Source organism: Nocardia coffeae, from assembly GCF_019890715.1.
Classification (GTDB): Bacteria; Actinomycetota; Actinomycetes; order Mycobacteriales; family Mycobacteriaceae; genus Nocardia; species Nocardia jiangxiensis.
Genome location: NZ_JAINZY010000004.1, coordinates 1 through 115,343, shown reverse-complemented (window position 1 = coordinate 115,343; position 115,343 = coordinate 1). Strand labels below are relative to the sequence as shown.

At 66.8% G+C, this 115,343-nt stretch carries 106 protein-coding genes and 3 tRNA genes (1 of these 109 running past the window's edge); 60 read left to right on the top strand and 49 right to left on the bottom strand.

Annotated elements, in window-relative coordinates; genetic code table 11:
- Positions 1-1,885, bottom strand: partial view of a bifunctional copper resistance protein CopD/cytochrome c oxidase assembly protein gene (locus K7711_RS17365; RefSeq protein WP_222970479.1) — the 5' portion only. 152 nt of this gene lie to the left of the window's left edge; 1,885 of the gene's 2,037 nt are visible here — the first part of the coding sequence; its start codon is at positions 1,883-1,885; the stop codon falls past the left edge of the window.
- Between the two features lie 101 nt (positions 1,886-1,986).
- On the bottom strand, positions 1,987-3,072 hold the full coding sequence (locus tag K7711_RS17360) for an FAD-dependent oxidoreductase (protein WP_222970478.1): 1,086 nt from the start codon (positions 3,070-3,072) through the stop codon (positions 1,987-1,989).
- 113 nt (positions 3,073-3,185) lie between these two features.
- On the opposite strand from K7711_RS17360, the gene K7711_RS47635 reads away from it, so the two are divergent.
- Together K7711_RS47635 and K7711_RS17350 are read left to right on the top strand one after the other, a co-directional pair.
- A complete protein-coding gene (locus tag K7711_RS47635; protein WP_222970477.1) occupies positions 3,186-3,614 on the top strand; it encodes a MarR family winged helix-turn-helix transcriptional regulator in 429 nt (142 codons plus the stop codon).
- Positions 3,615-3,721: 107 nt separating this feature from the next.
- Positions 3,722-3,795: transfer RNA gene (locus K7711_RS17350), tRNA-Arg, on the top strand.
- Between the two features lie 199 nt (positions 3,796-3,994).
- On the opposite strand, the gene K7711_RS17345 is transcribed toward K7711_RS17350, so the two are convergent.
- The gene (locus K7711_RS17345; protein WP_222970476.1) at positions 3,995-4,639 is read right to left on the bottom strand and encodes a TetR/AcrR family transcriptional regulator; all 645 of its coding nucleotides are present in this window, start codon (positions 4,637-4,639) and stop codon (positions 3,995-3,997) included.
- Positions 4,640-4,741: 102 nt separating this feature from the next.
- Here K7711_RS17345 and K7711_RS17340 point away from each other — a divergent pair, with 102 nt between their 5' ends.
- Both K7711_RS17340 and K7711_RS17335 read left to right on the top strand, forming a co-directional pair.
- Positions 4,742-5,422, top strand: a complete 681-nt coding sequence (locus K7711_RS17340) for a CatB-related O-acetyltransferase (protein WP_222970475.1) — start codon at positions 4,742-4,744, stop codon at positions 5,420-5,422.
- 33 nt (positions 5,423-5,455) lie between these two features.
- A complete protein-coding gene (locus K7711_RS17335) occupies positions 5,456-6,622 on the top strand; it encodes a macrolide family glycosyltransferase (protein ID WP_222970866.1) in 1,167 nt (388 codons plus the stop codon).
- Positions 6,623-6,642: 20 nt separating this feature from the next.
- On the opposite strand, the gene K7711_RS17330 is transcribed toward K7711_RS17335, so the two are convergent.
- Positions 6,643-10,233, bottom strand: coding sequence for a protein kinase domain-containing protein (locus tag K7711_RS17330; protein WP_222970474.1), 3,591 nt, complete (start codon positions 10,231-10,233; stop codon positions 6,643-6,645).
- Between the two features lie 10 nt (positions 10,234-10,243).
- Positions 10,244-11,935 carry a hypothetical protein gene (locus tag K7711_RS17325; protein WP_222970473.1) on the bottom strand — a complete coding sequence of 564 codons (1,692 nt, stop codon included), beginning with the start codon at positions 11,933-11,935 and terminating at the stop codon, positions 10,244-10,246.
- Between the two features lie 157 nt (positions 11,936-12,092).
- Between K7711_RS17325 and K7711_RS17320 the strand changes: the two genes are divergently transcribed.
- The 3 genes from K7711_RS17320 to K7711_RS17310 all read left to right on the top strand — a co-directional run bounded on the left by K7711_RS17320 (position 12,093) and on the right by K7711_RS17310 (position 18,068).
- Positions 12,093-12,842, top strand: coding sequence for a hypothetical protein (locus K7711_RS17320; RefSeq protein WP_222970472.1), 750 nt, complete (start codon positions 12,093-12,095; stop codon positions 12,840-12,842).
- A gap of 172 nt (positions 12,843-13,014) precedes the next feature.
- On the top strand, positions 13,015-16,611 hold the full coding sequence (locus tag K7711_RS17315; protein ID WP_222970471.1) for a protein kinase: 3,597 nt from the start codon (positions 13,015-13,017) through the stop codon (positions 16,609-16,611).
- Positions 16,612-16,613: 2 nt separating this feature from the next.
- Positions 16,614-18,068, top strand: a complete 1,455-nt coding sequence (locus tag K7711_RS17310) for a protein kinase domain-containing protein (protein ID WP_222970470.1) — start codon at positions 16,614-16,616, stop codon at positions 18,066-18,068.
- A 65-nt stretch (positions 18,069-18,133) separates the two neighbouring features.
- On the opposite strand, the gene K7711_RS17305 is transcribed toward K7711_RS17310, so the two are convergent.
- On the bottom strand, positions 18,134-18,706 hold the full coding sequence (locus K7711_RS17305; RefSeq protein ID WP_222970469.1) for a hypothetical protein: 573 nt from the start codon (positions 18,704-18,706) through the stop codon (positions 18,134-18,136).
- A gap of 241 nt (positions 18,707-18,947) precedes the next feature.
- Here K7711_RS17305 and K7711_RS17300 point away from each other — a divergent pair, with 241 nt between their 5' ends.
- Entirely contained in the window at positions 18,948-19,958 is a 1,011-nt protein-coding gene (locus tag K7711_RS17300; RefSeq protein WP_222970468.1) for a TIGR03617 family F420-dependent LLM class oxidoreductase, read from the top strand.
- A gap of 40 nt (positions 19,959-19,998) precedes the next feature.
- Here the strand turns inward: K7711_RS17300 and K7711_RS17295 are convergent, their stop codons facing one another.
- The 3 genes from K7711_RS17295 to K7711_RS17285 form a co-directional block, all read right to left on the bottom strand.
- Positions 19,999-21,438 carry an MFS transporter gene (locus K7711_RS17295; protein ID WP_222970467.1) on the bottom strand — a complete coding sequence of 480 codons (1,440 nt, stop codon included), beginning with the start codon at positions 21,436-21,438 and terminating at the stop codon, positions 19,999-20,001.
- Positions 21,439-21,741: 303 nt separating this feature from the next.
- Complete coding sequence (locus K7711_RS17290) at positions 21,742-22,227, bottom strand: class I tRNA ligase family protein (RefSeq protein ID WP_222970466.1); 486 nt, start codon at positions 22,225-22,227, stop codon at positions 21,742-21,744.
- The gene (locus K7711_RS17285; protein WP_222970465.1) at positions 22,197-23,330 is read right to left on the bottom strand and encodes a class I tRNA ligase family protein; all 1,134 of its coding nucleotides are present in this window, start codon (positions 23,328-23,330) and stop codon (positions 22,197-22,199) included. The genes K7711_RS17290 and K7711_RS17285 overlap by 31 nt, the downstream gene beginning before the upstream one ends.
- Before the next feature lie 286 nt (positions 23,331-23,616).
- Between K7711_RS17285 and K7711_RS17280 the strand changes: the two genes are divergently transcribed.
- A complete protein-coding gene (locus K7711_RS17280; RefSeq protein ID WP_222970464.1) occupies positions 23,617-24,723 on the top strand; it encodes an NADH:flavin oxidoreductase in 1,107 nt (368 codons plus the stop codon).
- 15 nt (positions 24,724-24,738) lie between these two features.
- Here K7711_RS17280 and K7711_RS17275 read toward each other — a convergent pair whose 3' ends face one another.
- Positions 24,739-25,113 (bottom strand): VOC family protein, encoded by a 375-nt coding sequence (locus K7711_RS17275; protein ID WP_222970463.1) that lies wholly within the window; start codon positions 25,111-25,113, stop codon positions 24,739-24,741.
- A 57-nt stretch (positions 25,114-25,170) separates the two neighbouring features.
- Here K7711_RS17275 and K7711_RS17270 point away from each other — a divergent pair, with 57 nt between their 5' ends.
- Positions 25,171-25,536: a winged helix-turn-helix transcriptional regulator gene (locus tag K7711_RS17270; protein ID WP_308014795.1), complete on the top strand. Its 366-nt coding sequence runs from the start codon at positions 25,171-25,173 to the stop codon at positions 25,534-25,536.
- Between the two features lie 7 nt (positions 25,537-25,543).
- On the opposite strand, the gene K7711_RS17265 is transcribed toward K7711_RS17270, so the two are convergent.
- Complete coding sequence (locus K7711_RS17265; RefSeq protein ID WP_222970462.1) at positions 25,544-26,317, bottom strand: AraC family transcriptional regulator; 774 nt, start codon at positions 26,315-26,317, stop codon at positions 25,544-25,546.
- A gap of 102 nt (positions 26,318-26,419) precedes the next feature.
- Here K7711_RS17265 and K7711_RS17260 point away from each other — a divergent pair, with 102 nt between their 5' ends.
- The gene (locus K7711_RS17260) at positions 26,420-27,217 is read left to right on the top strand and encodes a sulfite exporter TauE/SafE family protein (RefSeq protein WP_222970864.1); all 798 of its coding nucleotides are present in this window, start codon (positions 26,420-26,422) and stop codon (positions 27,215-27,217) included.
- 171 nt (positions 27,218-27,388) lie between these two features.
- On the opposite strand, the gene K7711_RS17255 is transcribed toward K7711_RS17260, so the two are convergent.
- Positions 27,389-28,333 (bottom strand): oxygenase MpaB family protein, encoded by a 945-nt coding sequence (locus K7711_RS17255; protein ID WP_222970461.1) that lies wholly within the window; start codon positions 28,331-28,333, stop codon positions 27,389-27,391.
- Between the two features lie 129 nt (positions 28,334-28,462).
- On the opposite strand from K7711_RS17255, the gene K7711_RS17250 reads away from it, so the two are divergent.
- Positions 28,463-29,110, top strand: coding sequence for a TetR/AcrR family transcriptional regulator (locus K7711_RS17250; RefSeq protein WP_222970460.1), 648 nt, complete (start codon positions 28,463-28,465; stop codon positions 29,108-29,110).
- Between the two features lie 96 nt (positions 29,111-29,206).
- On the opposite strand, the gene K7711_RS17245 is transcribed toward K7711_RS17250, so the two are convergent.
- From K7711_RS17245 to K7711_RS17230, 4 genes are all read right to left on the bottom strand, one after another.
- Complete coding sequence (locus tag K7711_RS17245) at positions 29,207-29,683, bottom strand: guanyl-specific ribonuclease (protein ID WP_222970459.1); 477 nt, start codon at positions 29,681-29,683, stop codon at positions 29,207-29,209.
- 130 nt (positions 29,684-29,813) lie between these two features.
- Positions 29,814-30,488 carry a DUF3159 domain-containing protein gene (locus K7711_RS17240; RefSeq protein WP_222970458.1) on the bottom strand — a complete coding sequence of 225 codons (675 nt, stop codon included), beginning with the start codon at positions 30,486-30,488 and terminating at the stop codon, positions 29,814-29,816.
- Between the two features lie 102 nt (positions 30,489-30,590).
- Positions 30,591-31,988 (bottom strand): sensor histidine kinase, encoded by a 1,398-nt coding sequence (locus K7711_RS17235; protein WP_222970457.1) that lies wholly within the window; start codon positions 31,986-31,988, stop codon positions 30,591-30,593.
- A complete protein-coding gene (locus K7711_RS17230; RefSeq protein WP_222970456.1) occupies positions 31,989-32,762 on the bottom strand; it encodes a response regulator transcription factor in 774 nt (257 codons plus the stop codon).
- Positions 32,763-32,891: 129 nt separating this feature from the next.
- Here K7711_RS17230 and K7711_RS17225 point away from each other — a divergent pair, with 129 nt between their 5' ends.
- Complete coding sequence (locus K7711_RS17225) at positions 32,892-34,124, top strand: FAD-dependent oxidoreductase (RefSeq protein WP_222970863.1); 1,233 nt, start codon at positions 32,892-32,894, stop codon at positions 34,122-34,124.
- A 13-nt stretch (positions 34,125-34,137) separates the two neighbouring features.
- On the opposite strand, the gene K7711_RS17220 is transcribed toward K7711_RS17225, so the two are convergent.
- Positions 34,138-35,142 (bottom strand): LacI family DNA-binding transcriptional regulator, encoded by a 1,005-nt coding sequence (locus tag K7711_RS17220; RefSeq protein ID WP_222970455.1) that lies wholly within the window; start codon positions 35,140-35,142, stop codon positions 34,138-34,140.
- A gap of 168 nt (positions 35,143-35,310) precedes the next feature.
- On the opposite strand from K7711_RS17220, the gene K7711_RS17215 reads away from it, so the two are divergent.
- The 9 genes from K7711_RS17215 to K7711_RS48930 all read left to right on the top strand — a co-directional run bounded on the left by K7711_RS17215 (position 35,311) and on the right by K7711_RS48930 (position 44,845).
- The gene (locus K7711_RS17215) at positions 35,311-36,303 is read left to right on the top strand and encodes a sugar ABC transporter substrate-binding protein (RefSeq protein ID WP_235747357.1); all 993 of its coding nucleotides are present in this window, start codon (positions 35,311-35,313) and stop codon (positions 36,301-36,303) included.
- Positions 36,300-37,295, top strand: coding sequence for an ABC transporter permease (locus K7711_RS17210; RefSeq protein WP_040831778.1), 996 nt, complete (start codon positions 36,300-36,302; stop codon positions 37,293-37,295). Before K7711_RS17215 ends, K7711_RS17210 begins: the two co-directional genes overlap by 4 nt.
- A gap of 59 nt (positions 37,296-37,354) precedes the next feature.
- Entirely contained in the window at positions 37,355-38,128 is a 774-nt protein-coding gene (locus tag K7711_RS17205; RefSeq protein ID WP_222970453.1) for an ATP-binding cassette domain-containing protein, read from the top strand.
- Positions 38,125-39,072, top strand: coding sequence for a ribokinase (locus tag K7711_RS17200; RefSeq protein WP_222970452.1), 948 nt, complete (start codon positions 38,125-38,127; stop codon positions 39,070-39,072). Before K7711_RS17205 ends, K7711_RS17200 begins: the two co-directional genes overlap by 4 nt.
- Before the next feature lie 57 nt (positions 39,073-39,129).
- Positions 39,130-39,519, top strand: coding sequence for a D-ribose pyranase (rbsD, locus tag K7711_RS17195; protein ID WP_222970451.1), 390 nt, complete (start codon positions 39,130-39,132; stop codon positions 39,517-39,519).
- 72 nt (positions 39,520-39,591) lie between these two features.
- Positions 39,592-40,356: an enoyl-CoA hydratase gene (locus K7711_RS17190; RefSeq protein WP_222970450.1), complete on the top strand. Its 765-nt coding sequence runs from the start codon at positions 39,592-39,594 to the stop codon at positions 40,354-40,356.
- A 174-nt stretch (positions 40,357-40,530) separates the two neighbouring features.
- On the top strand, positions 40,531-43,002 hold the full coding sequence (locus K7711_RS17185; RefSeq protein WP_308014794.1) for an MFS transporter: 2,472 nt from the start codon (positions 40,531-40,533) through the stop codon (positions 43,000-43,002).
- Between the two features lie 88 nt (positions 43,003-43,090).
- Positions 43,091-43,525, top strand: a complete 435-nt coding sequence (locus K7711_RS17180) for a nuclear transport factor 2 family protein (protein WP_222970449.1) — start codon at positions 43,091-43,093, stop codon at positions 43,523-43,525.
- A 105-nt stretch (positions 43,526-43,630) separates the two neighbouring features.
- Positions 43,631-44,845, top strand: a complete 1,215-nt coding sequence (locus K7711_RS48930; protein WP_222970448.1) for a DUF445 domain-containing protein — start codon at positions 43,631-43,633, stop codon at positions 44,843-44,845.
- A gap of 132 nt (positions 44,846-44,977) precedes the next feature.
- Here the strand turns inward: K7711_RS48930 and K7711_RS17170 are convergent, their stop codons facing one another.
- Together K7711_RS17170 and K7711_RS17165 are read right to left on the bottom strand one after the other, a co-directional pair.
- Positions 44,978-45,940, bottom strand: coding sequence for an alpha/beta hydrolase (locus K7711_RS17170; RefSeq protein WP_308014793.1), 963 nt, complete (start codon positions 45,938-45,940; stop codon positions 44,978-44,980).
- Positions 45,941-46,168: 228 nt separating this feature from the next.
- Positions 46,169-48,229, bottom strand: a complete 2,061-nt coding sequence (locus K7711_RS17165) for an ArnT family glycosyltransferase (protein ID WP_222970446.1) — start codon at positions 48,227-48,229, stop codon at positions 46,169-46,171.
- A 201-nt stretch (positions 48,230-48,430) separates the two neighbouring features.
- On the opposite strand from K7711_RS17165, the gene K7711_RS17160 reads away from it, so the two are divergent.
- Positions 48,431-48,503, top strand: a tRNA-Gly gene (locus K7711_RS17160).
- 252 nt (positions 48,504-48,755) lie between these two features.
- Here the strand turns inward: K7711_RS17160 and K7711_RS17155 are convergent.
- The 3 genes from K7711_RS17155 to K7711_RS17145 all read right to left on the bottom strand — a co-directional run bounded on the left by K7711_RS17155 (position 48,756) and on the right by K7711_RS17145 (position 53,209).
- Positions 48,756-50,777, bottom strand: coding sequence for a glycosyltransferase family 39 protein (locus tag K7711_RS17155; RefSeq protein ID WP_222970445.1), 2,022 nt, complete (start codon positions 50,775-50,777; stop codon positions 48,756-48,758).
- A gap of 85 nt (positions 50,778-50,862) precedes the next feature.
- Positions 50,863-52,527 (bottom strand): sensor histidine kinase, encoded by a 1,665-nt coding sequence (locus tag K7711_RS17150; protein WP_222970444.1) that lies wholly within the window; start codon positions 52,525-52,527, stop codon positions 50,863-50,865.
- Positions 52,505-53,209 (bottom strand): response regulator transcription factor, encoded by a 705-nt coding sequence (locus tag K7711_RS17145; protein WP_051194541.1) that lies wholly within the window; start codon positions 53,207-53,209, stop codon positions 52,505-52,507. The genes K7711_RS17150 and K7711_RS17145 overlap by 23 nt, the downstream gene beginning before the upstream one ends.
- A 254-nt stretch (positions 53,210-53,463) precedes the next feature.
- Between K7711_RS17145 and K7711_RS17140 the strand changes: the two genes are divergently transcribed.
- Positions 53,464-54,240, top strand: coding sequence for a hypothetical protein (locus tag K7711_RS17140; RefSeq protein WP_222970443.1), 777 nt, complete (start codon positions 53,464-53,466; stop codon positions 54,238-54,240).
- Between the two features lie 169 nt (positions 54,241-54,409).
- Here the strand turns inward: K7711_RS17140 and K7711_RS17135 are convergent, their stop codons facing one another.
- Entirely contained in the window at positions 54,410-55,414 is a 1,005-nt protein-coding gene (locus K7711_RS17135) for a carbohydrate kinase family protein (RefSeq protein ID WP_222970442.1), read from the bottom strand.
- 151 nt (positions 55,415-55,565) lie between these two features.
- Here K7711_RS17135 and K7711_RS17130 point away from each other — a divergent pair, with 151 nt between their 5' ends.
- Entirely contained in the window at positions 55,566-56,729 is a 1,164-nt protein-coding gene (locus tag K7711_RS17130; protein ID WP_308014792.1) for a LacI family DNA-binding transcriptional regulator, read from the top strand.
- A gap of 34 nt (positions 56,730-56,763) precedes the next feature.
- Positions 56,764-57,465: a Uma2 family endonuclease gene (locus K7711_RS17125; protein WP_235747356.1), complete on the top strand. Its 702-nt coding sequence runs from the start codon at positions 56,764-56,766 to the stop codon at positions 57,463-57,465.
- 31 nt (positions 57,466-57,496) lie between these two features.
- Here the strand turns inward: K7711_RS17125 and K7711_RS17120 are convergent, their stop codons facing one another.
- The 4 genes from K7711_RS17120 to uraD form a co-directional block, all read right to left on the bottom strand.
- Positions 57,497-58,264: an IclR family transcriptional regulator gene (locus K7711_RS17120; RefSeq protein WP_222970441.1), complete on the bottom strand. Its 768-nt coding sequence runs from the start codon at positions 58,262-58,264 to the stop codon at positions 57,497-57,499.
- Between the two features lie 97 nt (positions 58,265-58,361).
- On the bottom strand, positions 58,362-59,270 hold the full coding sequence (pucL, locus tag K7711_RS17115) for a factor-independent urate hydroxylase (protein WP_222970440.1): 909 nt from the start codon (positions 59,268-59,270) through the stop codon (positions 58,362-58,364).
- 3 nt (positions 59,271-59,273) lie between these two features.
- Positions 59,274-59,609 carry a hydroxyisourate hydrolase gene (gene uraH / locus K7711_RS17110; protein ID WP_222970439.1) on the bottom strand — a complete coding sequence of 112 codons (336 nt, stop codon included), beginning with the start codon at positions 59,607-59,609 and terminating at the stop codon, positions 59,274-59,276.
- Positions 59,606-60,103 (bottom strand): 2-oxo-4-hydroxy-4-carboxy-5-ureidoimidazoline decarboxylase, encoded by a 498-nt coding sequence (uraD, locus tag K7711_RS17105; RefSeq protein WP_222970438.1) that lies wholly within the window; start codon positions 60,101-60,103, stop codon positions 59,606-59,608. The genes uraH and uraD overlap by 4 nt, the downstream gene beginning before the upstream one ends.
- A 307-nt stretch (positions 60,104-60,410) precedes the next feature.
- On the opposite strand from uraD, the gene K7711_RS17100 reads away from it, so the two are divergent.
- The 10 genes from K7711_RS17100 (at position 60,411) to K7711_RS17055 (ending at position 70,315) form a co-directional block, all read left to right on the top strand.
- Entirely contained in the window at positions 60,411-61,223 is an 813-nt protein-coding gene (locus K7711_RS17100; protein WP_222970437.1) for a hydroxypyruvate isomerase family protein, read from the top strand.
- A 93-nt stretch (positions 61,224-61,316) separates the two neighbouring features.
- Positions 61,317-62,201 (top strand): 2-hydroxy-3-oxopropionate reductase, encoded by an 885-nt coding sequence (locus K7711_RS17095; RefSeq protein ID WP_222970436.1) that lies wholly within the window; start codon positions 61,317-61,319, stop codon positions 62,199-62,201.
- A 2-nt stretch (positions 62,202-62,203) separates the two neighbouring features.
- Positions 62,204-63,409, top strand: a complete 1,206-nt coding sequence (locus K7711_RS17090; RefSeq protein ID WP_222970435.1) for a glycerate kinase — start codon at positions 62,204-62,206, stop codon at positions 63,407-63,409.
- Between the two features lie 314 nt (positions 63,410-63,723).
- Positions 63,724-65,067, top strand: a complete 1,344-nt coding sequence (gene allB / locus K7711_RS17085; RefSeq protein ID WP_222970434.1) for an allantoinase AllB — start codon at positions 63,724-63,726, stop codon at positions 65,065-65,067.
- Positions 65,068-65,074: 7 nt separating this feature from the next.
- Complete coding sequence (alc, locus tag K7711_RS17080) at positions 65,075-66,094, top strand: allantoicase (protein WP_222970433.1); 1,020 nt, start codon at positions 65,075-65,077, stop codon at positions 66,092-66,094.
- Between the two features lie 2 nt (positions 66,095-66,096).
- The gene (locus K7711_RS17075) at positions 66,097-66,483 is read left to right on the top strand and encodes an allophanate hydrolase-related protein (RefSeq protein ID WP_222970432.1); all 387 of its coding nucleotides are present in this window, start codon (positions 66,097-66,099) and stop codon (positions 66,481-66,483) included.
- Positions 66,484-66,610: 127 nt separating this feature from the next.
- Positions 66,611-68,395 (top strand): glyoxylate carboligase, encoded by a 1,785-nt coding sequence (gene gcl, locus K7711_RS17070; protein ID WP_222970431.1) that lies wholly within the window; start codon positions 66,611-66,613, stop codon positions 68,393-68,395.
- A gap of 195 nt (positions 68,396-68,590) precedes the next feature.
- Positions 68,591-69,574 carry a hypothetical protein gene (locus K7711_RS17065; RefSeq protein ID WP_222970430.1) on the top strand — a complete coding sequence of 328 codons (984 nt, stop codon included), beginning with the start codon at positions 68,591-68,593 and terminating at the stop codon, positions 69,572-69,574.
- Between the two features lie 301 nt (positions 69,575-69,875).
- Positions 69,876-70,112: a Scr1 family TA system antitoxin-like transcriptional regulator gene (locus K7711_RS49315; protein WP_222970429.1), complete on the top strand. Its 237-nt coding sequence runs from the start codon at positions 69,876-69,878 to the stop codon at positions 70,110-70,112.
- The gene (locus tag K7711_RS17055) at positions 70,109-70,315 is read left to right on the top strand and encodes a DUF397 domain-containing protein (protein WP_222970428.1); all 207 of its coding nucleotides are present in this window, start codon (positions 70,109-70,111) and stop codon (positions 70,313-70,315) included. The genes K7711_RS49315 and K7711_RS17055 overlap by 4 nt, the downstream gene beginning before the upstream one ends.
- Positions 70,316-70,487: 172 nt before the next feature.
- On the opposite strand, the gene K7711_RS17050 is transcribed toward K7711_RS17055, so the two are convergent.
- Genes K7711_RS17050 through K7711_RS17030 form a run of 5 tightly spaced genes read right to left on the bottom strand, consistent with a single transcriptional unit; the run spans position 70,488 to position 73,862 of the window.
- Complete coding sequence (locus K7711_RS17050; RefSeq protein WP_222970427.1) at positions 70,488-71,027, bottom strand: phenolic acid decarboxylase; 540 nt, start codon at positions 71,025-71,027, stop codon at positions 70,488-70,490.
- A gap of 15 nt (positions 71,028-71,042) precedes the next feature.
- Positions 71,043-71,531, bottom strand: a complete 489-nt coding sequence (locus K7711_RS17045) for a hypothetical protein (RefSeq protein WP_222970426.1) — start codon at positions 71,529-71,531, stop codon at positions 71,043-71,045.
- Entirely contained in the window at positions 71,528-71,782 is a 255-nt protein-coding gene (locus K7711_RS17040) for a non-oxidative hydroxyarylic acid decarboxylases subunit D (RefSeq protein ID WP_222970425.1), read from the bottom strand. The genes K7711_RS17045 and K7711_RS17040 overlap by 4 nt, the downstream gene beginning before the upstream one ends.
- Before the next feature lie 31 nt (positions 71,783-71,813).
- Positions 71,814-73,235: a non-oxidative hydroxyarylic acid decarboxylases subunit C gene (locus K7711_RS17035; RefSeq protein WP_222970424.1), complete on the bottom strand. Its 1,422-nt coding sequence runs from the start codon at positions 73,233-73,235 to the stop codon at positions 71,814-71,816.
- Positions 73,236-73,268: 33 nt separating this feature from the next.
- Positions 73,269-73,862, bottom strand: coding sequence for a non-oxidative hydroxyarylic acid decarboxylases subunit B (locus K7711_RS17030; protein ID WP_222970423.1), 594 nt, complete (start codon positions 73,860-73,862; stop codon positions 73,269-73,271).
- A 172-nt stretch (positions 73,863-74,034) separates the two neighbouring features.
- Here K7711_RS17030 and K7711_RS17025 point away from each other — a divergent pair, with 172 nt between their 5' ends.
- Both K7711_RS17025 and K7711_RS17020 read left to right on the top strand, forming a co-directional pair.
- Positions 74,035-74,991 carry a helix-turn-helix transcriptional regulator gene (locus tag K7711_RS17025; RefSeq protein WP_222970422.1) on the top strand — a complete coding sequence of 319 codons (957 nt, stop codon included), beginning with the start codon at positions 74,035-74,037 and terminating at the stop codon, positions 74,989-74,991.
- 134 nt (positions 74,992-75,125) lie between these two features.
- Positions 75,126-75,716: an HD domain-containing protein gene (locus K7711_RS17020; RefSeq protein ID WP_222970421.1), complete on the top strand. Its 591-nt coding sequence runs from the start codon at positions 75,126-75,128 to the stop codon at positions 75,714-75,716.
- 275 nt (positions 75,717-75,991) lie between these two features.
- Here K7711_RS17020 and K7711_RS17015 read toward each other — a convergent pair whose 3' ends face one another.
- From K7711_RS17015 to K7711_RS17005, 3 genes are all read right to left on the bottom strand, one after another.
- Positions 75,992-76,861, bottom strand: coding sequence for an MBL fold metallo-hydrolase (locus tag K7711_RS17015; protein ID WP_235747354.1), 870 nt, complete (start codon positions 76,859-76,861; stop codon positions 75,992-75,994).
- 737 nt (positions 76,862-77,598) lie between these two features.
- A complete protein-coding gene (locus K7711_RS17010; protein WP_268929339.1) occupies positions 77,599-79,083 on the bottom strand; it encodes an HNH endonuclease signature motif containing protein in 1,485 nt (494 codons plus the stop codon).
- 538 nt (positions 79,084-79,621) lie between these two features.
- Positions 79,622-79,876, bottom strand: coding sequence for a hypothetical protein (locus K7711_RS17005; protein WP_222970418.1), 255 nt, complete (start codon positions 79,874-79,876; stop codon positions 79,622-79,624).
- A 13-nt stretch (positions 79,877-79,889) separates the two neighbouring features.
- Here K7711_RS17005 and K7711_RS17000 point away from each other — a divergent pair, with 13 nt between their 5' ends.
- Complete coding sequence (locus K7711_RS17000; protein WP_222970417.1) at positions 79,890-80,180, top strand: hypothetical protein; 291 nt, start codon at positions 79,890-79,892, stop codon at positions 80,178-80,180.
- Between the two features lie 183 nt (positions 80,181-80,363).
- Positions 80,364-80,597 carry a hypothetical protein gene (locus K7711_RS16995; RefSeq protein WP_157117416.1) on the top strand — a complete coding sequence of 78 codons (234 nt, stop codon included), beginning with the start codon at positions 80,364-80,366 and terminating at the stop codon, positions 80,595-80,597.
- Positions 80,598-80,754: 157 nt separating this feature from the next.
- On the opposite strand, the gene K7711_RS16990 is transcribed toward K7711_RS16995, so the two are convergent.
- From K7711_RS16990 to K7711_RS16975, 4 genes are all read right to left on the bottom strand, one after another.
- Positions 80,755-81,912 carry an ROK family transcriptional regulator gene (locus K7711_RS16990; RefSeq protein ID WP_222970416.1) on the bottom strand — a complete coding sequence of 386 codons (1,158 nt, stop codon included), beginning with the start codon at positions 81,910-81,912 and terminating at the stop codon, positions 80,755-80,757.
- 160 nt (positions 81,913-82,072) lie between these two features.
- Complete coding sequence (locus K7711_RS16985) at positions 82,073-83,527, bottom strand: sugar ABC transporter permease (RefSeq protein WP_222970415.1); 1,455 nt, start codon at positions 83,525-83,527, stop codon at positions 82,073-82,075.
- A gap of 21 nt (positions 83,528-83,548) precedes the next feature.
- On the bottom strand, positions 83,549-84,322 hold the full coding sequence (locus tag K7711_RS16980; RefSeq protein ID WP_040831732.1) for an ATP-binding cassette domain-containing protein: 774 nt from the start codon (positions 84,320-84,322) through the stop codon (positions 83,549-83,551).
- A 1-nt stretch (position 84,323) separates the two neighbouring features.
- Entirely contained in the window at positions 84,324-85,448 is a 1,125-nt protein-coding gene (locus tag K7711_RS16975) for a sugar ABC transporter substrate-binding protein (RefSeq protein ID WP_235747352.1), read from the bottom strand.
- 243 nt (positions 85,449-85,691) lie between these two features.
- On the opposite strand from K7711_RS16975, the gene K7711_RS16970 reads away from it, so the two are divergent.
- The 5 genes from K7711_RS16970 to K7711_RS16950 all read left to right on the top strand — a co-directional run bounded on the left by K7711_RS16970 (position 85,692) and on the right by K7711_RS16950 (position 90,927).
- Positions 85,692-86,336 (top strand): TetR/AcrR family transcriptional regulator, encoded by a 645-nt coding sequence (locus K7711_RS16970; protein WP_222970414.1) that lies wholly within the window; start codon positions 85,692-85,694, stop codon positions 86,334-86,336.
- Complete coding sequence (locus tag K7711_RS16965) at positions 86,333-87,958, top strand: MDR family MFS transporter (protein ID WP_222970413.1); 1,626 nt, start codon at positions 86,333-86,335, stop codon at positions 87,956-87,958. The genes K7711_RS16970 and K7711_RS16965 overlap by 4 nt, the downstream gene beginning before the upstream one ends.
- 65 nt (positions 87,959-88,023) lie before the next feature.
- On the top strand, positions 88,024-88,830 hold the full coding sequence (locus tag K7711_RS16960) for an ABC transporter permease (RefSeq protein ID WP_308014791.1): 807 nt from the start codon (positions 88,024-88,026) through the stop codon (positions 88,828-88,830).
- Positions 88,823-89,656, top strand: coding sequence for an ABC transporter permease (locus K7711_RS16955; protein ID WP_040831727.1), 834 nt, complete (start codon positions 88,823-88,825; stop codon positions 89,654-89,656). Before K7711_RS16960 ends, K7711_RS16955 begins: the two co-directional genes overlap by 8 nt.
- A gap of 2 nt (positions 89,657-89,658) precedes the next feature.
- Positions 89,659-90,927, top strand: a complete 1,269-nt coding sequence (locus K7711_RS16950; RefSeq protein WP_308014790.1) for an ABC transporter ATP-binding protein — start codon at positions 89,659-89,661, stop codon at positions 90,925-90,927.
- Between the two features lie 9 nt (positions 90,928-90,936).
- Here the strand turns inward: K7711_RS16950 and K7711_RS16945 are convergent, their stop codons facing one another.
- A complete protein-coding gene (locus K7711_RS16945; RefSeq protein ID WP_222970412.1) occupies positions 90,937-91,746 on the bottom strand; it encodes a DUF4389 domain-containing protein in 810 nt (269 codons plus the stop codon).
- 328 nt (positions 91,747-92,074) lie between these two features.
- On the opposite strand from K7711_RS16945, the gene K7711_RS16940 reads away from it, so the two are divergent.
- From K7711_RS16940 to K7711_RS16925, 4 genes are read left to right on the top strand one after another with little or no spacing between them, the layout of a single operon-like run.
- Positions 92,075-94,645: a sensor histidine kinase gene (locus K7711_RS16940; protein ID WP_235747351.1), complete on the top strand. Its 2,571-nt coding sequence runs from the start codon at positions 92,075-92,077 to the stop codon at positions 94,643-94,645.
- The gene (locus K7711_RS16935; protein WP_222970411.1) at positions 94,642-95,070 is read left to right on the top strand and encodes a roadblock/LC7 domain-containing protein; all 429 of its coding nucleotides are present in this window, start codon (positions 94,642-94,644) and stop codon (positions 95,068-95,070) included. Before K7711_RS16940 ends, K7711_RS16935 begins: the two co-directional genes overlap by 4 nt.
- Positions 95,067-95,483 (top strand): DUF742 domain-containing protein, encoded by a 417-nt coding sequence (locus K7711_RS16930; RefSeq protein WP_222970410.1) that lies wholly within the window; start codon positions 95,067-95,069, stop codon positions 95,481-95,483. The genes K7711_RS16935 and K7711_RS16930 overlap by 4 nt, the downstream gene beginning before the upstream one ends.
- Before the next feature lie 43 nt (positions 95,484-95,526).
- Positions 95,527-96,093 (top strand): GTP-binding protein, encoded by a 567-nt coding sequence (locus K7711_RS16925; RefSeq protein WP_222970856.1) that lies wholly within the window; start codon positions 95,527-95,529, stop codon positions 96,091-96,093.
- 87 nt (positions 96,094-96,180) lie between these two features.
- On the opposite strand, the gene K7711_RS16920 is transcribed toward K7711_RS16925, so the two are convergent.
- Both K7711_RS16920 and K7711_RS16915 read right to left on the bottom strand, forming a co-directional pair.
- Positions 96,181-96,324, bottom strand: coding sequence for a hypothetical protein (locus K7711_RS16920; protein ID WP_222970409.1), 144 nt, complete (start codon positions 96,322-96,324; stop codon positions 96,181-96,183).
- A 166-nt stretch (positions 96,325-96,490) separates the two neighbouring features.
- Complete coding sequence (locus tag K7711_RS16915) at positions 96,491-96,811, bottom strand: hypothetical protein (RefSeq protein ID WP_222970408.1); 321 nt, start codon at positions 96,809-96,811, stop codon at positions 96,491-96,493.
- A gap of 386 nt (positions 96,812-97,197) precedes the next feature.
- Here K7711_RS16915 and K7711_RS16910 point away from each other — a divergent pair, with 386 nt between their 5' ends.
- Entirely contained in the window at positions 97,198-97,740 is a 543-nt protein-coding gene (locus K7711_RS16910) for a DUF4254 domain-containing protein (RefSeq protein ID WP_222970407.1), read from the top strand.
- A 52-nt stretch (positions 97,741-97,792) separates the two neighbouring features.
- On the opposite strand, the gene K7711_RS16905 is transcribed toward K7711_RS16910, so the two are convergent.
- Genes K7711_RS16905 through K7711_RS16895 form a run of 3 tightly spaced genes read right to left on the bottom strand, consistent with a single transcriptional unit; the run spans position 97,793 to position 100,407 of the window.
- A complete protein-coding gene (locus K7711_RS16905) occupies positions 97,793-98,113 on the bottom strand; it encodes a hypothetical protein (RefSeq protein WP_040831722.1) in 321 nt (106 codons plus the stop codon).
- Entirely contained in the window at positions 98,110-99,285 is a 1,176-nt protein-coding gene (locus K7711_RS16900) for a fatty acid desaturase family protein (protein WP_222970406.1), read from the bottom strand. Before K7711_RS16900 ends, K7711_RS16905 begins: the two co-directional genes overlap by 4 nt.
- A gap of 12 nt (positions 99,286-99,297) precedes the next feature.
- Positions 99,298-100,407 carry a ferredoxin reductase gene (locus K7711_RS16895; protein WP_222970405.1) on the bottom strand — a complete coding sequence of 370 codons (1,110 nt, stop codon included), beginning with the start codon at positions 100,405-100,407 and terminating at the stop codon, positions 99,298-99,300.
- Positions 100,408-100,568: 161 nt separating this feature from the next.
- Between K7711_RS16895 and K7711_RS16890 the strand changes: the two genes are divergently transcribed.
- The 6 genes from K7711_RS16890 (at position 100,569) to lysA (ending at position 107,134) form a co-directional block, all read left to right on the top strand.
- Positions 100,569-101,210 carry a TetR family transcriptional regulator gene (locus tag K7711_RS16890; RefSeq protein WP_222970404.1) on the top strand — a complete coding sequence of 214 codons (642 nt, stop codon included), beginning with the start codon at positions 100,569-100,571 and terminating at the stop codon, positions 101,208-101,210.
- Between the two features lie 206 nt (positions 101,211-101,416).
- Positions 101,417-102,025 carry a PadR family transcriptional regulator gene (locus K7711_RS16885; RefSeq protein ID WP_222970403.1) on the top strand — a complete coding sequence of 203 codons (609 nt, stop codon included), beginning with the start codon at positions 101,417-101,419 and terminating at the stop codon, positions 102,023-102,025.
- Positions 102,026-102,030: 5 nt separating this feature from the next.
- Complete coding sequence (locus K7711_RS16880) at positions 102,031-104,091, top strand: NADPH-dependent 2,4-dienoyl-CoA reductase (protein WP_222970402.1); 2,061 nt, start codon at positions 102,031-102,033, stop codon at positions 104,089-104,091.
- Positions 104,091-104,684, top strand: coding sequence for a VOC family protein (locus K7711_RS16875; protein ID WP_222970401.1), 594 nt, complete (start codon positions 104,091-104,093; stop codon positions 104,682-104,684). Before K7711_RS16880 ends, K7711_RS16875 begins: the two co-directional genes overlap by 1 nt.
- Before the next feature lie 135 nt (positions 104,685-104,819).
- A complete protein-coding gene (cmrA, locus tag K7711_RS16870) occupies positions 104,820-105,614 on the top strand; it encodes a mycolate reductase (RefSeq protein WP_222970400.1) in 795 nt (264 codons plus the stop codon).
- 176 nt (positions 105,615-105,790) lie between these two features.
- Entirely contained in the window at positions 105,791-107,134 is a 1,344-nt protein-coding gene (gene lysA / locus K7711_RS16865; protein ID WP_222970399.1) for a diaminopimelate decarboxylase, read from the top strand.
- A gap of 230 nt (positions 107,135-107,364) precedes the next feature.
- Here lysA and K7711_RS16860 read toward each other — a convergent pair whose 3' ends face one another.
- Positions 107,365-107,829, bottom strand: coding sequence for a MarR family winged helix-turn-helix transcriptional regulator (locus tag K7711_RS16860; protein WP_308014789.1), 465 nt, complete (start codon positions 107,827-107,829; stop codon positions 107,365-107,367).
- A 94-nt stretch (positions 107,830-107,923) separates the two neighbouring features.
- On the opposite strand from K7711_RS16860, the gene K7711_RS16855 reads away from it, so the two are divergent.
- On the top strand, positions 107,924-108,859 hold the full coding sequence (locus K7711_RS16855) for an amidohydrolase family protein (RefSeq protein WP_222970398.1): 936 nt from the start codon (positions 107,924-107,926) through the stop codon (positions 108,857-108,859).
- Between the two features lie 20 nt (positions 108,860-108,879).
- Here the strand turns inward: K7711_RS16855 and K7711_RS16850 are convergent, their stop codons facing one another.
- Positions 108,880-110,598: a helicase HerA-like domain-containing protein gene (locus tag K7711_RS16850; protein ID WP_222970397.1), complete on the bottom strand. Its 1,719-nt coding sequence runs from the start codon at positions 110,596-110,598 to the stop codon at positions 108,880-108,882.
- A gap of 256 nt (positions 110,599-110,854) precedes the next feature.
- Here K7711_RS16850 and orn point away from each other — a divergent pair, with 256 nt between their 5' ends.
- Both orn and K7711_RS16840 read left to right on the top strand, forming a co-directional pair.
- On the top strand, positions 110,855-111,472 hold the full coding sequence (orn, locus tag K7711_RS16845; protein ID WP_222970396.1) for an oligoribonuclease: 618 nt from the start codon (positions 110,855-110,857) through the stop codon (positions 111,470-111,472).
- Between the two features lie 65 nt (positions 111,473-111,537).
- Positions 111,538-111,610 (top strand) — tRNA-His (locus K7711_RS16840).
- Between the two features lie 67 nt (positions 111,611-111,677).
- Here K7711_RS16840 and K7711_RS16835 read toward each other — a convergent pair.
- Positions 111,678-113,006 carry a site-specific integrase gene (locus tag K7711_RS16835; protein ID WP_222970395.1) on the bottom strand — a complete coding sequence of 443 codons (1,329 nt, stop codon included), beginning with the start codon at positions 113,004-113,006 and terminating at the stop codon, positions 111,678-111,680.
- A 16-nt stretch (positions 113,007-113,022) separates the two neighbouring features.
- Entirely contained in the window at positions 113,023-113,223 is a 201-nt protein-coding gene (locus tag K7711_RS16830; protein ID WP_222970394.1) for a helix-turn-helix transcriptional regulator, read from the bottom strand.
- A 1,345-nt stretch (positions 113,224-114,568) separates the two neighbouring features.
- Between K7711_RS16830 and K7711_RS16825 the strand changes: the two genes are divergently transcribed.
- Positions 114,569-115,135, top strand: coding sequence for a hypothetical protein (locus tag K7711_RS16825; RefSeq protein WP_222970393.1), 567 nt, complete (start codon positions 114,569-114,571; stop codon positions 115,133-115,135).
- Positions 115,136-115,343: the final 208 nt, after the last annotated feature.

Below are 115,343 nucleotides of genomic sequence, written 5' to 3'. Positions count from 1 at the left end.
CCACGACCAGCGGCAACTCACCGCTGGCCCAGGCCAGGCTGCCACCGGTGTGCTGGTCACCGAGCAGATCCTGATTCCAGCTCAGCCCCAGCGAGCGATAGAACCAGCCGCCCATCACCGTGGTCATACTCATCAGCGCAACGCCGAAGAAGGCGTGGAAGGGCAGCGAGCCGAAGACCATGCCGACCTTCGTCAGCGGCTGCACCTGCCGCGGTTTGGGGTCGATGCCCAGCACCACCCAGTAGAACAGGTAGCCCGAGACCAGGAAGTGCAGATTCATCGCCAGATGCGCACCGTGCTCGTCGAGGACGGCGTTGAAGATTCCACCGAGATACAGCGCGTAGAACCCGGAGATGAAGAACACCGCGGCGACGACGGGATTGGTCATGAACCGCGAAACCGGATTGTGTACCGCGGCCAGAATCCATTCCCGCGGTCCGGGGGGCGCGTCGCGACCGGCCGCGGGCAGCACCCGCAACGCCAGCAGCACCGGACCGCCCAGCGCGAACAGGATCGGCGCGAGCATCGACAACATCATGTGCTGTGCCATGTGCACGCTGAACATGGCCGGTGCGTATCGGCCGACGCCGGAGCTGGTGGCAATCAACAGGATCGCGCATCCGGCCATCCAGGAGATGGTGCGCCCGACCGGCCAGGCGTCACCGCGTGCGCGCAGGCGGCGCACGCCGATCAGATACAGCACGGCCAGCACGATCGACAACGTCCCGAAGATCAGGTCGAATCGCCAGTCGAACAGGAGCCGTGCAATCGTCGGTGGTCCGGGCAGGTCGTAGCCGATCTCCACCTCGACCGGTGAGGGCACCGTCTTCAGATCGGGTGGCGGGGTCCGGCCCAGCCCGACCGCGAGCCCGATCGTGGCGGCGAAGACCAGTGCCTCCACACCGGCGAACCGGATGAGCGCGCCCCGATCCCCCGGGTCGGCGGCCAGTGCGGGAATCGCCTTGCGCCGTTGCAGGAATCCGATCAGGCCCAGGGCGCACAGCGCAACCGTCTTGGCGACCACGAGTTGCCCGTAGGTCGTGGTGAACACATCGCTCAACGGCACCCGCACCCAGGCGTTGATCACACCGCTGATCGCGACGACGCCGAACGCGCAGGTCGCGACCGCCGAGAACCGCCGGGTGGCCAGATCGGTGTGCGCACCGCCGCGCAACGCGTGCGCGAGGACGGCGAACAACCCGCCCGTCCACACCGTCACTCCGACCAGATGCAGGATCAGGCTGTTGGTGGCGAGGTCGTGCGCACCGCCCGAGGAGGAATGCCCGGTCAGCGTGATCGGCAGCAGACAGCCCAGCGACAGGGCGAACAGTGGCGGCGTCCAGCCCCAGCGCAACGCGAGCCGACAGGCGACCGCCAGGACGAAGGCCATGATCGCCGTCGTCCGCCACGCTCCGGCGACCTCGACCTGACCGATCGCATGCCACACCTGTTCCGGCCGCAGCGTCCGGAGTACCGGTTGCCCGGTGGTGTCCGACAGCGTCAACGGCACCAGCAGCGCCGCCGTGCCCGCCCACACCAGCGCGCAGATCCCGGCACGGCGCAACGCGCGATATCCGGCCACGTCGAGCAGGCCGTTGTGCTGCGGCGGGGTGAAGAACGCCGCGAACAGCAGCGATCCGATCGTCAACGCCCCGGACAGATCCGCGATAGCCCGCACCGCCGGAAGCCCGTAGGTGGTCAGCGGACCGGGATCGGGAATCCCCAACAGGGTCAGCGCCTGCGCCGCGGACAGCCCGACGATCAGTGGCGCGACGAATGCCGCGACCGCGACCGCCATCGTGGTGAGCGCGGAGAACGTCGACGCGGACTCCGACCGAGGGGCCTGACTGTCAGGTTCGGTGGACGTGTCCTGCGGTGACGACATGCATCGAGCGTAATGCGGTCCGCACCGCACAGCGGCCCCGCCCCAGGCGTCGACGCACCCGCTGTGACCCTGCCGACACGCCCGCGAGTTGCTCTGTCAACTCACTGTGCCGAGAGTCCGAACATCTCCCGATACGAGGTGATCCTGAGATCGGCTCCTTTAAGCCGTGCGGTGGCCTCGGCGCCGAGCACTCCCGCCTCCGGTGAATAGGACGCACCCCCGCCGGGTCCGAGCGGCAAAGCTATCGCGTCGGGTCCGGGTCGATGTTCGCGCAACTCCCCAACGCCGCCGATCAGCGCCCGGATATTCGCCGCGACCACTTCCGCGTGCAGGCCCGCGGCCTTGGCGGTCTTCCCCTCGGCTGTGGCCACCAGGTCGCCGACGGCGAATACCCGGTCCTGGCCGCGCAATCGAAGTTCGGGAGTGACCTCCAGATACCCGTCGGCCCGCCGGGCTTCGGACAGTTCTGCCGCCAGATAATCGGATACCGGCCGCACGCCGAAGCAGCGGAACCAGATATCGGCCTCGATCGTGCGGCCCGACCGGGTGACCGCGGTGAAGCTCGCGAGTTGTCCGGCACGCGAGGGCGGATCGGCGTGCAGCCCCGTGCCCAGGATCAATTCGACGCCGAGTTCGGTGAGTTGCCGTCGCAATTCGGCGCGAAGGTCGGGATGGAAACCACCGCCGAGGATGTCCGGCGCCGGGTCGAGAATCGTCACCGATCTGCCCGGCCAGGCCGCGGTGATCTCACCGGCCAACTCCAGGCCGACCGCCCCCGCACCGAGCAGCAGGACTCGCTCGGCCGCCGCCAGCTCCGCGCGCGCGGCGTGGAATCGCGCCTTCGCGTCCGCGCTGTCCTCGTCGTCGGTCTTGGCCGGGAACGGATAGGCCGAGCCGGTCGCGAGCACCACGAAATCGGCGTCGATCCGCTCGCCGGAACCGAGTTCGATCTTCGCCGCGTCGACCCGCACTGCGCGCTCGCGCAGGACTCGCCCGCGACGCAACAGCTTGTCGTAGGGAAAGAACAGCCGGTCGGTCCACGCCGGGTCGGTCAGTCCGCGCAGTGCGGCCACGTTGTAGACGAAGGCATCACGCGGTTCGACGATGGTCACATCCGCGATGTCATCCAATGCCTTCGCAACCGCTGTACCGCCGAATCCACCGCCGATGACAACCACGTCAACCATGAACCCTCCAAGTTCGTACAACATACTGTTGGTTGTACGAACTAATTTAGTTCGTACAACCAACAACATGCAAGCGGCAGTAAAATAGCGGCGACCGGTCCTCAGGAGGTTTCGTGACCACAACCGTCGAACAACTGCCCCTCGCCGAGGCCCTCGTGCGGCTGTCGCATCGGGTGCAGCAGGTGTTCGCCGAGGTCAGCCGCAGACACGACCTGACACCCCAGCAGGCTCAGCTGCTGTGCCGACTCGCGGCCGGACCGGTCGGCATGTCCGATCTGACGCGCTGGCTCGCACTGGAGAAGTCGAGCCTGACCGGCCTGGTCGATCGCGCTCAGCGGCGAGGTCTGGTCGTGCGCATCCCCCACGAGACGGACCGCCGCGCATTCCAGATCGCCCTGACCGATGCCGGAGCCGCCCGCGCCGAAGCCACCCACCGAGCCGTCATCGCCCAACTGGACGCTCTGCTGACGACCGTCTCCCCCGCCCACCGCGAACAGCTCTCGGCCCTGATCACCGACTCGATCCTGGATACTCCCCGCTGACATGCCCGCGAGTTGCTCTCCGGAAACCAGGGCGAACCTGGACGGTCGCTATACTCGCCTCACTGGACAGCACGCCTCCGACGCGGCATGGTGTTTGGTGCCGCACTGCCTCCGTAGCTCAGTTGGATAGAGCAAGGGCCTTCTAATCCCTAGGTCGCAGGTTCGATTCCTGCCGGGGGCGCTCAGCGCTCTGACCAGCGCCAATACCGCTGGCTCCAGAAATACCCGGCCCGCGCAACGCTCAAACACCTGGGAACTATTCCAGAATCCGCGGACTGGAAGAGATCGGGAACGGCCACCGTGCCGCCACCCGCGCACACCTTCCCGACTTCTCCGGGCGCGTCCGGGCAGGGCCCTCGATACCCGAGAGTTGTTGCAGCTCAGCCGGTGTCCGTCGAACGCGGGTCGGTGAAGGCGCCGGCTCGTGCGGCGAATGCGGCGGTGGTGGCTGCGCGGTCGGGTAGCTGCGGGTCGAGTGGGGTGCGCAGCAGCACCAAGTGGTGGTAGAGCGGTGCGGTCGCGGCGACGAGCAGGGCGCGGGCGTCGGTGTGAGCCGGGAGTTCGCCGCGGTGGATCGCACGCTGGATGATGATTTCGGACTGGGTGTAGCGGTCCTCCCACAGTCGGCGCAGGGCCTGGGCCGCTTCGACGGAGCGGAAAGACACCGCGATCAGGGCGGTCGCGATCGACGGTTCCTCGGTCAGCGAATCCTGGATCTCCTGGTTGAGCGCGGCCAGATCGCCACGCAGGGAGCCGGTGTCGCGGGGCTGCCAGTCCAGGTCGCCGGCCGCGGCGAACAGATCACTGATCATGCCGCCGACGTCACGCCAGCGGCGATACACCGTGGTGCGGTGCACTCCCGCACGGGCGGCGACCGCGTCGATGGTGAGCGTGTCGTAACCGTGCTCGGTCAATTCCGCGCGAACCGCGTCGAGGACCTGGGTGCGGATGCGGGCGGTTCGGCCGCCCGGTCGTGGCTGCGGCAGGGGGCGCGGAGACTCGCGCGGGAGCAGCGGGGAGCTCATCGTCGGTAATCCGGTTGCTCGATGGGACGTGATGCGACAACATCCTAATGCAACATTCGTCGCACTAGTGCGGGTGTTCCCCGCTCCTCGAAAGGGTTCCCGATGCCCGATACGTCTGCGCCCGCGGATCCGACCGTGCTGCACCCGATGCCCGGCCAGCCCCGGGTGGTGCTGCTGAAACCGCTGATCACCTCGGCTCTGATCGAGGTCGGCGAGTTCACTTACTACGACGACCCCGACGACGCGACCGCGTTCGAAACCCGCAACGTGCTGTACCACTACGGGCCGGAGAAGTTGATCATCGGGAAGTTCTGCGCTCTGGCGACCGGAATCGAGTTCGTCATGAACGGCGCGAACCATCGGATGGACGGCCCCTCGACCTTCCCCTTCCCCACCATGGGCGGCTCCTGGTCACAGCATTTCGACCTGCTCACCGACCTGCCCAACCGAGGCGACACTGTCGTCGGCAACGATGTCTGGTTCGGCCGCGGCAGCACGGTGCTGCCCGGCGTGCGGATCGGCCACGGCGCCATCATCGCCGCCGGTGCGGTGGTCACCGGTGACGTGCCCGACTACGGCATCGTCGGCGGCAATCCGGCCCGCCTGATCCGAACCCGGTTCGACGAGGAGAGCATCGCCCGGCTGCTGACGGTGGCGTGGTGGGACTGGCCGATCGAACACATCACCGAGCATGTCCGCACGATCATGTCCGGCAGCGTCGCCGACCTGGAAGCCGCTGTCCCCGTTCACGAATGCCATTCGCCGCAACCCGGAAACGAGTGATACTCCGTGCCTGGTCGCACTGCCCACCTCGCGATGATCGGCATCCCGATCCTCAGCCACATCCTGCCCAGCCTCGAGATCATCCGTGAGCTGGTGTCCCGCGGCCACCGCGTGACCTACGCCAACGACCCGGCCGTCGCCGGCCTGATCACGGCCACCGGCGCCGAATTCGTTCCCTGCGCCTCGCTGCTGCCGGTCGCCGACGACAACTGGCCCGATGATCCCATCGACATCCAGAATCTGTTCCTGGACAACGCAGTTCAGGCACTACCGCAGTTGCGTGATACCTATGGGCGGGACCGCGCCGAGCTCTATCTGTACGACATCGGCGCCTACGCCGCACGCGCCCTCGCCGAGGCCCAGGGCCGCCCGCTCCTGCAACTGTCCCCGACGTTCGTGGCGTGGCAGGGCTTCGACCAGGACGTCGCGGCGGCCCTGCGGCAACTTCCCGGAGCCGAGGCATGCCGGACCAGGTTCGCGCGGTGGCTCGTCGACTGCGACGCGTCGACCCTCGACGTCGAAGCCTTCTCCGGCCCGCCGAGCCGGGCACTGGCATTGATCCCCCGGGCGATGCAACCGCACGCCGATCGGGTCGACACCGACACGGTGACATTCGTCGGCCCGTGCTTCGACCTGCGTCCGGAAGCCGAGAGCTGGACTCGCCCCGCCGATGCGGAGAACGTCTTGTTGATCTCGCTGGGCTCGGCGTACACGCGCCAACCGGAGTTCTACCGCCGATGCCTGGCGGCGTTCGGTGACCTGCCCGGCTGGCACGTCATCCTTTCGATCGGAAAGCACACCGACGCAACGGAACTCGGGGATATCCCGCACAACGCCGAAGTACATTCCTGGGTGCCCCAGCGGGCGATTCTGGAACGGGCGGACGCCTTCGTCACCCACGCCGGTATGGGCGGCTGCGGTGAAGGACTGCTGGCGGGGGTGCCGATGATCGCCGTGCCCCAGGCTGCCGAACAGTTCGTCAACGCCGACCGGCTCGTCGAGCTGGGGGTGGCGCGCCGCATCGACACCCAGGACGCCACCGCCGAGAACCTGCGGGCGGCCCTGCACGACCTGGTCCACGACGCCGAGGTCGCCGCTCGCTCGGCGCGCCTGCGCGCCGAGGCTCGCGCCGAGGGCGGCACCCGGCGAGCCGCCGACCTGATCGAGAACATGCTGAACCGAGCCCTGTCCACGCACTGACCCGCCACGGTCGGCCGCAATCACGCTCGACGCCAACGGAATCGGCGCGAAGATCCGCTCCGGCCGGAATCCGACGGCGCGGTGGGCGCGGTATCGATGTCCCAGTCGAGCTCCCAGATTCGGATGGTGTGATCGAGCGCTGCCGAGATCACGGTTCGGCCGGTCGTGTCGAGGGCTACCGAGTGCACCCCCTTGGTGTGACCGTCGAGGCATCCCACCCGGTGCCCGGTGCGCAGGTCCCAGATGTTCACTCTGCCGTCGAGACCGGCCGATACCGTGAATCGGCCGTCGGCGCTGACCGCCAGATCCATGACCGCGCCGACATGTCCGGTCAGCGTGTGCAGGCATCGGCCCTTCTTCAGGTCCCAGACGCGCACCGAGGAATCGGCGCTGCCGGTGACCGCGAACTCACCGTCCGCGCTGGGCACGATCACCTCGACGAGGTCGGTGTGGCCGATCAGCGTGGCGCGAGGCTTTCCGCTGCGCAGATCCCAGATCCGGCCCACGTTGCCCGCGGCGAACAGCACGGTGCGGCCGTCGGCGGCGACGGTGAGCGCGAGGTCGGGGGTGTTGCGCTGCTCGATCCCATTCCCGTACTGCGGCGATGCCCTGGTGAGACAACGTCCGGTATCGACGTCCCATATCCGGAGCGTGGGCTTCAGCACTCCGACGGTCATCACCCGACGCCCGTCCCCGCTGAGCGCGGCGGCCCGCAGGCCGATGCCGTGCGGCAGCTCACGAATACATCGGCCGCTGTGGATATCCCAGATTCGTGCCGTCTTGTCAGTGCCGACCGAGCACAGCGTCGTCCCGTCCATGCTGACGCTCAGCGCCATGGCCGCAGTCGGCTGATCGGCGAAACTCCGCACACATCGGCCGGTCGGTACATCCCATACGCGCAGCGCGTCCGATTCCGCGACGAATCGCAGAATGTCCTGGGCGACAAAGGAACCGAACGCCGACTTCTCCCGGCCGGGTATCGCACGAACGTGCTTGCCGGTCGCCAGTTCGAACACGTCCCGCACCTCGCCCCGGTCGACCAGCAGCAGCCGATCGTCGGTGCTGATTCCGCGCCACCGCACCCGCGTGTCGGCGATGCGGTGGACTTCCCAGGCGCCGAGCAGTCGTCCACGCGGCGCGCCGGTCGTCGCGGCGCGACGCCAGCGGTGCAGCAACTCCGCATTGCGCTCATAGCCCGGCACAGCTCGCGCACTACGCAACTGTTCGACAGCGGCGTTCGAGTTCCGTTCCGCGAGTAGACGATCGGCACTCGACAGTGCGTCGGCGACCAGTCGGGCATCGGCGCCGAGTTCACCCGCGGTCCTGGGTCTGGCGAAGCTCCACGCGGCCGGTGGCCCGGCCGGTGCGACGCGCCAGATCCGCGCACCGTCCGGACCACCGGATATGGCGAGCTCGCCCCGGATAGCAAGCGACCGGATCGGTTCGGTGTGACCCGCCATGGTGCGCAGGCATCGTCCGGTGCCGAGCTGATAGATCCGGACGACGTTGCGGGTGCCGGCGGTGTCGGCCGCCACCGCCAGCTCGCCGTCCGTGGTGATGGCCGCGGCGCTCCACCGGGTGCACCATCCGGGATCGAGCGGAATCGCGCGCCGCACCCGGCCGGTCGCCACATTCCACAGCTCGGTCGAGCCGTCGTCGCGAGCGGAGATCGCGGACTCACCGTCGGCACTGAGGACGACCCGCGCATGGCCCGCAGAAGTCCGCAGCAACCGTCCGGATTCTATGTCCCACAAAAGAATTCGACCGTCCGTGTCGTTCCAGGCGAGCGCACACCGGCCGTCGGAGGTGATCGAGACGATCTCGGACGCCCGATCACCGAGGGCGTGCATGGCACGTCCCGCGACGAGATCCCACACCTGCACCGACCGGTCGCCACCACCACCGGAGACCGCGCGGGTGCCGTCCGCGCTGATCGCGACGCAGTCACCGGTCTCGCGCTGCAACGCATGCAGCGAGCGACCGGTCGCGAGATCGAGGACGCGGAGTGTGGCGGCCTCGCCGCGGCTGATCGCGATGCGGCCGTCGGCGCTGATCGCGACCGCGTCGACGCTGTAATACCGCCGCTGCACCGTGCCGTCCAGCCGATGCAGGCAGCGACCGGTCGCGGGATCCCAGATCCGAAGCGACCCCGCGCCCGCCGTCGCCGCGACACCGCCGCCGAGCGCTACCGCACCGGCCGGAGCGGTGAGAACAACAGGCTGGAGCGGATCGGCGTGGTCGATGACTGTCGGCTCGGTACCGAGCACGACATCGGCACTGTCCTGTTCGGTTGCCTGCCGCAGCAGGTCACGGGCTGTCGCACTGTCGCCGCGCTCGAGGTGAACCAGCCCGAGCAGACGACTTCCGATGGCCTCGCCGGGGTGTGCGGCCCGCACCGCTTCGAGCTGCGCGATCAACTCCTCGTCGGTGATCACCGCGGCGCGCCAGCGGTGCAGCCCGTAGTTGTAGACCGCATGCGGATGGTGCGGATCGGCCCGTAATGCCTTGTGCCACAAGTTCACCGCTGCCTCGGTACGCCCGAGATCGAGCAGCGACAGGGCATGATTGGACAGGCCGTCGGCAAGGAGTTCCGCGGCATCGGGCTGCGGTCGGGGGTACGGCGTGCCGGTGAGCGCCGCGTACGTCTCGATCAGCTCGGCTGTCACCTCGCCGATGCGGGGACGCCGCGCGGGATCGGCTGCGAAACAACCGCGCAGGATGGTCGCCACTCGTGACGGGACGGGCGGTAGGGCCGGATCGGATCGACCGACGGCGAGATAGGACTCGAACTGTTCGCCGGCCGCTTGTCCGTGCCGACAGGGCGGTTCGCCCGCGAAGAGTTCCCATACACTCACCGCCCAGGACCAGATGTCCGTCGCACGCGTCAGCGGTTCCGGCGTGTCTCCGGCCGCCACCGCGACTGCGGCGCGGGCCTGTTCCGGCGAGCAATAGGCCGGTGTCATTCCGCCGAATCCGGCCAGAACACTCGCGCCCGGTTGCCCACCGCGCGACTCCCCCGCAGCATTTCGGGCCTTCGCCAATCCGAAGTCGGTCACCTTCACGATTCCGTCGGCGGTGCGCATCACGTTGGCGGGCTTGACATCCTGATGGATCAGCCGTTTCGCATGCGCGTGCGCGAGCCCCCGCGCGAACTGGATCGCGACGTCGAGCAATCGCACCACCACCTGTTCCGGAGTGCCGCTGTAGAGACTGCGGTCACGCACCGCATCGGCCAGGCTGCCGCCGTCCATCCATTCGGCGAACACCCGTGGCACCCCGCCGAGTCGGCGCACGTACACGCAACTGACCACGTTGGGGTGTAGCCCCAGCTCGACCCACGCTTGGGCTTCCGCCTCGAAATCACGAACCCGCGCAACAGAATTCAACAACTCCTCGCGTGGCGCCTTCACGGCCAGCTCGACGTCCCAGCCGCGATGGCGGACGCGGTACACCACGCCCATGCCGCCGGTGCGAATCACATCGTGCACCTCGTACAGATCTGCGACCACATCGCCGGGATGCCATGCGGTCGGGACATCCTCGACCGAGGTATCGGCGCCCTGGTCGCGAGCTGTCTCGAAGCCATCGTCACGGTCTGTCCCGGACCACATGCGCGGCCCCTCAGACGTTGCGAAAATAGGCGTCGAGGGCAGTGGCGAAATCCTGCGCCGGGGCGGACTCGTTCACCCCGGCCACCTCGACGAGCTGCCGCCATGTGCTCCACTCCCCCTCGCCACCGGGGGAACTCTCGCCGAGCACGGCCCGCTCGGGGTGCGTGGAGCTCGTCCCACGCTCGAGCGTCAGGTATCGGTACCAGAGAACGTCACCGAGCTGCGGCTCCAGGGTGCCGGGCGGGAGCTGGCCGACCAGTCCGCAGACGTACGCCTCACCCGCTCGACGGGGCCGGGGAAATTCGAAAAGGGTATACAGACGAGCGCTCGACTGGATGAAGGTCGGTGGTACGCAACGTATCTCACCGGCCTCGAAGTCGGGCGTAAGCTCGGCTGCCTGGCACGCCACACCGAAGAGTTCCCGCATGGATTCGCGGGCGCGCTCCTGGGCGAACATCCCCATGAACTCCATCGGATCGTCGAGCGCGACGATCGGCAGGACGCGCCGTACCAGCGCGGTCCGGACCGACAGGGAACCGTCCGGCAGTGGCGGCGCGGGCGGGCGGCGGTTGTCCGCACCGCGATCCACCCGCACCGAATCCGGGCCGAGCTGCGCACCGAGGGCCTTGCCGATCGCTTCGAGGAATCCGGCTGCGTCGGTGCTGGGAGCCGATCCGAAGTTGGCGCGGGTGCCGTCGTTGTCCAGCCATTCGGCGAGTACGGCGGATTCGTGCCCGTCGAAATCCATGCTGCGTTCCATCGTCAGATATCGAAACCGCGTCCGGGCCGACTGCGGAGTCGACAGCTTTCCGACACATGCGGCCCGATACGCCTCGCCGAGTCGGCGTGGCGGGGGAAATTCGAACAAGAAGATCACATGCCCGGTCTCGGGTATCGCGGTGGAAACGCAACGGACGTCCTTCGCCTCGAAATCCGGCGGCATCTCGGCCCAGTCGCAGGCCATCTCGAACAGGAGCCGGATCGACGCTTCCGCGCGATCGGGCTGGAACATCGCGAGGAATTCCGTCGGGTCGGCGTCGAGCGCGACCAGCGGCAGGAACCGGTGCGCGAGTGCGTAATGCACGGACATGCGGTTCGTCGACTGAACGGATGTCGAACTCGACGACACGGCTTTCGAACTCGACGACTCGGGGTCTTTCCGCAGGCCGAAGAACAGGAACAGTGCCACGGTGAGCATCGCGCCACCGATCCACGCGGTGCCGCCGACCGCGTTTCCCTCGTGCAAGCGCAGCACGCCGACCCAGATCACCGCCGGCAGTGCGGCGAACCCGCAGGCGAAACCGGCGAGCGCGCTGGCCTCACCGACGGCCAGGGTCATCTTGCGCCGCAGGGGGCCTTCCTTATCGGTGACGATCGGTGGCAGCTTGCCGAGCCCGGATACGCCGACCGGTGCGAGGCCGATGAGGATCCACGCGATCCCGGCCGGAACATCACCGCCGATCGAGCTCGCGACGCCCCCGCCGATCAGGCCGGCACCGACAACGACCCAGAACCACGGGGCATGTTCCCCGTCCGGTCTGATCATTTTGGCGGCGCCGACACCGACAAGGCCCGCACCCGCGAGGACCCATGAGATACCCGCGAGGACATCACCCTGCATGAATCTCGCGATTCCGACGCCGATCACCCCGAATCCCACACCGATCACGGCGAACTCGAAGAACTGTTCCGATAGCGTCATCCGTCTCTCCCCAGCGTGGTCGTGAGTGCTGTTACGACACTTGCCGACACGTGAGTAAACAACAACCTGACGGCCATCAGGGTGTCCTTGGCCGATACCGCCTCCGGGCCCGATGTCGAAGCGCCACATCACCGAACCGCCGCAGTCACAATGGGGCGTGATCGAAACCAACACGTGCTCGGTTCTCGTGCACGCACCCGCGCCGCCGGGCGGAGGTCCACGACCGGCGGCAATCAACCTGTGGCCCGGTGAGCAGGCCATGTTCGGCCGTGGTTCGGACACCCGTCCCGTCGACGTGTGCCTGGACCGGCCGGGAATCTCCCGGCTGGCCGGGCGCATCGAGGTGGTCGACGGATACTGGATCCTGACCAACCTCGCCGGGAAGGCGACCGCCACCTACGTCGTGCACAACGACGAGGGCCGCGGTGAGCACTTCACCATTCGCCCGGGTGAACGACTTCCGGTGCCGTTCACCGGATCTCGCGTCGAACTGCTCGACGCGGAGTCCACCGTGATCGGGTTCAAGGTGTTCGTGCTGCGCCGCGCCGCCGCCGCGATTCCCGCCGCGGCCACCACCACCGTCGGCCGGACCGTGAATCCGGTCCGGCCGGTCGACGAGACCACCAAACACTTTCTGGTGCTGGTCGCGCTGTGCGCGCCGCGGATGGTGCACGGCGCCGCCGCGGTGCCGACCATCCCCGAACTACTCCGGCAGGTGCAGCGCACGAGCACCGGCCGGGACATCAGGACGCCTTCGGCGGTGAACTTCCACCTCGAGTACCTGGTCGACCGTCTCGGCCTGCGCGACTACAACGGACTGGAGGACCGGCGCGCCGGATTGATCAACCGCGCCTTGTGGTTCGGCATCGTCCGCGAGGAACACCTCGGCCTGCTGGCCGACGCCTGACCTGCCACCACGGCCGACTCCCACACCGAACGGTGACCGGAACCTGTCGACCATCAGGTAGCGCGGCGCCGACATCGAGGGCGACGATGATGCCGACAATGACGCGCGCTCGCCGACAACATGTGCCGCGAACGCGTACGCGTCGACGAAGAATGTGAAACGGGGGTGAGCGGTGAAGACGAGCGAGGACTCCGGTACGGACGCAACCTGGTTCGCACCGTGGCGGGTCGGGGATGTGGTCGCGGGCCTCTACGAGGTCCGCGAGGTGATCACCTCCGGCGGCATGGGGCTGGTTTACCGGGTGTGGCATCGCGGTTGGCGGATGGAGCTGGCGGTGAAAGCGCCGCGCCCGGATCTGGTGGATTCGCCGACGCACCTGCGGGACTTCGAATCCGAGGCCGAGGCGTGGGTGGGACTGGGCGTGCACCCGAACACGGTGTCCTGTGTCTATGTGCGCCGACTCGACGATGGTGTGCCGCGGGTGTTCGCCGAGTGGGCGGACGGCGGCAGCCTCGCCGACGTCATCGGCAACCGAACCTTGTACCAGGGGAACGAGCAACAGGTGCTGGGTCGGTTGCTGGATGTGGCGATCCAGTTCGCGTGGGGACTCGAGCACGCCCATGCGAACGGGTTGATCCATCAGGACGTGAAGCCCGCCAATGTGCTGCTCACCGCCGACGGAGTCGTGAAGGTCACCGATTTCGGGTTGGCCAAGGCCCGAAAGGTCGCCGGGGAGTCGGCCGGTGCGAGGCAGGGTGCGAGTGTGCTGGCCGGGTTCGGCGGATTGACACCGGCCTATTGTTCGCCGGAGCAGGCACTCGCCGTCCACGATGCCTCGGTGCACCTGTCGCGGGCGACGGATGTGTGGTCGTGGGCGATCACCGTGTGGGAGTTGTTCACCGCTGACCGACCGTGCGACTACGGACAGGTCGCCGCCGAAGCGTTCGAGTCCTTCGTCGCCGACGCCAGACGAACGGAGATCCCCACGCTGCCACGGCAATTGGCAGGTCTGCTGCGGAGATGCTTCGCCGGGGACCCGAGTGCGAGGCCCAGAATGCACTCGCTGGCCGACGAACTGACCGACCTGTACACCACGGTCACCGGTTCGCGCTACCCACGGATGCGGCCGGACGCGGCGGAGTTGCTTGCCGACGGTCTGTCGAATCAAGCGTTGTCGCTGCTCGACCTGGGTGACACCGAGCGCGCGGAACATCTGTGGGACAGGGCACTGTCGGCTGATCCGCATCATCCGCACGCGGTGTACAACTACGGGCTGTATCGATGGCGGACGGGACGCATCACGGACACACAATTGATCGCCGGGTTGGAGTCGGTGCGGGAAACTCACCCTGGTGATCCGCTCGGTGAACATCTGGCCGGGCTCGCGCACCTGGAACGTGGCGACACCGACGCTGCCCGCAGACATCTGGGGCGGGCCGCCCGACAGTCTCCAGGAGACCCGGAGGTCGCCGCAGCGCTCCGGCTCGCTCGTGGTCTACCCGAGGAGCCCGAACCGGTCGTCATTCGTGACGACGCGAGGATTCACAAGGTTGCGGTCAGCGCTGATGGCCGCATCGCCCTGACCGGCGGCGACGACGGGTGCGCACGCGTATGGGATCTCACCACGGGCGTCTGCACGCAGACGTTGAATCCGGACAGAAGCGGGTCCAGCGGGATAGTCGATGCGGTAGCGATCAGCGCGGACGGGACCCACGCCATGGTGAGCAAGCGAAATTTCCTGATGGCCTGGGACCTCCGGCACGGCCAGTACCTGTTCGGCGCGTACGGTTGGGCGCAGTCGCTCGCCCTCAGCGCGGATGGCATGATCGCGGTGTCGGGCGGTGACACGAGGGCGCGGGTCGAAGTGTGGGATCTGTTGCGCGGCAGAAAGATCCACGTTCTCGTCGAACGCAGGCGACGCAGCGCGGGCTTTCGATCCGTGGGGGTCACCGCAGACGGCCGCCTCGCAGTTGCGTCCGATGATCTGACGCGGCAGGTGCGAGTGTGGGATGTCGCGACGGGTCGCCTGGCACGCGTGTTGGACGGGTTCATCGACGTCCAGCTCAACGCCGAGAGCGGGCTGGCGGTATCCAGGTTGGCCGACAACGGATCACCGGGCCGTGAGCCGGTCAGCAAGCTGGTCGTGTGGCGGGTGGATACCGGTCAGGTGGTGCACACGGCCGAGGTGTTGTTCGATTGGTTCCACCTCACAGGGCATCGCGTAGTGACCGCCGACGGGCGTACAGCGGTGACCGGAGACGACTATCACGGGGAAAACGCGGTACGGATCTGGGAGTTGGACAGCGGCCGCTGCCTGCGAACCCTGCACGGCCATACCTCGCCCATGTCGGTCACGCTCAGTGGTGACGGTCGCATCCTCGTGTCCGGCAGTCGGGATCGCAGTATTCGCGTGTGGCGGCCGGCGGCCAGCGGGCCGAAGGCGCAGTGGAGTTTTGCCCGGCCGCGGGCTGCGGGCGAACTCGCGGCGCATGCGGCGATCGTGGAGGCGGCTGTCGTCGAATTCGACCGGCTCACCGACGGTGCGCGGTGGCGTGAAGCCGCGAACCATCTGCGCCGTGCCCGGACGATCCCGGGTTACGAACGTTCCCCGATGCTCCTGGATCGTTGGCGTCACGCAGGCGGTTCGAGGCGTCGCACGGAACTGTTGGGCGCTTGGGAAAGGCCCGGCATATCCGCGGGGGACGATACCGCCGGAGAGATCGCGATCAGCCCCGACGACCGGCTTGTCCTGACCGCTGGTCGAGGGCAACCGCGAATCTGGGATCTGGCAACCGGACGATTGCTGCACACACTGGACGGTCACGACAGTGATATCGCGAATATCGCGTTCAGTCGCGACGGAACCCGAGTGGTCTCGTCGGGATGCAATGGGACCGTGTGCGTGTGGGATCCGCACACCGGACGACGTATGCAAACCGTCCTCGGCCGCGATGACGCTATCTGGGCCGGGGTCACGGTGACGCCGGACGGCAACCGCGCGTTCTGTCCGAGCCAGGACGGGACAGTTCGCCTGTGGAATCTGACGACCGGGCAATGCACACAGGCCCTGGATGCTCGCGACATCGTTCCCGTGGATCTCTACGCGAGATCGAAGCTGCCGGTCATCTTCCAGCTGCGCATCGTCTGCGACCGCGGCGATCTGGCGCTCGTCGCCAATTCATCACATGCGCTCGGGTTCTGGGATCTGACGAGTGGCACCTGTCTGAAAACCATTGATATACAACCGCGCAAACCCGCGAACTCAATGGGTATCACTACTATTGCGGGCGACGACCATCGCGCGTTTTCGGCGCTCGACGACTGCGTGATCCACGAGTGGAGCATGAAGGAATGTCGACTCGAGCGAATGCTCGAGGGCCATTCGAAACATGTGACGAACCTTGTCACGACCGAGGACGGCCGCCTGCTGCTGTCTGGCAGCGCCGACAGCACGGTGCGGGTGTGGGACCGAACAACCGGACAGTGCACACATACGCTCGCCGGTCACACGGATTCCGTTTCCGCGCTCGCCGTCAGTGCCGACGCCCGTTTCGCCGTGTCGGCAGGCCACGATCACACGCTACGGATCTGGGATCTGATCAGCGGGCGGTGTGCGCGCACGCTCGAAACCGGCAGCCGCAGGATCGTCTCGACCCTGGCGCTGACAACGGATGGTCACCTCGTGGTGTCCGCCGCATGGGACAGCGCACGGGTGTGGGAGCTGGACTGGGACTACGAGTTTCCCACCGACGACCAGCAAGGAGCGTGAATATGCCTGCTTCGGTGACATTGTCGGTGATCAAAGGTCCGTCGACAGGTGCGAAGTTCACTTTCAGCGAGAAGGCGCACTGTGTGGTCGGCCGCGCGGATGATTGTCATCCGCGGATCGCGGAGGACGGGCACCGGCCGCTGGTGTCACGACATCACTGCCTGTTCGACATCAATCCGCCGGATGTCCGAGTGCGAGATTTCGGCAGTCTCAACGGAACTCACGTCAACGGTGTGGAGGTCGGTCGGCGGTTGCCGGGGCAGACGCCGGAAGAGGGTGCGCTGCTGGTGTTCCGGGAGCGTGATCTCGTCGATGGTGATGAGATTCGACTGGGCGGCACGGTGATCCGGGTCGACGTGGTCGTCCCGCCGAGCTGCCGGGGCTGCGGCGTCGAGGTCGCGAGGGACACCGATGTGTGCGACCGGTGCCGGGTCACGCAGGTGCGCGGGCGGGAAGTGTCACGCTGCACCCTCTGCGGACGCGAGCTGCCCGGCCGTCGGCCGGGAAAGCTGGTGTGCGACACGTGCCGGCACGATCCGCGCGAGATGGCGCTGGCGCTGGTCCGCAATGCCGCCGCGGGCCGGGAGGACCTGATCGCGATCCGTGGCTACGAGCCGGTCCGGGAACTCGGCCGTGGCGGCCAGGGCGTGGTTTACCTTGTCCACCATGTCGATTCGGGCGAGGCACGAGCACTGAAGGTACTTCCGGCGCAGGTGGCCGTCGATCCGAAGGCCGAGCAGAGCTTCCTGCGCGAGATGGATATCGTTCGCGGACTGAATCATCCGAACATCGTCGCCTTCCGCGAGGGGGGCGTGTCCGGGGCGATGTTCTACTTCGTCTGCGAATACTGCGACGGCGGGAGCGTGGAGCAGTTGGTCCAGCGCAACGGCCCACTCGGCGTCGACGACGCGGTGCGGATCACGCTGCGGGCGCTGGAAGGGCTGGACTACGCCCATCACGTGCCGGTCGATTGGGCCACCATCGATGCCGGGCCGGCCGCGATCGGCGTGGTGCACCGCGACATCAAGCCCGCCAACATCCTGCTCACCGGTCCCGCCTCGGCGCCGGAGGCCAAGCTCGCCGATTTCGGGCTCGCCAAGGCATTCGATCGAGCCGGGTTGTCGGGCCACACGATGACCGGATCGAGCGCCGGAACGATGGCGTTCATGGCCCGCCCCCAGTTGACGGACTACAAGTTCGCGAAGCCGGAGGTCGACGTCTGGGCGATCGCGGCGACGCTGTACTACATGCTCACCGGGCAGACGCCGCGGGAGTTCCCGCGCGGCTCCGATCCGATCGCGGTCGTGTTGCGCGACGATGCGATCCCGATCCGGAGCCGGAATCCCGAGATCCCGAAGCGGCTCGCGACGATCATCGACGAGGCGTTGATCGATCGCCCGAACATCCGCATCGTCAGCGCGAACGAGCTGCGGCAGGCATTGCTGAACGCGCTGTGAACACCCCGCAGGGCCGGACGGCTCGGTCGCGGCCCTGCGAAGCTCTGGCTCTACGGCCGGAGAGCTCAGGGAGCCACGAAGCCGATCGGGCCGTCGGAATGGAATCCGTGCGCGATCAGCGCGGCCGCACCCGGCGTGGTGTCGACGGCCGCGGCCCAGCGGTTGTTGTAGCTGAAGCGCAGCAGCGCGTGGTCGCCGATTTCCGGGCCGTCATCGATCCAGCCGATCACGCCTTCGTCGACGCACTGGGTGTTCTTGATGTCGCGGTCCGCGATCGCCAGCATGTACGACGGGTGCTGGCTGGACTTGAGCCGCAGGCGGTGCACCGCGACCCGGTTGGGCCCGGGGGCGGTGTGCACCCGGCCGAGATCCTCGACCTTGGTGAAGTGGAACTTGCTCACCGCGGACGCCGCCTCGGACTGGTTGGCGGTGAAGAAGAACCCGGTGTTCCGCGGGTCGCGCGATCCGTCGTTGAAGGTCGCGAACTCCTGCAGGGTGACCAGTTCGTCCGCCACCGGCTTGGCGGGAGCCGCCTCGGCCCGCGGCAACTCACCGGGCGTCGCGTACATCATCGACGCGAAAGCCAGTGCGGCAGCAAGCCCTCCGGCCAATCCGATCCGAACAGTGAACCTCTTCACGTGACACCTTTCATCCGACCACGGAAACAATTCAGGCACAGTGTAATTGCATCACCCGTTCACACCACCGTGGGCGAGCCCGACACGGGCGTCATCTCGAACCGGAAATTACCGGTCAGCGGGATTTGTACGAATTACCGCCGCATTCGCCGAGCAGTTCGTCCAGGATTCGTACCGACAGGGTCGTCTCGGTCGGCGCACATGCGCCACGCGGCGACCGGCGCGAGCAAGGAGTGTGGCCGTGAAAGTGCACCTGCAGGTGGACGGTTCGCCGGAGAAAGTGTCGCCGCATGCACAGGAGATCGCCGATCTCGGCGCGGACGGTCTGTTCACCTTCGAGGGCCCGCACGACACGTTCTTTCCGCTGGTGGTCGCGTCGGGCAGTACCGATCTCGAGCTGATGACCAATGTCGCCATCGCCGGGCCTCGCAGTCCGATACATCTGGCGCATGCGGCCTACGATCTGCAGTGCTACAGCCGCGGTCGGTTCCGGCTGGGCCTGGGATCCCAGATCAAAGCGCATATCGAGCGACGCTACAGCGCTCGATGGGACCGGCCGGTCGCGCGAATGGCGGAGACGGTCGCGGCGATCAAAGCGATCTTCGCGGCATGGGAAGGTACCGAACCACTGAATTTCCGCGGGGAGTTCTTCACGCACACGCTGATGCCACCGAATTTCGTACCCGGCCCGAACCCTTACGGACCGCCACCGGTTCTGGTCGGCGCGCTCGGCCCGCGGATGACGACCATGGCGGCGGAGACGGCCGACGGCCTGCTGGTGATGCCGTTCAATTCCACTCGTCATTTCGCCGAGCGCACGATCCCGGCCGTGCGGACCGGACTCGAGCGAACCGGTCGGGACGCCGGGGACTTTCAGATCATCGCCCAGGTGATGGTCGCGGTGGGACGGACCGAGCAGCAACTCGCCGCGGCCGTCGAGGGGGTGTCCGGGCTGATCGCCTTCTACGGGTCGACCCCGGCATACGTACCGGTGCTCGACGTCGAGGGGTGGGCCGAGTTGATGCCCGAGCTGAACGCGCTGTCCAAGACCGGCGGGTTCGCGCGGATGCGCGAGCTGATCACCCCCGAGATGGTGGCCACGCTGGCCGTGGTCGGCAGCCCCGAGGAATGCGCCGACCAGATCCACACCCGGTTCGCCGGACGCGCGAGCGAAGTGTGCTGCTATTTCCCGGGTTACCGCGAAGCACCGGCCGACGTGGCCGACCTGGTCGCGGCACTGCACCGGGCGTGAGCGGACCTGCCAACGAATTCATCGGGCCGGACGGGCTCGATCATCGTGAATCGGAAGCGGTGCCCTGTGATCCGATGAGTTGCGCGGCCTCTTCCTCGGACTGCGCGGCAGGGGCCGAACCCCACATCCGACGGCCGTTGGGCTCCTGCAGGAAGTACACCGACACCGCGCCGATCACGCCCGCGATGATCAGGTAGTAGGCGGGCCAGTTCAGGTCGCCGGTGGCTCCGACGAGTGCGCCGACCACCACCGAGGTGGTGCCCGCGAACAACGAGACCGCGACGTTGAACGACACCGACAGACCCGCGCCGCGCACCTTCGTCGGGAACAGCGAGGGCAAGGTGGAGGGCATCGTCGCGCTGAAGCAGATCAGCGTCAGGCCCATGATCAGCAGGCCGAGGAAGACCGCGAAAGCGTTGTTCATGCGGACCAGCAGCACCATCGGGAAGGCCAGCACGATCAACGCGATGATGCCGCCCCAGATGATCGGTTTTCGACCGACGCGATCGGACAGCAGACCCAGCAATGGAATGGTCAGCAGCGCGATCGCCATCACCACGATCTGCAACCACTGCGAGGTCGTGGAGGACACTCCGCCACCGGTCGCATCGGGCACCGTCGAGGTGACATAGGTCGGCATGTACGAGGTCAGCATGTAGTTGGTGACGTTCCAGACAATGACCAGTCCCATGCAGACCAGCACGTACGGCCACAGCTTGGCCAGGATCTTCGCCTCGTCGCCGGTCTTGTTCGCCTTCTCCCGATCCTCGGATTCCTTTTCGAGCGCGGCGAAAGCCGGAGTATCGGCCAGCCGCATCCGCAGATAGACGCCGACGACGCCCAGCGGCAGCGCGACGAAGAACGGCAGTCGCCATCCCCAGGACAGCAGCTGATCGTGCGACATCGTCGCATCGGCGAGGGTGACGATCAGCGCGCCGAGCAGATATCCGGTGAAGGTGCCGAATTCCAGCCAGCTGCCGAGGAATCCGCGGCGGCGATCCGGCGCGTACTCGGCGATGAAGGTCATCGCATTGCCGTACTCACCGCCGGTCGAGAAACCCTGCAGCAAACGCGCGCACAGCAGCAACATCGGCGCCCACAGGCCGATCGAGTTCTGGTCCGGGATACAGCCGATCGCGAAGGTGCCCGCGGCCATCAGGATCATGGTCGTGGCCAGCACCTTGTTACGACCGACGCGGTCCGCGAGCGGTCCGAAGAACATCCCGCCGAACGGCCGGACCAGGAATGCCACCGCGAACAGCCCGAAGGTCGCGATCGTGCCCGCGGTATTGCCCAGGTGGGAGAAGAACACCTCTTTGATGGTGGGCTCGAAATAGGCGTAGACGCCGAAGTCGTACCACTCGGTGATGTTGCCGATGCTCGCAGCGCCGATGGCCCGGCGGATGACAGGCGGGTCGGTGACGACGATGTCGTCGAGCGACCAACGCCTCGGACGTTCGCGCGGGGTCAGCACATTCACCGGATACGGCCTCCTCAGCAGACAACAACCTCTCGATCCCGCACCGCGGCCGCCGAGCACCTCTGCAACCCTCGACGAATACCGTCAGGCCGGGATCAGGCTTCTCAGGCTAGGGGATCGTCAGCGATTCGCGAGCGAACTTCCCCGGACCGAGAACCGTATGTGACCATCGACCCTTGACAGGCGCGCCCATTCGTGACCTCCGACCGAGATGTTCCCGCCGGTCCGGAGACGCACGTCCGCCCACCTCGCGGCGCGGATCGCGCGGCGGGCGCAACGCCGCTGGTCGATTGATAGCCGGGCTCAGTGTTTTGTGACGACGTTCACCAGTCGTGGCGCACGAACGATCACCTTCGTCATCGAGCGACCGGCCAAGGCGGCGGTGACGGCGGCCAGGGCGAGGTCTCGCAGGCTCGTCTCATCGATGTCGGCGGGCACCTCCAGGCGGTCGCGCAGTTTGCCGTCGATCTGGACGATGCAGGTCGTGGTGTCGCGTTCGAGCAGCGCCGGATCGGCCGTCGGCCAGCCCGCGTCGGACACCGAGGGCCGATGACCGAGACGTTCCCAGGACTCCTCGGCAGTGAAGGGCGCGAAGCACGAGGACATCCGGACCAGCGCTTCGACGCCCTCGCGGACGACCGGATCGGCCGGTCCCGGGCCGGTGTCGACGGCCTTGCGCAGCAAATTGGTCAGCTGCATGAGCTGAGCGACGGCGACATTGAGACGTGTGGACTCCATCAGCGCGGTGGTCGCGGCGATCACCGCGTGCACGTCGCGCCGCAGCGCCACGCTCCGCACGCTGGGCTCGGATGTGCTTGTGCCGGAACCGATGTCGAGAGCCAGTCGCCACACGCGCGCGAGCCATTTGCGAGCACATAGTCCGAGGCGTAGACCGGAATCCGTTCGCCGTCGGCCGGATTGACCGCGTACCGCCCCAGGAACACACCCGTCTTGGTCCGATCCGTGGCCAATCGCTCGATATCGGTACTCGCCGACACCTGCCGGACGTAGGCGTCGAACGCCTCCCGGCACTCCGGTGCGCACAACCGCGCGGCCAGCGGCGCATCGAAGGCGATCACGAAAAATGTTGCACCGAAAAGCGTGTCGGGACGCGTGGTGAAGATGCGCACCGGCTCCGCGTGCCCCTCGACGGTTAAGTCGATGTGCGCACCCTCCGAACGCCCGATCCAATTGCGTTGCATGGTCAGGATTTCCGCGGGCCAGCCCGGTTCGAGCTGATCCATGTCGTCCAGCAGCCGCTGGGCGTAGTCGGTGATCCGGAAGAACCACTGAGTGAGGGCGCGTTTGATCACCTCGGTCCCGCATCGCTCGCAGCAGCCCCCGACGACCTGTTCATTGGCCAGGACGGTTCGGTCCTGCGGACACCAATTCACCATGGCGTCATCGCGATACGCCAGACCGCGTTCGTACAGCCGCAGGAACAACCACTGGTTCCAGCGGTAGTACTCCGGATCGCTGGTGTGCAGCCGAGTGCGCCAATCGAACGAAACTCCCAGTCGCCGAAAGGAATCCGCCTGAGTATCGATATTGGCATAGGTCCACTCGCGCGGATCCAGCCCCCGCGCGAGCGCGGCGTTCTCCGCAGGCAGTCCGAAGGAGTCCCAGCCGACCGGGAACAGCGTGTCGTAGCCCCGCATCCGGGAGAACCGCGCCATCGCGTCACTGATCGAGAACACCTCGCCGTGCCCCATGTGCAGATCGCCCGACGGGTAGGAGAACATGCTCACCACACTGCGCCGCGGCCGATCCGGCTCATCGGTGCGCCGATCCGCCGCGAAAGTGCCGAGTTCATCCCACACACCGAGCCATTTGTCGATCACGGCCTGCGGATCGTAGGTCTCGTCGCTGTTCGCGGATTCGAAGGTGTTCATCGCTCGGGCTCACTCCGCTCGGGAAGCACATCCGGGTGGGACCACCACTCGATCACGAACAGCGGCTGCGGCGCCACCGGATATCTCGTCACCGCGCGCGCCGCCCCGGCCGATCGAGGACGAGCAGTCACCGCTTCGGATGACGAAAACCGCTGGACCGGACACGTGCGCCGCATCCATCGTTACCGCGATCACACCCATACAGGAATGGCCGAGACACCGGCGGTGTTGTTCGGGCGACCGGATATCGACAATCGAGTCGCCGAATCGGAAGGAAATATGCTCCATGTCACAAGAATCGGCCGGTGAGCCCACGATCGATCTGGACGGATTGTTCACCGAGTTCGACGCGGGATCGCTGCGACTGCGGAACCGATTCGCGATGGCCCCGATGACGCGCGTGAAATCCCCTGGCGGCGTACCCAATTCGGAGAACATCGAGTACTACCGGGAGCATGCCGCCGGCGGCGTGGGGCTGATCATCACCGAGGGAACCTACGTTCGCGGCCCGGCGGCCGGACCGCTCTCGGGTGTTCCGCGGTTCTACGGCCAGGACAGTGCGGCCGGTTGGCGCGCGGTGGCCGAGGCGGTGCACGCCGAAGGTGCGGCCATCGTGCCGCAGCTGTGGCATACCGGCGTCGACCGAGGGAACGAGCCCGAATTCGAGCCGGAGACCCCGTCGGTGAGCCCGTCCGGAATCGATCACGCCGGAGCACCGGTGGGGCGGGCGCTGACCGCCGAGGACCTGGACACTCTCGTCGCCTCCTACGTGGAGTCCGCGGTGCTGGCCCGGCAGCTCGGCTTCGACGGTATCGAGATTCACGGTGCGCACGGTTATCTGCTCGACCAATTCTTCTGGGACGCAACCAATCACCGCACCGACGACTACGGTGTGACACCACGTCGCCGCGCGGCGCTCCCGGCCCGCGTGGTCGCGGCCGTGCGCGAGGCCGTCGGCCCCGACTTCCCGATCATCTACCGTTATTCACAGTGGAAGGGCGTCGATTACAAGGCCCGTATCGCCGCCACCCCCGGCGAGCTCGAGGAGTTGCTCACCCCGCTCGTCGACGCCGGAGTCGACATCTTCCACACCTCGTTGCGCCGGCACTGGTTGCCCGAATTCACCGAGTACGCAGAAGATCTGAGCCTTGCCGGATGGACCAAGAAGATCACCGGCCGACCGGTGATCACCGTAGGGTCCGTCGGTGTGGACAGCGTCTTCCGCGGTGATCGGATCGACGAGACCCAGGCCGATCGGTTCCGCTTCCTGAACGATCAATTCGACCGCGGGGAATTCGACGTCGTCGCGCTGGGCCGGGCCCTGCTCGCCGATCCGGAGTGGGTGAACAAGGTTCGCGACCAACGGCTTTCGGAGATCACGCCGTTCCGGTAGTTCGCGATGGCGATCTCAGCCGAGTACGCGGGCGCGTATCGAGGACGTCCACTCGACGTATTCGACGTTCGCGCCGTCGGGGTGATCGAGGTAGGCGAATCGGCCGGTCGGCCCCATATGGGGGCCGCCGGTGATTCGCGCGCCCGCAGCGGTCAGGCGGGCGAGCAGTTCGTCCAGGTCGTCGACGATCACCGGGCCGACGGTCGAGCGGTAGCGGTCCACGGCCTCGGGTGGTCCGGCGATGAGCAGGAAATCACCGATCGCGGCCAGTTCCGCCGCTTCGAACCCGACCCTGAGATCGGGCGGCGTGCCCACGATCTCCTGGTAGATCGGCAACGCGACGTCCAGATCGTCGACGAACAACCGGGCGTAGGTCTTGAGAATCCGCATGTGCGGGACGCTACGGCGGATCCGGTGACAGCGGCAGTACGCACTCGAAGGTGAGCGGTGAATCCTGACGACGAGCAGCAGCGCGCACGCGATATCGCGGTGCGGGTCTTCGCCGTGGTGTCGACCAAGTGGGGACTGCGGGTGCTGGAGGAGGTCGGCGACGGACGACATCGCTTCCGCGAACTGCACCGCGCGATCGAGGGCATCAGTTTCAAGATGCTCACCCAGACCCTGCGGGAACTCGAAAATCACGGGCTGATAAGTAGATTCGATCACCACACCGCCAACCCGCACGTCGACTACACGCTGACCGAGGCCGGAATCGGACTCGTGCAGACGGTGCACGGACTGTGCACCTGGTCGCGTACCCACCTGGAACGATTGCTGGATACCCCTGCGTATCAGTCTTATTCGTCTGGCTGACCACCGGTCAGGCGGTCCGGGTCGGGTGGAATGCGCTCGGCGGAGTACCGGTCTCGCGCTGGAACATGACCGAGAACGCGGCCGGGGTGTCGTACCCCAGATCGGCGGCAACGGCGGTGACCGAATCTCCCAGGGCGAGAGCGTGAATGGCATGCACCACACACGCACGCTGACGCCACCGCTGGAACGTCGATCCGGTCTCGGCGCGGAACAACCGATTGAAGGTCCGCGAGCTGACCCGTAATCGGCGAGCCCACTCCTGCGGCGTGGATCGAATCGTCGGCGCGGACCCGAACTCCTCGCAGAGTGCGCGCAGATCCGCACGCACCGGCAGGGTGAGTTCGAAGGGCAACGGAGTCAACGTCGCGAGCTCGTAGAGCAGCAGATCGATCAGCGAGCCGTCCCGGCCGCGCAGGTTGTACTCCGGCGGCAGATCCACTGCGGCGAAGATCAGCTCCCGCAACAGCGGCGAGACGTCCACCACCCGGCAGCGAGACGGAAACCACGGCGCCGCAGTGGGTTCCAGGTACAGACTGCGGGTGCTGACGCCCTCCATCAGTACCTCGTGGTCGACTCCCGGCGGGATCAGCACGGCGCGGTGAGTCGGCACCGTCCACGTTCCGTGGGTCGTATCGACACGCATGACGCCGCCGGCCGCGTACAGCACCTGCGCGCGGCGATGCCGGTGCGCGGCCAGCAGATGCCGCGGCGGATAGTCGGTGCCGATCGCCAGTACCGCGCGATCGATCCGATCGACCGCATCCACCGGTACGTTCCGCACGACGGTCAGGCTACTCGGGCTGGCGCATTCTCGAAAGAGACCGGCAGATCATCGAATGTGCGACGGCGCAGGTTCTCATAACGTAGCTTCGTGATGACATTCCTGCTGGTCCTGGTGCTGTGCGGCGCCCTGTCGGGGGTGACGACCGTGTTGTTCGGATTCGGCGGCGGATTCGTCACCGTCCCCGTGGTCTACGCGGTGTCGACCGCCACCGCCGGGACCGCGGCCATGCACGTGGCGGTCGCGACCTCGGCGGCGGTGATGCTGGTCAACGCCTCGGTCGCCACCTGGGCACATATCCGGTCGGGCGGATTACGCACCGAATATCTGCACCCGCTGGCGCTGTTCATCGCCGTCGGGGCCCTCGCCGGAGCGGCCGCGGCGACGGCCGTACCCGACCGGGCCCTGCATCTGCTGTTCTGCGCCTATCTGGTGGTCGCGATCGCCGATATCGTGCTGCGCAGCGGATTTCTCACCCGCACGGACTCCCGCACCACGCGACCTCGCCCGCCGGGAACCGCGACAGCGGTGGCCGGAGGCACCGGAATCGGCGCTGTCGCAGCATTTCTCGGCGTCGGCGGCAGCGTCGTCACCGTACCGCTGCTGCGCCGCAGGGGATTACCCATGACCGAAGCCGCCGCACTCGCGAATCCACTGAGCATCCCGGTGGCCGCCGTCGCAACGATCGTGTACTCCTTTGCCGCACACGGAAATCCCGGATACGGAACGATCGGATACGTCGATCCGGCAGCGGCCCTGGCGCTGCTCGCCGGAGCCCTGCCGACCATCGCACTGGTCAAGCGAACGCTGGTCCGCGTGCCCGATCGACTGCACGCCATCGCCTACCCGATATTCCTGACCATCGTGCTGATCGCCATGGCCGCAACGACTTTCACCTGATCACGGCAGGGCGGTCAGCCGAGTTCCCGGTGAGCGCACGACCCTGCCATAGCCATCCGTCGGCTCGGGGCCACGATCGACCCGCGACCGTTCGGCCGATGCCGCAGCTGCGCGATACTCGACACGCTGGATCCGGCCGATGGCAGTAGGCCGATCGGCGCGCGACCGGGATCAGCCCGCATCGTGCACGACAGCCGCCCGCGCGCCGTACAGCTCGCGGGCTCGCGCGGGCGTGATCGTCGCCGGGGTGACCGGTTCCCCGGCCCGCACATGCTGCTCGAGGATTCGCCCGGTCATCGGAGCGATGTACGGGGCGGCCGCGCGGAGTCCGTAGCCATCGGCTCGCGAGGACAGCCATACGGCGACCTTCGCGGGTAGTTCGACCGCGAGGTCCACCAGACCCGGACGGTCGAAGCGACCGAGGGTGCGCATCCACTTCGGCAAGGTGGCCACCGAGGCCAGCGACAGCAGTCGGCTTCCGACGGCGAAACCGACTCCGGCGCCGTTGCCGGGCGAGGTCCACAGCAGGTGGTGCATCCCCGCCTCGGCATGTTCGGAACTGCACAGCCGCGGACGCATCTGCTCGAAATAGTCCCGTACCTGCGCCCGCGATCGCGGCACGTCCTCCGGTTTGCAGGTCTGCAGTTCGGCCGCGATCACGCATTCGGCCCAGTACCGGTCCTCCTCCTCGGGCGACAGCGGCCCGGGGCCGAACATCTCGTAGGCCTTGAGCACCGAATGCCAGCCCGTGACATGGATCCACAGCTGGGTGTGCGGACTGTTCGCCGCATAACGCCGTCCACTGATCGGCTCGATGCCGGTCATCGCCGCGTGCACCTGCATCAGATGTTCCGAGGCCCGGATGGCGGTGCGGCCGTCACCGACGGCGACGAGCAGGAAATAGGCCAGGGTGTTGTCCAGCCGGGCCCGCGGACTGCTGTAGATACCCTGCGAATCGGCCACGGCCGCAGCGAGATACGGCTCGAAGTGCTCCAGCACCACGGCCCGCTGGAAGCCGATGAGCGCGGTCGGCGAGGTCCAGATCTTCCAGCTCGGCGAGCCGGGTCCGAAGAACCCGTAATCGTCGCGGCGAAGCGTGGTCGGATCGAAGCCCATCAGCTACTCCTTGTTCGCTGCCCACTCATGACGAGTGAATACAACACCACCGTAGCAATTGCCCGGATCGAATACAACGGTCCCGTAGCTTTTGCCGTGACACTATGAACCGGTGGAGGTGAGCGGGCTGTGACGACCGATCGTTCCGCGGCCGAGCGCCCGCGTCGCCGCTATGCGCCGCGGCTGCCGCCCGAGCAACGTCGCGCCCAACTGCTCGACGCCGCATTCACCGTGCTGGGCCGCGTCGAACTGCACGAACTGAGCATGGAGGCGGTGGCACAGGAGGCCGGTGTCGGCAAACCCGTGCTCTACACCGTGTTCTCCACCCGCGCGGAACTGGTCGCGGCGCTGCTCGAACGCGAACGCGAACGCAGCCTGGAGCAGGTCGCGGCCACCCTCCCGGCGGATCTGCTCGGATCCGATCCGGTGTCCGCCGCATCGGCCACGGTCGAGGCGTTCGTCGGTGTGGCACTGGAGAATCCGACCCGCTGGCGGCTGATCCTGGCCACGCCCGCCAGCGCACCCGACGAATATCGTGCGGCACTGCGCAATTCCCGCGCGGAGGTGATCGAACGGGCCGAGGCGCTGGTCCGGATGGGCACCGCGCTCGATCCGCGTTTGGCGGCAATGGATTCCGAACTGCTGGCCCGGGTGCTGCTGACCGTGGCCGAGACGCTGGGGCGGCTCGCGGTGAGCGATCCGGCCGAATATCCCCGCGAGCGGCTGGAGGAGTTCGTGCGCTCCATCGTGCATCTGCTGGCCGGGACGCCCGCGTGATGAGTTGGTTCGACGCGCCCCTGATACGGGACCGCGCGCCCGATCCGGACGGTTCGGGCGCGCGGGATGTTCCGTACTACCGGAAAATGTTGCGTATCAGCGCATCCGGCAGAAGCTGGAGTAGTGATCGCTGGTGTACCAGGCCGATCCGTCGTCACCGGTGACGATGCGGTCCGCATCGCGATTGTGACCGGGAACCTTGCGGTTCACGTCCCACTCCTTGTACTGGATGGCCTTGCCGCTGCCGTCGGCCTTGGGCAGATTTCCTTCGCGATCACTCCAGGTAGTGCCGCCCTTGGTGCCCGAGCCGTCGTTCGGCGGCCACTGTCCGGCGTCGATCAGTCCCAGGGTCTGCCGGGCCTGATCGGAGACCGTGCAGGCGATCAGGCGCAGGTCGGTGGCGTTCTGCGCGGCCACCGTGGCGGTGCCGATCGAGTTCGCCGCGCCCAGCCCGCCCAGTAATACCGACAACGCGACCAGGGTGGCCAGCGTCATGGCGGCGAGCATCGAGACCGGTCTGGTCCATGCTCTTTCCCGCGACAGGGTGTCCGGCGATATCGGATCGTTCGTCATCAAATACCTCGCAATGGTCGTCGATACACCGGCGCCGCTTCGACACCCCCGCGCCGAATGTACTGCCGTCACAACCCGGATCGCACGACACACAGCGAGCAACCGGCCAACATCAGATGACGAGTTCCCGTCACCGACTTCCCGCGAACCGTTCGCCCGGCTCGGCCACGCACCCGCAGAGTCCGGGTTGATCGGGGGCGTCGTGGGTTCCGATGAGCCGCACCGCGATGCGCCACGCCGCCACGAATGCCAGGAGATGGACGACATTGGTGACCACCTCGGTTCCGCCGAGCAGCGCCACCTGGTCGTGCGCGTACAACCACAGCGCGACAACCATTTCCAGGGTGGCCAGGCTCCACGGCAGCAGCGAGGCCAGACTGTAGGCGCGACGGCGCACCGAGCACTGTCGCCAGGTTCGCGGCTGTCCCCGCAGTCGCGCCACGGCCCAGCCCAGCGGCGCCCGGCCGATCAGGATCAGCACGAGTTGCACCGGCGACCAGAGCACCATCCACGCCAGGCGCGGCAGGAAGAAGTTCACCGCGTCGCCGCTGACCGTCGCGAACGTCACCTGCAGCAGCACACCCGCGATCACGGCGACGGTGGTGCGCGTCGGCCGACCGGTCAGCACCCGCCACACGCTCACCGCCACCGCGGCGATCAGTGCCGCGCAGGCCGCCGCGGTCAGCGATGTCGTGGTCGAGATCAACACGGTGAAGGTCAGCATCGGCGAGACGGACACCGCCCCGACAACGAGCCGTTCACGCAACGCGGGGGCCGCATCCGATGTGGTCGTCCGGTCTGCCACCGGTAGGCACCTCCTGGTCGGTGATCGTCTCGATCCAGCACACCAGGCCGAGCTGACCGCAGCGCCCCGGAAACCTGACCGGAACCTGACGATATGGAGTGATCAGCGACAGCGCGGGAAGGACGCGGTGAAGACGGCGCCGTTCTGCGACCGCACCGCGATCCGGCCGCCGTGCCCCTCGACGATCTCGCGCACGATACTCAACCCGAGCCCGGCCCCGCCGGTGCCCGAGCCGCGATAGAACCGCTCGAATACCTGCTCGATAGCCGAATCATCCAGTCCCGGACCGGAATCGGCGACGGTCAACGCCACCTCGCCCGCCTCGGTCACCGCGACGGTGACCGAAACCGATGCCTCGGGCGGCGTGTGCCGCAACGCGTTGGACAGCAGATTCTGCAACACCCGACGTAGCTGATCGATATCACCCGAGACGTAGACATGTTCGGGCACACTCGATTCCACGATCCGATCCGGATCGATGGCCCGCACGTCGGCGACCGCCTCCGCGGCCAGCACACCCAGATCCACCGGTTCCTCGCTCGCGGCATCGACGCGATCGAGCCGGGCCAATTGCAGCATCGCGGCCACCAGCCGATGCATCCGTGCGGCCTCGGCGTCGATCCGCGCGATCGCGTGATCCACGGCCGCACGGTCGGGCGCGAGGCCGTGTCCGCAGGTCTGCGCCCAGCCGCGAATGGTGGCCAGCGGCGTGCGCAGCTCGTGCGACGCGTCGGAGAGGAATCGGCGCAACCGCTCGTCGGCGCGTTCACGGGCCTCGAAGGCCCGGTTCAGCGCCAGACCCACCTCCCGCGCCTCGTCCTGCCGCTCCCCCACCGGCACCCGCCGATCCAGCTGACCGGCCGCGATCGCCGAGGCAGTGGTCGCCATATCCCGCAGTGGCCGCAGGCCCACCCGCAATACCGCCCGGCTCAGCAGCGCGATGCCACCCAGGACGAGCACCGTCGCGACGATCTCCACCCCGAGCAACCACGTCAGCACCCCGTCGTCGAAACGCAGGCTGCGCGCGACCACCACGCGGGCGACCGGCTCGGCGGGCGCGCCACGCGCGGACTGCACCGCGCGTCCCGGCGGCACGTCGAAGGCGAGCACGCGATAGCGCTGCGTGCGATTTCCGGCCGCGGCGGCCGGGATCGGACGCTGCGCGTACCCGGGCGCGACCACAGCGGGCAGAGCGGGCTTCGCGACATTCGAATTCACCCGCGCTCCAACAGATTCCGCCGTGACGCTGCCGTCACTCGACAGGAAGGCGACGTAGAACGCGTCCGGTTCGAGCTGCTGCACCGCGGTCAGCACATACGGCCCCGGGGCCGCGCGGATGGTGCGTTCGGCCTGGTACAGCGCGGAATCGGCATTGTGCCGGAAGTAGAACCACAGCGTGAGCACCGGGGCGGTATCCGCGACGAGCAGTCCGATGCCCGCGAGCAGCACGATCCCGACGCTCAGCCGCGAACGCATCGAACCCCGCCAGCCGGCGGCCATTCAGCGCACCCGCCCGCCCAGGCGGTAGCCGAATCCGCGCACGGTGTGGATCAGCGCGGAGGCATCGCGAGGCCCTGCGGGATCGATCTTGCCGCGCAACCGCGAGACCAGCTTTTCCACCACCTGATCGCGAAACCTGTACTCCCACACGTGATCCATGATCTGATCCTTGGACAGCACCCGCTCGGGATGGGTCAGCAGGTATTCGAGCAGCTTGTATTCGGTGGGCGTCAACGGAATTCGCCGTTCACCGCGACGGGCCTGCCGCCGGTGTTCGTCAAGGGCCAGGTCGGCGTAGCGCAGGGTCGCGGGCGGTTCGACCGGCGGTTCGGCGACGGTCCGGGCACGACGCAGCAGCGCGTGCACCCGGGCCAGCACCTCCGGCACGCTGAACGGTTTCACCAGATAGTCGTCGGCGCCCAGCGCCAGCCCGACGATCTTGTCCTCCACCGCGTCTCGCGCGGTGACCACCAGGATCGGCACGGTCCCGCCGTGCTCGCCCAGCGTCCGGCAGATGCTCAACCCGTCGACATCGGGCAGCGTCAGATCCAGTACGAGCAGATCCGGAGGCTCCTGCCCGCACAGCCGCAACGCCTCCGCGCCGCTCGGGGTCACGGACGTGTCGTAGCCGGCCAACCGCAGTGTCGTGGCCAGCAGCTCCGCCATCCCGGGATCGTCGTCGACGACGAGCAGTCGCTGGCCACTGCCACGAATCAGCGTCACATCGGAAGCTCCGGGATCCTGCGCCACCCCTCGATCATGCCCGTCGAGCATGAGAGAACTCTGTGTCCGGATCGCACCCTCTCGTGTCCGCAACACGGCACCACGGTGTTGCCCCTCACGCAGCGGCGAGGTGGCACAGTGGAGTGGGAGCGCAAGGCCATGACCACCGTGGAGGGCCCGATGGATCGAACCACCTGTCTCATCGCCGGTGGCGGCCCGGCGGGAATCGTGCTGGGGCTGCTACTGGCTCGCGCCGGGGTCGAGGTCACCGTATTGGAGAAGCATGCGGATTTCCTGCGCGATTTCCGCGGCGACACCGTCCATCCCACCACCCTGGACCTGCTCGACGAGCTCGGCCTCGGTGACCGCTTCGCGAAACTGCCGCAACGTCGGTTGACCTCGGTGCAGCTGCCGATCCGCGGCCGGATGTTCACCTTCGCCACCATGGACCGGCTGCCGGGCCCGCACCGGTACATCGCCATGGTGCCGCAGTGGGATCTGTTGAATCTCCTTGCCGCAGAGGCGGAGACGGAGCCGACGTTCCAGCTGCGCAGGAACACCGAGGCGACCGACGTGATCCGTGAGCACGGCCGGGTGGTCGGAGCGCGATATCGCACCCGCGAGGGCGAGACCGGTGAGATCCGGGCGGATCTCACCGTGGCATGCGACGGCCGGACCTCCGCGCTGCGGGCCGCAGCGGGTCTCGGATCACGCCGCTGGGCAACACCTTTCGACGTCTGGTGGTTCCGAATCCCGCGGCACGACAGCGATCCGGCCGGAGCCGTCGGATTCCTCACCCCGCAGCGCGTGGCACTGCTGTTCGACCGCGGCGACTACTGGCAGTGCGCGACGTTGATCGCCAAGGGCAGCGATCCCGCGCTGCGCGCCGGGCCCGTCTCGGAGATCATGCGCCCACTCACCGACATCGTGCCCTGGCTGTCCGACCGCGCCGAGATCCTGTCGAGCTGGGACGAGGTGAAACTGCTGGATGTCCAGCTCGATCACCTGGACCACTGGTACACCGACGGGCTGCTGTGCCTCGGCGACGCCGCGCACGCCATGTCCCCCGTCGGCGGCGTCGGCATCAACCTGGCCGTTCAGGATGCGGTAGCGGCCGCGAGAATCCTTGCCCCCAAACTCCTTTCCCGCACGCTGACCACCGCCGACCTGGCCCGCGTACAACGTCGCCGACGCCTCCCCACCGCCGTCACCCAGGGTCTGCAACGCTTCCTGCACGCCCGCGCCATAGCCCCCGCTCTCGGAGGCCGCCTCAACATCTCCGACAGCACCGAACCACCGCTGCCCCTGCGCCTGCTCCGCCGCACCCCCTTCCTCCGCGACCTCCCACCCCGCCTGGTGGCCCGAGGCGTCCGCCCCGAACACGCGCCCGATTTCGCCCGACGCCCGTCCTGATCGGCGCGGCGATTCAGAAGTCGTCGACGCATCCGCACGAGCCGCGGGTCCGCAGCCCGGCTTCCAGCGACACCACGCCGGGATCCGTTGTACCGCTGTCGATCTGATCCAAGAGCAGTCGTACCGCCAGTTCGCCCATGCGACGGGTGGGCTGGATCATGGTGGTCAGGCCGGGGCGGGTGTAGCGCGCGTATTCGATGCCGTCGAAGGCGACCACGGCAAGGTCGTCGGGGACGCGCAGTCCGGCGTCGTAGGCGGCGCGGAGCATACCCATCGCCTGTAGGTCACTGGTGACGAAAACCGCTGTGGGGCGGCGGGGTCCGGCCAGGAGTTCGGACAGGGCGCGATATCCGGCCGCACCGCCGAAATCCGTGCGCACGATGGGCCCTTCGGGTAATCCGGCGGCGGACAGCGCATTTCGAAATCCCTGAACTCGGTCCTCCGCGGTGGAGACGTGCGGGCCACTCAGACAGGCGATCTCGCGGTGCCCGTGCTCGATCAGATGGGTCACCGCGAGCTGCGCACCGCCCACCGAATCGCACATCACGTGGGTGAATCGGGCCGGGTCGATGATGCGGTCCACGGCCACCAGCGCCATCCCCGCCTCGGCGCACGCATCGCCGACGCCGGTCTCCCAGGATGACGAGATCGCCAGCAGCCCTTCGACTCTCCGATCGATGAAGGTGCGCACATAGGCTCGTTCGCGCTCGGAATCACCGGCGGCGTTGCCCACGAACAGCGGGTACCCGCGGGCGAAGGCCGCCGCCTCGATCACCGCGGACAGCTCGGAGAAGAACGGATTCGCACCGTCGGGGATCACCATGCCCAGCGCGTGTCCGCGATTCATCCGCAGGCTGCGCGCGGACATGTTGGGCCGGTAGCCCAAATCGGCGATGGCGGCCTCGATCCGCGCGCGGGTCGCCGGGGCGACCTGACGCGGCCCGTCGTTGAGCACATAGCTCACCAGCGCGGGCGAGGTACCGGCCAGCCGCGCTACATCCGCGCGTGTCACTGCCATGCAGATCTCTCCTCGTCCTCGATCACGGTCCGAATCCACGCTATTGGGCCCAACCCCTTGACAGTCGGTGACTCAGGTCACAGACTACTCATCAATTCGTGTTGATCAACACGAGTTGATCAAAGAGGGATAGGTCGAACACCCATGAATGCTCGATTCAGGCGTGCAATGGCGCCGCTTGTCCTCGTCGGCGCGCTCGCCGCGGCCGCCTGCGGGCGTGGCGATCACAGCAGCTCCGGGGATTTCAAGATCGCCATCGTCACCCGCAACTTCACCAACCCGTACTGGGCGGCGTTGCGCGACGGGGCCATGGCCGAAGCGGCGAAGCTCGGCGTGAAGGTCACCGTGCAGGCCGGGCAGTCCGAAACCGACGCCGACGGTGAGAACGCGCAGATCTCCACCATGGCCGCGCAGGGCTTCGGCTGCTTCGGCGTCGTGCCGGTGAACGGCACCAACGTCATCACCCCGCTCACCGCGGTCGCCCGCAAGAACATCCCGATCCTCGACCTGGACACCCAGATCGACCCGGCCGCGTCCAAGGCCGCCGGGGTCTCCTACGCGAGTTTCATCGGCTCGGACAACATCGAGGCCGGTAAGACCGCGGGCGGGAAACTGCTCGAAGCCCTGGGCGGCACGGGCAAGGTCGCGGTCCTGCAGGGCATCGCCGGTGAGCAGAACGGCATCAACCGCGACAAGGGCTTCGCCGAGGCCGTCGCGGGCAAGCTGGACATCGTCCAGGAGGCGCCGGCGGATTACGAGCAGGACAAGGGTCTGCAGGTCACCGAGGCGATCCTGAAGGCGCACCCGGATATCACCGGCATCTTCTCCGCCAACGACACCATGGGTCTGGGCGCCGCGCAGGCGATCAAGAACGCGGGCCGCACCGGACAGATCAAGGTGATCTCCGTCGACGGCATCCAGGCCGCCCTGGACGCGGTCAAGGCGGGCACGCTCTACGGCACCGTCACTCAATACCCTTATGCCGAAGGACAACTCGCGGTGCAGGGCTGCCTGGCGCAGCACCAGGGTAAGAAGCTGCCGGACCGGGTGGTCTCCCCGATCGCGTTCATCGGGAAAGACAACGTGGATCAACAGATCTCGGCGTTCCCGCGGCCGATCGTCACCTTCGACAACCCGCTGGAAGGACTCCTGAACAAGTGAGCTCCACGGCAGATATCGCACCCGCCGATCCGGGCGGGGCCGCCGAGGTCGGTACGCGTGAGGGGCGCACCGAAATCCCGGCCAAGCTCGCCGAATACGCGGCGCCGATCGCGTTGGTCCTGCTCTGGGTGGCCTTCTTCATCGCCACGCCGGACTTCCTGACCCTGGCCAATATCGGTGACCTGTTGGTCTCCGCGACGATCCTGACCGTGCTGGCGCTGGGCCAGCAGTTCGCGGTCACCGTGGGCGGCATCGATCTGTCGGTGGGCGCGAATCTGCCTTGGTCCGCAGCACTGTTGGGCTACACGACCAGCCACGGCTATCCGATCGCGGTCGGCATCGTCGTGGCGATCGTGGGCGGTCTGGTCGTCGGCGTGATCAACGGCGTGCTGGTCGGACGGCTGCATATGACCGATTTCGTGGTCACCCTGGGCATGCTCAGCGTGCTGAGCGGGCTGACCTTGCTGCTGACGCACGGCAACACCACGGCGGTGAATTCTCCCTTCCTGCAGAAACTCGCGTTGGACGGCATCGGCCCGGTGCGCTGGTTCTGGCTGCTGGCGCTGATCGCCGCACTTCTGGTGGCGGGCATCATCTTCCGCACCCGGATCGGCACGCATCTGCTGGCCACCGGCGGACGTCTGGAGGCCGCGCGCGACACCGGTATCGCGGTGAATCGCATCCGGCTGTTCGCCTATGCGATGGCCGGGCTGCTGTGCGGGGTCGCCGGGGTGATGCTCGTGGCGCGCAACGGCGGTGCGGACCCCTCGCTGCAGACCACCTACCTGCTGAGTTCTATCGCGGCGGTGGTGCTCGGCGGATCGTCGCTGGCCGGCGGCAAGGCATCGGTGCTGGGGACGGTCGCCGGTGCGGTGCTGTTCACCTCGCTGATCAACGGGTTCACCATCCTGGGCATCTCGCAGTACTACCAGCCGGTCGCGGTCGGTGCGGTGCTGCTGTTGGCCGCCGGGATCTCCCGGTTCCGAAAGTAGGTGCGCCTCATGATGATTCAATTTCCCGACGCCGATTGCACCGGAAAGCAGGCGGATCGATGACCACTCCCCTGCTCGAAGCCAGGGACCTGACCAAATCCTTCGACTCGGTGCGCGCGCTGGGCGGGGTGTCACTGCGCATTCCCGAAGGCGAGGTGACCGCGCTCGTCGGCGACAACGGCGCCGGAAAATCGACGCTGGTGCGCTGTCTGACCGGCGTGCAGTCCCCCGACGGCGGTCAGATCCTGTTCCGCGGCGAACCGGTGCGGCTGCGCTCCCCCGAGGACGCGCGCAAGATGGGCATCGAGACCGTCTACCAGGATCTGGCCCTCATCGACGATCTGACGGTGTGGCAGAACCTGTTCCTCAACCGGGAACTGGTGTATCCGCTCGGAATCGTCAACCGCCGCGGCATGATCGCGCGCAGCGGTGAGATCATGCGTGAGCTGGACGTCGACGTGCCCTCGGTCCGCACCACCGTGCGCCGGATGAGCGGCGGCCAGCGCCAATCCATCGCCATCGCCCGCGCCGTGGCCTGGGGCAAGGCCATGGTGATCATGGACGAGCCGACCGCCGCACTGGGCGTCCGGGAGACCGCCGCGGTGGAGAAACTGGTCCGCGGACTGCGCGAACGCGGCGTCACGGTCCTGATCATCAGCCACGACCTGGCGCAGGTGATGCGGATCTGCGACAACGTCGTCGTGCTGCGTCGCGGTAGATCGGTTGCCGCACACAGCATCTCGGAAGTGGATGGGGATCGCCTGGTCGGGCTGATCACCGGCGCGATTCCGGGGAATCCGGAGATCTCGCACACCACCGAGGCGGCGTCGTGACCGTTGTGGTGGTGGGGTCGGTGAATGTGGATGTGGTGAGCGAGGTCGAGCGATTGCCCGCGCCCGGGGAAACCGTGCTGGCGTCGGGGTCGCGAACGAATCTGGGCGGTAAGGGATCCAATCAGGCCGTCGCCGCCGCGCGGGCCGGGGGCCGGGTCGAATTCGTGGCCCGGATCGGTGCGGGCGCCGATCCGGGACTGTGGAAGTCGTTGCTGGAGTTCGGCATCGCTCTCACGGCGGTTCGCGAGATTCCGGGCAGCCGGACCGGTACCGCCTATATCACTGTCGCCGGTGGGGAGAATCAGATCGTCGTCGACCCCGGGGCCAACTTCGGCTGGGAGAGCGACGCCGAGCTGGACGGGCTGAGCACCGAAACCGGACTGCTGGAGGCGGCACAGGTTGTCGTCGCGCAATTGGAAGTGCCTTTGCGCGTGGTGAATTGGGCCGCCTCGCATGCCCGGCGGTTCATCCTCAATGCGGCGCCCGGGACACGATTGCCCGTGGAGTTGCTGCGCCGCTGCGATCCATTGGTCGTCAACGAATCCGAGTTGGCCGCGGTGAGCGGGACCGAACCGGATACCCCGCAACAGGCATTCGAGCAGGCGCGGGCACTGTGCCTGCGAGGTGTGCCATCGGTGGTCGCGACGCTCGGCGCGGCCGGATCGGTCTGGGCGAGAACTACGGCCGAGGGACAAGTGACCGGCGCGTATCAGCCTGCACCACAGGTAGATACGGTGGATTCGACCGGCGCCGGCGATGCTTTCGTCGGAGCCCTGGCCACTGCCCTGGCCGAGGGCGCTGACCTCGGCGAGGCCGTCACCCTCGCCACCGCCGCCGGGGCCCTCGCGGTCCAGGCAACGGGCACCCACAGCTCCTACCCCACTCGCGAGCGCATCACGGCACTACTGCCGGATGTACCCCGACCCCGCACGCTCGCTGAATGATTCGTGCGGTACGCCCGCGTCGCGAACCCGCCTTACGTGCCCCAACCAGGAGACCCCATGCGCACCACCGGAATCATCCACGCCGAACTGGCCTCGGCCCTGACCGGGCTGCGTCACACCGACCTGTTCGCGGTCAGCGACTCCGGACTGCCGGTGCCCGCCGGAATCCCCGTCATCGACCTGGGCATCAGTTACGGATTCCCGCGCTTCGAACCGATCCTGGACCTGATCCTGCACGAGGTGACGATCGAGGCCGCCTGGGGAAGCCGTCAGGTCACCACCGAGAATTCCGAGGCCGCAACCCTGCTCGCAGATCATGTGCACGCCGAACTCATCGACCACGAAACCTTCAAGTCCCGCATAGCCGACTGCCGCTTCGTCGTCCGCACCGGTGAGGCCAGGCCCTACGCCAACGTCCTGCTGCGCGCCGGAGTCCCTTGGGCTTGACCGCAAGACGAACATCACGTGCGCGCGTGGGCCGCATCCCCCGACGACGATGACGTCACATACGATCGCCGAATGGCTGAGATCCTGGTGGAGCGGCAGGGCAGGGTTGCTGTCGTCACGGTGCACGATCCGGAGCGACGTAACGCGTTGACCAGGGATCTGTCGACGGAACTCGCTGCCGCGGTGGCGGATGCGGAGAACGATCGGGACGTGCATGCGCTGGTCGTCACCGGCACACCGCCCGCGTTCTGCGCCGGGGCCGACCTCACATTGCTGGGCGCGGCGCGGGAAGAGGGGCTTCGGGCTGTCTACGCGGGATTCCTCGCGGTCGCGAACTGCGCACTGCCGACGATCGCGGCGGTCGGGGGCGCGGCGGTGGGCGCGGGGTTCAATCTCGCGCTGGCCGCCGATATCCGTCTCGCCGGTCCCCGCGCCCGTTTCGATGCCCGCTTCCTCCAACTCGGACTGCACCCCGGCGGCGGCATGACCTGGATGGCGCAGCGAATCCTGGGCCCCCAGCGCGCCGCCGCCATGACACTGTTCGGCGAAATCCTCGACGCCGACACCGCGCTGGCCGCCGGACTGGTCCACCGCGTCGTCCTGGGCGATCACGACGCCCTCGTCGCCGAAGCCGTCGACTTCGCACGACCGGCCGCCGACGCTCCACGCGACCTGCTGATCGCCACCAAACGCACACTCCGCACCACCCGCGAACTGGCCGCCCACGCCGACGCCGTCGACGCCGAGATCGCCCCGCAGCTGGACTCGATCGACTCCCCGGAGTTCGCGGAGCGTCTCGCCGCGATGCAGGCGCGAATCAACCGCTCGCCCAAGTGATTTGACCGCAATCGGCCACTGACTCCGCGGGCGTCCGGCGTATCCCGCGCGGGATGCGAAGTGCCGCGCGGCACACCGGACGGACATCATCCCCGATCCAAATTCGTTTCGCTGACGAATAACCACTGTTGTGCACCCATCACCCCCCAACCGACCCCAGGGAACCCGACAACAGTGACGAATACCGTGATCCAGGAACAGGAGACACTTCCCGAGCCGGAGACGGCCGAACGTTCGGGGCCCGCCCCTCGGCGCATTCGCACGGTGCTGACCGGACTGATGCTCGGCATCTTCCTGGCCGCGCTGGATCAGAACATCGTGAGCGTCGCGATCGTCCGGATCGCGAACAGCCTGCACGGATTCGACGAACAGGCCTGGGCGACAACGGCGTACCTGATCACCGCGACGATCACCACCCCGCTGTACGGCAAACTGGCCGACATCTACGGCCGCAAACCGCTGTATCTGGCGTCCATCGCGCTGTTCGTGATCGGTTCGGTGGCTTGCACATTCGCGACGTCGATGTACGAGCTGGCCGGGTTCCGGGCGTTCCAGGGGCTGGGCGCGGGCGGGTTGATGGCGCTGGCGTTCACCATCCTGTCCGATATCGTGCCGCCCCGCGAAATCGTCAGGTACCAGGGCGGATTCATGGTGGTGTTCGGCAGCGCGACCGTCCTGGGACCGGTGCTCGGCGGATTCCTGTCCGATTACGATCACCTGCTCGGCCTCGACGGCTGGCGGTGGGTGTTCCTGGTCAACGTGCCGATCGGAGTGATCGCCTTCGCCGTGGTAGCCAAGGTGCTCGACGTTCCGCATGCCCGGCAGGACCACCGCATCGACTGGTTCGGCACGCTGACGCTCACCGCCTGCGTCGTGCCGCTGCTCATCGTCGCCGAACAGGGCCGGGCGTGGGGCTGGGACTCACACCGCGCGCTGCTGTGTTACGGCGTCGGGGCCGCGGGATTCGTGCTGTACCTGCTGGCCGAGTTGCTGATGAAGGATGCGGCGCTGATTCCGCTGCGCATGTTCCGCAGTTCGACGTTCAGCGTCGCCATTCTCGGCGGCACGATCGTGGGCATCGCGATGTTCGGCGTCATCGTCCTGGTTCCGCTGTATTTCCAAGTGGTGCGGGGCTATTCGCCGACCCGGGCCGGACTGCTGATGCTGCCGCTGGTCGTGGGCATCATGGTCGGGTCACAGTTGGCCGGGGTGGTCACCAAGTTCACCGGGCGATACAAGATCCTGCCGGTCGCGGGCAGTTTCGCCTTCGCGGCGGGTGCGGCGCTGTTCGGCCGGGTCGAGTACGACAGTCCGCTGTGGCAGCCGCTGTTGTACTGCGGGATCATCGGATTCGGCCTCGGCGGCTGCATGCAGACGCTGATCATCGCCGCGCAGAACGCCTGCCGCCCCGAGGATCGCGGAACCTCGACGGCGACAGCGACATTCGTACGGCAGATGGGCGGCACACTCGGCGTCGCGGTATTCCTGACGATTCTGTTCAACCTCATCCCCGGACGGATCACGGCGGCGTTCGGCAGGCAGCTCCCGGCCGATCTCACCTCGTCCGGGCTGGCCTCGCTACAGAGCGATACCAGCGGGATCGCCGCCCTGCCCGAGCAGGTGCGCATCCCGATCCTGATCGGCTACACCCACGCGATGCGCGAGGTGTTCCTCATCGCCGCCGTCGTCGCGGTACTGGCCGGTGTGGTGCTGCTGCTCATGAAAGAGATTCCGCTACAGGATGATCCGCTCGCCGAGTCGGGCATCACGATCCCCGACGACGCCGCCGAACTCCTGGACGCCGAGCCGCCGACACCGCCAGCCACCGAGGACGACCGATACCGGAGTGTGGACGCCCTGCTCGCCCGCGCCGATGCCGAGGCCGACTACTGCATCGTCGGCCACATCCGCCACGACGACGGACAACCGGTCCCCCGCGCCACGCTGACGCTGATCGACCCGCACGGTCGGCAGGTCTCCCGCGCGACCGGCGATGCGGACGGCGGTTATCTCATCGCCGCGCCGGAACCGGGGAGTTACGTGCTGATCGTCTCCTGCTCGGGCCATCAACCGACCGCGTCGGGCATCGTCATCGGTTGGACGCCACAGCAATTCGACGTCGTCCTGCACGGTGCGGGAGAGGTCTCCGGCGCGGTCCGCACGGCCGTGAACGGCACACCGGTGCCGCACACCATCGTCACCCTCACCGACGCGAACGGCGAAGTGGTCGGTTCGGCCGTCAGCACCGCCGACGGCGGATACGTCTGTCACGGTGTCGTACCGGGCACGTACACGCTGGTCGCCCTCGCCGACCACATGCGCCCCGGGGCCGCCACACTGACCGTGCCCGAGAGCCGGATCCTGAACCACGACATCGTCCTGGCTCCCCGTGCCGTCCTCGCCGGATCCGTTGTCGCGGAAGGTGATCGGCCGGTACCCGACGCCCAGGTGGCCGTCCTGGACGCCGCCGGCGGCGTCACCGCCACCGTCCGCACCGACGACAACGGCCAGTACCTCGTCCCCGACCTCACCGACGGCCAGTACACCGTGGTGACCCGCGGCTATCCGCCGGTCTCCAGTCGCATCACCGTCGCCGGCGGCGAGGCCACCCACCACGTCCGGGTCGGCTACTGGACCGAGGACTGAGCATTCCACCAGGTAATTCGCCGAAACCGCCACCGCCGAGCGTGATCGCTGATGACATGATCACACTCGGCGTCACCTGGAGGTTGTCATGTTGTCACTGCAAGAGATTTCCGATCGGCTGGAAATTCAGGATCTGATGGTGCGGTATTCGCATGCCGTCGATACCCGGCAGTGGGATCTGCTGGACGAGGTGTTCACCCCGGACGCGCATATCGACTACAGCGCGATGGGCGGGTCGACCGGAGATCTGGTCGCCACCAAGGAGTTCCTGGCGACGATGCTGCCGAATTTCCTGGCGTTCCAACACCTGATCAGCAACTCCTCGATCAGCGTCGACGGGGACACCGCGACCGGCCGCACTCTGTGCCACAACCCGATGCTGGTCGCCGATGCGCAGGGCAAACAGAGCCTGATGCTGTGCGGACTGTGGTATCTGGACACGTTCGTCCGGATCGACGGACAGTGGCGGATTCAGCGGCGCGAGGAGGAGAAGGGCTACATGTTCGTCGCGCCGTCGGCATGATGGCAGCAGCCCTCGGATCACACGGCCGTCTCCGGGCTCATCGTTAGAAACCTGTTACTGTTCCGCGGTGGGCTCAGATTCATCCCTCGCGCTCGGAGCGGTTGCGTGATCGACGATTTCCTACAGCATTGGCTGCTGTACTGCTCGATACCCGTCGTTGCCGCACTGATCGGCTGGACGACCAAACTGGTCGCGGTCGAGATGCTCTTCCGGCCACTGGAGTTCATCGGAATCCGGCCGTGGTTGGGCTGGCAGGGTGTGGTTCCCAAGGCCGCGCCGCGGATGGCGACCGTCGCGGTGGATCTGATGTTCACCCGGCTCATCGATCCCAAGGAACTGCTCAGCCGCATCGACGTCGCCGAACTCACCACCACCCTGCGCGAACCGCTGAACGAGGCCATCGCGCACATGGTGCACGAGCTGATGATGCGTTACGAACCGCGAATCTGGGTGACCATGCCGGAGTTCGCGCGCACGGCCATGATCACGCGCGTGCAGCGTGACGTGCCCACCCTGATCGACGACATCGCGACCGATCTGCGCGTCAACCTCGAACATGTGATGGATCTGCGCGCCATCGCGATCGATACGCTCGTCAACGACAAGGCACTGCTGGTGAAGCTGGTGCGCGACATCGGCACCAACGAACTGCGCTTCATCGTGCGTTCGGGACTGCTGTTCGGCACGGTGCTGGGTTTCGTGCAGATGTTCACCTGGGCCTTCACGCATTCGCCGATGTTGATGCCGCTGTTCGGCGGTATCACCGGGTTGAGTACGGATTGGCTTGCGCTGCAGATGATCTTCCGGCCGGTGAATCGCCGCTGGATTCTGGGCATCGTGCCGTGGCAGGGCCTGTTCCACAAGCGCCGCGAAGAGGTCTGCAACGATTACGGCGATTTGATCGCCACCGAGATCCTCACCCCCGCAAGGATGCTCGAAGCGATCCTGGACGGCGAACGCGCCGACCGCCTCGCCGCCATCCTGTCCCGGCGGATGGGCGAATTCATCGACGCCCAGTCCGCCCCGGCCCGCCCGCTGGTCACCCTCGTCGCCGGTGACACCATCGCCACCCTCAAGCGCGATATGGTCCCCGAGATGCTCACCTACATCCGCAGCGCCGCAGCCGGATTCGAGGAGCAGGCGATCCGCACCCTGGACCTGCGCAACCTGGTGGTCGAGAAAACCCGCAACCTCACCGACCTGGAGTATGAGGGCCTGCTGCGCCCCGCCTTCAAACAGGACGAATGGAAGCTGGTGGCGATCGGCGGCATCCTCGGCTTCCTGGTCGGTGAACTCCAGGTTCACCTCCTGCTCAGCTGATCGTCCCGCGGTTACCACAGCGGATTCCACTGAACTGCACTACATTCCAACCAACGGCGGCCCTGCGCCCGATGGGGGGCACAGGGCACCGTGCCGCGAGGTGCACCGAGCAGGCGTGGACTCCGGGCCGGATCAGACGCCCAAGCCAGTCTCGAGGGTTGGCCAGGATTTCGGGAGGGCGGCTTTCCAGTATGGCCAGGAGTGAGTGCCTATTGCGTTCCAATCGACCTGCGGATTTATGCCGGACAGCTTCATCGCGGCCAGGATGGAGACGGTGCAGTCGTGGGCGGCCTGTTCGATCGCGATCGATTCGGTCAGGGTGACCGGGTAGGTGAAGCTGGGGTCGAAGTTGGCGTCGGCGGGGCCGGTTATGCCGGTGCCGGTGTACACGAAGACGGGTTTGCCGCGCAGTTGGTCCAGGTGCGCACTGGGGTCGTGTGCTTTCCACTGCGGGTCGGTCGCGCGGCCCCACATGTTGTCCGGATTTCCGCCATCCGAGATGACCACCGGGCGCACCGACAACTGCCCGGCGTTACTCGAATACAGGCAGCCGCTGAAGGTGGCCAGCGCGCGGTACAGGGTGGGATTGCGAACGGTCAATGTCGCGGCGGCCTGCGCGCCCATCGAGACACCGCCGATCGCGTTGACGCCGTTGCCCTTCAGCAGTCCGTTCACCAGCGGCGGCAGCTCGACGGTGAGGAAGGTTTCCCACTTGTTGTGCCCCAACTTGGGATCGTCCTTCTCCCAGTCGGTGTAGAAGCTGCCGGGTCCGCCGACCGGCATCACCACGTTGACGGGCTTGTCCGCGAAGAACTGCACAGCGCCGCCGCGCATGGCCCAGGTGCTCTGCCCCTCGGTGTCGGACGCACCGTTCCCGTCCAGCAGATACAGGGTGGGACGGGACGGGCCCTGATCGGCGGGCAACAGCACGTCGAGCTGGACGATCCGCTGCATCGCCGGAGACTGCACGTAGATCTCCTCGCGCTGCGCGGAGATTCGCGTGATGTGGTCGACGGTGGCCTGGGCGTTCGCGATCGATGGCGATGCGCACAACGGTGAAACCACTGCCACGACCAGAGCAACGACATATGCCACAGGCCGACTTCTGCGAGCCGATCGGGCCGCCGGAACAATCTTCACGCCAGGCATAGTAGATAGCGCGAGGTCCGAACAACTCGTTTTCGGTGAACCGGCGAGCCGCGAAATCCGCACGCGCGAGGGCAGTCCGGTCGCAGCGGCCCGGAGCGCGCGGAACGGGCCCGGAAAAATCAGGTGAATGCCTGATATTTCCGGGCCCGTGTTTCGGGACCACCGACGAATCGGTCAGGAGATCGGCTTGGTCAGGTCGTAGACCGTGGTGCCGCCGACCGTGGTCGCGGTGTAGTGCTGCTCGACCCAGGTCGTGATCTGGGACGCCACTCCGGAGTCGCCGCCGGGGCCACCGTGGCCGCCCGCGATGAAGTAGTGGATGTCGCCGTCGGCCACGTACTGCTCGAACTGCGCCAGCGTCGGGGAGTTGTCGCTGCCGGTGAAGCCGCCGATCGCCATCACCGAAGCGCCGGTGGACAATTCGAGGCTGCCCGCAGACTGGGAGCCGATCGCGGCCGCCGCCCAACGGTAGTTGGTGCTGTTCTTCATCAACTGCTGCAGCGCGGTGTTGTTGTCCGTACCCTCGCCGAATCCGCCGCCTTGGCCGCCGGACTGCTGGGTCTGCGCCGAATTCGTTCCGGTCGACGTCCCGGACGATGCGGTGCCCGAGGGTGCACTACCGGACTGCGAGGTCCCGGAGGGCGCCGTGCCCGGCATGTTCGAACCCGTTGTGCCCGAGGGCTTGTGCGAGCCTCCGCCGCCGGGTCCGCCGCCGAAGCCCTGTCCGGAGCTCGGCCCCGAGGTCGGGATGGAACCGGTGTGCACGGTCGCCACGGTGTCGATGGTGTAGGCCGCCGAACCCGCGAATCCGAACAGCAGGCCCGCCGCCGCGACGATCACCGTGAACCGGCCCAGAGCGTGGGCGCCGACGATCAGCACCGCCGCGATCAGGATCGAACCCACCAGCACGATCCAGCGCAGCGCCGGATACCAGTCGGGGGTGCGATCGAGAAGCACGTAGTTCCAGACTCCGGTGGCGGCCAGCATCGCGCCGAGCACCACGCGGGCGGAGAGATTGCTTCTGCCGCGCCACAATTCGATCACCGACATGCCCACCAGCGCGGCCACGGCCGGCGCCAGCGCGATCATGTAGTACGGGTGGATGGTGCCCTGCATGAAGCTGAACACGATGCCGGTGACGAGAAGCCAACCGCCCCAGAGGATCAGGCCCGCCCGGGTGCGTCCGGTGCGCGGAGTGCGTCGGGTGAACCACAGGCCCGCGACCAGTCCGATCAGCGCGGCGGGCAGCATCCAGGAGATCTCGGTGCCGAAGGAGTCGCCGAACAGCCGGGTGATGCCGGTGCTGCCACCGAACATGGTGCCGCCGCCACCGCCGCCACCGCCGCCGTTGCCTTCACCGCCCAGCACACGCCCCAGGCCGTTGTAGCCCAGCGCCAGCTCGAGCAGGCTGTTGTTGGTCGATCCGCCGATGTACGGGCGGGAAGCGCTGGGCCACAGGGCAACCAGGGCCACGAACCAGCCGCCGGAGATCACCATCGCGACGCAGGCGCCGAGCAGTTTGCCGATGCGCTTGCGCAGAGTGATCGGCGCGGCGACCAGGAAGACCAGTCCCAGCGCGGGCAGCACCAGGAATGCCTGCATCAACTTGGCCAGGAAGGCGAATCCGACCGCGACACCGGCCAGCGCCAGCCAGCGACCGCTGCCCTTCTCGGTGGCGCGCACCGTGCAGTAGGCCGCCGCGACGAGCAGGAACACCAGCAGCGCATCCGGGTTGTTGAACCGGAACATCAACGCGGCCACCGGCGTCAGCGCCAGCGCGCTACCCGCGAGCAGCCCGGCCGCCGGTCCGCTCCAGCGCCGCACCGCGGCGTACACCAGAGCCACCGAGGCCACACCCATCAGCGCCTCGGGCAGCAGCATCGAGAACGAGCTGAAGCCCAGCAGACGACCGGACAGCGCCATCACCCACATGGCGGCGGGCGGCTTGTCGACGGTGATGGAGTTGCCCGGATCGAGCGAGCCGAACAGCAGCGCCTTCCAGCTCTTGGTGCCGGATTGCACTGCGGCGGCGTAGAAGTCGTTGGCCCAGCCGTTGCGGGTCAGGCCCCAGAAGTACAGGAACGCGGCCACGACAAGCAGAGCCCACAGGCTCGGCCGGACCCAGCGCGGTTGGTCGGGTGGTCCGTAGAGCCAGCGATGCAGCGGCGGTCGCCTGCGCGGCTCGACGGTCTCAACGGGTGCGGCCCGGTGGACGGGCGCGTCGGTGATCGTCATCGGTTGGTCCTCTCATCGGTCCCTACCATGTTCGGATTCCGCGATGGGCCGGATATTGGTCCGCCCTGTGCGCATCCTGTGAAGTCTTCGGCCCGGTTGCGAGCACCGCCGATGCATCGGCAGCACCCCCTGTGACCTGCTGATTCGATATTTCCCGGCTCGGTGGGCTAAGGTTTCTACTCGCCGCGGGAACGCGGAAATGCGGATGTAGCGCAGCTGGTAGCGCATCACCTTGCCAAGGTGAGGGTCGCGGGTTCGAATCCCGTCATCCGCTCTCTGTATTTTCTGAGACAACGCCCCTGAGTTCGGGGCGTTTTTCTATATCGGCTACCAAACCGGTGAATATCCCGGGTCAAGACGGTATTTGTCGCCCTGTCGGCTGCTATGGCCGTAGGCCCTGCGAGGCGGTCGCCTACGCACTGACGAAACCGCATGCACATCGGCACAAATCCGCACCACACCCGAATACAAATCCGCACCCGCTCCAAGCCTGGAACGGGTGCGGATCTCCATCACATCCTCCTGATCATTGTGCGGCTGTCAGGTCGTAGACCGTGGTGCCGTCGATGGTCTGGGCGGTGAAGTTGGCCTTCACCCAGGCGGAGATCTCCGAGGACGCCTCGCTGCCGCTGTTCGAGGAACCACCACGCATGCCACCCATCACCGACGCGTCGATGAAGTAGTGGATCTTGTGTTGGGCCACATAGGTTTTGAACTGCGCCAGGGTCGGCGACGGGTCGGTGCCGTTGTAGCCGCCGATGGCCATCACCGGAGCGTCCACGGCCAGCTGATATCCGGCGGCATTGTCCGAGCCGATGGTGGCCGCCGCCCAGGTGTAGTTGCTCGCGTTGTTCTTCAGTGCCGCAACGGCATTCGCACCGGGATCGACGCTGCCGAACGGACCGCCGTGTTGACCTCCCGGATTTCCGGCCTGGGAATTACCGGCCGCGGTTCCGGCGCCGGGCGCGTTCGCACCTGTTCCGGTAGTCGGATTGGACTGTCCGCCTGCAGCATTCGCACCACCGTCGGCATTTCCGCCGCCGTTCCAGTGGCCACCGCCCGGTCCGCCGTGGCCGCCGCCCGGGAAGCCCGCACCGTCCGGGCCCGCCGAGGGCATGGCTCCACTGTGCGTGGTCGTCACTGTCGCAACAGAATACGCGGCGGGCCCGGCCAGACCGGCGACCACGGCCAGCAGCAACGCCAGCGTCGCAGCGACCTCGGGCAGCCTGTCGACCACCAGCAGCAGCACCGCGGTTAGTACCGACGCGGCGACGACGACCGGAGCCAGCCAGGGCAGCCAATCCGAGGTCCGCCGCAACAGCACCCAGGCCAGCGCGGCAGTCACCAGCAACGTCCCGGCCAGCACGATGCGAGAGCGAATGTCGTTGCGGCTGCGCCACATCAGCGCCGCGCCGATTCCGACGGCGCCGACGATCGCGGGCGCGAGAGCCACGGTGTAGTACGGGTGCAGAATTCCGTTGGCGAAACTGAACACACCACCGGTGATCACCAGCCAGCCCAGCCAGACCAGCAGCGCCGCGCGGGTGCGGTCGGTGCGCGGGGCCCGCCGGATCACCCACAGTCCGGCCACGCCCAGGATGACCGCCGCCGGGATCAACCAGGCGATCTGACCGCCCATCGAGTCGGCGAACAGCCGATTCCAGCCGGCGTCGTAGTTGGTGTTGCCCAAACCGCCGGTCTCATCTCCGGTCAACCGGCCGATGCCGTTGTAGCCCAACGCCAATTCGAGCACGCTGTTGTTCTGCGAGCCGCCGATATAGGGCCGCGAACCCGCGGGCCACAGCGCCACCAGGGCCAGATACCAGCCCGCGGACACCACCAGCGCCAACGCCGCGACACCGGCTTGCAGTAGCCGTCGAGGCCAAGACCGTTGCGAGGCAATCAGATACACCACCAGCAGTGCGGGGATCACCAGGAAGGCCTGCAACATCTTGGCCAGGAAACCGAACCCGATGAACACGCCCGCCAAGGGCAACCACCAAGCGGCGGAATCCTTCTCGACCGCCCGCAGCGTGCAGTAGGCGGCCGCGGTCAGCATCAGCACCAGCAGTGCGTCCGGGTTGTCGTAGCGGAACATCAAGGCGGCCACCGGCGTCAGCGCCAGCACGGCTCCGGCCAGGATCCCGGCCCAGTGCCCGCCGACCCTGCGCACCGCGGCATACAGCACCGCGACCGCCGCGACGCCCTCGAGCGCCTGCGGCACGAGCAGACTCCACGCGTTGAAGCCGAACAGCCGGGCGGAGATGTCCATCACCCACAGCGCACCGGGCGTCTTGTCCACGGTGATCGAATTCGCCGCGTCACTCGAGCCGAACAGCATCGCCTGCCAGCTCGACGACCCGGCCTGTACGGCCGCGGCGTAGAACTGGTTGGCCCAGCCGCTCGCCCCCAGATCCCACAGATACAACACCGCCGTCGCGACCAGCAGGGCCGCCAGACTCAGGCGCCGGATCCGCTGCGGCCGCCGGTTCGCGGCGGGCAGCGGCTCCGGCGGGGCGGCTACAGGTTCCAGCAATGTCGAGGTCACGCTGTAATCCTGCTGACCATTCGTGGTTCCTCACTAGGTCGCCGCTGTGCACTTGCTGTGAGCCTGGAGCGAGCGGGGTCATGCCTCAGGCCGCGTGAGCAGCCGAGTCGGCCGTGACCAGCGGCAGCCGGACGGTGAATTCGGTGCGGCCGGGCACACTGTGCACGCTGATCTCACCACCGTGCGCCTTGACCACGGCGGCCACGATCGCCAGTCCCAGCCCGGTGCTGCCCGCATGCCGCGACCGCGAGGAGTCACCGCGGGCGAACCGCTGGAACACCTCCGGCTGCAGCGCGGCCGGGATGCCGGGTCCGTCGTCCCGCACGGTCCACACCGCCGAACCGTCGGCATCGATATCGAGCGCGGCGACCACGGTGGTGCCCGGCGGGGTGTGCACGCGGGCATTGGTGAGCAGATTCGCCAGGACCTGATGCAGCCGGGCGACATCGCCGAGCACCATCACCGGATGATCCGGCAACGACAGATCCCAACGGTGATCCGGGCCCGCGATATGGGCATCAGTGACCGCGTCGACGGTCAGCGGGGTCAGATCGACGGGCTGACGTTCGAGCGGACGGCCCGAATCCAGCCGCGCGAGCAGCAGCAGATCCTCCACGAGTCCGGACATCCGGTGCGCGGCGGCATCCACCCGGCCCATAGCGTCCGCGACGATCGGCGGAACCTCGTCCCGGTTCCGTTGCGCCAGTTCGGTATAGCCGCGAATCGCGGCCAGGGGCGTACGCAATTCGTGGCTGGCGTCGGCGACGAACTGCCGCACCCGGATCTCACTGTCGTGCCGGGCCGAGAGCGCTCCGGCGATATGGTCCAGCATCCGGTTCACGGCCGCGCCGAGTTTGCCGACCTCGGTGCCCGGATCGGAGTCCGACTCCGGAACACGAACGGGCAGTTCGACTTCCCCGCGATCCAGTGGCAACCGGGCTACCCGGGCCGCGGTCGAGGCGACCCGATCCAGCGGCGCGAGGGCACGGCGGATCACCCAGACGCCCACCGTGACCGCGACGGCCAGTGCGACGATCGTGACGATCACCGAAACGGCCAGTCCCCGCATGAGTGTCGCGTTCACCGAGGCCATCGGCAGCCCGCTGACGACGGTGGTGTGCTTGTAGGTCTGGCTCGCCACGACCCGATAGCTGCCGACCCCGTCCAGATCTATCGTGACCGGCTTGTTGTCGGTCGCGAGGTTCGCCAGCTGACTCTTCGCGGTGTCACTCAGCGATACCTGACTGCCGTCGGAGCCGATTTTGCCTGCGGCCGTTACCTTTCCGTCGGCGACCACAGCGCCGATGGAATCAGGCTGAATGCCGCCGCGGTTGAGGAAGGTCGGGCCCGGCCCGGACGTCTTGGACTCCGGGGGATGTGGCGGCGGATGCACGGCGATGTCGTCCGGCAGGTGCCCGACGCTGGGGCCACCGCCGGAGTCGAACACCGCGTGGGTCTCGGTATCCATCAGCTGCGAATCCAGCTGGTGAACCAGGAACTGTTGCAGCGCAAGCTCTGTCGCGGCTCCGATGCCGACGACCACGAGCACCAGCAGCAGCACCTGACCGACCAGCAGCCGCAGTCGCAGCGACCAGCGTCGCGGGGACCAGCGGCCGGAACGGGGGTAGGGGTCCTCCCGGACAGAATCACGAGAGTCGAACCCGGTGCCGGACAGTCGGCGCGATCGCCGCCGCAACGGCACCGCCGCCGCGCCGGAAGCGGGTGGCTCAGGTAGCAGGTTTGAGGACATAACCCGCACCCCGGAGCGTGTGAATCATCGGCTCGCGCCCGTTGTCGATCTTCTTGCGCAGGTAGGAGACGTACAGTTCGACGATGTTGGAGGTGCCGCCGAAGTCGTAGTTCCAGACCCGGTCCAGGATCTGCGCCTTGCTCAGCACGCGTTTGGGATTGCGCATGAAGAAGCGCAGCAGTTCGAATTCGGTGGAGGTCAGGGTGATCGGGTCGCCGCCGCGGGTCACCTCGTGGCTGTCCTCGTCCAGGACAAGATCGCCGACGACGATCTGAGCACCGCTGTCGTGCAACGTGATTCCGGTGCGACGCAGCAGGGCGCGCAGCCGCAGCACGACTTCCTCGATGCTGAACGGCTTGGTGACGTAGTCGTCGCCGCCCGCGGTGAGCCCGGCGATGCGGTCCTCGACCGAATCCTTGGCGGTCAGCAGCAGGACCGGCAGGTGGGCGATCTCCGCGCGCATCTTGCCCAGGACCTCGAGTCCGGTCATATCGGGCAGCATGACGTCCAGGACGACCACGTCGGGGCGCGTCTCGCGAGCTCGGGCGATGGCGGTGCGGCCGTCACCGGCGCTGTGCACCTCCCAGCCTTCGAACCGCAGCGCCATCGACAACATCTCGGCCAGCATCGGCTCGTCGTCGACGACCAGCACGGTCACGGGACTGCCGTCGGCGCGACGCATCACGGGGCGTTCGGTCGGGGTATTGGCACTGGTCATAGCGGTCACCTCATCATGGTCACGCCCGCCGCTCGGAGCGGGCTTTGTCCCGGCTGTGCGCTACCTGTGAAACGTACACCGACCCCGAAAACCGTCCTGACCAGGGCACACATATCCAACACTGACTGCGCGCACAGCCCGCACCCAGCTTCGCCGCACACGGTGGAGCGAACACCGACGACCCTGTCGGGCCCTCGTACCCAAGGAGTACTTCCATCATGACCGCTCCCGAGCAGCCCCAGCGCCCCGAGCAGCCCGAACACGCCGAGCCGGCCCCCACCGAGCCGACCTGGGGCGCCCCGCAGACCACCCCCTCGACCTGGAACACCCGCAAGACCGTCGCCACGGTCGGCATCGCCGCGGCCATCGCCGCCGTGGGTGGCGGAGTGATCTATGCCGCCTCGGGCAATTCGTCCGAGCACGGCGGATTCGGCGGGCCCGGCGGTGGCCCCGGCTGGAGTATGAACGGCCCCGGCGGCCAGGGCGGAGCGAATTCCTCCGGTCCGGGCGGAGCGAACTCCGCTGCGGGCGGCGCGATCGGCGCACCGACCCTGCACGGACAGTTCGTGATCTCCGACGGCAACGGCGGATACGCCACCGAACTCACGCAAACCGGAACCGTCACAGCGATTTCCGCCGATTCGATCACGGCGAAGAGCACCGACCAGTACATCCACACCTACACCATCAACACCTCGACGCAGTCCGAGTCCGGTCTGAAAGTCGGTGACACGGTGAGCATCCGGGCCACCGACGCCAACGGAACCTCGACGGCCACGGTCATCACCGAGCCCAGCGCCAACCAGAACGGCAGCGGTCCGAGCCGTCGCAACAGCCGCACCTCCGCACGTCCGGGCGGCGCGAACGACGGCAGCAACAGCAGTGATCCGAACCAGATGCCCAGCGGGCCGGGCCAATTCGGTCCCGGCGGCATGGGTGGCATGAACGGCGGGCCCGGAACCCAGATGGACGCACAGGGTCCGACGACCAACTGATCCGCCCCGCCCGCACCGATAACTCCGACCAGGTACGAAGCCCGGAAAGGCACACGATCAACTGTCCAATGCCGAGCACTGCGTTGCGCAGGAATCGCAAGGGCGGTCAGGGCATCAGATCCGGCGCCCATGGTTCAACCGGCGTGAGCTGCATAGCGGGCGCAGCGGATCAGGCCAGGTGACGCACGCGATCGACGAAGTCGGTGACCTGCGCGGTCGTGGGCGGATCAGCTCCACGGCGGGTGCAGGTCAAGGCTGCTATCAGCGCAGCCTCGTCCAGGAGTTGAACCACGTCGGTTTCCGCCATGGCCTGCAAGGCTTTTCGCCGATCCGCCCCGAGCAGGTCGCGACGATGCAGACCGGCGAGCAGGCCGGTGGAGAAGGCGTCACCCGCGCCCACGGTGTCGACGACGTCGATCGGCAGGCCGGGGCGGTGCACCGACATGCGATTCTCGGCGGTGGCGGCGAGGGCGCCGTCACCACCGAGGGTGACGACGACCAACGCCGGGCCCCGGCATGCCCAGTCGGCGAGGACGTCCTGTGCCGGACGTCCGGGATAGAGCCAGGCCAGATCCTCGGAACTGACCTTGACCACATCGGCCAGCGACAACACGGTCTCGACCCTGCTGCGCGCCTGCTCGTGAATCATCAACTGCGGCCGCATATTCGGGTCGTAGGAGATCGTCGCGGCGGGCCGGGCGCGTTCGATCAGCCGCAGCAGGGCATCGGCCCCGGGTTGCTGCGTCATCGCCAGCGAGCCGGTGTGCAGGGCGACCACATCACCGTCGAGCGCATCGGCCAGTTCGGTATCGGTCCACTGCCAGTCCGCGGCGCCATCGATGCGGAAGTCGTACTGCGCCACGCCGTTCTCATCCAGATCGACGATGGCCAGTGAGGTCTGCTCCTGCGCCTGGATCGTGTGATCGAGGCTTATATCGTTGTGCCGCAGATGGTTCCGGACCCGGTTTCCCATCGCACCGGCCCCGATCCGCGCGAGCAACCGCACCGGCGCACCCAGCCGGACCAGACCCACGGCGACATTCGTCGGACTACCGCCGGGCATCGCCACGAAGTGTCCCGGGACGTCGGCGGGCACGAGATCGACCAACGCTTCCCCGGCCACGGCGATGATGCGCTCGCCTCGCGCCGCCGCCTCCCCGGATTCTCCGTTCACCTCGCACACCTCCTCACCGACCTCGATCGCCGCCACGGAAAAGACAACGTTGTCAGAGACAATAGACAGCGGCCTGCGGCCCGTCCAGGGATTCGGAATATCGCCCTGGATATGCGCAGATCACACTTCCCCGACATGCTAGAAATAGACGGTGTCAGCGTTGTCAGGTCCGCGCGCACCGGACTCCGGGCCCGATTCGCCGCTACCCGCCGCCACCATGCGCGAGGTCGCCGCATTGGCGGGTGTGAGCATCAAGACCGTGTCGCGGGTGGTGCGTGGTGAGGCCGGGGTGTCCCCCGCGCTGACCGCACGAGTCACCGAGGCCGCCGCGATGCTCGATTACCGGCACAATCTCGCGGCCAGCACGTTGCGCGGGCGCGGGCAGAAGACCGCCGCGATCGGCCTGGTCTTGCTGGACGTCGCCAATCCGTTCGCCGCGGCCGTGCATCGCGCGGTGGAGGATTTCGCCCACGGCCGTGGCACATTGGTGTTCGCGGTGTCGAGCGACGAGGATCCGGACCGTCAGCGCGAGGTGCTCGAGGCCCTGCTGTCCCGTCGCGTGGACGGCCTCATCGTGATGCCGGCCGGCGCCGATCACCGCGTCCTGCTGCACGAGCAGATGCGCGGCACCCCGGTGGTTTTCGTCGATCGCGCACCGGAGTCGGCCGAATTCGACAGCGTCACGGCCGATAACCGCGAGGGCGCACTTCGCGCCGTGGAACACCTTGCCGCACAGGGCCATCGCCGCATCGCCTACCTCGGCGACCTGCACACGATTCAGACCGCCGCACACCGCTATGCGGGATACGTCGAGGGCTTGGCCCGAACCGGAATCCCCCTGGACCCCAGTCTGATTCACACCGACCTCCACTCCCCCGAAGCCGCCACCGCCGCGGCCGAATCCCTGCTCACCCGCCCCGACCGCCCCACCGCGGTCTTCAGCGCCCAGAACCTGATCACCACCGCACTCCTGCGCACGATCGGCAAATACCACCTGAACCACGACATCGCCCTGGTGGGTTTCGACGATCTCCCCCTCGCCGACCTCATCACCCCACCCCTCACCGCGATAACCCAGGACCCCGCTCGGATCGGCCACACCGCCGCCGAACTCCTCTTCGCCCGCCTCGACGGCAACACGTCCCCACCCCAGCACCGAGTGATCCCCACCCGGCTCATCCCCCGAGGCTCCGGCGAGATCCCGGCCGACCCCCGACCAGGGCCGAGAATCACCGCTGAGCCCTGCCCCATCCACACCGATGACCCAGGCAGGTACCAGCCAGCACAGCGGACCATCGCCCCCGAAACGAGCTGACACCGTAGTCCGACCTGCAGTTATCATGACCGGCATGGGTGTCCCACACGTCGCACCACCGAATCTTCCGGCGTTCATGACCTGGGAGGAGCTCGAACTTCTTCCCGAGGAGATCGCAGGCCAGATCGAATTATGGAACGGGCGCGTCGTGTGGGCACGGCGCGGTCCGGCGGAACATCAGGATTTCACGAATCTGCTGTGGTCAAGCCTGCGACGTTGTGCCCGGCAAGATATGCAGGACAGTCTCGACCACTGCTGGCGAGTGTCGACCGAAACGAACATCTTCTTCGGAGAAACCGGGAAGTCCGACTACGTAACTCCCGATTTCTTGATATACCGCTGCCTCGAACAGGAGTTTCAGGATATCCGCGCAGCGGATGTCTACGTTGCCGGAGAGGTCATTTCCCCCTCGAACCCCGATCGGGACATCGAAGCGAAGAAGGCTCGTTACGCGCGCGCGGGCATCGCGTGGTACTGGGAAGTACTGATGGGGCACTCGCCCCGCCGAATCAAGACCATCCGGGCGTATGCACTGGAAACCGGCCACGGGAAACTGCCGGCGGGCGTTACACCGCTACATTCGGCGAACTACATTATCGCTGGGGAGTGGCGATCGGGCGCACCCGACGCCGACGATATCGACGACGGCTCAGTGCATAATGAATTCGATTCCGACGGAATCACTTTCGATTTTCCGTTCCCCATTCGAATCCCGTGGACCGAACTCGAATACTGACATACCGCTCGAAAGGCTCGGCGGGTGCGAATCAGTTGGTTGCGTTGAGATCTCGCCCGAGGCTGGCGGCGGCGTCCTCGAGCATCGGGATGATGGCGTCCATGTCCAGACCGGAGACCCGGGCCTGGGGACCGGAGATGGACAGGGCGGCGCGGGTCGGCGCGTCGGGGATGGCCACGGCGAAGCAGCGGACGCCGATCTCCTGCTCACCGTCGTCCTGGGCATAGCCCAGCTCACGGATGTGGTCGATTTCCTCGCGGATCACGGCCGGATCGGTGATGGTGTGAGTTGTGCGGGGGCTCATCGTGATTCGCGACAGAATGCGATCGACCTCGGCGGGTGGCAGGGTGGCCAGCACGGCCTTGCCGACGGCGGTGCAGTGCAGGTCCACCCGCTGACCGACCTCGGTGAACATCCGCATGGCATGCGGCGAAGGCACCTGCGCGACGTAGACCACCTGATCTCCGTCCAGCACGGCCATATTGGAGGTTTCCCCGGTCAGATCCCGCAGCCGCGTCAGATGCGGGCGAGCCGAGGCGCCCAGCACCCGGCTGGCCGTCTCGCCGAGCCGAATCAGCCTGGGCCCCAACGAGTATCGCCGCGAGGGCTGCTGCCGGACGTATCCGCCGGAGATGAGCGTGCGCAACAGCCGATGAATGGTCGGCTGCGGCAGCCCGGAAACCTCCGCGAGCTGGGACAGCGTCGCCTCCCCACCGGCGTCGGCCACCAACTCCAGCAGCTCGAAAGCCCGATCGACGGACTGCACACCGCCACTGGTCCGCGTCTGCGTCTCGGTCACGGCGTCGCTCCTCCTCGATAGGTATTTCCACCATCTTGGCAGCGAATTCCGCCATTCGGAAGCTCGGGTCGGTCTAGAGGGCCCTGCGAACCACCGCTCAGCAGAAACCTGGAATGCCGTGCCAGGCCCGGCCGGGATCCGGTGCGTCGTCGCGCTCGACGGTGGCTTCGATCAATCCGTAGGGCCGGTCCGCGGCGATGAACACCTCACCCGGATTGTCCACGCCGAAACGCTCCAGGTCGTATTGGAAGTGGTGCTTGTTCGGGGCCGAGAAGCGGATCTCGGCGACGTCCGGATGCTGTTCGAGTACCGCGCGCCCCATGCTGTAGAGGGTCTGTTGCAGCGCGTAGGAGTGCACAACCGCGAACTCCCGCAACAGGATCGAGCGAATCGAGTCGAAGCTCCCGTCCCAGTCGATCGCACCGGTGGGGTTGTATCGCCAGCGCGCGACCAGGGAGGTCGCCATGATCCGATCGGTGGTCGGTTCCAGGGTGGTGTATTCGTCCTGGAAGAACCCGTGGAATTCCGAACCGGTCGACTTCAGCACCACCAGATCCTTGATCCCGGACACCACGTGCGCCCGCCGATCCGGTCCGGCGCCGTCGATATTGACCACCGTCGTGCGCACCCCGCCGCCGGTCCGCACGAAGGAGTGGTCGTGCGGCACGCCGTCGACCGGGATGCGATCCCAGGCGTACTCGTCGATCTCCACCCGCGCGCCGTCCGCGCCCGGACAGGCGCCGATGAAGTGGTCGCCGAGGGTGAGCGCGAAATCCTCGATCGCGGCCACACCCTTCTGCTTGGCGAAGGCGAACACGGTGTTCTTCTGCGTATCGGTGGGCAGGACATCGCGCTGATCACCGGTGATGTGCGCGTCCTCGAACCGGCCGCGCAGCGCGGTGGAGACGTTGAGGTCGCGGATCCGATGCCGATCGGTGTCCCGGAAGACCCGCACGAGACGGTTCTCGGCCTTGCCGTACTGATTGGGCCCGAGCTGGATGGCCATGGGTCAGCTCCCTCGATAGGTGGAAATGGCGAACGGGGACAACAGCAACGGAACATGGTGGTGCTGTTGCGGATCGGTGATGGTGAAGGTCACCGTCACCTCGGGGAAGAAGTGGTCACGGTCGCCGTAGTAGGCGCCCGTGTCGAAGATGAGCCGATGATCTGCGGCCTCGACCCACTCGGGACCGAGGGTGGTGCAGCGGCCGTCCTGGTCGGTGCGACCGGAACCCAGTTCCCGCCAGCCCTCGGGCGTGCGCACCTCGAGCCGGACGGGGACATCGCGTGCGGGGTGACCGCCCGCCGTGTCGAGCACGTGGGTGGTGATGGCGCTACGGGTCATGGAATTACCACCCGTTCCAGTCGCTTTCGTGCGATCGCGGCGAGTTCTCTTCTCGTGACCAGGATTTCGGCATCCGGCTCGTTGTCCAGGCGCTCGGTGAGATCGGCGAGCATCTCCGGCCCGGTACGACCGGCGGCGCACACCAGATAGATGAGTCCGAATCTGGCTTCGTAGGCGAGATTTCCCGCCCGTAGCCGTTCGAGCAGCGCGGCATCGGCGGAGTCGACGCCGGACTGCTCCCCCGCGGCCTGTGAGCCGGGGGCGGTGGCCGCACCGATCCGGGGGTGATCGGCCAGCGCGGCGCGCACCTGTTCGGGACGCAGTGCGAGCACCTCACGTTCGGCCAGGGACAGCAGGCGCGCGCGGTCGGCATAGGGCCGCGCGGCGGCGACCACGTCGATCCACTCCGGCAGGCCGACCACCTCGCCGAGCGCGGTCCGCCAATCGTCGCCGGGCAGCTGGTTCAGCTGCGTCATCGTCAGTGGTCGTCGCAATCGCCACACCTCCGAGTCCCATTGTTCCGGCGGGATCGCGACCGGAAACCGAACGACCGAATCACGCCAAAACTTCTACATTGTGGAATTCAAGTTCCACTATCGAGAATCTAGAACCGATCGCAACACCCTGTCAACGGTTCGCCCGGATCCACGAAAAGTGTTGACCACCATGCCCGACAGGCGTTACCGTCGTATTACGGAAGTGAAATTCCACATTACGAAACTCGTTCGAGACGGCCCGATGAGATCGACGGCAGCGGATTCGACCGCACGGACATACGCCCCGAGACGGAGAAAACACGGCATGACACGACACCCCCTGCCCTACGCGGTGAACCTGTCCATCCTGTTCACCGAACTGCCGCTGCTCGAACGCCCCGCCGCAGCCGCGGCCGCCGGATTCGGCGCGGTGGAGTTCTGGTGGCCGTTCCCGACCGCGAACCCGGCCGACACCGAGGTCGACGCCTTCGTCGCCGCGATCGAACGAGCCGGGGTCCAGCTGATCGGGTTGAACCTCTTCGCCGGGGACATGCCCGCCGGCGACCGCGGCCTGGTCTCCTGGCCCGGCCGGGAACAGGAGTTCGCCGAGGGCGTCGCCGCTGCCGCACGGATCGGCGGACGGCTCGGCTGCCCGGCCTTCAACGCCCTCTACGGCAATCGCATCGAGGGCGGGAACACGGACGCGCAGGACGAGGTGGCCATCCGCAATCTGGGTGTGGCCGCCCGTGCACTCGGCGAGATCGGCGGCACCGTCCTGATCGAGCCGGTCAGCGGAATTCCCGCCTACCCGCTGCGGACCGCGCAGGATGCGGTCGAGGTCATCGACCGGGTGTGTGAGGCGCAGGGCGCGAGGAATCTGGGCCTGCTCGCGGACCTGTACCACCTGAGCGTCAACGGCGACGACCTGGACAAGGTCATCGCCGGCTACGGAGATCGGATCGCACACGTCCAGATCGCCGATGCCCCCGGACGTCACGAACCCGGCACCGGTGACCTGGACATCTTCCGGTATCTGGGCAGGATCGCGGACACCGGTTATCGCGGCCACGTCGCCGCGGAGTACATCCCCAGCGGAGCCAGCGCCGACAGCTTCGGCTGGTTGCACGCAACCCTCTGAACCGCAGCGCCCGCACGATCGGCAGCCGAGCCGGGCGCACGATCGACGCTGATCGATCGAATTACCTTTAAGCACAGCACTATTGGAGCAATTATGAGCAGAATCGGATTCATCGGGCTCGGGATCATGGGTTCTCCCATGGCATCTCATCTGGCCGAAGCCGGACACGAGGTGATCGGCCACACCCTCGACCCGAAAGCCTATGCGCGACTGGAGGCCGACGGCGGCAGGTCCGCGGACAGCGTCGAGGCGGCGGTGAAGGATGCGGAGATCGTCATCACCATGCTGCCCAACCATCCTCAGGTCGAGCAGGTGGTGCTCGGACCGGACGGAGTATTCGCGCACGCACCCAAGGGCGCGTTGCTGATCGATTTCTCCACCATCCGGCCGGAGAGTTCGATCGCCCTGGCCGAGGCGGGTGCGGCCGCCGGATACCGAGTGCTCGACGCACCCGTCTCGGGCGGCCAGGGCGGTGCGGAGGAAGGCGTACTGTCCATCATGGTCGGCGGCACCGAGGCCGACTTCGGGACGGCCACACCGATTTTCGAGGTGGTCGGCAAGACCTACATCCACGTCGGCCCACATGGTGCGGGGCAGGTCGTCAAGGCCGCCAATCAGCTCGTCGTCGGCGGCACCTACGCACTCGTCGCCGAGGCGATCGTGCTGATGGAGGCACTGGGCGTGGACGCGGGCAAGGGTTTGGACGTCCTGGCCGGAGGGTTGGCGGGCAGCACCATCCTCGAGCGCAAACGCAAGTCGATGGTGGCGCGCGAATTCACGCCCGGCTTCCGAATCGACCTGCACCACAAGGATATGGGCATCATCACCGACGCCGCCCGACAGGCCGATCTCTCGCTGCCGACCGCCGCGCTGACCGCATCGCTCATCGCCGCGGGCCGCGCCCAAGGTCTCGGGTCACTCGATCATTCGGCGCTGCTGAAGGTGATCGAGAAGCTCAACGGACTCGACGAGAGATAGTCATGACTCGGCGAGGGAGCACACCGGGCGGGTCGCCGCGAATCATCCTGGCACCGGACAAGTTCAAGGGATCACTGACCGCCCGGCAGGTCGCCGACGCGCTGGCCGAAGGAATCCGGCGGGTTCGCCCCGACGCCGAAATCGCCTGGGTCCCCGTGGCCGACGGCGGGGAGGGGACGGTGGACGCGGCGATCGCCGCCGGATTCTCCCCGCGCGCGGTCCGGGTCACCGGACCGACCGGAGAGCCGATCCGAACCTCCTTCGCGCACAACCGATCCGTCGCAGTGGTCGAGGCGGCCGCAGCCTGCGGGCTGTACCAGCTGCCGGGCGGTGTCCTCGCGCCGCTCACCGCGACCAGTCGCGGCGTCGGCGAGTTGATCCGGGCTGCACTCGATACCGGTTGCCGCACAGTGATTCTCGGTGTCGGCGGCAGTGCCTGCACCGATGGCGGGGCCGGATTACTCGCCGCGCTGGGCGCCGCGCTGCTCGACGCCGACGGCGGACCCGCAGGTCCCGGTGGTGGCGGCTTGACCGATATCGCCTATCTGGACCTGCATCGGCTCGATCCGCGCATCCGCGAGGTGGATCTGGTGCTGGCCAGCGACGTGGACAATCCGCTGCTCGGAATCCAGGGCACTGCCGCGGTTTTCGGTCCACAGAAGGGCGCGAGCGCAGGTGAAGTGGCCGCACTCGAAGCGGGCCTGACGCATTGGGCGCGACTGGTGTCCCGGCGCACCGGATTCGGTGCCGCCGACCGTCCGGGGGCGGGAGCCGCCGGAGGCATCGGATTCGCCGCGCTGGCGGTGCTCGGGGCGCGCCGGTCCGGTGGGATCGAGGTGCTGCTCGACCTGGTCGGATTCGACCGGACCGTCCGGGGGGCCGATCTCGTGATCACCGGAGAGGGCTCGCTCGACACGCAGACCCTGCACGGCAAGGCGCCCGCGGGCGTCGCATCCCGCGCCGCGCGTTCGGGAGTGCGCACCATCGCCGTGGCCGGTCGGCAGCTGCTGGATGACGGGCAGTTGCGGGCCGCAGGATTCGCGGCGGCGTATCCGCTGACCGATCTGGAACCGGATCTGCGGCGCTGCCAGGACGAAGCCGCCGAACTGCTGCGACGGCAGGGTGCGCGGATAGCCCGCGAACAACTCGCCGGGACGGGTCCACGGCACAACGGAACATCGTGGTCGCCGATGCCTTCGCCCCAGTGACCAGAACCGCCCCGCCGTCCGGGCGGAAGCCGGAAACCCTACGCCGTCAGAGGGTTTCCGACTTCCACCCCTCCGGCGGGACCCAACAGCAGCACATCTTCCATCCAGAGCACCAAGCCGCTCCGCCCTGAATCCACACCAACCAGACCGCCTGTGCATCCAGCAGACACAACCCACAGCACGCAGATCTGCCAGCGACACCCCACAGCGCGCGGATCTCGCAGCAGCGCTGTGAAGTCCGAGTCACGGACCATCATCCACAAGCCCGGCATCCCGCGAAACAATCCGCCCACTCCAGAAATTCAGGAGTCCTCGTGAGCATCAACGCACCGAAACCACACGCCGACATTGTCTTCCGCGCACGTCGAGTGATCACGCCCGCGGGTGAGGTCGCGGCGTCGGTGGCGGTTCGGGCGGGACGGATCGTCGATATCGCCCCGTACGAGGCGGTGCCCACTGCGCGCGAGGTCGTGGAGATTCCCGACGATGCGGCGCTGCTGCCGGGACTGGTCGACAGCCACGTGCATGTGAACGAACCCGGCCGCACCGAATGGGAGGGCTTCGCCACCGCTACTCGCGCTGCGGCGGCGGGCGGGGTCACGACGCTGATCGATATGCCGCTCAACAGTATTCCGGCGACGGTGAGCGTGGCGGCGTTGCGCGAGAAGCAGGACGCCGCCGCGGCGCAGTGCTGTATCGACGTGGGATTCTGGGGTGGCGCGGTCGGCAGCAATCTCGCCGATATGGGCGAGCTGGCGGATGCCGGGGTGTTCGGATTCAAGGCTTTTCTGCTGCCCTCGGGCGTCGAGGAGTTCTGTCACCTGAACCCGGCGCAGCTCGAGGCCGCGGTGCGCGCCGTCGCCGAACTCGACGCGCTGCTGATCGTGCACGCGGAGGATCCGGACGTCATCGATGCCGCGCCCGCGCCGCACGGCCCCGTGTACGCCGATTTCCTCGCCTCCCGCCCCGCCGAGGCGGAGACCCGCGCCATCGCAACCGTGATCGACCTGGCCGAACGGTACGACGCCAGGGTGCACGTGCTGCATCTGGCCGCGGCGGGCGCCCTGCCGATGTTGTCGGCGGCGCGATCGCGGGGCGTGCGGATCACCGCCGAGACCTGTCCGCACTATCTGTCCCTGTGCGCCGAGGAGATTCCGGACGGCGCAACCGAATTCAAGTGCTGTCCGCCGATCCGCGACCGGGCGAATCAGCGGAATCTGTGGAACGGATTGCGCGACAACGTCATCGACTGCATCGTCAGCGATCACTCACCGAGTACGGTGGCGCTCAAACGTGCTGGTGACGGAGATTTCGGCCAGGCATGGGGCGGGATCGCAGGCTTGCAGGTTGGTCTGCCCGCGGTGTGGACGGCCTCTCCCGATTGGGTCGATCTGGTCGATCTGGCCCGCTGGATGGCCACCGCGCCTGCGGACCTGGTCGGCCTGGAACGTAAGGGCCGCATAGCGATCGGCGCGGACGCGGACTTCTGCGTCTTCGCCCCACACGAGGAGTTCGTCGTCGACGCGGCCGAATTACGGCACCGCAATCCGATCTCCGCCTACCACGGACGCACACTGCGCAGCGTCGTCCGATCCACCTGGCTGCGTGGCGAACAGATCACCGGCGGCCGTCCCCGCGGCCGTCTGCTGCAGAAATGAGGTATCGATGAGTGACTGGTCCCAGCTTCCCGATCTGGCCGCCCGGCACAGCGGCGGCAGTGTGGTCGCCGCCAACGACGAATTCTTCGCCGAGCGGGAGAATCTCGTCACCGACGAGCCGCCGGAGTATCGGCCGCATACCTTCAACGCCAAGGGGCAGGTGTATGACGGCTGGGAGACCCGACGTCGGCGTGATGGCAGCCCCGGACCCGATTGGGCGCTGATCCGACTCGGCATCGCGGGTGTTCCGGCTGGAATCGTCGTGGACACAGCGCATTTCGTCGGCAACTACCCACCGCACGTCTCGATCGAGGGATGCGGCGTGCCCGGACATCCCTCGGTGGCGCAGCTGCTCGAGGCCGACTGGCACACTCTGGTTCCGGTCTCCCCGGTCGATGGCGATACGCGCAATTCGTTCGAGGTCACCACGGATCGCCGCATCACGCATGTCCGGGTGAACATGCATCCGGACGGCGGCATCGCCCGGGTCCGGGTGCACGGCAGTGCGGTTCCCGATCCGCAGTGGATCGACGACATCCCCTTCGACCTGGCCGCCCTGCACCACGGCGGCCGGGTGGTGGCATGCAGCGACGGCTTCTTCTCGCCGCCGAACAACATGCTGCAACAGGGTATTTCGCGTTTCATGGCCGACGGCTGGGAGATGCGGCGTCGGCGTGACGACGGAAACGACTGGGCCACCGTGGTATTGGCCGCCGAGGCGATCCCTGCCGTGCTCGAAGTGGACACCACGCATTACAAAGGCAACGCTCCCGCGCGAATCTCACTCGACGGCCACACCGCCGACGGGGAGCTGATCGGCCTACTCCCACCCGTCGCGCTGCAACCCGATGCACCACACCGATTCCGCCTCGACACGGATACTCCGGTCGATCGGGTGCGGCTCAACGTCTTTCCCGACGGCGGCATCGCCCGTCTGCGGCTGTTCGGCCGGATCACCCCGGCCGGGCGAGCGAGTCTCGAAACCCGCTTCGCGGCAACCACATCAGTCCCGGCGACCGAGGAGTAGCAATGGTCCTGATGTTCCTCAACGGCGACGGAATGCGCGGCGGCCGCCTGAACGCCCAACTCGACGGCGCACCACTGCTGCGGACCGCGCGCAGCGCCCCGAAGTACCGCTACTACTCGGTCGGTGACCGCTTCCCCGCCATGATCGCCACCGCCCACGACGGCCGCCCGGTGACCGGCGAGGTGTACGAGGTGCCGCTGGAGATACTGCGAGACAATCTGATTCCGAACGAACCGCCCGAACTCGAACTCGGCCTGATCGAACTCGACGACGGTACGGCCTGCCTGGCCACGGTTCTGCGGGCGAATCTGCTCGGTTCACCCGAACTCATCGACATATCCGACATCGGCGACTGGCGCGCCTACCGAGGCATGTCCGCCTCCGGCTGATCGACGCACCCGGAACACAACGCAGGACCGAGATCTCACCCCGATGATCCGCCCGCCGAGGATGACGGCTCCTCGGCGGGCAGCACACCGGCCACGAGAGATCAACGCACACAGAGGAGTACACCCAATGACACGCATGCGGGCCGTCGACGCGGCCGTCCGAATTCTCGAACTGGAAGGCGCGACACAGGCATTCGGCCTGCCGGGCGCGGCGATCAACCCCTTCTATTCCGCGCTACGCGCACACGGCGGGATCAAGCACATTCTCGCTCGGCACGTCGAGGGCGCGGCACATATGGCCGAGGGCTACACCCGGGCGGCGCACGGCAACATCGGCGTGTGTATCGGCACTTCGGGCCCGGCCGGGACCGATATGATCACCGGCCTGTATTCCGCTGCCGCGGACTCGATTCCGATCCTGTGCATCACCGGGCAGGCCCCGCGCGCCCGCCTGCACAAGGAAGACTTCCAGGCCGTGGACATCGCCGCGATCGCCGCGCCCGTCACCAAGATGGCGGTGACGGTACTGGAACCGGCCCAGGTGCCGGGCGTCTTCCAGCAGGCATTCCACCTGATGCGTTCGGGCCGTCCCGGTCCGGTGCTGATCGATCTGCCCATCGACGTGCAGGTCGCCGAGATCGATTTCGACCCGGAAACCTATGCCCCGCTGCCGGTGTACAAACCGGCCGCGACCCGCGCCCAGGCGGCCAAGGCGATCGATATGCTGACCGCCTCGCAGCGACCCTTGATCGTCGCGGGCGGCGGGATCATCAACGCCGGCGCCGAGGATCTGCTGCGCGAACTCGCCGAACTGCTGAACGTCCCGGTGGTGCCGACCCTGATGGGCTGGGGCATCCTGCCCGACGATCACGACCTGGCGGCCGGAATGGCCGGGCTGCAAACCGCCACCCGCTACGGCAATGCGACACTCCTGGCCTCGGATTTCGTGCTGGGCATCGGCAACCGATGGGCCAACCGGCACACCGGCGATCTCGAAACCTACTGTAAGGGCCGCACTTTCGTGCACGTGGACATCGAGCCGACACAGCTCGGCCGAGTGTTCGCCCCCGACTACGGCATCGCCTCGGACGCCGCGGCTGCTCTGCGCGAAATGATCGCGGTGGTCCGTGAACGCGCCGGAACGCTGCCCGATTATTCGTCCTGGGTGGCCGAATGCCTCGACCGCAAACGAACCATGCACCGCAAGACCCACTTCGACGACGTCCCGGTGAAACCGCAACGGGTGTACGAGGAGATGAACCGGGCGTTCGGACGCGAGACCCGCTACGTGTCCACCATCGGCCTGTCCCAGATCGCGGGTGCGCAGATGTTGCACGTCTATCGAGCGCGCAACTGGATCAACTGCGGCCAGGCCGGTCCGCTCGGCTGGACCATCCCCGCGACGCTCGGCGTGGTCGCCGCGGACCCGTCGGCGAACGTGGTCGCCCTCTCCGGCGACTACGACTTCCAGTTCATGATCGAGGAACTCGCCGTCGGAGCCCAGTTCAACCTCCCGTACATCCATGTCCTGGTGAATAATTCGTATCTCGGCCTGATCCGCCAGGCTCAACGCGCCTTCGACATGGACTATTTCGTCCAACTCGGCTTCGACAACATCAACGCCGACGACACGATCGGCCTGGCCAAGGACTACGGCGTCGACCACGTCCGGGTCGCGGAAGGACTGGGCTGCAAAGCAATCCGCGTCGAAACCCCCGAGGCCATCGCCCCCGCCTTCGCTCGCGCGAAAGCCCTCGCAGCCGAATTCCGAGTCCCGGTGGTGGTCGAGATCATCCTGGAGAAGGTCACCAACATCGCCATGGGCGCAACCGATATCGACGCAATCACCGAGTTCGAGGACCTCGCCGAGTCTCCGGAAGACGCCCCCACAGCCCTGCTGCCCATGAGCTGACGCTGTCGCATTCGGCGGCGTGATCGTCACCCGGCCGTCTCTCGCCGCCGTAATCGCCGACCTGGCATCACGAAAGGCCCCGCCGCACCGGCACCCTGGTGCGGTGGGGCCTTTTCGCGAGCCCGTCGAGATCTGCCGATTCGACTGCAATCCCATAGGCTGCACGAGATCGTTATTCCAGCAAGGAGTGTCGCCGTGGCCAACCCGTACCAGCCCGGACCGATCCCGCAGCCCGCACCTCCGGTGCCGAACTGGCCGCAACCCGGATCGGTTCCCGGACAGCCGGTTTCCGGATTCCCAGCACCTCGGCCCGCACGGCAGCGCTCGAAAGCGGATCTGGTCGCGGCGATTTCGCTGATTCTGGTCACACTGCTGTATCTGGTCTGCCTCATACTGGCGGTGATCCAGAGGTACGACAGTTTCCTGGCGGAACTGTCCTGGGTGCTGGCCGCCATCAGCGCGTCGGTCGCAGGACTGCTGCTGCTTCTCGGTAGACGACCCGGAACGGCTCGTCTTCTCGCCGCACTCGGCAGCGGTGTGTTCTTCACCCGCGCTGTCGACTACTTGTTCTATCCCTTCGCACCGGCCGAACTGGTGGGCTACGGGCATGGGAGCGCGGTTAGCTATTTCGGTATCTGGCCGTCGATTCCGATCACCTTGCTGGCGTTGGCGGCTCTTGTCTGTCTCTTCATCACGGCAGCGGCCAGCGCCAAGACGGGGACCGCCGTAGCCGGGCCGCAACAGCCCGGTCCCCAGTTCGCACCCGGCCCGACATGGCCGCAACAGCTCTCCCCGGACAGTCGCCAACCAGCACCGAACACCCCCGGGCAGCCCGCGCCGTACAGCGTTCAGCCGCAGCAACAATTCCATCCCCAACAGCCCGGTCAATTCGCGCAACCCGCAAACCCGTCCGCTTTCGCAATGCCCCAACAAAATACTCCGCAGCAACCCGGCCAGTTCTCGCCGCCGGCATCACCCGCCGCCTTCGGACCACCACAGCAGCAGGCTCCCCAACTCCCCGGATGGCAGCAGCCCATCCCTCAGCAACCGAGCCAGTATCCGAATCCTCAACAGCCCCAAGTACAACCGCCTACGCCCGGCCAGCCCAACACGGGATACGACGCTCCCCCACAGCAGCCCTCGCCGTACTCGACTCCTCCGCAGGGCCCGCAACAGTAGGTACTGCCCCCCAGATTCGTCCCGATTGGATTGCGGCAGAAGACGTTCAGCACGGACGCCTACGGCCCCGAACCAAGCATGGCCGCACGCATCGGATCATTCATGCGGCAGCTTGACGCCTGCTCGGAACCGTGCCGCTTTCACCAATTCCAAAGCGAACTCGTCAGACATGGACAACAGCAGACTGCATTGGTTCAATTGCTATTTGTCCAAAAAGGTTGTAGCTCAATAAGTTCCATGCTCTCAGACAGGGAAGGCCAGCTGAAATTGGCCGGGATCAGATCGCCGAATTCGTGCAGCCATGATTTCTCGGCTGCTTCCCCCATTCGTGGTTCTGGAGTTCGGTGAGGACTGTCGCGGCAATCCGATCGAGCCGACCACTGTGTACGCGGAGGGTTACACCAGCGACATGTACAGCGAGAAAATAGGTATCGTTCAACGGTATACGCAGGCACACAAACAGATCCAGCAAGCGGCGCTTGATGAGAACGACAGCAGGATTCTGCTGCGGATGTCAAGTAGGGGGGTACCAGCGTGAACGTCGACCTATCTGAAGCCAAGTGGTTCAAGAGCACCCGCAGCGGCGGAACCAAAGAGTGCGTCGAGATCGCCCACCTCGACAACGGTGCAGTCGGCGTCCGCGATTCCAAAAACCGCACCGGCCCCGCACTCCTGTTCACCCCCGCCGAATGGGACGCCTTCACCACCGACCTGGGCACCGGCAAATTCGGCGCCGCCTAACCGACTTCCGTTCCACCCCAACGGCTCTGGCTCGATTCAGTACCAGAGTCGTTGCAGTACCCGACATATGCGATACCCCACAGGAACATCCATCACCGCGCACCGTTTCGTCGCGACGGTGCAGCGTCCGACGATCGAGTCCTCGCACGCGAATGGCGACCACCTCGGATAGTCAGTTGGTGCGGTCGGACCAGCCCTCGGGAAGGTCACCGGGAGCCATCGAGATGACCGTTTCGTCATCTACGCCGACGTGCTCGAACAGCGTGATCTTGGCGAACTCGGGGACCACGTAGATCGGGTAGGTGGGTCCCGCGTCGCGGTACTCGCGCATCCGGTCCAGATGATCGTTCTGGTAGAGCACCGTGCGCTCGCCGTGCTCCTCGACCCAGTGCGGGAAGAAGATCACGCCGTGCAGCCGGCGCTTGGTCGGCAGCACGTCGACCGCTACACAGGTGCCGGTGGGCTCGGTCCAGGAGATCTTGTAACTGTCTTCGTCCAACTGGACCAGATCCACCTCCTGATCCTTCACCCAGCGCCCGCCGACCATTCCGGAGTGGATCCGGTAGTCGATGGTGTGGTCGTTCTTCACGTACATCTCGTACTGCCAGCCGTTGGCGTACGTGTAGATGAAGCGGTGGCCGACGATGTGGGACAGGTCCTGCGGTGGGACCGGCTGCGCGATCGTCGTCTCGAAGGTTGCGTTGCTCGACATGGCTGAATTCCTTTGTCAGTTCTGCGTTTTCGGGGTCCATTCGGTTTTGTGGCCGAAGCCGCGCGTGTTGTCGACGAGGCGGAGCCAGTGCGGTCGGATCTCCCAGAAGTCGGTCGAGTCCAGGGCACGGGACAAATTCGGGGCCGTGTCGATGAAGGGGAATCGTTGCGCATAGGCCCGGCGCGCCGCGGCGGCCGCGTGTCCGGTCAACCGGTGGCAGGTGCCCCGGCCCTGGATGCCGGTGATGTCGGTCCATGTCTGCTCATCACGCTGCGCGGTGAACGCGACGGGAGCGCCGGACCCGGTGGCCAGCAGTGCTCGTCCGTGGGCGGTGTCCGCGGAACTCACGAAGACCAGGGTCGGAACATCGGTGGCGGCGTAGAAGACGGCGCAGGCCTGGGGAAAGCCCGCTTCGTCGAGGTAGGCCAGGGTCAGGGTCGTGTGTTCGTCCAGTGCCCGCTGGATCTGCGGCGGGCACACACCATCCTGGGACTCGCCGGTCACGCGCCGGTCCGCAGCGGCGGGATGGTGGGGACCTCCGGGGCGCTTCGGATGTCCTCGAGGGTCATCTTGAAACTCTCCGGATAGGCGCTGCGCTGCGTGCGTCGGGCAGGCTCGGAGGTGCGCCAGCAGTACAAGCACTGCTGACACTGGTAGACCTCCCACGCATCGGCGACGGGCGAGACGTAGAGCAGCTCCAGGGACCGGAAGCCGCAGCGTGGGCACTCGGTGGGTTCCGTGCTCTTGTCGGACATGACGATTGGTTCTCCTTCGGAGTCGGCGTGATTACTTCGCGGCGAGTTGCTGAAGTTTGGTGATCCACTCCCCCATCTCGGGCAGGTCGGCCACCTGGTTGCCGTAGTTGCCGCGCCGGTCGGGCGGGGCGGGGGTGGTGGCGTCGATGATGAGCTTGTCGACGATGCCGGGGGTGTTGGCCTGCGGAGCGAGCTCCAGGATCGGCAGATTGGGCACGACGACCAGGTCGCCGGACGGGTTGATCTTGGTCGACAGCGCCCACATCACCTGGGGCAGGTTGAACGGGTCCACGTTCTCGTCGACGACGATGACGGTGGCCGCATAGCCGAGACCGTGCGGGGTGGTGAGCACACGCATGCCGACGGCCTTGGCGAAACCGCCGTAGCGCTTCTTGGTGGAGACGATGACGACCAGGCCGTGCGTGTACGACGCGTTGACCGCCTGGACCTCGGGGAAGTCCTTCTTCAGCTGCTCGTACAGCGGCACACAGGTGTTCGCGGCCATCAGGTAGTCGATCTCGGTCCACGGCATGCCCAGGTAGAGGTGCTCGAAGATCGGGTCGGTGCGGTAGGAGATCTTGTCGATGCGGATGACCGTCATGTTGCGGCCGCCGCTGTAGTGGCCGGTGAACTCGCCGAACGGGCCCTCGATCTCACGCTTGCGGCCCTCGATGACGCCTTCGATCACGATCTCCGAGCCCCACGGCACGGGCAGGTCGTTCAGCGGCGAACGGGCGATCGGCGCGGGGGCGCCGCGCAGCGCACCGGCCAGTTCGTATTCGTTCTGGTCGTATTCCATCGGGGTGGCCGCGACGATGGAGATCACCGGGTCGTTGCCCAGCGTGATCGCGATCGGCAGGTCCTCGCCCTTCTCCTCCGCCTTGCGCAGGTGCTGGGCGATGTCGTGCATCGGCACCGGCTGCAGTGCCAGCTTCCGCTTGCCTTTGATCTCGATCCGGTACACGCCCACGTTCTGCTTGTCGGTGCTGGTGGGGTCGTCGGGGTCCTTGGAGACGACGGCGGCCTTGTCGAGATAGAAGCCGCCGTCGCCGTCGTTGAGCCGGATCAGCGGGAGGATGTCGAAGATGTTGATGTCGTCGCCGTCGACGGTGTTCTCCGCCCACGGCGGGTTGTCCCGGTACTCGGGCCGCACCGGGAAATTCGCCCAGCGCCGAATGAACTCCTCCACCTGCTCCTTGGTGCCCGTTCCCTTGGGCAGGCCCAGCGCGAGGGCGTGATTGGCCCAGGAACCGTGCACGTTCATCGCGATCCGCGCCCGCTCGAATCCGTAGACGTTGTCGAAGTACAGCGCCGGAGCCTGATCGCCGAGCCGGGGGACGGCGTTGGCCGCGGCGGCGATGTCGGGCTCGGGCATCACCTGTTCGGTGATGCGCTGCAACTGGCCCTCCTTGTCGAGGGTTTCCAGGAAGCTACGCAGGTCGTCGTAGGCCATGGCTTGGTCAACTCCTTTGTGTGCCGGTGCTTTTCAGGCCGCAGTGGGGGTGGTGCGGTGGGCGGCGCGCATGCCCTCCCAGCGGCGGGCCGCGGGAGCGGGCAGGTCGAACTGGTCGAGGATGCGCGCGGTGATGTGGTCGACGATGTCCCCGATGTCCGCGGGATGGTTGTAGAAGGCGGGCATGGGCGGCACCATCTGCGCGCCCATACGCGTCAGGGCGAGCATGTTTTCCAGGTGGATCTCGCTCAGCGGCGTCTCCCGGGGGACCAGCACCAGCTTGCGACGCTCCTTGAGGACCACGTCGGCGGCGCGGGCAACCAGGCCGTCGGCGTAGCCGACCCGGATGGCTGCCAGGGTCTTCATCGAGCACGGCGCGATGATCATCCCGTCGGTCCGGAAGGATCCGGAGGAGATGGTGGCGCCCTGGTCCTCGGGGTTGTGCATGACGTCGGCCAGCTCGGCCACCTCGCGCACCGAGCGGCCCGTCTCCAATTCGATCGTGGTCCGAGCCCACCGGGAGAGCACCAGATGCGTTTCCACCTCGGGCAACTCACGCAAGTGCTCCAGCAGGCGGATGCCGAAGACGGCGCCCGTCGCACCTGTCATACCTACGATCAAACGCATAGTGGGCCCGCTTCCATTGTCTGCTCATCCACACGGATACTCGAGAACGATTCGGTCAAATGACGGACCGGGAAAGCTTCTGTCCCGTCCCGGGGTCGACGCTCTGATCTGCTCCGTCGCACTCCACGCTAGGGGCGATCGCAGCTCGAATGACGTACGCTTGCGTCACGTCATGGACCAAAACGGACACGTTCGCATCACCGAAGTTCCCTTCCGTCCGCCGCCCGGAGGGCCGCCGGGCGTCGAGGTGTGGGATTTCGCCCGGCTGCGCGAACGCGCCGAGCGCAACGGCGTGCCCCTCGGCCGCCCGCTGCGGGCCGAGTTCCATCACCTGATCGCGGTGAAGTCCCATTTCTTGAACTGCTGGGCGGACGACGCGGAATTCGTGGTGTCGCCCGGCACCTGGCTATGGATCTGCGCAGGTCAGGTGTACCGCTTCGACGACGGCCTCGACCAGGCCACCGGCACGGTCCTGCTGTTCATGCCGGGTTTCCTCGACACCGCGACCCTCGCCGCCGCCCACCTGACCCCGCCCTACCCGACCGGACCGATACTGCCCGACGCCGAGGAGAGCGCGGCGCTGGATGCGATGCTCGATCTTCTGGACGACGCCTATCGCCGGACCGACGCGCTGCCTCCGGATGCTCGCATCGACCTGATGCGTCATCTGTTGGCGGCCTTGGCTTTTCGTCTGGGACACGTCCGGCATCGGCGACAGGGTCTCCCGGAGGGCAGCGGAAGCGATACGTTCCAGCGCTTCCACGACGCCGTGGAACGCGACTTCGCCGACGGACTTCTCATCGAGGACTACGCCGCGACCCTCGGCTACAGCGTCCGTACGCTCACCCGTGCCTGCCTGGCCGCGACCGGCCGCACCGCCAAGCGGTACCTGGACGACCGCACCGCGTTGGAGGCGAAGCGACTCCTCGTGCACACCGACCTCAGTCCGGGCCAGGTCGCGAGCCGACTCGGATTCACCAGCCCCACCGTCTTCGGCAAATTCTTCCGCCGCTGCACCGGCGAGACCCCCGCGTCCTTCCGCGCTCGCGCACGCAGCGACGAACATCCCGTCGCACCACGGTCTCGGCCGGTGGCGCGCAGTCCCCGACATCGGACTGGTGATGCATGAATCCCAGTCGTTCGGCAGCACGGCCTCGGATGTGGTCCAACCACCAGTTTCGCTGCGCCCCTTCAAGATTGGGTTCTCACCCTAGGGATTGCGAGAGGTGGCCGGACTGTCGGTTCCGGCGCTACCGTGGCCTCATGTCCTCGACAGCGCTTCGGCGAGCCCTGACCGACAATAGCGGGCTGCGGCCGCTACCGGAGCGGGTCGAGGTTCTGTTGGAGAGTCTGGATGCGCCGCCTCGGCTCGGCGCGCATCTGCGGGCGGTACATGATGTGGCCTGCGAATTGGTCGACTGGGTTCGCACGAACTACGGCGTGACATTCGACGGTGACGCGGTGTTGTTCGGTGCGGCGACCCACGACATCGGCAAAGTCGTTCACCCGGAAGAGTTGTCGGGGCCGGGGTCCGAACATGAGCCGGACGGGTACCGCTTGCTGCTGGAGCACGGTGTCGGCGAGGAACTGGCGCGGTTCGCCCGAACCCACGCGTCGTGGCTCGAATCCGGTGTGGGCCTGGAGGATCTGTTGGTCGGCCTTGCCGACAAGATCTGGAAAGGCAAGCGCGTGCCCGAACTCGAACAGCTGGTCGTACAACAGCTTGCCGCCGCCGACAGCGAGCAACCGTGGCAGGTGTTCATGGCCTTGGACGACGAACTCACCCGCCGCGCCGCCGACGCCGACCGACGACTCGCTTTCCAAGCCGACTACCCGATCACCAGCCGCACCTGATACCTCGAAACAATCTGTTCCCCAAGCAGATTCATGGCTTTACCGCATACTCGAGTCACCGTGCAGTCCGCGGCCGCGCCGAACTGCCGCCACCGCCATCGGCGGGTGTCCGACGATGAGCGCACGACGAAGCGAATTGCCCACCGAGACGTGGACGCAGTCCGTGCCAGGAGATGAGTCCTGGCGTAGGAACTCGGCTGATCCTGCCGGACGTAGTGCTGTCGACAAGCGGGAGTGATCAGCCGACCGTTCGTCCCGACCGGGATCGGTGCGTTTCAGACCGGAGCCGTGGCCAGGAGCCGGTGAGTTGCCTGATGGTCGTGCGTGGGGACGATCCGTGCGAGGTGACGGGCGAGGTGGAGCCGGTGCAGGGTTTCGAAGGTGCGGTCGCGGTCCTCGTCCAGCAATGATCCTGGGTAGCTTGCCTTTTGGCGAATCTCGTCGACCTGGAGGGTGTGCCAGGCGGCGTCGCCCGCGAGCAGGATCCAGCCACGTTCGGTGTGCGCGAGCACGCCGATGCTGCCGGGCGTATGCCCTGCCAGATCGACCAGGAACACCGTCGAATCGCCGAACAGATCGTGACTGCGGGTGAAGGTGAGTATCGGCGGGCCGTCCAGCTCGTATTCGACGATCGGGCGATCGCGCAGCGCATCGCGGACCCCGCCCGTCGGGGCCACCGGTCCGCCCGAGATCCACTCGCGCTCCGGGCGGTGCAGATGCACCGAGAGACCGCGCAGATCCAGTAATCCGCATACATGGTCCCAGTGCGCGTGTGTGGGCAGCGCGAAGTCCAGCGTCGGCGGACCGGGCAGTTCGCGCAGGGCCTCGACCGTGGTGATCGCGCCGGCCGGCGGACGGACCGCCATCCGCAGCACCGCGGGCAGTTGCGCGATTGTGCGCTGCTCGACATCCATACAGATGCTCGGATCGACGATGAACCGCGCCTTCGGGTGCTCGACCACGAACGAGGTGAGCGAATTGGTGATCCGCCAGGGCATGAACCGGCCCTCCACGACCGCGGCGGTCGGCACCGCACGCGACACCTGGCGCAGCGCGGTCACCTCGACCGACCCCTGTGGCGCGGGCAGACCCGCATCGGTGATCGAGCGGAGCAACCGCTGGTCGGGTCGACGTGGCCGGATCATCCCCGGCACGATTCCCACTGCGGCGGTACAACATTCGACAAAACTCGGCGTACGTGCCGGATCGGACATATCGGCGCCCCCATTCCCCATCGCTGCTGGCGCCCGGATCGGTCGCCGCGAACGGAGGGACCGTAACACCCCGGGCCGACATGAAGTACAGGGGCCGCATGAGCACGAAATCCGGCGACGCGGCCGGACACCCGGTGTCGAGGCGCATGTAGCTGCCGGAGATCGCCGCATAATCGGCAGTTCAGTGCGTTCGGCCAGTCGACGCGTGGACGGTCTCTCAGCACGATCAGTGGCGGAAGGCTACGGCCTTTTGCTGATCAGCAGGGTGGGCGACGGACCCACATGTCGACGACGAGCGCACGGCGCGGATCCGCCAGGTTCCGCGCTGCACGAGAATTCGGCATGTGCGCGCAGTCGTCGAGATCAACTGCCACCCAACGGATATGGGCACCGAATGCTCGGGTCGCGGCATGAACCAACTCCCAGACCAGCTGACTGGAGGGGGCCGCGCCAGCATGTGCGCACGTTGGGATCGTGACGCGTACGGAGTTCCCAGCGACCGTACTGACCGATCGCCTCCGACTGCGGCGCTGGCTTCCAGCGAACGCGGAGCACATCATGCGCGGTGGGCCCGCCCCACGCCGTCGGCCCATGCGAGTACCCCGGAGGGCTGAATCCCTCCGGGTTCGGATCGTGGACGCCGCAAGGTTGGCAATCACACCCCCGACTCAGGCCGCGGCACCTCCTGGTTGTCGCTCACGCAACCAACGCCGATGCGCCACACGATCCCGCTCTCGTTCCCGACGCCGGTGAATACCCGCCACAACCTCCGCCAGCAACTCACCCGCTCGATGACGATGGTTCACTCGCGGAGTACCAGTCGGATCAATATGCCCCGGCGCAATCCACCCCGTCCGGCCAGGGAACTGTGAACCCTCGTTCAGGACAACAGTTCCCCAACCCGTCTCGGTGTCGTTGATCAGCGAATGACAGTGATCACACGCCAACACCAGATTCTCGATATCAGTCGAACCACCCTTGCTGAAATCACGCACATGATGCACCGCGCACAACGACGCGGGCGCATCACACCCAGGCCGCGAACAACCACCCAACGCAGCGATCAGCGAAAACCGTTGCGCGGGTGAAGCCAAGCGACGCATCCGACCCAAATGCAGCGGTAAACCACTGTGGTCGAACACCGCCAGATACGGGCGGGACCGCTCCGCAAGACGCAACGCCTCAGTGACCGCGACCGTCCCACCGGTCGCGGTGGTCGCCACCCCGGACAGCCGCTCCACATCCTGCACCCGCATCGTCAGCACCGTGGTAACCGGAATCCCTCGATGCGAGCCGAGCTTGTCAGTATCCACCAGCTCACCCAGCAACAAGGTGAACGCGTCATGAGTGCGTTGGGCGGCGGTGCGGGAATCACGCTGCGCCGCCGCAGCAATCAACTCCAGATCCATACGATCCACATCCGCACCAGGGCTGGCCGGGTCGTCCGGGTTTCCTACACCAGGGCGCGCATACTTGGCCATCACCGGGTCCAGCAACGCCCGTAGTACCGGATCGATCTCCCCGCTGATCGGGGACATCCCATCCGCACGCTGGCGCCCGATCCGGATACCACGCATCCGCGCACGATCAGAATCGTCGGTGACTTTTCCGTCCGGATCCAAATACGCCAGAATACTGTCACCGACCTTGCTCATATCATCAGGCGAACCAGCTTCAGCGAACTCGGTCAGAATCTGCTCCGCCGCAGCACGATCGACCTCATCAGCGGCACGCGGGATCCTGGCCATCACCGCCGCAACACCCCGCGCATGCTCCACCGAAATATCCCCCGAACGCAAAGCCACTGCCGCGCACGGTAACTCGGGATCACGTTCTTGACCCGACAAGTCACAGAACGTGCCCACCTTCGCTGCCGCGCGTACTCGTGCACCGGCTTCGGCGTTCGACAGGCGCAAGGTTTCCATCAGGAACCGTTTGATCGTCTTGGCACCCGAATCCGCCGGAATCGACCGGGAATCCACCTCGATCAACACCCGATGCTGCACCGCAGCCAACATGCGTGCCGCACGCTCCACACCGCGGAGCAACTCCACCGTTCCAGCGTCGGACAACGGGGCCAGCGATTGTTCGACCAACTCACCGACGGCAGCCAGCAGCGCATCGGCTGTCGGGCCTCCAAGGTCCACCCCCATCGAATCCATGTTCGAATTCTACCGAGAAAACCACCCCGAAACACCCCGCGAATCCATGTGAAATCAGAATCTTCACCCTGGACAACTGACCCAATCATCCACGCACACACCAATTTTCACCAAAGTCTGATCACCCCTCGGCCCGCCTCTCCCAGCCTCACCAAACCCAACCAACCCCTCCTGCCACTTGTCACCTTTCGCACCCGCCTCCTGTCACCTGCGACCCGTCACCTGTCGCCACCCCACCCACCGCCTGCCACGTGCCGCACGCCTCACGCCTCACGCCACATGCCGTCTGCCACCCGCCACCTCCCCGCCAGCTGCCGCATGCGACCTGCCACGTGCCGCACGCCGCCCACCACGTGCCGCACGCCGCCCACGTGCCGTCGGCCGCCCACCACGTGCCGTCTGCCACCTGCCGCGTGCGACCTGCCGCCTGCCACCTGCCACCTGCCGCCGTGCCACCTGCCACCTGCCACCTCCCCTGCCACCTGCCACCTGCCACCTGCCACCTGCCACCTGCCACCTGCCAGGATGCTCACAGGAGGTACTGGAGGTACTGCCAGCGAGCGCGGAGGAGGCTCACAGGGACGGCCAATAATGTTGCCGCCATGACAAATTCGACGCCCTCCGGGGAATCGGCCGCTACCTCTCGGCGGCGCAGGATCACGCTGGTCATCGGCACTACGGGGCTGGCTGTGGCGGTTGTGGCGGGGGTGAGTGCGTGCGGGTCTTCGGGGAGTTCGAGTTCGGCGGCGTCGGCCACGTCGGCGGCGGCCTCCAGTTCGGCCAAGCCGGGTAATGGGATGCGGCACGGGCATGGGGTGATGGGGACCATCGCCTCGGAGAACGCGGACACCTGGACGCTCACCAAGAAGGACGGGACCACCGAGACCGTCACCATCACGCCGCAGACCATGTTCGGCAGCAAGAAGGATCCGGCGCAGAAGTCGCAGTTCACGGTCGGCGAGAACATCGTCGTGCGCGGCAAGGAGTCCGGGACCACCATCACCGCCACCGCGATCATGCAGGCCAAGGCCCGCCCTGCCGCGACCACGCCGTCCGCCTCCAGCGCCCCGGCGCCGACCACGAACTGATTCGGCCGTCCCGGTGGCCGCATGCGCGCGGCCACCGGAACAATCCCAGCCGCCGCCCGCTCTCACAGCCCATACCTAATCTCCACCTACTCGCGACACATGATGGCTCGCGAAGCTCTCCTGGTCGGTCCGCCAGTGACGGATCGATGGATCGGACACCGTCCGGCGAGACAAGGAGATGCGATGCGAATCAAGTCGAGGTTGGCAGCGGGTGCGGCGGCGGGCGCCGTGGCATTCGCGCTGGTGGGCATGGGTGCTGGTATGGCGAGTGCCGCTCCGGCGCCGCAGCAGAACCCCGCACCGAACGGGCAGTGCGCTCCGCCCGCCGGCCACCCGCAGGGGCCGCCGCCCAGCAACCACCAGAAGCCGCCGGGCAACCCGCCCGCGGGTAAGCCCCCCGCCTGCCCGCACAAGTAGTTCTACGCGGGAGATGAGGGCTGCGTAGAAAGACGACGTGCGACACGGTCCCATGCCCGTTGTTCGGGCATGGGACCGCGCGCGTAAGCGTCCCCTCCGGGCGATCGGCCCGGCGGGACGTGGTCCCCGGGGCCGGGCATCAATCCGGCCCTGGTGCTCACAACGAAGTGAGCACGTCTTCGAAAGCCGCCTCCGCGGCCCCGAGAAGTTTGAGATCCGCTCCGAGAGAAGACTTCTCGATCCGCACGCCACCGAGCGCGCGGCTGACCATACTGCGCTGCCGGACGACCTGCTGGACGCGCTGCACCACCGCTTCGGGCAGGATCGCGAAGAGATCGCCGAGCACCACCAACTCCGGGCCCAGAATGTTGACCACGTTGACCAGACCCAGAATCAGCCAGTCGACGTAATCGCCGAGCCGGGCCACCGGATCCGAATCCCGTTGCAGCTCACGCAGTTCCGCTACGATAGCACCTCGCGGCACCGATTCGGCCAGTCCGAGCGCGCGACGCAGGGCCAGTTCGCCGACCTCGGTCTCCCAGCAGCCCGCATTCCCGCAGTGGCAGACGCGCCCGCCGGGATGCACTGTCATATGGCCGATTTCGCCGAGATAACCACCCGAACCGCGCAGCAGTCCGCCCTGGGCGATGATGCCCCCGCCGACGCCCACATCCGCGGAGACGAACACCGCGTCCGACGCGCCGCGACCCACGCCGCGCACATATTCGGCCAGCGCGCCGAGTTCGGCGTCGTTGCCCACCACCACCGGAACGCCCAGCACCGTGCCCATCCGCTCACCGAACGGCACATCCGTCCAGCCCAGATTGGACGAGTCGTGCACCATGCCGTCGGTGCGGCGCACCACGCCGGGCACCGAAATTCCAGCCGCCACCGGATGCAGGTCCAGATCCTGGGCCAGCAGCGCCGAGGATTCCGCGACGTGGGTCACCACCTCGTCCGGATCCCGTTGCCGCCCACGCAGATTCCAGCTGTTGCGGCCCAGGATCTGACCGCCCAGACCGACCAGCGCGATCCCCGCGTGCTCGACCTGAACGTCCACCGCCAGCACCACCACCGCCTGCGCCTGCGGCAGCACCAGCAGCGAAGGACGTCCCGCGCCCTGCGGCACCCGCGGCACCCGCTCCTCCACCACACCGTCCCCGGCCAGGCCGTCGACCAGCATCTTGATGGTCGAGCGGTTCAGCCCCAGCTCGGTGGCCAGGGCCGCGCGGGTGGCCGGTCCGCCGACGTGCAGGATCCGCAGCAGCGAGGCGCGATTGAACTTGCGCACCTCGTCCGGCCGCGCAACGTTCATGCGCGCGCCCCGACTATCGGCGGCTCGTCCACGAACCCACCCGGCCGCATCGACACCCGCTCACTCCCTCTCACCTGTCCCGGGCCGGTCCGGCCGAATGTCATCGGAATGATCCGAGGCCGCAGCCCGCCGATGACATTCGGTCGTTCCACCACTCGTCTCATCGACCCGATGCGGCGGCCCGGCGACGAGACAGGGCATCGACCGTCGCCGCCAGCAGCAGCACCAGGCCGGTGACCACCGACACCACGGCGGCGGGCTGGCGCAGCAGGCCCAGCCCGTTGGAAACCACCGCGAGCACAGTACCGCCGATCACCGCGTCGGCGATCCGGCCCTTCCCGCCGAAGAGGGAGGTGCCGCCGATCACCGCCGCGCCCACCGCGAACAGCAGCGTGTTCAGGCCACCTGCCTGCGGATCGACCGAGCCGACCTTGGAGGAGTACACGATCGCACCCACCGCCGCACAGCCCGAACTGATCACGAACACACTCGACCGCAACTGCGTGACGTTGATACCCGCACGCCGCGCGGCCTCCCGGTTCCCGCCGATCGCGTAGAGGTGCCGCCCGTACGTGGTGCGGTTCAGCACATACGTCCCCACGACCAGCAGGACCAGCACGATCGGCACCACATACGGCACCCCGGAGATCTTGATCAGCGGACTCGGCGACCGGTTCACCGACATGAACGCCGTCGCCACCGCCGCCAGCACCGTCAACACCGTCACCTTGCCGACCACCAACAGCGTCGGCTGCGTCACCAAACCCTTACTGCGCCTGCGGAAATGACCGAACAACGTCACCGCGCCGTAACCGCCGGCGCCCACCACGAACAGCACCCAGCTCCACAGCACCGACAGATTGCCGTTGGCCACCGAGTCCAGCACGTGCGAGGAGCTGATGCCCAGCACGCCGCCCTCGCCGATCAACTGCAGGATGGCACCCTGCCAGGCCAGGAACAGCGCCAACGTCACCACGAACGACGGCATCCCGATCTTGGAGATCAGGAATCCGGTGATGCAGCCGATCGCCGTGCCGACGCACACCGCCAGCAGTATCTCGATCCACGGATTGGCGTGGAAACCCACCACCGTGATCAGCACCCCGAGCAACGACATCGCCACCCCGGGCCAGATACGCAGCAGCGCCGCCAGCACCGCCGCGAGCACCAACAGACCGTTGAAGATGAAGAAGACGGTACTTCCCATGCCCGACAACAGATTTCCGTTGTCGACATAGTGCATCGCCAGGACCGCCCCCGCTACACCGGAGGCGGTACCCGCCGACAGATCGATCTCACCCAGCAACAGCACGTAGACGATGCCCATCGCGATGATGGTCTGCCCGGCCCCCTGGGCGAGCAGATTGGCGATGTTGTTGAGCGAGAGGAACACATCCGACAGCGAGGTGAACAGGACGATCAGCACCACCAGACCCAACAGCGCAGGCAGAGAACCGATCTCGCCGCCCCTCACGCGGGCGAGATAGGAACGCACGGCCTCCGCCGTGGATACGGTGGTGGTGTCGATACCGAAATCGGCGATCGCCGTCCGGTCCCCGGTGGCGGACTCGGGGCTGTCTCCGCCACCCGCTGTCTCCGCCGAAACTTGCGTCATCACTTCTGCTTTCTGATCCTGCTACAGCACCGCGGAGTCCGGCCGGGCCAGGCCCAACTCGCCGGAACGCCCTGCGGTGATCAATTCCACGACCTGGTTCTGGGTGACCTCCGAAGTCCGCACCTGCGCGGCCATCCGGCCCAGATACAACACCGCGATCCGATCCGCGACCTCGAACACGTCGGCGAGGTTGTGGCTGATCAGAACCACACCCAGCCCCTGTTCGGCGAGCCGGCGCACCAGGTCGAGCACCTGACGGGTCTGCGCCACCCCGAGGGCGGCGGTCGGCTCGTCGAGCAACACCAGATTGCTGTTCCACAGCACCGATTTCGCGATCGCCACGGTCTGCCGCTGCCCACCGGACAGCGACGCGACCGGGGTGCGCACCGATTTCACGGTGCGCACCGACAGCGATGCCAGCGTGCGCCGCGCCGCATCCTCCATGGCGGCCTCGTCCAGGAACCACGGCTTGCCGCGTTCGCGGCCAAGGAACATGTTCTGCACGATGTCGAGATTGTCGGCCAGCGCGAGGTCCTGATAGACCACCTCGATACCCAGTTCCGCGGCATCCTTGGGGCCGTGCAGGTGCACTTCCTCACCCCGGAACTTCACCGATCCCGAATCCGAACCATGGATTCCGGCAATGCATTTCACCAGCGTCGACTTGCCCGCGCCGTTATCGCCGACCAGCGCGGTCACTTCGCCCGCCGGAGCGGTGAATTCGACGTCGTGCAGAACATGAACCGCACCGAAGCTCTTGTTGAGCCCGGAGATCTGCAGCAGCGGCTCACTCATGTCAGGAGATCCCGAGCTGGGTGCAGACCGAGGCCACGTCGCCCGAGCACAGATCGCTCGCCTTGACATACCCCTTGTCGACGACAACCTTGACCTGGTCGCGGGTGATCGACTGCGGGTCCAGCAGAACCGATTTCACGGTCCGGTTGCCCTTGGGATCCTGGGACGTGCCGGTGGCGATCGCGTCCGCGGCGGCCTTGTCGCCCTTGGCCAGTGCCGCGGCGAGTTTGGCGGCGGAGTTCGCCTCCTCCTCGATCGGCTTGAACACGGTCATGTACTGATCACCGCGCAGCACCGCCTTCAGACCGTCGGTGGTGGCGTCCTGACCGGTCACCGGCACCTTGGCGTTGAGGCCGTTCTTCTTGAGCACCGTGATGATCGCTCCGGCCAGGCCGTCGTTGGCGGCGACGACGCCGTCGATCTTGTTGCCGTTACCGGTGAGCAGCTGCTCGAAGACCTGCCCGCCCTTCTGGTTGTCCCAGCCGTCGATGGCCTGGCTGGCAACGAGTTTGAGCGCGCCGGAATCGTAGAGCGGCTTGAGCACCTGCTCCTGGCCCTGGTGGAACAGGGTGGCGTTGTTGTCGGTGGGCGCACCCTCGACCTCGATGACCTGTGCACCCGGCTTGGCTTTGAGCGCGTCGGCCAGATCCTGCCCCTGCAGCGCGCCGACCTTCACATTGTCGAAGGAGACGTAGTAGTCCGAGGAGCCGCCCAGATTCAACCGGTCGTAGTCGATGGTGGGGATCCCGGCCTTGTGCGCCTTGTTGGCGACCGCGTTGCCGACCTCACTGTTGATCGAGGCGATGACCAGAACCTTCACCCCCTTGGCGATCATGCCGTCGGCCAGCGTGCTGAACTTCTGCACATCGCCCTGCGCGTTCTCGACATCGGAGTCGAATCCCTGTGCGCTCAGGGCCTTCTGCAGCATGGGACGGTCGAAACCTTCCCAGCGGGCCGAGGTGGCGGTCTCCGGCAAGATCACCCCGACGGTCCCGTTCTTACCTCCGCCACTGCCGCCCGAGCTGGTGGAATTGCCGCCGCTGCTCGCGGAATTGGATCCGCAGGCGGTGAGGGCCAGGAGGCCGGCGAGCGCGACGGCCACCGCCCCATACTGTTTCATCCTCATCAGGTGAACCTTTCGAGCCGACGGCACTCGTCACGGGCTCGGGTAGGACCGGGCGACGAGTGCCATATGTTGTAGGCAACAACATATGGCACGAAACCAGCGGCGGAGGTCACAATTGCGCAACGGTGTGGTTTAGCTCACGCTCCCCATCCATGGTGACACGAGCACGCGCCGCGGTGGATGTAATCCGCTTCACATAAATTGCACTTTCTGAAATTTTGCAGTTTGTGTTAATTTTTCGGCATGTCCCTGTTCGAATACGACGCGCCTGTCGTCGGGCTGCGCGAGCAGAAGAAGCATCAGACCCGGCTCGACCTGTGCCGGGCCGCGCGACGATCGGTACTCGAGCGGGGGCTCGACGCGACGACGGTGGAGGACGTCGCCAAGGCGGTCGGGGTGTCGCCGCGCACGTTCTTCAACTACTACGAGACCAAGCTCGACGCGGTGGTCGGGCCGGTCGGCGAGATCGGAACTCCCAGTGCGCGAGCACAATTCACTGCGGGCGGGCCGACCGGGTCGCTGATCGAAGATCTGGCCCAGCTGTACGCCGCCGGATTCGACGCCGAAGTGCTCGAGGATATTTCCCAGGTGAGCGAGATCGTCCGCACCGAACCGCGGGTGCTCGCGGGCCTGGTGACCGCCGGTGCGAAACACGAGAGCGCCGTCGCGGGGCTGCTGTCCGCGCGGGTCGGCGATGTTCTCGCACCCGAATTCGCTTCGCTCACAGCAGCATTGATGTCGACGCTGACCATGCGTGCGGCGATGGCCGTCGGTCAGCACCCGGACCGGCCGCTCACCGCGGCCCTGCACGACTACTGCGCCATGGCCGCCCGGCTGTTCGCGCCCACCCCTGCACACGAAACCACCGACAACAGGAGACGGGGATGACCACCACGGCCGCAGCGCCACCACCGATCGTCTTGACGCAGAAGAGAATCTGGCTGATCTTCTCCGCGCTGATCGCCGGAATGTTCCTGGCCGGACTGGATCAGACGATCGTCGGCACGGCGATGCCCACCATCGTCGGCCACCTCGGCGGCGTCGAGTACATGGCCTGGACCGCTACGTCCTACCTGCTCGCCACCACGATCGTGATGCCGATCTACGGCAAGTTCGGCGACATGTTCGGGCGGCGCTGGCTGTTCCTGTTCGCGATCGCGGTCTTCACCGCGGCCTCGATCGGCGCGGCGATGTCCACGGGCTTCTGGGAATTCGTCGTGTTCCGCGGACTGCAGGGCGTGGGCGGCGGCGGTCTGATGATCCTGGCGCAGGCCATCATCGCCGATGTGGTGCCCGCGAAGGATCGCGGCAAGTACATGGCTCCGATGGGTGCGATCTTCGGTATCACCTCGGTTGCCGGTCCCTTGCTGGGCGGTCTGTTCGCCGACCACCTTGGCTGGCAGTGGTGCTTCTGGCTGAACGTGCCGATCGGTCTGGCGGCCCTGGTGATCGCCGCCCGGTACCTGACGATTCCGAGCCACCGGCCCGAGACCCGGCCGGATTACCTCGGCGCCGTGCTGATGTCGTCCGCGACCGCGCTGCTGATCCTGATCACCGATTGGGGCGGTAAGCAATACGCCTGGGGTTCGGCGACGATCCTGGCGATGATCGCGGCGCTGGTCGTCGTGGTCGGCGTGTTCGTTGCCGTGGAGGCACGGGTGCAGGAACCGATGCTGCCGCTGTGGCTGTTCCGCAACCGGACCTTCGTGCTGACCTCCGCGATCGGGCTGATCGTGGGCCTGACGATGTTCGCGGCGCTGGCGTTCCTGCCGACGTATCTGCAGATGGCGACCGGTGTTTCGGCCTCGGTCTCCGGACTGCTGCTGATCCCGATGATGGTCGGCATGATGCTGACGCTGATCTCCTCGATGGGCGTGATCACCAAAACCGGTCGCTACCGGGTCTTTCCGCCGATCGGCGCGCTGCTGATGATCGCGGGCATGCTCTGGCTGACCCAGCTCACCGCGCAGACCTCCATGTGGGTGGTCGGTGCGCAGCTGTTCGTCATCGGCGCGGGCCTGGGCCTGATCATGCAGATCATCGTGCTGGTGGTGCAGAACGCCGTGGAGCCCGGCCAGATCGGCACCGCGACCAGCGCCAACAACTACTTCCGGGAGATGGGCGGCGCGATCGGCGTCGCGATCTTCGGCTCGATCTTCACCAACCGGCTGACCTCGGGACTGACCGACGCGTTCACCTCGCACATACCCGAAGTCATGCGGGCGCACCTGAATCCGGGCAACCTGGTGCCGTCGGTGGTCAAGAACCTGCCCGCCGACCTGCACGACGCGATCGTCGGAGCGTATGTGCACGCGCTGGTTCCGGGATTCTGGTACATCATCCCCGGTGCGGTGCTGGCATTCGTGCTGGCGCTGTTCATCCCGCACATGGAACTGTCCGACGAGGCCGGCATGATCGCCCGCGGCGAAGCGGTCCTGGAGGAATCGCCCGCCGCGACCGACTCCACCGACGATCCCCGGCAGGACCCGAAACTCGTCACCGAACACTGATCCCGACACTCGGGTGTTACACAGTGTTGTGTAACACCCGAGGGCGGCCGTAACGTTGAATGGTTGTGCGCGCCATTCCAGGGGTTTATTGGCGACTGGCGGAAGCAGGGTTCCTCCGGCAGTGGCACTATCGGCTCGCCATGTTCGCGGGCATGGTCACCAATGTGGTGTTCGGGCTGGTCCGCGCCGCGGTGATGCTCGCCGCGGTCCGGGCCAGTGCCGGGTTGGGTGGCTACACAGCCGATTCCATGGGTGCGTACGTGTGGCTGTCGCAGGGGCTACTCGGCGCGCTCGGCGTCATGGGCCCGCCACTGGACATCGCCGAACGCATTCGCAACGGTGACGTCGCGATCGACTTTCTGCGTCCGGTGGACATCCAGCTCTCCTATCTGGCAACCGATCTGGGACGCGCCGGATGCACCCTGCTACTGCGCGGTGCGCCGAGCGTCGTGGTGGGGCTGGCGGCCTTCCAGCTCACTCTGCCGCGCAGTCCGTGGCCGTATCTGCTCGGCGCGCTGAGCGTCGTCCTGGCGGTGACGATCTCGATCCTGCTGCTGTTCGCGGTCTGCCTCACCGGATTCTGGGCGGTGGAGACCCGCGGAGTCCGGCTGCTCTACCAGATCGTGGCGACCTTCCTGGCCGGACTGTTCGTCCCGGTGCACCTGTTTCCCGGATGGTTGCGGACCCTGGCCGAACTCACCCCGTTCCCCGCTCTGCTACAGGCGCCGATCGATGTGTTATCGGGCCGAGCGGTCGGTTCTCAGGCGCTGGGAATCCTTGTCGTACAGCTATTCTGGATAGTTGTCGCGGTTCTCCTCGGCCGGATCCTGCTGCGCGCGGGGCGTCACAAGCTGGAGGTGCAGGGTGGCTGAAGTACTCGACGCCGCCCGGAGATCGGGAACCTGGTTCACCCCCTACAGTGCGGTGCTGCGCTCGCGGATGCGCTCGCAGCGCTCCTACCCGCTGTCCTTTGCCGCCGACATGCTCTCCTCGCTGCTGGTCGGCGCGGTGGAATTCGCCGAGGTGTGGGTCATCTACCACAACGTGCGCGTGCTGGGCGGGCTCGACATGCACGCGATGCTCCTACTGTTCGGCCTGTCGAACCTGGCCTTCTCCCTCGCCCAGATCCTGGTCGGGCACACCGACACCCTGCCCACCTACATTCGCGCGGGCACCCTGGACGCATTCCATCTGCGCCCGCAGCCGCTGCTGCTGCAACTGATCACCAGTGACATCTCGCTGCGCCGGGTGGCCCGCGCGGGCGTGGCCGCGTCGGTGCTGGCGGTCGGTATCGTCACCGACGACATCCACTGGACCGCAGCGACATTCACGCTCGTCACGGTATCGCTGCTGTCCGGGACCGCGATCTTCGCCGGGCTGTTCGTGTGCGCGGCCGGTCTGCAGTTCTTCCTCGTCGACGGCTCCGAGCTGACCAACAGTTTCACCTACGGCGGGGCATTCGCCGCACAGCAGCCCACGTCGGTGTTCGGCCATCCGATGACGCTGCTGTTCGGATTCACGGTGCCGGTGTCCTTCGTCGCCTATCTGCCCACGATCGCGCTGCTGGACCTGCCCGGTCCACAGTGGTTGCCCGCGTGGCTGGCATGGGCGAGTCCGCTTGCGGCAGTGTGGGTCTGGGGTATCGCACTGCTGTGCTGGCGCTCGGGAGTACGGCACTATCAGGGAGGCGGTGGATAACTGTGTCCATCGAGATCACCGATTTGACAAGGGAATTCGTCATCCATCGCAAGCAGGAGGGGCGGTGGCGACGACGACGTCGCGAGGTGATCACCGCGGTCGACCGGATGAGCTTCCGCATCGAACCCGGTGCGGCGGTGGGATATATCGGGGCCAACGGCGCGGGCAAATCCACCACCATCAAGATGCTCACCGGCATTCTGGTGCCCACCGCGGGGACGGTGCGCACCTGCGGTCTCGAACCGGTGCGCCAGCGCCGGGAGCTGGCCGGGCACATCGGGGTGGTGTTCGGGCAACGTTCCCAACTGTGGTGGGATCTGCCGCTGCGCGAATCGTTCACCATCCTGGCGGCCATCCACCGGCTGGATCCGGATCGGGCGAGCAAACGCATCCACGAACTGATCGAACAGCTGGAGATGGCGCACACCCTCGACACGCCCGTGCGGCAGCTGTCCCTGGGCCAGCGCATGCGCGCGGAAATCGCTGCGGCACTGCTGCATTCGCCCGAGCTACTGATCCTGGACGAACCCACCATCGGCCTGGATGTGCTGTCCAAACAGCGATTACGCGATTTCCTGTCCTACGAGCGCATCGAACGCGGCACCACCCTGCTGCTGACCACGCACGACATGGGCGATATCGAGCGGCTGTGCGAACGGGTGCTGGTGGTCGATCACGGCCGCCTGGTCTACGACGGCACCCTCACCGGTCTGGCCGCCACGGTGCAGGTGCGCCGGATGCTCGTGGTGGATCTGGCCGTGCCCGCCCCCGAACTCACCGGCCTGCCCGGGGCCCAGCTCATCGCCAGCGAGGGCGGCGGCATCCGGCAGCGGCTGGCCTTCGATCCCCAGGTGGTCACGGCCGCACAGCTGCTCACCGCCGTCTCGGCGCGGGCGGAGGTGCGCGATCTGTCCATCGAGGAACCCGATATCGAGGATGTGGTGCGGCGGATCTACCGGTCGCAGGACCTCGCGCAGAAGCAGGATCTCACGCAGCAACAGGACCCGACACAGCAGCAGGACCGCACAGAGCAACCGTCCCCGCACAGCAGCGCGTCCCCGCCGAATCTCGGCGAGGACGCGCACTCGCAGATCGAACCGCTCCCCTCCGGCGAGGTTCCACCTGGTCCGGCAGGGGCCGGAGGGGATACCGACCATCAGGTAGCGACACCCGATCATGCTGCGGCTCAGGAGAATCCGGGGCCGAGTTCGGGACCGGGCCCCGGCTCGGCCGCCGAAGCCGACGGAGTATCCGGCCGTCGCGCCCGATAGCGCCGCGGCTCAGGAGGATTCGGATCCCGGCTCCGGGCTGGGCCCTGCCTCGGGCTCGACCCCTGCCTCGGGTGCGGGGCCGGACTCCGGAGCCGGGCCGGACACGGCCGCCACCGCAGCACCGGGCTCGCGAGCACCCTGATCCAACCGGAACGGCGGGTACTCGTCACGCATCAGCGAGCTGTACACGCGCACCCGGATTATCCAGCGCACCAAGCCCATCACGAAGTCGAACAGCCCGCGCGGGTACTTCCCGGTGAACAGCAGACCGATCGCGGCGATGAGCACCAGGATGGTCAGCAGCGAGATCCAGCTCTCGCCGCCCATGTTGTGCATGTGGCCGTGATGTCCGTGGTGGCCGTGATGCCCGCCGCCCCAGAACCCCATGCCGCCACCGGCGATCGCCGCGACGATCAGATACTGCGGAATCGCCAGCAACCACCACTTGATCAGCACCAGCCAGCGATTCAGCCGCTCGGGATAGTCGACATCGAGGTCGGCCGGGTAGTTCTCGTCGGGCCGCAGACTGAACGGCGGATAGCGATCGGTGCCCAGCGGGGAGAGCGCGTAGAACCTGACCCGCCAGCCCCAGCGCATGACCCCGACATTGAAATCGAATAGCCCGCGCGGATAACGAGCAGTGAACAGGATCGCGAAGAATGCGATCACGGTGACCACGAAGTAGGCAATGTACAGGAAAAACAGCACAATGTAATGCGGAATCGCGAGAATCCATTTGATGATCCATTGCCAGCGCGACAGCGCCGGGTCCAGATCACCTCGGACGCGGACCGGGTAAACGGGGGTATCAGGTTGCATGACCACGCTCCTCTCGGGCGTTTCCGGCTCGCCGCCGAGCCCTGGCACCATCAATTGTTTCGCAGCCAGGTCACATTCATGCGTATTTACCGGGTGGATGTGTCATCGACTCCGGCGCGTCGCGCACATCCGCCCCGGCGCGTCACATGGCCCGGTCGGGCTGGCCTTCGTGTTGCGCGAACGACCCTCATGTGACACCTTGCTTCTGATTCTCCGCGACGTTCGAGCCACCGGGCCGCGGAGAGGGAAATGAGGAGTGGAAGTGCAATTCCGTCGAGCGCGGTTGTCACCGAAAGGCGGCAAAAGGCGTAACCCGGCGGCGAGGCTGTTGCGTCCTCGCACCATCCGCGGGCAGCTGATCAGGGTACTCGTGGTTTCGGTCGTCCTGGTGCTCGCGCTGCTGGGAGTCGTGCTCACCAGCGAGGTGCGCGCCTACCGCGACAGCGGAGATACGGTGCACGCGGTATCGCTGGCATTGTCGGTCCAGGATCTGGTGCACGAGATTCAGCGCGAACGCGGTCTCACCAACGGCATGCTCGGCGGCGACGCCGCGATGCGCCAGACGCTCGACACGCAACGCCCGGCCACCGACCGGGCCCTGCTGGCCTTGAACGCGACGCTGACCGCCGACGCGCCCGGCACCACCGAAGTCCGCACGGCCCTGGCGCAATTGACGTCGCTGAGCAGCACACGAGCCGAGGTGGACGGTCAGCGCATCGACCGCTCCGACGCGTTCGCGTTCTACAGCGATGCCGTCGCCGCGCTCGACCGCACCCGCCCCGGCCTGGACCGGGCCAGCGACCCGCGGATCTGGCGCGGTCTGCAGGCGCTGTACGCGCTGGGCGATGTCAAGGAGTTCACCGGACAGGAACGCGGATTCCTGACCGGCGTCTTCGCCGCCAACGCCTTCCAGCCCGGCGAGTATGTGCAGTTCCTGCAGATCGATGCGGCCAAACAGGCTGCCCTGGCAGCATTTCCGCGCGACGCCACGGCGGGCCAGCGCGCCCTGCTGGACGACGCCATGCACTCGCCGAACGCGACCGCGGCCGCGCTGTCGCTGGCGGTCGCCGCCGCCGCGCAGGACGGTCAGCTCGCCGAACTCGTGCCGCCCGGACAGTGGTGGACGCAGACCTCGACGGTGATCGACGCCGAACGCGATGTGCAGCGGTCCATCGGCGCGGACATCCAGCATCGCGCCCAGGATCTGCGCCGCATCTCGGAGATCACGCTGATCGCCTACACCGCCGCCGCCGTGATCGCGCTGCTGATCCTGGTGGCACTGGTGGTCACGGGTGTGCGGGCCATCGTGCGCCCGCTCGCGGCGCTGGCTCGCGAGGCCGACGAAGTGGCCGCCCAGCGCCTGCCCGCGCTGATCGCCGCCTGGCAGCAGGAGGACGCCAGCGACCCCGATCCGCCCGAACCGGTGCGCACGCCGCACAACGCGAGTAACGAAATCGTCTCGGTCGCAGAGGCATTCGACCGGTTGCAGACCACCGCCTTCGAACTCGCCTCGGCGCAGGCGCTGTTGCGCCGCAACATCACCGAATCGCTGGGTAACCTCGGGCGGCGCAACCAGAATCTGCTGCGCCGCCAGCTCGGGCTGATCAGCGAGTTCGAACGCGAGGAACTCGACCCCAAGACGCTGTCGAACATGTTCCAGCTCGATCACCTGGCCACCCGCATGCGCCGCAACGCCGAGAGCCTGCTGGTGCTGGTCGGCGCGGCGAGCCCGCGGCGCTGGAGTGAGCCGATCCCGCTGACCGACGTCATCCGGGCCGCGCTCTCGGAGGTCGAGGACTACCGCCGCGTCGTGCTGCGCCGCATCGATGACGTATCGATCTCCGGGTCGGCGGTGAGCGAGCTGGCGCACATGCTGGCCGAGCTGATCGAGAACGGATTGGCCTTCTCCCCACCGGATGTCGAGGTCGAGATCTACGGTCGTCGCCTGGGCCAGCAGTACATGCTGGCGGTGGTCGACCACGGGATCGGCCTGCCGGAGGACCAGCTGGCCGCCGCCAATGCGCGGCTGCGCGGCGACGCGGACTTCCTGGTCGCACCGACCCGCTTCCTGGGGCACTACGTCGTCGGGCGACTGGCCAAGCGCCTGGGCATCGAGGTCGAGCTGACCGCGTCACCGATCAGTGGCGTGGCCGCGCGGATCCTGTTGCCCACCACCCTGATCGGCAGCGACGTCGCCCTGACCGCCGCTCGCAAACTCGAACCGGCACAACCGGTCTGGACCACTGTGTCGCTGCCGCCCGCCGAGCGGCTGCCCGCGTTGGAGCCGGTCGCGCAGGATCTGGCCGAACTCGCGCCGGGTCGCACGGCCGCCGCGATCCCCGCGGCCGCACCGACCGGGTCGCAGCGCGACGGATACAGCGGATTCGACGTTCCGGGCTGGCCCGCGACGCCCGCGCACTCCAAGGCCCGGCGCGAACTCCCCGAAGGTTCCGGGCAGGGCCGTGAGCAGCCGGAACGGCCCGCGCTCGATCCCGACGCCGTCGAACTCGGCGATCGTCCGGACCCGTTCCCCACGCTGCCGGCGGGCCCGCTGAAGAAGTTGCTGAACACCACTGCCGCGCAACGTCATCAGCTCGGCGGGCCGAAAGACACGGCACCTGCTTCGGACTCCAACGGAATTCACTACACTGATGCCGCACCCGACCCCGAGGTGCAACGGACCCGAAATGGTCTCGTCAAGCGCGCCAAGAAGATTCCCGGCACGACAGCACCAGCCCCCGTGGTCGGTTCGTCCGGGCCTCCGGCGGCGCCCGCCGTCGATCGCTCACCCGAGCAGGTCCGCGGGATGCTCACCAGCTTCCGCGCGGGCCACCGACGCGGCCTGCTGGACGAGGCCCCAGCGGTTCCGGCATCGATTGCACAGGAGGAAACCCGGTGACCACACAACTGCCGGATTCCGGTCCGCACACCTTCAACTGGCTGCTCGCCGATTTCGTGCGTACCACCGACGGCGTCCGCGACACCGTGGCGGTGTCCTCGGACGGATTGCTCATGGCGATGTCGGACGGACTGGACCGCGCCGGGGCGGATCGTCTGGCCGCGATGGTGTCAGGTCTGGTGAGCCTGTCCCGAAGCGCTTCGCGCAGTTATGATTTCGACGGACTCAAACTGATCATGATCGAGATGCGGCGCGGTTTCCTGCTCATCTCGGCGGTTGCCGACGGCAGCTGCATCGGCGTGATCTCCGACAGCGACAGCGATATCGGCCTGGTCGGCTACCAGATGGCCGTACTCGCCGAGCGGGCCGGATCGCTGCTCACACCGGCGCTGATCAGCGAGTTGCGAGAGTCGCTACGCAGATGACCGGTCAGCACCGGGCGCCCGATCCTCCGATCGCCCCGGCCCAACACTCACCCGATGGCCCCGAGTTCGGCGCACCCGCGGGGCCATCGGATCCCGAGCCCGTGGTGCGCCCGTTCCTGATGACCGGTGGCCGGACCACCCCGATGATCGAGGGACTGCGCATCGAAACCCTGGTCCACGCCGCACCCGAGGCACTGTCGGCCCCGCTACGCTTCGAGCTTCGAACTGTCGTACGGTTGTGTCAGCAGCCGCAGTCGATCGCGGAAATCGCTGCCGCACTACATGTTCCGATCGGTGTGGCCCGGGTCGTGGTCGGCGACTTGGTGGCCGCCGGACATGCGTCGGTGGCCCAGGACCAGGAAATTTCCACCGCAGTCATCGAGAGGATCAGGGATCTTGTTCGGGCACTCTGAGTTTCGCAACCCCCCGGAGCTCGCCACCACCCCGCCGGAACCGATGGCCTTCTCGGTCAAGATCGTGGTCAGTGGCGGATTCGGGGTCGGCAAGACCACATTCATCGGCGCCATCTCCGAGATCGAGCCACTGTCCACCGAGGCGGCGATGACGGAAGTCTCGGTGGGCGTGGACGATCCGGGCCTGCGCACCGAGAAGACGACCACGACCGTGGCGATGGACTTCGGCCGCATCACCCTGGACCGGTCGCTGGTGTTGTACCTGTTCGGCACGCCGGGCCAGGAGCGGTTCGAATTCCTGTGGGACGACCTGCTCGACGGCGCGCTCGGCGGCGTGATCCTGGTCGACACCGCCCGCATCCAGGACTGCTATCCGGTGCTGGACTTCTTCGAACAGCACGAAACCCCCTTCGTGGTGGCGGTCAACCGTTTCGCCGAGGGCGCCCGGTTCGAACTGGCCGAGGTACGCGAGGCACTGGGGGTCCGTGAGGCGGTGCCGCTGGTCGAATGCGACGCCCGCGATCGCGACTCGGTCAAGCAGGTTCTGGTGGTCCTGCTCGAGCAGGTACTGGCCGCACGCCTGGCCGCACATTCGGTCCGGGCGAGCTGACCCGCACCCTCCGGACATGAATCCGCCCCGGCCACACGAGGCCGGGGCGGATTCGAGCACCCCCTCGGGTGCGAGGTCACTGTTCGATCAGCCGCCGAACGAGCCGGTCCACAGGGTGCTCAGAATGCCGTGAGCAGCTGCGCTACCGGTGCCGAGCAGGCCGTGGAGGGCGGCGGAACCGGTGTCGATGATGACCGGAATCATGGAGGTCAACCTCTCTGTCTGGGACATGAACTGCCGTCGGTCCTTGTTGGACCAACGACCAGTTCCACCCTGGCGGGCTGTTCTAAGAGTTCGCTGTCCCATAACTGTGAGGACAATAAGAAGCGACCATGTTTAAGATCACCGTAACGAGGCGCCGGATACGGGCGATGCATGTCACATCTACCACCCCCAGCTACCTCGGCGTTTTACCTTCGGCGGAGTACAGGCTGATCTCGCCGCTCTCACTCAGGAATGCGTTGATCAGCATCGTCCGGCGCTCCAGCAACTCATCAGCTTCCGGCGCGGCGGTGGTGATCGCGATCTGCGGAATGGCCGCCCAATTGACGACGTAGCGTTCGGGCGGACCGTCGGCCCCGGACATCGGAGCCATCCGGAAGACCGAGACCACCTGACGTTCCATGAGCTGACGGACCACCTCTGCGATTCGCTCCGGATCTTCCAGCGCGAACAGGAAGCCGAAGGTCAACTCCGGTGAGGACACATAGGCGGACACGAACTACCAGGTTACGGAAGGGGCGAAGCACGTGCGCGACCAGGCTCGCTGCACGGTTGCCGACAGCGAGTCGCGCCGGATCGGTGAAGCACCGATCTTCGCGATCATGTGACCCTGTCGTGATTGTGTATAACGATTACCCGGCAGCTTCCACCATTGGGGGCAGCGACGGTTGCGCACCGTGTTCACGCGCGCTTTCCTGAAAGAGTCCCCTTTTCCTGGACTCACTCCATCGCATCGACGCGGATTACCCGGCTCCCGCCGCGCGTTCCGTGGCGGACTGCGTTGTCCGGGAAAGGGACTGCGCCGGATCCATGAGTGTCCCCACTCGGAATTTTCGGTGCGCGTAAACACGATCCGATATCGGATGTGAGGTCGGGAATGCCATGGCGACCGAATATGCCGGTGCCCGTAATGGTTTCGGCGAGCTGCCGACGGCACCGGAACTGCTGCGAGCCTTTCACACCCCGGCGGACCGGCAGGTGCGCCCGCACGCCGTGCTCCGGGCCGCGCACGCGCTGGTGGACTGCCACGAACGACGACATCAGGCGGTGACCACGGCGCACACGCGCGGTATCGACAGCGACCGGCTCGCACACTGCAGCCGAACGGTCGGGGCCATCGACTCCGAGCGAGCGAAACTCGTTGCGGGAATAGATATCTGGGTGGCCGAAACGATCCCGCACCGGACCGGCGCGACCCTGCACACCGAGACCCTGGGCGCGGTGATCGACCGTCTGGCGGCGAAATGGGTTGCGGCCCAGGATGCTCTGGGCCTGCTTCGAGACGACGGTGAGTCCGGCCCGCAGCCCCGGGAGGTGGACCTCGAGGCTCACCTGCACTGGGTGCGTCTGGCCGAACTCACCGACGGTTACAAGGATCTGATCACCGACGTCGCCGAACGACGACGCCGGTTGCCGGTGTTCTGAGCACGATGCCGCCCGGCGGCGCGGCGGCCGCCCTCGGCATCACCGCAGCGGCTCAGCGCTCCGGATCGACGATCTCGACGTCCGCGTCGATGTACGGCTGGTCGGCGGACACCCGTGCACTGGGCGCCGGATCGTCGATGAGAACGTCCGGCTCCTCCCGGCCCGCGTTCACCCGCGCGGCGGCCTCCCGATCGCGTTCCGCGGCCGCGGCCGCCTCGCGCATCTCGATCGTGTCGGTGATCCAGTCGCCGATCTCGCGGGTCACCTCCGACACCGTGCCGGTGATGATCGAGGCGATATTGCCGACGTGCCGCGCCCCGGACTGGGTCAGCTCCTGGATCAGATCCTTGTTGCTCTCGAATTTTCCGATCATTCAACGCCCGCTTCGCTCGGATCCGGCTGTCGCTCGTTGGTGCTCGAGCTGCTACGCATCACGATAACACCGGGCTGGGCGGCCTTCCCGGCGAGCGCGGGCGGCAGGGCCAGGCGGAAGATCTTGCCCCACACCGAACCGATCTGGCGGCTCAGCGAACCGGCGTTGTAGGGCAGTCCGTACTTCTCGCACAGGGCGCGAACCTCGGGCGCGATCTCCGGATACCGGTTCGCGGGCAGGTCCGGGAACAGGTGGTGTTCGATCTGATGCGACAGGTTGCCGGACAGGATGTGGAACAGCTTGCTGCCGGTGATGTTGGCCGAACCCAGCATCTGCCGCACGTACCACTCGCCGCGCGACTCCTGTGCGGTCTCCTCCTCGGTGAACGTCTGTACGCCGGAGGGAAAGTGCCCGCAGAAGATGATCGAGTACGCCCACACGTTGCGCACCAGGTTCGCCGTGACGTTCCCGGCCAGTGTGGAGAAGAACAGTGGGCCGGACAGCAGCGGGAACGCCACATAGTCCTTGAGCACCTGCTTGCCCGCCTTACGCCACTGCCCCTTGAGCAGGCGCTTGACATCGGACCACGAGCGATTGCCCTTGACGATGTTGTCCGCCTCGAGGTCGTGCACCATGACGCCCCATTCGAAGAGCATCATCAGCAGGAAGGCGTAGACCGGGTTGCCCAGGTAGTACGGATTCCACTCCTGGGCCTCGTCGATGCGCAGGATGCCGTAGCCGATGTCGCGGTCGCGGCCGTGGATGTTGGTGTAGGTGTGGTGCATGTAGTTGTGCGAATGCTTCCACTGATCGGCCGGGCAGACCGTGTCCCATTCGAACACACGGGAATTCAGGCCCGGCTCACGCATCCAGTCCCACTGGCCGTGCATGACGTTGTGGCCGATCTCCATATTGTCCAGAATCTTGGACAGGCTCAGCGCCGCCACGCCCGCCAGCCAGAACGGCGGCAGGAAGCCCAGATACATCAGACCGCGCCCGGCGACCTCGAATCCGCGCTGCGCCTTGATGATCGAATAGATGTACTCGCGGTCCTTCTCGCCCAGATCGGCGGTGATGCGCTCGCGCAGCTCGTCGAGCGCGCGGCCGATCTCCTCGACCTGCTCCGGGCTCAGGACCAGCGGGCCGTCCTTGGTTTCGGTGAGAATTGCCATGTCGTTCCCCTCTCAGATGTCGATGTCCACGTCGCCCACGGCGGCGTTGATGCAGAGCTGGATCGGCTGGTCGGGATCGCTGTCGAGCTCCCCGGTGCGCAGGTTGCGGGTGCAGCCCGAGCGCTTGATCGAGGTGCAGGAGAAGCAGATTCCCATCCGGCAGCCGTATTCCGGTGTGAGACCGGCCGATTCGGCCTGATCGAGCAGGGTCTCGCCGGTGTTGCGTGCCTCCGTGCCGCTGGCGGAGAAGGTGGTGGTCCCGGTGACCTGCTGCGGATCGACCGGAGCGGCGGTGAGCGTGAATTCCTCGGAGTGCAGCCGATGTTCGAGCTGCTCGCCCCGGAAGACCTCGCGGACCGAGTGCATCAGCGGAGCCGGACCGCACACGTAGGTCTCGGCGGTGGCGAACCACGGCGCGACCCGCTCGAGCTGCTCGTGATCGAAGAAGCCGGCGACCGGGTTGGCCGCGCAGCTCCACGGCGCACCGTGCAGCACCTCGGACAGGTCCAGTTCCGGATAGCACAGCGCGATACGGAAATTGGTGCGTCGCGCGGCGATCGCGTCGAGTTCGGCACGATGCGGCACCGCCTCCGGGGACTGCGCGTAGTGCAGGAAGGCCACCGGGCCGCGGTAGCCCTCCGCATCCAGGGTGCGCAGCATGGACAGCACCGGCGTGATGCCGCTGCCGCCGCTGATCAGCACGATCTTGTCCGGACGGACCCGCGGCAGGGTGAACACGCCCGCCGCGGGCGCCAGGTCCACGACCATGCCGGGTGCGGCGTGCCGGTGCAGGTACTGCGAGACCAGGCCCTCGGGATGCGCCTTGACGGTGAGTCGCAGCCGCCGCTGGGAACCGGCCTCCACGTCGATCGGCGAATAGCACCGGGTGTGCTTGACGCCGCCGATCAGCACGCCGATCTGCACGTACTGTCCCGCGAGATGGCCGCGCCACTGCCGGGTGGGCCGCAGCGTCAAGGTGACCGAGCCGGGCGTGTCACGACGCACCGTGATGATCTCCGCGCGCATGTCGCGCACGGTCAGCGTCGGCCGCACCAGCTCCAGGTAGCGATCGAGGGCATGCGGCGTTGTCAACGTCTGGACCAGATCGACGAGTCCTGCCATTGCGATCTCCCACTGCTGTTCATCGGGGTGGTAGTGCCACCAATTTTTCGGTGCACATCTGTACACTGACCAAGTGTGCCCCGGATGGGCACAGAAGTTCAACCAGCAGGTCGTGTGACCGCGGCAACATCCTGAGGAATGGACGTATCGTGAACGGATGTATGCTCACCGACGTGAGCGAGCGGATTGAGCAGGCCGAAACCCGAGGTGAGCGCAAGGAACGCACCCGGCAGGCGCTGCTGGAGGGCACTTTGGCGCTCGCCGCCGAGCGAGGCTTCGCCGCCCTGAGCCTGCGCGAGGTCGCGCGCTCGGCCGGCATCGTGCCCACCGCGTTCTACCGGCACTTCGGCTCACTGGACGAGTTGGGCACCACCCTGGTCGACGAGGGTGTACGTCAATTGCGTTTGGCCCTGCGGGATCTGCGCCGCACCCCGGACGCGCGACTGGCCGAGACGGTGCGTTTCGTGTTCACCCAGATCGCCGGGCGCGATGCGCTGTACGGATTCCTGATCCGCGAGCGGCACGGCGGATCGGCGGCCCTGCGCAGCGCCATCGCGATCGAAATGCAGCTCATCACCAGGGAATTGGTCGTGGACCTCTCGCGCCTGCGCGCCCTGGACAGCTGGTCTCCGGATGATCTGGAACTGGCCGCGGATCTGATCGTCTCGACGGTCGCCAGCCATATCGCCGACTACGTCGCCGCGCTCCCCCGCGAACGCCCGGAATTGGTGGAACGCACCGTTCGCCAGGTCCGCCTGATCGCGCTGGGCATGGCGCAGTGGCGCTCGACGCCCTCGCGATGAGCCACGATGGCGGCCAATGAATTTCGACTTCCCCTGACACAGAAGAACGCCCCGCGAGCCTCCCGGGATCGCGAGGCGCCCTTCCCGTATCCAAGACGGTGCTCCGAGCACCGAGCCCGACGGTACCGTACGGATCGATAATTCGGAACGGAATGGGTATATGCACCGAGTTGCATAGTACGTCGAGTATCAATTAGTCTCGCCGCATGGCCCTCGAGCACGCGCTGCTGGTGTCGCTGACCGAGCGAGCCGGTTCGGGCTATGAGCTGGCGCGCCGATTCGACAAATCCATCGGCTTCTTCTGGAACGCCACACATCAACAGATCTATCGCGTCCTCAAACGCATGGAGGAACGCGGCTGGGTCGTCGGCGAGACCGTCCCCCAGGAAGGCCGCCCCGACAAGAAGGTCTACACCGTCGGTCCCAGCGGCCACGCCGAACTCTCCCGCTGGATCTCCGCACCCACCGAGGACGACGCCGCCTTCCAGCGCAGCGAACTCGGCATCAAGATCCGCGCCGCCGCACACGGCGACCTGCCCGCACTGTGCACCGAGATCGCCCGGCACCGCGACAATCACGCCGGTCGGCTCGAGCTGTACCGGCAGATCGAGAAGCGGGATTTCCCCGCGCCCGCACAACTCAGCGGCCCCGCCCTGCACCAGTATCTGGTGCTGCGCGGCGGCATCCGGGTGGAGACGGGCTTCGTCGAATGGTGTGACGAGGTCCTGGAAGCACTCGTACACAGCCTCTCTCCGGATCCGCGGAACAGCCCGAATTCCGCGGTGCTACAACAGGATTCCGTCTCCGAAAGGTGAAATCCATGACCGCGAATCCCGCGGCGGCCGCATCGGTCAACCCGTATCCGCATCTGTTCGAACCGCTCGAGCTGGGCTCGCTCACGCTGCGCAACCGGGTGGTGATGGGCTCGATGCACACCGGGCTCGAGGACCGGGCGTGGGATACCAATCGCCTGGCCGCCTATTTCGCCGAACGGGCGCGCGGCGGCGTGGGTCTGATCATCACCGGCGGATACGCACCCAATCGAGAGGGCTGGCTGCTGCCCTTCGGCGCGAAACTCACCAACCGGACCGAGGCGTACCGGCATCGCGCGATCACCCGGGCGGTACACGCCGAGGGCGGCCGGATCGCCCTGCAGATCCTGCACGCCGGACGATATGCCTATGTGCCGTTCAGTGTTTCGGCCTCCTCGATCAAGGCGCCGATCAATCCGTTCCGGCCGCGCAAGCTGTCCGGCAAGGGCGTCGAGCGCACCGTCGCGGACTACGTGCGTTGTGCGGAGCTGGCGAAATTCGCCGGATACGACGGCGTCGAGGTGATGGGCGGCGAGGGTTATCTGATCAACCAGTTCCTCGCCCCGCGCACCAACAAGCGCACCGATCGCTGGGGCGGATCACCGGAGAACCGCCGCCGGTTCCCGATCGAGATCGTGCGGCGCATTCGCGCGGCCGTCGGGCCGGACTTCCTGATCGTCTTCCGGCTGTCCATGGCCGAATTCGTCGAGCACGGCCAGACCGAACACGAGATCCTCGCGCTGGCAACAGAATTGGAAGCCGCCGGGGCCAGCATCATCAATACCGACATCGGCTGGCACGAGGCGCGGGTGCCGACCATCGTCACCTCGGTGCCGCGTGCGGCGTTCGTCGAGTTCACCGCGAAGATCACAGCGCGAGTGGATATTCCGGTGTGCGCGTCGAACCGGATCAATATGCCCGAGACCGCCGAGGAGATCCTCACCCGGGGCGATGCCGACCTGATCTCGATGGCGCGCCCGCTGCTGGCCGATCCGGACTGGGCGAACAAGGCCCGCCAGACCCGCGAGGACGAGATCAACACCTGCATCGCGTGCAATCAGGCCTGCCTGGACCACGCCTTCGTCCACAAGACCGTGTCCTGTCTGCTGAATCCCCGAGCCGGGCACGAGACCGAGCTGCGGTTGCTGCCCACCCGGCGGATGCGCCGGATCGCCGTCGTCGGCGCGGGCCCGGCCGGGCTCTCGGCCGCGGTGAGCCTGGCCGAACGCGGGCACAAGGTGGATCTGTTCGAGGCCGAGAACAAGATCGGCGGACAGTTCGACATCGCCCGGCGCATTCCGGGCAAGGAGGAGTTCAACGAGACGATCCGCTATTTCACGCGGAAGCTGGAGGTCACCGGGGTTCGGGTGTTCCTGAATCGCCGGGTCGAGGCGGCCGAGCTGATCGAGGGGCGGTACGACGAGGTGGTGCTGGCCACCGGTGTGCGCCCGCGCATCCCGGATATCACCGGTATCGACCATCCGAAGGTGCTCACCTACGCTGAACTGGTGCGTGAGGAGAAGCCGGTCGGCAAGAAGGTCGCGGTCATCGGTGCGGGCGGAATCGGTTACGACGTCAGCGAATTCCTCACCGTCGACGGTCACCCCGCGCTGAAGCTGGACGAGTGGATGCAGGAATGGGGCGTCACCGCGGCGGATCCGGACGCGCCCGGCCAGCTCGTCACCGCCCGTCCCTCCCCCGCGACCAGAGAAGTCGTTCTGCTGCAACGTAAATCGGGATCGTTCGGGAAGAGCCTGGGCAAGACCACCGGGTGGGTGCACCGCGCCGCGGTCAAGGCCAAGGGCGTCGAGCAGATCGGCGGCGTGAACTACGAGCGCATCGACGATCGCGGGCTGCACATCAGCTTCGGGGAACAGCGATCCCGTCCGACCGTCATCGACTGCGACAACGTGATCCTCTGCGCCGGACAGGAATCCGTGCGCGAGCTGGTCGAGCCGCTGCGAGCCGCGGGTGTGCGCATCCACCTGATCGGCGGCGCGGACGTGGCCGCCGAACTCGACGCCAAACGGGCGATCGATCAGGGCACTAGGCTGGCGGCGGGGATCTGATGGGCATGCTCACCCGCCTCGGCATGCCCGGGGATGAGAAGGCGTGGACCGCACTGGGTTTCACGGTCTCCGACGGAGGCTTCCTGATCGGCGGCATCAGTTGCACGATCGACACGCGGCCGAGTTGGGGGTTCGACGGGGCCATCGCCGATCCTGAGCTGCTCGGCATTCCGGAGCTGCTGTCCGGCGACCGGGACGAATTGCCCGACGACATAACGCATCCCAACGCGGTCAGCTTCATCGACCACGTCGTGTACTGGGTCCCCGATCTGGACGAGGCCGTCGCCGCACTCACCGCGGTGCTGGGCGAGGGACCCCGCCGACGTTTCCGCCCACGCGGCCCGCAGGGCCCCGAAATGGCCTTCTTCCGCCCGGGGACGACCGTGCTGGAGGTCGTCGCCTCCGGCAAACCGGCCAGCCTGCCCGGAATCGCCTTCGGCACACGCGATCTCGACGCCACCGTGGCCGCCGTGCGCGCCGCCGACGGGCCCATCAGCGACCCCAAGCCCGCCGTCCAGGGCGGTCGGATAGCCAGTGCCTGGTCCGGCCACCTGAACTGGGGCATCGCGTTCTACGAACCCGCACCTCGCTGATGCCGGACGACGACCGGGCCATCGGTCCGAGCCGAATACGGCGAGCAGTCGGTTTCCACCGCGTCAGGCCCGGTACACGGGCTCCCGGGTGCGCTCGTGGGCGTGGATCTCGGGACAGCCGGTAGGCTCCCCGGCGTGAGTCTTCCCGCACCCACTTCAGACAATCGTGCCGTCGTCACCGGAGCCTCCTCGGGGATCGGCACCGCGCTGGCCGAGGAGCTGGCCCGACGCGGCTATTCGGTGATCCTGATCGCCCGGCGCGGCGATTTGCTCGCCGAACTGTCCCAGCGACTGTCCGACCGGTACGGCGTCACCGCCGAGGTGCGCGCGGTGGATCTGTCCGATCGCGAGCAGCGCGCCCCGCTCTCGGCCGAACTCGCCTCCCGCGACATCGCGATCCTGTGCAACAACGCCGGGGTCGCGACGTTCGGGCCGGTCGCGGAACTGGACCTGGACTTCGAGCGCTCGGTGATGGAGCTCAACGCCGTCGCGGTGCACGATCTGACCCTCGCGGTGCTGCCGGGCATGTTGCAGCGGCGCAGCGGCGGCATCCTGATCACCGGATCCGCGGCGGGCAACATGCCCATCCCCAACAACGCCACCTACGCGGCCAGCAAGGCGTTCACCAACAGCTTCTCCGAATCGCTGCGCGGCGAGCTGACCGGCAGCGGCATCAACGTCACGCTGCTGGCGCCCGGCCCGGTCCGCACCGACAATCCGGATCAGGACGAGGTCGGCAGCAAGGTCCCCGATTTCATCTGGGTCACCGCCGCCTACACCGCGAAGATCTCCATCGACGCACTCGACCGCAACAAGATGCGCGTGGTTCCGGGCCTGATCAGCAAGGGTATGAGCGTCGCGGGGCAGTACTCGCCGCGTGCGCTGACCGCGCCGATCGTGGGTGCCTTCTACAAGAAGCTGGGCGGGTAGGCCGCACTTTCCCGAGCGACAGGTCGGGTAGGTCACATTCGGCGTCAGCAGCGCGTCAAGATCGCGCCGCAGCTGGTCAAGGGCGCGTAATCGCGTGATTCTGCCGAGTGTGCACGGCGTAATCCTGACAGTGGCCCCGCACCACAGGAGAAAGCGGGGAAAACACAGGAGAAGCCGTGACGCTGCTCGAGATCTTCCCGTCGCTGCGGTCGGGAATGTTGTCCCCGCGTCTGGACGCGACCATCTGGCCGTGCGAGACGCATTACGACGATCTGGGCCGGATCACCATCGGTGGAGTGGCACTGGCCGATATCGCCGATCAGTACGGCACCCCGGTCTACGTCCTGGACGAGTCCGAGGTGCGACGGCGCTGCCGGGCGTACCGCAAGTACTTCCCGGACGCCGAGATCATCTACGCGGCAAAGGCTCTGCTGACCAAGTCGGTGGCCACCTGGGTCGCCGAGGAGGGCCTGTCGGTCGACGTGTGCTCGGGCGGTGAACTCGCCATCGCCCTGGCCGCCGGCGTGGACCCGCAGCGAATTGTGTTGCACGGCAGTGGGAAACCGTTCGCGGAACTGGAGGCCGCGGTACATGCGGGCGTGGGCCGGATCGTGGTCGATTCGATCACCGAGATCACCCTGCTGGCCGCGGTGGCCACCCGGCCGCAGCAGGTGCTGCTGCGGCTGTCCCCCGATATCGATGTGCACGGCCATCCGTCGGTGCGAACCGGTGTGGCGGACCAGAAATTCGGCTTCCCGCTCGGCAGCGTCGCTGCGGTCGACGCGATCGACCGCATCATGCGTCAGCCCATGCTCGAACTGGTCGGCCTGCACTGCCATCTCGGTTCGCAGATCCACGATCCCGATTTCTACGGTGAGGCCGTGCGCCGTCTGATCGCCGAAATGTCCCGTGTGCGAGCAGAATACGGCCGAACGCTCCCGCAACTCGATCTCGGTGGCGGCCATGCGGTCGCCTACCGGTGCGGCGACGCGGAGATGAATCTGCCCGAACTCGCCGATATCGTCGAGGATGCCCTCGACGCGGCCTGCGCGCTGAATCACGTTCCGCGGCCGCGGATCTCGCTGGAACCCGGCCGCGCCATCGTCGCGCGCGCCGGGGTGACGCTGTACCGGGTGATGGCGGTCAAACATGTCGAGGGCGGGCACACCTTCGTCATCGCCGACGGCGGCATGAACGACAATCCGCGCGTGGCCCTCTACGGCGCGCGGTACGACGCGGTCGTCGCCAATCGCCATCCCACCGGCCCGCACATGACCGCGACCGTCGCCGGACGTTATTGCGAGGCAGGCGATATCCTCGCCGCCGACGTCAGCCTGCCCGCGGACCTGCGTCCCGGCGAAGTGCTGGCCGTCCCCTGCACCGGCGCCTACCACCACAGCCTGGCCTCCACCTACAACGGCGTGGGCCGCCCGCCGATCATCTCGGTCCGCAACGGCCGCTGCCACGAGCAGATCCGTCGCGAGACCCCGGCTGACCTGTTGGCCAGGGATCTCGGCTAACGCGTCGCCGCACTACCAGATTTCGGTGCAGTACAGAGTATTTCATCACTTCGGCTCGCACGGCGACCGCGAGCAGATCTGCTGTGGGCCCGGTCGAGTTGCTCGTCCGGATTGCTTTGGCCGCACTGCCCGAATGCAGCGCACGGCTTTCGCCGCCGTCCACAACGATTGCAGCGGTTCGCCGCAAGCCCGGACGATCTCTCGGAACGACCGCGCCGCGATACCGGAAGTCAGTGCAGTGCACGGGATTTCATCATGCCGGTCAACCGGCGCAGTTGGGCCGCGAGTTCGATCCGCTCTTCGGGCTCGAACACGGCCAAACCGTGCATCTGCGCCTCGCGCCGCAGACCGCGCAACGTGGACATCCGCTGCAGGCCGAGGTCGGTCAGTTCGATCAGCACGCGCCGCTCGTCCTGCACTGCGCGGGTGCGGGTGACCACGCCTTTGGCTTCGAGCTGTTTGAGCGTGCGTGTCGCGGTCGGCACGCTGACGCCCGCCGCGGAGGCCAGCGCGCCGACCGGCAGTCCGCCGATCGGCTGCCCGGCCTCGTCGACGAGCGGTTCGAGCAGCGCCTGCTGGGAGATCGAGAGCAGATCGTGGCCGAAGGCGCTGGCGCGGGCCTGACGGATGGCCAGAAACAGCGCGTCGATGGCGCGCGCCAGCTCCTCGATGCCGTCCTTGTCGTCCGCGGTCACGGGTGTTAGCCTAGCAGTCTAATTGTTAGCAAGCTAATATTTAGCTTGACAATCTGACCCGTGACGACGCATCCACAGACGAGGGAGTCCGGTAATGACCGATTCCGCACGCATCGACGTCCACCAGCACATCCTTCCGCCGAGCTATCGGCGCACCCTGATCGATCGGAACCCGGAGGGCTGGCCGCTGCCCGAATGGTCGCCGGGCAGCGCCATCGCGGCGATGGACGAGAACGAGATCACCACCGGTGTGCTGTCCATCAGCGCGCCGGGCACGCACTTCGGCGATGACGCTCGCGCCCGCGAAACAGCCCGTGCCGGAAATGAATTCACCGCGGAGCTGGTCAAGGACCGACCCGACCGCTTCGGCCTGTTCGCGAGCCTGCCGCTGCCGGACGTGGACGGCGCGCTGGCCGAGGTGGCCTACGCGTTCGACACGCTGCATGCCGACGGTGTCACGCTCATGACCAATGCGGGCGGACGTTATCTCGGCGATCCCGCATTCGAGCCGCTGTGGGCCGAACTGGATGCCCGCGCGGCCGTGGTCTTCGTCCACCCGACCGAATCGGAGCTGCCGGCGCTGCCCGGCATCGTGGCGCCGATCGTCGACTTCCCGTTCGACACCACCCGCACCGCGGTGCAGATGGCCACCTCCCGGGTGCTGTCCCGGCATCCGCGAGTGAAGGTGATCCTGTCGCACGCCGGGGGCGCGCTACCCTTCCTCGCCTACCGGATCGCGCTGACCGCACCACTGATCGGTGACGGCAGGGATCCCGAGGAAATCCTGGCCGAACTGCGACGCTTCTACCTCGACACGGCCCTGGCCACCAGCCCTGCCTCCCTGCCCTCGCTTCGGGAGTTCGCCGATCCGACGCACATCCTCTACGGCAGCGACGGGCCCTTCGCTCCGGCCACATCCGTGGCCCGCAACGACGAATACCTGGACCACTACGACGCCTGGCCCGAAGGCGATCTGCACGCGATCAACCGTGGCAACGCCGAAACACTGTTCCCGCGACTGGCTGCCTGACGGCGGTCGGTCATCTACCGTCAGCGTTTGCGGGTGCCGAACAGGCTGCGGCTGATCTCCTTGGACGCGGCGTTCGCCGCCGAGCGCAGGAAACTCTTGACCGCCGGATTGCTCATGATGCGTTCGGCGGCGGACGGCTCGTCGCGTGCCGGACGTTCACGACTCGGAGTCGACTCCGGCTCCGGGGCGGGTTGTGCGGCAGCGACTTTCGCGGCAAGGATCTCGTAGGCGGATTCACGGTCGATGGTCCGGCCGTACTTGCCGAACAGGGCGCTCGACTGCGCGTGCGAGCGAATCGCGTCGGTACCGATGGTGTTCATCAGCGAGCGCGGCGGGCGCAGACGTGACCATGCCACAGGGGTGGGCGCACCCACTTCCGACAGCACCGTCACGATCGCCTCGCCGATGCCGAGCGAGGTAAGCGCCTTCTCCAGGTCGTAGGCCGCGGTCTTCGGATAGGTGCGCACCGTTTTGGACAGCGCCTTCTGATCGTCCGGGGTGAACGCGCGCAGGGCGTGCTGGATGCGCGCACCGAGCTGTGAGAGCACCGGATTCGGTATGTCCGTGGGCAATTGGGTGCAGAAGAAGACGCCGACGCCCTTGGAGCGGATCAATTTCACCGTCTGCTCGACCTGTTCCAGGAACGCCTTGGACGCGTCGGCGAACAGCAGGTGCGCCTCGTCGAAGATGAACACGAGCTTGGGCTCGTCGATATCGCCGATCTCGGGCAGCGTCTGGAACAGATCGGCCAGCACCCACATCAGGAAGGTGGAGAACAGCACCGGGCGGGCGGACTGCGCACCCAGCTCGAACAGTGTGATCACGCCCTGCCCGTCCACGGTGCGCAGCAGATCGGCCGGATCCAGTTCCGGCTCACCGAAGAACGTGTCACCGCCCTCCCCCTCGAGGTTGACCAGTGCGCGCAGGATCACCCCCGCCGTCGCCGCGGACACCCCGCCGATGCCCTGCAGGTCCGACTTCCCCTCGGGACTGGTCAGATGCTGGATCACCGACCGCAGATCCTTCAGATCCAGCAGCGCCAGGCCCTGCTTGTCGGCCCAGTGGAAGATCAGCCCGAGCGTGGATTCCTGAGTTTCGTTGAGCCCCAGCACCTTACTCAGCAGCACTGGACCGAAGGAGGTGATCGTGGCCCGGATCGGCAAGCCCACCCCTTCGGTGCCCAGCGAGACGAACTCGGTGGGGAATCCGCTCGGCTCCCATTGCGTGTCACCGGTTTCCGCGGCGCGGGCGAGGAGTTTGTCACTCGACGCTCCCGGCTGCGACAGGCCCGACAGATCACCCTTCACATCGGCCAGCACCACCGGAACACCCGCGGCGGAGAGCTGTTCGGCGATCCCCTGCAGCGTCTTGGTCTTACCGGTTCCGGTCGCTCCGGCGATGAGCCCGTGCCGATTCATCGTCCGCATCGGAATACGCACGCGCGCATCTGAATCCACCACGCCGTCGATCAGCACCGCACCCAGTTCCAGGCTCGCGCCCTCGAACGCGTATCCGGCGGCGATCTCCCGGGCGGCCGCGGATCCGGTTCCCGCCGAGGAACTTTCGGCCGCCTCCGGCGAATTCACCGCACCTGCCGCCGAATCCGCGGCCTGCGCCGATTCGGCCGCAGCCGCTTCCCGCTCGGCGGCCTCGGCCTCCGCCGCCGCCTCGGCCGCGATCCGCGCTGCCTCTTGCGCCGCCTTGCGCGCGGCTGCCGCTTTCTCCGCCGGTGTCGTCATCGCCGATCCTCCGTCTGCTCTGCTAACTGACCGCCAACACTGCCGTTCGCTTCGACCAAGCACGGATACTGCGAAGACAGTATCGCCGATGACTTCCACCGAAAGACACACCATCGATCGGCAATCTCACCGCAACCAGATTTCGACGGCACGACGCCACGGATTCGGGTCGCCGTGCGGGGAGAAAACGGAGCGAACACCCCGAAATACCGCCCGGCCGGGGCACGGCTGCCGGTTACGGGGCTAATGTGACCAGGTGTCCGACAAACTTGTGGTGTGGATGGATTGTGAGATGACCGGCCTGCGGCTGGACAGCGACAAGCTGATCGAAGTGGCCGCGCTGGTCACCGACAGCGACCTCAACGTCCTCGGAGAGGGTGTGGACATCGTCATCCACGCCGACGACGAGGCGCTGGCCGCGATGCCCCCCGTCGTCCAGGAGATGCACGCGCGTTCCGGGCTGACCGAGGAGGTGCGCAATTCCACGGTCACCATGGCCGAAGCCGAACAGGCGATCATGGACTACATCACCGAGTTCGCGCCTACCCCCGGCACCGTCCCGCTGGCCGGCAACTCCATCGCCACCGACCGAGGCTTCCTCGCCCGCGATATGCCCGCCCTGGACGCACACCTGCACTACCGCATGATCGACGTCAGCTCGATCAAGGAACTCTGCCGCCGCTGGTACCCGCGCATCTACTTCGGCCAGCCCGAGAAGGGCCTGTCGCACCGCGCCCTCGCCGACATCCAGGAATCCATCCGCGAACTCGAGTACTACCGCCGCACCGCGTTCGTCGCCGCCCCCGGCCCCTCCACCTCGGAGATCGCCACGATCGCCGCCCGGCTCGGCCCCGCCGGAAAAAGCCCAGCGTAAGTCACCGATTAGGTCTCACACCGGGGTACGCGTTAGTATCTACCGCGCCGGTTGTTACCGGCATGGTGGCTGTAGTTCAGCTGGTAGAGCACCAGGTTGTGATCCTGGGTGTCGCGGGTTCGAGTCCCGTCAGCCACCCCGCGAGGGGCAGGTTAGGGATTTTTCCCGGGCCTGCCCCTTCTTCGTGATTCGAGCATTTCCAACGCTATGCCAACTTTTCGGCCGCGCCGCCGGGTGTGGCCGAGAAGTATGCGTTGAGTACGTCGCGGTTGTCCGGTACCTCGGACGCTCGGTCGACGTAGTGCTGAGCAGTCACCCGTGAGCCCGCCGTGTGGTTGAGCTGACGTCCAGCAGCATCGATACCTTTGGCATCCGCTGTCGCGGTCGCCACCGTCTTACGGTATGCGCCAAGCGTCACGTCGGCGAAGTCGGTGCCCCGGGCCGACCGCCATGACCTGTTGAAATTATTCGGGCTCTTCACCCGCCCATTTCTGGCCGTGAAGATCAACCCCTCGCTCGGCCGTCCCGCCTCGTCCCATCGGCGATGCAGCACCTTCACCGCGAACCACGGCAGCAATACCGTGTACGCCTTGTCGTCACCGACTTTCAGCCACGATTGCCGCACCCACCCTTGCCCCTTGATCGGCACCACCGTGCCAGAGATTGTCAGTCGTACCTCAGGGCCGTCCTGATACTCCTTGTCGAGCCGCCACTGCCCCGTGTCGAAGTCCAGGCCCTCAACCTCCTCCCACAAGAACGCGAACACCTCGTGTGGACGCACACCGCCCGACCCTGCGGCCATGTCCATCACATCCAGCAGTTCCTGCGCATTGCGTCTCGGACCGAACGTATATGCGGGCGTACCCGGGATTTCCTCACCACGCCCCCACCGCTCTACTTGTGCGCGCAGCGCCTGAAGTCGTTCCCACGCCTGGGCTTTCGGCTTGGCACGCCTACGCCGCATCGCACGCTTGTTGACCCCGTTGACCGGATTGTCGCCCTTGATCGCACCGTGCCGCTTACACAGATCCAAGGTCTCGCCGATAATTGTCTTGTGCCACCGAGCTTTTCGCTTCTGACCGCGCATCGCGATCGAGGTGAGGTAAGCATCGAGCACCGGAGTGTCCAGTTCCCGGATCCTGTAGTGCCCCAAGCTCGGCCGGATTTTGATCGCTTCCGGATCCGCGCGCTTGTCGTCCGACTTCTCGATCTGACGCCTGTACCCATCGATGGTCTGCTGAGCCATCGTCTCATCGAGTTCCAACTCAGCGATGTACTTATCGAGCGCCACACTGAAACGCGTTTCCGACGTCAGACGCCCTTCCTTCGACGCCCTGGCAGGTGCTTGGCGAGCATTCAGTTTCCGCCGCAGCTTCGCACGAGCCTTCGGCTCTGTCACGTCCCAGGCGTCGACAGGGCGACTCACACCGTCGGTATCCCGATATGTGGTCCAGGCGCGAGCCTTCTTGTCGGCTGGAAAGTATCTACTGCCGATCGTGCCGTACTGGCCGATCTCGAGACCGACTTGAGGCACCGGCAACTCCTTCTGATCACCGAGCGTCGAGTTGTGCTGTCTCCCACTCGAGGTAGTCCTTCACCGGATAGCGGACCCTCCCGCCCTCGATATGGACAAACCGCGGCCCCTTCGGCGGCACCGTCGCCGCCCAATTCCTGAGCGTCTTCTCCGAAAGCTTCAGCCGTCGAGCAACCTCAGCACGTGTGAAGACCTGATCTGCATCTGTGGTGCACACGACGAATCTCCTTGAAACAGTGCAGGGTTGACAAGCGCCATACCGTTAGCCGCCAGATAGCTCAATGGGCCTTGCGCACATTGATGCTCCGAAGAGCTTGCACAGCAACGGCTCTCGCCGCCCCTTGCCGGGGCAGCAACACCTGCGCGTCGGCTAGCCGGTTCCATCCTCCAAGGTCCATGATCTTCTCAAAATCGCAAAGATCAAGACCGGCGCATGAGGCAATTTGCGTCAATTTCCTGGTTCTTGCGATGGATTTGTTACCACCCATTTTCCCAACACACTCGGGTGCCGATAAATCAATGAGCAGGCCGCACCATGGTGGAATGACAGGTGCCCCAGACCATCCCAACAACGGCACGCAACCAGCTGGTGCACCAGGAGGTGTATCCAACAATGGCAATGCGCCTGTAATAGCAACAGACGGCCTTCGACCAGACACATCGTCGCAACTTCCGGATGAGGACAGGACGGCTATCGCCTGCCAGCGGACGTACACGGTGAGCGTCGGCGCGCGAGCGCTACACAAGTCGGAAGGTTGGTATCTCCGTCAGCTCAAGCATGGGCATCTCCCAGGTCATAAAGCCGGAAGAACATGGTTCCTGACAGCCAGCGACATCATCGCTGCGCTGGAACGCACCGCAGTGGAGCCACCTCCGCACCGCACCTCGGTCGAACAGGTATCTGGACCCGTTGCCCCAGTGGCCAGTTCCCGTAGCGGTCGGCGTCGTAAGCGACAGCGACGACTATCAACACCTCGACCGCATGAACTCCCGTAATGCTCGCCGACGGCATTACGGGCGATGCGCGCCCCGGAAGGAGACCGCCGGGTTCCCCAACCCGCCTTCCGGGACGTGCGCACTTCCACGACATCGCCGCCACTACTGGGAATCGACACGGCAAGATCCGGCCCACAGATTGGCCGCAGCCGTTGTCCGAGCCCTAACCCCGCTCCAGGCGGCACCCCTCACATCCAGTCACCCGAGCCAATCGCACTGGAAGACAGGCAGAGACCGTTCACTCCACTGCCGGTACGTCGCCAGCGGGGAGGTCAATTCCAACGTCGCCGATTAACGGCAACGTATGGTTCCACCTGCGTCCCCCGCTCGGAGCAGGGCCTCCTGCAGGCCGCTCGAGCACAACGCGCGTGCGACGCCCCCTCCGCTCGGCGCGAAGGTGGCCGCGGGCTACGGCGGGGCCGGTTGTTCTCGTCAGCCCGCACGGTTTCCTTCCGTTCAAAGGCACCACACACGCAAGGGCCTTGTGTCAGGCCTTCGCGCCGGAGTGAAAGTCCCAGCTGACCGCGCCGGAGGACGACGCGGGTGTTTGATAGATTGCACAACTTATGGGATCGACAGTGCCCTGGTGGGGAGCCGGCGTCTTCACGCTCGCTGGGGCGGCGTTGGCATTTCTGGGGGCACAATGGCAAAGCTGGCGTACCGAGCGAGCGCAACGTCGTCGGCTCTCACGTGACCAGAAGGTCACCGCTTATCTGCTACTGATCGAGGCGGGACGAAGGCTGGCCGTAACTGCGGTGTGGCCGACGGATGACTCCTCCGTCGGGAACCCAGAAGATCAACTCGACAGCCTCACGGGTCTCGCTGAGCAGGTGGCCTTCTACGGCCCTCCACGCGTCAATGCGGCCGTCGATACACTACTGACGACCGCGGCACGGCATCGGGACACGATCGTCGGTATACGGGCGGACAGTAAGCGCGCCCACGGCGACGGCATCGATCAACGTCTTCGTCCGAAATACGAGGAATCCGTGACCGCTTTGCGCGGTGCCGTGGACGACTTCGTACGGACCTGTCGAAAAGACTTGGAAATCGAAGGCCGGTATCGCTCCATCTCGAATCACAAGAACCAGGAAAAGAGCCCGTACAATGACAGCAGGGCGGGCGATTCCTGAGAATCTGCGCCGAAATGGACTGCACCACAGTATGATTCGGTCCAGCAGCCAGCAGCCAGCAGCCAGCAGCCAGCAGCCAGCAGCCAGCAGCCAGCAGCCAGCAGCCAGCAGCCAGCAGCCAGCAGCCAGCAGCCAGCAGCCAGCAGCCAGCAGCCAGCAGCCATGACGAGGTGGGGCGGTGAGTTCCCCTTGGGCCACCGTTGCGTAC

Coding starts and splice junctions, on each gene's coding strand:
- K7711_RS17220 (WP_222970455.1), bottom strand. CDS start 35,142: ATGGCAGTGACACGCGCGGATGTAGCGCGGCTGGCCGGTACCTCGCCC.
- K7711_RS16920 (WP_222970409.1), bottom strand. CDS start 96,324: ATGTCCCAGACAGAGAGGTTGACCTCCATGATTCCGGTCATCATCGAC.
- K7711_RS17025 (WP_222970422.1), top strand. CDS start 74,035: ATGGACCAAAACGGACACGTTCGCATCACCGAAGTTCCCTTCCGTCCG.
- K7711_RS17090 (WP_222970435.1), top strand. CDS start 62,204: ATGACTCGGCGAGGGAGCACACCGGGCGGGTCGCCGCGAATCATCCTG.
- K7711_RS17225 (WP_222970863.1), top strand. CDS start 32,892: ATGGATCGAACCACCTGTCTCATCGCCGGTGGCGGCCCGGCGGGAATC.
- K7711_RS17150 (WP_222970444.1), bottom strand. CDS start 52,527: ATGTCCTCAAACCTGCTACCTGAGCCACCCGCTTCCGGCGCGGCGGCG.
- K7711_RS16905 (WP_040831722.1), bottom strand. CDS start 98,113: ATGATCGGAAAATTCGAGAGCAACAAGGATCTGATCCAGGAGCTGACC.
- K7711_RS17075 (WP_222970432.1), top strand. CDS start 66,097: ATGGTCCTGATGTTCCTCAACGGCGACGGAATGCGCGGCGGCCGCCTG.
- uraH (WP_222970439.1), bottom strand. CDS start 59,609: ATGACCCGTAGCGCCATCACCACCCACGTGCTCGACACGGCGGGCGGT.
- K7711_RS16880 (WP_222970402.1), top strand. CDS start 102,031: ATGACCGCGAATCCCGCGGCGGCCGCATCGGTCAACCCGTATCCGCAT.
- K7711_RS17340 (WP_222970475.1), top strand. CDS start 4,742: ATGCCCGATACGTCTGCGCCCGCGGATCCGACCGTGCTGCACCCGATG.
- K7711_RS17235 (WP_222970457.1), bottom strand. CDS start 31,988: ATGGCCGCCGGCTGGCGGGGTTCGATGCGTTCGCGGCTGAGCGTCGGG.
- K7711_RS17310 (WP_222970470.1), top strand. CDS start 16,614: ATGCCTGCTTCGGTGACATTGTCGGTGATCAAAGGTCCGTCGACAGGT.
- K7711_RS17000 (WP_222970417.1), top strand. CDS start 79,890: ATGCGGCACGGGCATGGGGTGATGGGGACCATCGCCTCGGAGAACGCG.
- K7711_RS16995 (WP_157117416.1), top strand. CDS start 80,364: ATGCGAATCAAGTCGAGGTTGGCAGCGGGTGCGGCGGCGGGCGCCGTG.
- K7711_RS17245 (WP_222970459.1), bottom strand. CDS start 29,683: ATGACGAACGATCCGATATCGCCGGACACCCTGTCGCGGGAAAGAGCA.
- K7711_RS16855 (WP_222970398.1), top strand. CDS start 107,924: ATGACCGATTCCGCACGCATCGACGTCCACCAGCACATCCTTCCGCCG.
- alc (WP_222970433.1), top strand. CDS start 65,075: ATGAGTGACTGGTCCCAGCTTCCCGATCTGGCCGCCCGGCACAGCGGC.
- K7711_RS16900 (WP_222970406.1), bottom strand. CDS start 99,285: ATGGCAATTCTCACCGAAACCAAGGACGGCCCGCTGGTCCTGAGCCCG.
- rbsD (WP_222970451.1), top strand. CDS start 39,130: ATGCGCACCACCGGAATCATCCACGCCGAACTGGCCTCGGCCCTGACC.
- K7711_RS17040 (WP_222970425.1), bottom strand. CDS start 71,782: ATGTCCGACAAGAGCACGGAACCCACCGAGTGCCCACGCTGCGGCTTC.
- K7711_RS17140 (WP_222970443.1), top strand. CDS start 53,464: ATGACCGCTCCCGAGCAGCCCCAGCGCCCCGAGCAGCCCGAACACGCC.
- K7711_RS17345 (WP_222970476.1), bottom strand. CDS start 4,639: ATGAGCTCCCCGCTGCTCCCGCGCGAGTCTCCGCGCCCCCTGCCGCAG.
- K7711_RS16850 (WP_222970397.1), bottom strand. CDS start 110,598: ATGACGACACCGGCGGAGAAAGCGGCAGCCGCGCGCAAGGCGGCGCAA.
- K7711_RS17095 (WP_222970436.1), top strand. CDS start 61,317: ATGAGCAGAATCGGATTCATCGGGCTCGGGATCATGGGTTCTCCCATG.
- gcl (WP_222970431.1), top strand. CDS start 66,611: ATGACACGCATGCGGGCCGTCGACGCGGCCGTCCGAATTCTCGAACTG.
- K7711_RS16895 (WP_222970405.1), bottom strand. CDS start 100,407: ATGGCAGGACTCGTCGATCTGGTCCAGACGTTGACAACGCCGCATGCC.
- K7711_RS16890 (WP_222970404.1), top strand. CDS start 100,569: ATGCTCACCGACGTGAGCGAGCGGATTGAGCAGGCCGAAACCCGAGGT.
- pucL (WP_222970440.1), bottom strand. CDS start 59,270: ATGGCCATCCAGCTCGGGCCCAATCAGTACGGCAAGGCCGAGAACCGT.
- K7711_RS16965 (WP_222970413.1), top strand. CDS start 86,333: ATGACCACCACGGCCGCAGCGCCACCACCGATCGTCTTGACGCAGAAG.
- K7711_RS16980 (WP_040831732.1), bottom strand. CDS start 84,322: ATGAGTGAGCCGCTGCTGCAGATCTCCGGGCTCAACAAGAGCTTCGGT.
- K7711_RS17285 (WP_222970465.1), bottom strand. CDS start 23,330: ATGAACACCTTCGAATCCGCGAACAGCGACGAGACCTACGATCCGCAG.
- K7711_RS17255 (WP_222970461.1), bottom strand. CDS start 28,333: ATGGGCTTCGATCCGACCACGCTTCGCCGCGACGATTACGGGTTCTTC.
- K7711_RS17205 (WP_222970453.1), top strand. CDS start 37,355: ATGACCACTCCCCTGCTCGAAGCCAGGGACCTGACCAAATCCTTCGAC.
- K7711_RS17125 (WP_235747356.1), top strand. CDS start 56,764: ATGGGTGTCCCACACGTCGCACCACCGAATCTTCCGGCGTTCATGACC.
- K7711_RS17030 (WP_222970423.1), bottom strand. CDS start 73,862: ATGCGTTTGATCGTAGGTATGACAGGTGCGACGGGCGCCGTCTTCGGC.
- K7711_RS17180 (WP_222970449.1), top strand. CDS start 43,091: ATGTTGTCACTGCAAGAGATTTCCGATCGGCTGGAAATTCAGGATCTG.
- K7711_RS16985 (WP_222970415.1), bottom strand. CDS start 83,527: ATGACGCAAGTTTCGGCGGAGACAGCGGGTGGCGGAGACAGCCCCGAG.
- K7711_RS17360 (WP_222970478.1), bottom strand. CDS start 3,072: ATGGTTGACGTGGTTGTCATCGGCGGTGGATTCGGCGGTACAGCGGTT.
- K7711_RS17330 (WP_222970474.1), bottom strand. CDS start 10,233: ATGTGGTCCGGGACAGACCGTGACGATGGCTTCGAGACAGCTCGCGAC.
- K7711_RS16885 (WP_222970403.1), top strand. CDS start 101,417: ATGGCCCTCGAGCACGCGCTGCTGGTGTCGCTGACCGAGCGAGCCGGT.
- K7711_RS17280 (WP_222970464.1), top strand. CDS start 23,617: ATGTCACAAGAATCGGCCGGTGAGCCCACGATCGATCTGGACGGATTG.
- K7711_RS17020 (WP_222970421.1), top strand. CDS start 75,126: ATGTCCTCGACAGCGCTTCGGCGAGCCCTGACCGACAATAGCGGGCTG.
- K7711_RS17275 (WP_222970463.1), bottom strand. CDS start 25,113: ATGCGGATTCTCAAGACCTACGCCCGGTTGTTCGTCGACGATCTGGAC.
- K7711_RS16930 (WP_222970410.1), top strand. CDS start 95,067: ATGACCGGTCAGCACCGGGCGCCCGATCCTCCGATCGCCCCGGCCCAA.
- K7711_RS16875 (WP_222970401.1), top strand. CDS start 104,091: ATGGGCATGCTCACCCGCCTCGGCATGCCCGGGGATGAGAAGGCGTGG.
- K7711_RS49315 (WP_222970429.1), top strand. CDS start 69,876: ATGATTTCTCGGCTGCTTCCCCCATTCGTGGTTCTGGAGTTCGGTGAG.
- K7711_RS16945 (WP_222970412.1), bottom strand. CDS start 91,746: ATGCAACCTGATACCCCCGTTTACCCGGTCCGCGTCCGAGGTGATCTG.
- K7711_RS17230 (WP_222970456.1), bottom strand. CDS start 32,762: ATGCTCGACGGGCATGATCGAGGGGTGGCGCAGGATCCCGGAGCTTCC.
- K7711_RS17035 (WP_222970424.1), bottom strand. CDS start 73,235: ATGGCCTACGACGACCTGCGTAGCTTCCTGGAAACCCTCGACAAGGAG.
- K7711_RS17050 (WP_222970427.1), bottom strand. CDS start 71,027: ATGTCGAGCAACGCAACCTTCGAGACGACGATCGCGCAGCCGGTCCCA.
- K7711_RS17190 (WP_222970450.1), top strand. CDS start 39,592: ATGGCTGAGATCCTGGTGGAGCGGCAGGGCAGGGTTGCTGTCGTCACG.
- K7711_RS16825 (WP_222970393.1), top strand. CDS start 114,569: ATGGGATCGACAGTGCCCTGGTGGGGAGCCGGCGTCTTCACGCTCGCT.
- K7711_RS16910 (WP_222970407.1), top strand. CDS start 97,198: ATGGCGACCGAATATGCCGGTGCCCGTAATGGTTTCGGCGAGCTGCCG.
- K7711_RS17100 (WP_222970437.1), top strand. CDS start 60,411: ATGACACGACACCCCCTGCCCTACGCGGTGAACCTGTCCATCCTGTTC.
- K7711_RS16970 (WP_222970414.1), top strand. CDS start 85,692: ATGTCCCTGTTCGAATACGACGCGCCTGTCGTCGGGCTGCGCGAGCAG.
- K7711_RS17325 (WP_222970473.1), bottom strand. CDS start 11,935: ATGACGCTATCGGAACAGTTCTTCGAGTTCGCCGTGATCGGTGTGGGA.
- K7711_RS17335 (WP_222970866.1), top strand. CDS start 5,456: ATGATCGGCATCCCGATCCTCAGCCACATCCTGCCCAGCCTCGAGATC.
- K7711_RS17145 (WP_051194541.1), bottom strand. CDS start 53,209: ATGCGTCGCGCCGACGGCAGTCCCGTGACCGTGCTGGTCGTCGACGAC.
- K7711_RS16925 (WP_222970856.1), top strand. CDS start 95,527: ATGGCCTTCTCGGTCAAGATCGTGGTCAGTGGCGGATTCGGGGTCGGC.
- K7711_RS17215 (WP_235747357.1), top strand. CDS start 35,311: ATGGCGCCGCTTGTCCTCGTCGGCGCGCTCGCCGCGGCCGCCTGCGGG.
- K7711_RS16990 (WP_222970416.1), bottom strand. CDS start 81,912: ATGAACGTTGCGCGGCCGGACGAGGTGCGCAAGTTCAATCGCGCCTCG.
- K7711_RS16975 (WP_235747352.1), bottom strand. CDS start 85,448: ATGAGGATGAAACAGTATGGGGCGGTGGCCGTCGCGCTCGCCGGCCTC.
- K7711_RS17165 (WP_222970446.1), bottom strand. CDS start 48,229: ATGACGATCACCGACGCGCCCGTCCACCGGGCCGCACCCGTTGAGACC.
- K7711_RS17015 (WP_235747354.1), bottom strand. CDS start 76,861: ATGATCCGGCCACGTCGACCCGACCAGCGGTTGCTCCGCTCGATCACC.
- K7711_RS17010 (WP_268929339.1), bottom strand. CDS start 79,083: ATGGGGGTGGACCTTGGAGGCCCGACAGCCGATGCGCTGCTGGCTGCC.